At 67.4% G+C, this 114,391-nt stretch carries 113 protein-coding genes, 1 tRNA gene and 3 pseudogenes (2 of these 117 running past the window's edge); 40 read left to right on the top strand and 77 right to left on the bottom strand.

Annotated elements, in window-relative coordinates; translation table 11 throughout:
* Positions 1-604, top strand: partial view of a methyltransferase family protein gene (locus AU072_RS03545; protein WP_174523697.1) — the 3' portion only. Its footprint begins 56 nt before the window's first position; the window shows 604 of its 660 coding nt (coding positions 57-660); the start codon falls outside the window, past its left edge; it ends in the stop codon at positions 602-604.
* Positions 605-779: 175 nt separating this feature from the next.
* Here AU072_RS03545 and AU072_RS28230 read toward each other — a convergent pair whose 3' ends face one another.
* The 4 genes from AU072_RS28230 to AU072_RS03530 all read right to left on the bottom strand — a co-directional run bounded on the left by AU072_RS28230 (position 780) and on the right by AU072_RS03530 (position 3,141).
* Positions 780-953: a hypothetical protein gene (locus tag AU072_RS28230; RefSeq protein WP_014805583.1), complete on the bottom strand. Its 174-nt coding sequence runs from the start codon at positions 951-953 to the stop codon at positions 780-782.
* A gap of 617 nt (positions 954-1,570) precedes the next feature.
* A complete protein-coding gene (locus AU072_RS03540) occupies positions 1,571-1,804 on the bottom strand; it encodes a type II toxin-antitoxin system Phd/YefM family antitoxin (protein WP_064412492.1) in 234 nt (77 codons plus the stop codon).
* Between the two features lie 87 nt (positions 1,805-1,891).
* The gene (locus AU072_RS28395; protein WP_120271110.1) at positions 1,892-2,332 is read right to left on the bottom strand and encodes a hypothetical protein; all 441 of its coding nucleotides are present in this window, start codon (positions 2,330-2,332) and stop codon (positions 1,892-1,894) included.
* Complete coding sequence (locus AU072_RS03530; protein WP_064412491.1) at positions 2,329-3,141, bottom strand: hypothetical protein; 813 nt, start codon at positions 3,139-3,141, stop codon at positions 2,329-2,331. The genes AU072_RS28395 and AU072_RS03530 overlap by 4 nt, the downstream gene beginning before the upstream one ends.
* A gap of 475 nt (positions 3,142-3,616) precedes the next feature.
* Here AU072_RS03530 and AU072_RS03525 point away from each other — a divergent pair, with 475 nt between their 5' ends.
* On the top strand, positions 3,617-4,234 hold the full coding sequence (locus AU072_RS03525) for a CAAX protease (RefSeq protein ID WP_235629795.1): 618 nt from the start codon (positions 3,617-3,619) through the stop codon (positions 4,232-4,234).
* Positions 4,235-5,392: 1,158 nt separating this feature from the next.
* Here the strand turns inward: AU072_RS03525 and AU072_RS28915 are convergent.
* The 3 genes and pseudogenes from AU072_RS28915 to AU072_RS03510 form a co-directional block, all read right to left on the bottom strand.
* Positions 5,393-5,500 (bottom strand): annotated as a pseudogene (locus AU072_RS28915) (prevent-host-death family protein); the annotation flags it as partial.
* 223 nt (positions 5,501-5,723) lie between these two features.
* Entirely contained in the window at positions 5,724-5,873 is a 150-nt protein-coding gene (locus AU072_RS28510; protein WP_235629794.1) for a hypothetical protein, read from the bottom strand.
* A 533-nt stretch (positions 5,874-6,406) separates the two neighbouring features.
* Entirely contained in the window at positions 6,407-7,138 is a 732-nt protein-coding gene (locus AU072_RS03510) for a hypothetical protein (RefSeq protein WP_064412488.1), read from the bottom strand.
* A gap of 901 nt (positions 7,139-8,039) precedes the next feature.
* On the opposite strand from AU072_RS03510, the gene AU072_RS03505 reads away from it, so the two are divergent.
* The 4 genes and pseudogenes from AU072_RS03505 to AU072_RS03495 all read left to right on the top strand — a co-directional run bounded on the left by AU072_RS03505 (position 8,040) and on the right by AU072_RS03495 (position 10,364).
* Entirely contained in the window at positions 8,040-8,876 is an 837-nt protein-coding gene (locus tag AU072_RS03505; RefSeq protein WP_120271109.1) for a helix-turn-helix domain-containing protein, read from the top strand.
* Positions 8,857-9,039 (top strand): helix-turn-helix domain-containing protein, encoded by a 183-nt coding sequence (locus AU072_RS03500; protein WP_064412487.1) that lies wholly within the window; start codon positions 8,857-8,859, stop codon positions 9,037-9,039. Before AU072_RS03505 ends, AU072_RS03500 begins: the two co-directional genes overlap by 20 nt.
* Positions 9,036-9,167 (top strand): annotated as a pseudogene (locus tag AU072_RS28505) (Arm DNA-binding domain-containing protein); the annotation flags it as partial. The gene AU072_RS03500 and the pseudogene AU072_RS28505, both read left to right, overlap by 4 nt.
* Positions 9,168-9,182: 15 nt before the next feature.
* Entirely contained in the window at positions 9,183-10,364 is a 1,182-nt protein-coding gene (locus AU072_RS03495) for a site-specific integrase (protein ID WP_064412486.1), read from the top strand.
* 89 nt (positions 10,365-10,453) lie between these two features.
* Here the strand turns inward: AU072_RS03495 and AU072_RS28220 are convergent, their stop codons facing one another.
* The 4 genes from AU072_RS28220 to AU072_RS03480 all read right to left on the bottom strand — a co-directional run bounded on the left by AU072_RS28220 (position 10,454) and on the right by AU072_RS03480 (position 15,311).
* Complete coding sequence (locus AU072_RS28220; protein ID WP_165595652.1) at positions 10,454-10,621, bottom strand: hypothetical protein; 168 nt, start codon at positions 10,619-10,621, stop codon at positions 10,454-10,456.
* A gap of 258 nt (positions 10,622-10,879) precedes the next feature.
* A tRNA-Met gene (locus tag AU072_RS03490) sits at positions 10,880-10,956 on the bottom strand.
* Positions 10,957-11,199: 243 nt separating this feature from the next.
* Positions 11,200-14,211, bottom strand: coding sequence for a UPF0182 family protein (locus AU072_RS03485; protein WP_064412485.1), 3,012 nt, complete (start codon positions 14,209-14,211; stop codon positions 11,200-11,202).
* 77 nt (positions 14,212-14,288) lie between these two features.
* Positions 14,289-15,311 (bottom strand): YlbL family protein, encoded by a 1,023-nt coding sequence (locus tag AU072_RS03480; RefSeq protein WP_064412484.1) that lies wholly within the window; start codon positions 15,309-15,311, stop codon positions 14,289-14,291.
* A gap of 173 nt (positions 15,312-15,484) precedes the next feature.
* Between AU072_RS03480 and AU072_RS03475 the strand changes: the two genes are divergently transcribed.
* The 3 genes from AU072_RS03475 to AU072_RS03465 all read left to right on the top strand — a co-directional run bounded on the left by AU072_RS03475 (position 15,485) and on the right by AU072_RS03465 (position 19,140).
* Positions 15,485-16,861 carry a zinc-dependent metalloprotease gene (locus AU072_RS03475; RefSeq protein ID WP_064412483.1) on the top strand — a complete coding sequence of 459 codons (1,377 nt, stop codon included), beginning with the start codon at positions 15,485-15,487 and terminating at the stop codon, positions 16,859-16,861.
* A gap of 65 nt (positions 16,862-16,926) precedes the next feature.
* Positions 16,927-17,757: a hypothetical protein gene (locus tag AU072_RS03470; protein WP_064412482.1), complete on the top strand. Its 831-nt coding sequence runs from the start codon at positions 16,927-16,929 to the stop codon at positions 17,755-17,757.
* 42 nt (positions 17,758-17,799) lie between these two features.
* Positions 17,800-19,140, top strand: a complete 1,341-nt coding sequence (locus AU072_RS03465) for a macrolide-binding ATPase MABP-1 (protein ID WP_064412481.1) — start codon at positions 17,800-17,802, stop codon at positions 19,138-19,140.
* A gap of 133 nt (positions 19,141-19,273) precedes the next feature.
* Here AU072_RS03465 and AU072_RS03460 read toward each other — a convergent pair whose 3' ends face one another.
* From AU072_RS03460 to AU072_RS03455, 3 genes and pseudogenes are all read right to left on the bottom strand, one after another.
* Positions 19,274-19,555 carry a WhiB family transcriptional regulator gene (locus AU072_RS03460; RefSeq protein ID WP_064412480.1) on the bottom strand — a complete coding sequence of 94 codons (282 nt, stop codon included), beginning with the start codon at positions 19,553-19,555 and terminating at the stop codon, positions 19,274-19,276.
* 139 nt (positions 19,556-19,694) lie between these two features.
* A complete protein-coding gene (locus AU072_RS28125) occupies positions 19,695-19,883 on the bottom strand; it encodes a hypothetical protein (RefSeq protein WP_133147261.1) in 189 nt (62 codons plus the stop codon).
* Positions 19,884-20,025: 142 nt separating this feature from the next.
* Positions 20,026-22,172, bottom strand: a pseudogene (locus AU072_RS03455) (ATP-dependent DNA helicase UvrD2).
* A 74-nt stretch (positions 22,173-22,246) separates the two neighbouring features.
* Between AU072_RS03455 and AU072_RS03450 the strand changes: the two are divergent.
* Positions 22,247-22,498: a mycoredoxin gene (locus AU072_RS03450; protein ID WP_064345890.1), complete on the top strand. Its 252-nt coding sequence runs from the start codon at positions 22,247-22,249 to the stop codon at positions 22,496-22,498.
* A 7-nt stretch (positions 22,499-22,505) separates the two neighbouring features.
* On the opposite strand, the gene nudC is transcribed toward AU072_RS03450, so the two are convergent.
* Positions 22,506-23,432: an NAD(+) diphosphatase gene (gene nudC / locus AU072_RS03445; RefSeq protein ID WP_064412522.1), complete on the bottom strand. Its 927-nt coding sequence runs from the start codon at positions 23,430-23,432 to the stop codon at positions 22,506-22,508.
* Between the two features lie 10 nt (positions 23,433-23,442).
* Entirely contained in the window at positions 23,443-24,519 is a 1,077-nt protein-coding gene (locus AU072_RS03440; RefSeq protein WP_064345889.1) for a potassium channel family protein, read from the bottom strand.
* 48 nt (positions 24,520-24,567) lie between these two features.
* Between AU072_RS03440 and AU072_RS03435 the strand changes: the two genes are divergently transcribed.
* The gene (locus AU072_RS03435) at positions 24,568-24,963 is read left to right on the top strand and encodes a DoxX family protein (RefSeq protein WP_064412479.1); all 396 of its coding nucleotides are present in this window, start codon (positions 24,568-24,570) and stop codon (positions 24,961-24,963) included.
* On the opposite strand, the gene AU072_RS03430 is transcribed toward AU072_RS03435, so the two are convergent.
* Together AU072_RS03430 and AU072_RS03425 are read right to left on the bottom strand one after the other, a co-directional pair.
* Positions 24,960-28,283, bottom strand: a complete 3,324-nt coding sequence (locus AU072_RS03430) for an ATP-dependent helicase (protein ID WP_082680669.1) — start codon at positions 28,281-28,283, stop codon at positions 24,960-24,962. The two genes, AU072_RS03435 and AU072_RS03430, sit on opposite strands and share 4 nt — an antisense overlap.
* A complete protein-coding gene (locus AU072_RS03425; RefSeq protein WP_064412477.1) occupies positions 28,220-31,339 on the bottom strand; it encodes an ATP-dependent helicase in 3,120 nt (1,039 codons plus the stop codon). The genes AU072_RS03430 and AU072_RS03425 overlap by 64 nt, the downstream gene beginning before the upstream one ends.
* 6 nt (positions 31,340-31,345) lie before the next feature.
* Between AU072_RS03425 and AU072_RS03420 the strand changes: the two genes are divergently transcribed.
* Together AU072_RS03420 and AU072_RS03415 are read left to right on the top strand one after the other, a co-directional pair.
* A complete protein-coding gene (locus tag AU072_RS03420) occupies positions 31,346-32,176 on the top strand; it encodes an alpha/beta fold hydrolase (RefSeq protein WP_064412521.1) in 831 nt (276 codons plus the stop codon).
* Positions 32,177-32,178: 2 nt separating this feature from the next.
* Positions 32,179-32,475 (top strand): MGMT family protein, encoded by a 297-nt coding sequence (locus AU072_RS03415; protein WP_064412476.1) that lies wholly within the window; start codon positions 32,179-32,181, stop codon positions 32,473-32,475.
* A 71-nt stretch (positions 32,476-32,546) separates the two neighbouring features.
* Here AU072_RS03415 and AU072_RS03410 read toward each other — a convergent pair whose 3' ends face one another.
* From AU072_RS03410 to AU072_RS03400, 3 genes are all read right to left on the bottom strand, one after another.
* Positions 32,547-33,401, bottom strand: coding sequence for a TIGR02569 family protein (locus AU072_RS03410; protein WP_064412520.1), 855 nt, complete (start codon positions 33,399-33,401; stop codon positions 32,547-32,549).
* A 36-nt stretch (positions 33,402-33,437) separates the two neighbouring features.
* Positions 33,438-34,616 carry an adenylyltransferase/sulfurtransferase MoeZ gene (gene moeZ, locus AU072_RS03405; RefSeq protein WP_064412475.1) on the bottom strand — a complete coding sequence of 393 codons (1,179 nt, stop codon included), beginning with the start codon at positions 34,614-34,616 and terminating at the stop codon, positions 33,438-33,440.
* A 193-nt stretch (positions 34,617-34,809) separates the two neighbouring features.
* Positions 34,810-35,838 carry a DUF3152 domain-containing protein gene (locus AU072_RS03400; RefSeq protein ID WP_064412474.1) on the bottom strand — a complete coding sequence of 343 codons (1,029 nt, stop codon included), beginning with the start codon at positions 35,836-35,838 and terminating at the stop codon, positions 34,810-34,812.
* Positions 35,839-36,022: 184 nt separating this feature from the next.
* Here AU072_RS03400 and AU072_RS03395 point away from each other — a divergent pair, with 184 nt between their 5' ends.
* Complete coding sequence (locus tag AU072_RS03395) at positions 36,023-36,685, top strand: HTH-type transcriptional activator FasR (protein WP_064346034.1); 663 nt, start codon at positions 36,023-36,025, stop codon at positions 36,683-36,685.
* Here the strand turns inward: AU072_RS03395 and AU072_RS03390 are convergent.
* Entirely contained in the window at positions 36,672-36,917 is a 246-nt protein-coding gene (locus tag AU072_RS03390; protein WP_064345881.1) for a DUF3107 domain-containing protein, read from the bottom strand. The genes AU072_RS03395 and AU072_RS03390 overlap by 14 nt on opposite strands.
* A 234-nt stretch (positions 36,918-37,151) precedes the next feature.
* Here AU072_RS03390 and AU072_RS03385 point away from each other — a divergent pair, with 234 nt between their 5' ends.
* A complete protein-coding gene (locus tag AU072_RS03385) occupies positions 37,152-37,898 on the top strand; it encodes a hypothetical protein (protein WP_064412473.1) in 747 nt (248 codons plus the stop codon).
* 1 nt (position 37,899) lies between these two features.
* On the opposite strand, the gene AU072_RS03380 is transcribed toward AU072_RS03385, so the two are convergent.
* Positions 37,900-38,595 (bottom strand): ferritin-like fold-containing protein, encoded by a 696-nt coding sequence (locus AU072_RS03380; protein ID WP_064412472.1) that lies wholly within the window; start codon positions 38,593-38,595, stop codon positions 37,900-37,902.
* A gap of 254 nt (positions 38,596-38,849) precedes the next feature.
* Between AU072_RS03380 and AU072_RS03375 the strand changes: the two genes are divergently transcribed.
* Entirely contained in the window at positions 38,850-40,316 is a 1,467-nt protein-coding gene (locus AU072_RS03375) for a DEAD/DEAH box helicase (RefSeq protein ID WP_064412471.1), read from the top strand.
* Between the two features lie 18 nt (positions 40,317-40,334).
* Positions 40,335-41,549 (top strand): Rv3212 family protein, encoded by a 1,215-nt coding sequence (locus tag AU072_RS03370; protein WP_064412470.1) that lies wholly within the window; start codon positions 40,335-40,337, stop codon positions 41,547-41,549.
* Between the two features lie 77 nt (positions 41,550-41,626).
* On the opposite strand, the gene AU072_RS03365 is transcribed toward AU072_RS03370, so the two are convergent.
* Positions 41,627-42,481: a ParA family protein gene (locus AU072_RS03365; RefSeq protein ID WP_064412469.1), complete on the bottom strand. Its 855-nt coding sequence runs from the start codon at positions 42,479-42,481 to the stop codon at positions 41,627-41,629.
* A 6-nt stretch (positions 42,482-42,487) separates the two neighbouring features.
* Between AU072_RS03365 and AU072_RS03360 the strand changes: the two genes are divergently transcribed.
* Genes AU072_RS03360 through AU072_RS03350 form a run of 3 tightly spaced genes read left to right on the top strand, consistent with a single transcriptional unit; the run spans position 42,488 to position 44,717 of the window.
* Entirely contained in the window at positions 42,488-43,144 is a 657-nt protein-coding gene (locus AU072_RS03360; protein ID WP_276018982.1) for an acid phosphatase, read from the top strand.
* Positions 43,141-44,235, top strand: a complete 1,095-nt coding sequence (locus AU072_RS03355) for an isochorismate synthase (protein ID WP_064412468.1) — start codon at positions 43,141-43,143, stop codon at positions 44,233-44,235. Before AU072_RS03360 ends, AU072_RS03355 begins: the two co-directional genes overlap by 4 nt.
* Complete coding sequence (locus AU072_RS03350; RefSeq protein WP_064412467.1) at positions 44,232-44,717, top strand: GNAT family N-acetyltransferase; 486 nt, start codon at positions 44,232-44,234, stop codon at positions 44,715-44,717. The genes AU072_RS03355 and AU072_RS03350 overlap by 4 nt, the downstream gene beginning before the upstream one ends.
* Here the strand turns inward: AU072_RS03350 and AU072_RS03345 are convergent.
* Positions 44,666-45,094: a hypothetical protein gene (locus AU072_RS03345; RefSeq protein ID WP_064412466.1), complete on the bottom strand. Its 429-nt coding sequence runs from the start codon at positions 45,092-45,094 to the stop codon at positions 44,666-44,668. The two genes, AU072_RS03350 and AU072_RS03345, sit on opposite strands and share 52 nt — an antisense overlap.
* Before the next feature lie 51 nt (positions 45,095-45,145).
* Here AU072_RS03345 and AU072_RS03340 point away from each other — a divergent pair, with 51 nt between their 5' ends.
* A complete protein-coding gene (locus AU072_RS03340) occupies positions 45,146-46,111 on the top strand; it encodes a diacylglycerol/lipid kinase family protein (RefSeq protein ID WP_064412465.1) in 966 nt (321 codons plus the stop codon).
* Between the two features lie 248 nt (positions 46,112-46,359).
* Complete coding sequence (gene whiB1 / locus AU072_RS03335; protein WP_014208822.1) at positions 46,360-46,614, top strand: transcriptional regulator WhiB1; 255 nt, start codon at positions 46,360-46,362, stop codon at positions 46,612-46,614.
* A 116-nt stretch (positions 46,615-46,730) separates the two neighbouring features.
* On the opposite strand, the gene AU072_RS03330 is transcribed toward whiB1, so the two are convergent.
* Both AU072_RS03330 and AU072_RS03325 read right to left on the bottom strand, forming a co-directional pair.
* Positions 46,731-48,218 carry a two-component system sensor histidine kinase PdtaS gene (locus AU072_RS03330; RefSeq protein WP_064412464.1) on the bottom strand — a complete coding sequence of 496 codons (1,488 nt, stop codon included), beginning with the start codon at positions 48,216-48,218 and terminating at the stop codon, positions 46,731-46,733.
* A gap of 37 nt (positions 48,219-48,255) precedes the next feature.
* Positions 48,256-48,471, bottom strand: coding sequence for a biotin/lipoyl-binding carrier protein (locus AU072_RS03325; protein WP_048471395.1), 216 nt, complete (start codon positions 48,469-48,471; stop codon positions 48,256-48,258).
* A gap of 155 nt (positions 48,472-48,626) precedes the next feature.
* Between AU072_RS03325 and AU072_RS28910 the strand changes: the two genes are divergently transcribed.
* A complete protein-coding gene (locus AU072_RS28910; protein ID WP_090355725.1) occupies positions 48,627-48,719 on the top strand; it encodes a 50S ribosomal protein bL37 in 93 nt (30 codons plus the stop codon).
* Positions 48,720-48,743: 24 nt separating this feature from the next.
* Here the strand turns inward: AU072_RS28910 and rsrA are convergent, their stop codons facing one another.
* Positions 48,744-49,049, bottom strand: a complete 306-nt coding sequence (rsrA, locus tag AU072_RS03320) for a mycothiol system anti-sigma-R factor (protein ID WP_064412463.1) — start codon at positions 49,047-49,049, stop codon at positions 48,744-48,746.
* Positions 49,046-49,696 (bottom strand): sigma-70 family RNA polymerase sigma factor, encoded by a 651-nt coding sequence (locus AU072_RS03315; RefSeq protein ID WP_174523695.1) that lies wholly within the window; start codon positions 49,694-49,696, stop codon positions 49,046-49,048. The genes rsrA and AU072_RS03315 overlap by 4 nt, the downstream gene beginning before the upstream one ends.
* 319 nt (positions 49,697-50,015) lie before the next feature.
* Between AU072_RS03315 and AU072_RS03310 the strand changes: the two genes are divergently transcribed.
* A complete protein-coding gene (locus tag AU072_RS03310) occupies positions 50,016-50,864 on the top strand; it encodes an SDR family oxidoreductase (RefSeq protein ID WP_064412461.1) in 849 nt (282 codons plus the stop codon).
* Here AU072_RS03310 and AU072_RS03305 read toward each other — a convergent pair whose 3' ends face one another.
* The 8 genes from AU072_RS03305 to AU072_RS03270 form a co-directional block, all read right to left on the bottom strand.
* Positions 50,865-51,614, bottom strand: coding sequence for a YqjF family protein (locus AU072_RS03305; RefSeq protein ID WP_064412460.1), 750 nt, complete (start codon positions 51,612-51,614; stop codon positions 50,865-50,867).
* Between the two features lie 32 nt (positions 51,615-51,646).
* Positions 51,647-51,895 (bottom strand): hypothetical protein, encoded by a 249-nt coding sequence (locus AU072_RS03300; protein WP_064412459.1) that lies wholly within the window; start codon positions 51,893-51,895, stop codon positions 51,647-51,649.
* Positions 51,892-52,755, bottom strand: coding sequence for an oxygenase MpaB family protein (locus AU072_RS03295; RefSeq protein ID WP_064412458.1), 864 nt, complete (start codon positions 52,753-52,755; stop codon positions 51,892-51,894). Before AU072_RS03295 ends, AU072_RS03300 begins: the two co-directional genes overlap by 4 nt.
* Positions 52,752-52,961 carry a hypothetical protein gene (locus tag AU072_RS03290; RefSeq protein WP_082680674.1) on the bottom strand — a complete coding sequence of 70 codons (210 nt, stop codon included), beginning with the start codon at positions 52,959-52,961 and terminating at the stop codon, positions 52,752-52,754. Before AU072_RS03290 ends, AU072_RS03295 begins: the two co-directional genes overlap by 4 nt.
* 117 nt (positions 52,962-53,078) lie before the next feature.
* A complete protein-coding gene (locus AU072_RS03285; RefSeq protein ID WP_064412456.1) occupies positions 53,079-53,906 on the bottom strand; it encodes an enoyl-CoA hydratase/isomerase family protein in 828 nt (275 codons plus the stop codon).
* Entirely contained in the window at positions 53,903-54,496 is a 594-nt protein-coding gene (locus AU072_RS03280) for a TetR/AcrR family transcriptional regulator (RefSeq protein WP_064412455.1), read from the bottom strand. The genes AU072_RS03285 and AU072_RS03280 overlap by 4 nt, the downstream gene beginning before the upstream one ends.
* Before the next feature lie 41 nt (positions 54,497-54,537).
* Entirely contained in the window at positions 54,538-56,070 is a 1,533-nt protein-coding gene (locus AU072_RS03275; protein ID WP_064412454.1) for a DUF7782 domain-containing protein, read from the bottom strand.
* Entirely contained in the window at positions 56,067-56,828 is a 762-nt protein-coding gene (locus AU072_RS03270; protein WP_217266035.1) for an SOS response-associated peptidase, read from the bottom strand. Before AU072_RS03270 ends, AU072_RS03275 begins: the two co-directional genes overlap by 4 nt.
* 44 nt (positions 56,829-56,872) lie before the next feature.
* Between AU072_RS03270 and aroA the strand changes: the two genes are divergently transcribed.
* Together aroA and rsgA are read left to right on the top strand one after the other, a co-directional pair.
* Positions 56,873-58,192: a 3-phosphoshikimate 1-carboxyvinyltransferase gene (gene aroA / locus AU072_RS03265; protein ID WP_064412452.1), complete on the top strand. Its 1,320-nt coding sequence runs from the start codon at positions 56,873-56,875 to the stop codon at positions 58,190-58,192.
* A complete protein-coding gene (gene rsgA, locus AU072_RS03260) occupies positions 58,189-59,178 on the top strand; it encodes a ribosome small subunit-dependent GTPase A (RefSeq protein ID WP_064412451.1) in 990 nt (329 codons plus the stop codon). Before aroA ends, rsgA begins: the two co-directional genes overlap by 4 nt.
* 279 nt (positions 59,179-59,457) lie before the next feature.
* On the opposite strand, the gene AU072_RS03255 is transcribed toward rsgA, so the two are convergent.
* From AU072_RS03255 to AU072_RS03235, 5 genes are all read right to left on the bottom strand, one after another.
* Positions 59,458-60,711 carry a fatty acid desaturase family protein gene (locus tag AU072_RS03255; protein ID WP_064412450.1) on the bottom strand — a complete coding sequence of 418 codons (1,254 nt, stop codon included), beginning with the start codon at positions 60,709-60,711 and terminating at the stop codon, positions 59,458-59,460.
* Between the two features lie 69 nt (positions 60,712-60,780).
* Positions 60,781-61,914, bottom strand: coding sequence for a ferredoxin reductase (locus AU072_RS03250; RefSeq protein WP_064412449.1), 1,134 nt, complete (start codon positions 61,912-61,914; stop codon positions 60,781-60,783).
* Positions 61,915-61,975: 61 nt separating this feature from the next.
* Entirely contained in the window at positions 61,976-62,473 is a 498-nt protein-coding gene (locus AU072_RS03245) for a DUF6912 family protein (protein ID WP_064412448.1), read from the bottom strand.
* Positions 62,474-62,482: 9 nt separating this feature from the next.
* Positions 62,483-64,237, bottom strand: coding sequence for a BCCT family transporter (locus tag AU072_RS03240; RefSeq protein ID WP_064412447.1), 1,755 nt, complete (start codon positions 64,235-64,237; stop codon positions 62,483-62,485).
* 61 nt (positions 64,238-64,298) lie between these two features.
* On the bottom strand, positions 64,299-65,708 hold the full coding sequence (locus tag AU072_RS03235) for a WS/DGAT/MGAT family O-acyltransferase (RefSeq protein ID WP_064412446.1): 1,410 nt from the start codon (positions 65,706-65,708) through the stop codon (positions 64,299-64,301).
* Positions 65,709-65,944: 236 nt separating this feature from the next.
* Between AU072_RS03235 and AU072_RS03230 the strand changes: the two genes are divergently transcribed.
* Both AU072_RS03230 and AU072_RS03225 read left to right on the top strand, forming a co-directional pair.
* Positions 65,945-66,418, top strand: a complete 474-nt coding sequence (locus AU072_RS03230; RefSeq protein ID WP_235629793.1) for an Rv3235 family protein — start codon at positions 65,945-65,947, stop codon at positions 66,416-66,418.
* Between the two features lie 17 nt (positions 66,419-66,435).
* Positions 66,436-66,906: an SRPBCC family protein gene (locus AU072_RS03225; protein WP_064412518.1), complete on the top strand. Its 471-nt coding sequence runs from the start codon at positions 66,436-66,438 to the stop codon at positions 66,904-66,906.
* A gap of 8 nt (positions 66,907-66,914) precedes the next feature.
* Here AU072_RS03225 and secA read toward each other — a convergent pair whose 3' ends face one another.
* The 3 genes from secA to AU072_RS03210 all read right to left on the bottom strand — a co-directional run bounded on the left by secA (position 66,915) and on the right by AU072_RS03210 (position 71,465).
* A complete protein-coding gene (gene secA, locus AU072_RS03220) occupies positions 66,915-69,737 on the bottom strand; it encodes a preprotein translocase subunit SecA (protein WP_064412444.1) in 2,823 nt (940 codons plus the stop codon).
* Between the two features lie 135 nt (positions 69,738-69,872).
* Entirely contained in the window at positions 69,873-70,538 is a 666-nt protein-coding gene (gene hpf / locus AU072_RS03215) for a ribosome hibernation-promoting factor, HPF/YfiA family (RefSeq protein ID WP_064412443.1), read from the bottom strand.
* A 297-nt stretch (positions 70,539-70,835) separates the two neighbouring features.
* The gene (locus AU072_RS03210) at positions 70,836-71,465 is read right to left on the bottom strand and encodes a ComF family protein (protein ID WP_064412442.1); all 630 of its coding nucleotides are present in this window, start codon (positions 71,463-71,465) and stop codon (positions 70,836-70,838) included.
* 50 nt (positions 71,466-71,515) lie between these two features.
* Here AU072_RS03210 and AU072_RS03205 point away from each other — a divergent pair, with 50 nt between their 5' ends.
* Positions 71,516-72,823 (top strand): DUF2252 domain-containing protein, encoded by a 1,308-nt coding sequence (locus AU072_RS03205; protein ID WP_064412441.1) that lies wholly within the window; start codon positions 71,516-71,518, stop codon positions 72,821-72,823.
* 6 nt (positions 72,824-72,829) lie between these two features.
* Here the strand turns inward: AU072_RS03205 and AU072_RS03200 are convergent, their stop codons facing one another.
* The 10 genes from AU072_RS03200 to AU072_RS03155 all read right to left on the bottom strand — a co-directional run bounded on the left by AU072_RS03200 (position 72,830) and on the right by AU072_RS03155 (position 82,302).
* A complete protein-coding gene (locus AU072_RS03200) occupies positions 72,830-73,246 on the bottom strand; it encodes a Rieske (2Fe-2S) protein (protein WP_064412440.1) in 417 nt (138 codons plus the stop codon).
* 14 nt (positions 73,247-73,260) lie between these two features.
* The gene (locus tag AU072_RS03195) at positions 73,261-73,806 is read right to left on the bottom strand and encodes a DUF6529 family protein (RefSeq protein WP_407937581.1); all 546 of its coding nucleotides are present in this window, start codon (positions 73,804-73,806) and stop codon (positions 73,261-73,263) included.
* A gap of 16 nt (positions 73,807-73,822) precedes the next feature.
* Entirely contained in the window at positions 73,823-74,467 is a 645-nt protein-coding gene (locus tag AU072_RS03190; protein WP_064412517.1) for a hypothetical protein, read from the bottom strand.
* Between the two features lie 158 nt (positions 74,468-74,625).
* On the bottom strand, positions 74,626-76,383 hold the full coding sequence (lpqB, locus tag AU072_RS03185; RefSeq protein ID WP_064412438.1) for an MtrAB system accessory lipoprotein LpqB: 1,758 nt from the start codon (positions 76,381-76,383) through the stop codon (positions 74,626-74,628).
* Positions 76,380-78,026, bottom strand: a complete 1,647-nt coding sequence (gene mtrB / locus AU072_RS03180) for an MtrAB system histidine kinase MtrB (RefSeq protein ID WP_064412437.1) — start codon at positions 78,024-78,026, stop codon at positions 76,380-76,382. The genes lpqB and mtrB overlap by 4 nt, the downstream gene beginning before the upstream one ends.
* Positions 78,027-78,099: 73 nt before the next feature.
* Complete coding sequence (gene mtrA / locus AU072_RS03175) at positions 78,100-78,786, bottom strand: two-component system response regulator MtrA (RefSeq protein WP_064345844.1); 687 nt, start codon at positions 78,784-78,786, stop codon at positions 78,100-78,102.
* Between the two features lie 79 nt (positions 78,787-78,865).
* Positions 78,866-79,498: a dTMP kinase gene (locus AU072_RS03170; RefSeq protein ID WP_064412436.1), complete on the bottom strand. Its 633-nt coding sequence runs from the start codon at positions 79,496-79,498 to the stop codon at positions 78,866-78,868.
* A gap of 39 nt (positions 79,499-79,537) precedes the next feature.
* A complete protein-coding gene (locus tag AU072_RS03165; protein ID WP_235630302.1) occupies positions 79,538-80,869 on the bottom strand; it encodes a DUF2254 domain-containing protein in 1,332 nt (443 codons plus the stop codon).
* 270 nt (positions 80,870-81,139) lie between these two features.
* Positions 81,140-81,742: an NAD(P)H:quinone oxidoreductase gene (gene wrbA / locus AU072_RS03160; protein ID WP_064412435.1), complete on the bottom strand. Its 603-nt coding sequence runs from the start codon at positions 81,740-81,742 to the stop codon at positions 81,140-81,142.
* 74 nt (positions 81,743-81,816) lie between these two features.
* Entirely contained in the window at positions 81,817-82,302 is a 486-nt protein-coding gene (locus AU072_RS03155; protein ID WP_165595651.1) for a MarR family winged helix-turn-helix transcriptional regulator, read from the bottom strand.
* A 91-nt stretch (positions 82,303-82,393) separates the two neighbouring features.
* Here AU072_RS03155 and AU072_RS03150 point away from each other — a divergent pair, with 91 nt between their 5' ends.
* The 4 genes from AU072_RS03150 to ftsH all read left to right on the top strand — a co-directional run bounded on the left by AU072_RS03150 (position 82,394) and on the right by ftsH (position 86,535).
* Entirely contained in the window at positions 82,394-82,858 is a 465-nt protein-coding gene (locus tag AU072_RS03150; protein WP_064412433.1) for a YflT domain-containing protein, read from the top strand.
* A 139-nt stretch (positions 82,859-82,997) separates the two neighbouring features.
* Positions 82,998-83,750 (top strand): SPW repeat domain-containing protein, encoded by a 753-nt coding sequence (locus AU072_RS03145; protein ID WP_064412432.1) that lies wholly within the window; start codon positions 82,998-83,000, stop codon positions 83,748-83,750.
* 114 nt (positions 83,751-83,864) lie between these two features.
* Positions 83,865-84,491, top strand: coding sequence for a trimeric intracellular cation channel family protein (locus AU072_RS03140; RefSeq protein ID WP_064412431.1), 627 nt, complete (start codon positions 83,865-83,867; stop codon positions 84,489-84,491).
* A gap of 61 nt (positions 84,492-84,552) precedes the next feature.
* On the top strand, positions 84,553-86,535 hold the full coding sequence (gene ftsH, locus AU072_RS03135; RefSeq protein ID WP_064412430.1) for an ATP-dependent zinc metalloprotease FtsH: 1,983 nt from the start codon (positions 84,553-84,555) through the stop codon (positions 86,533-86,535).
* A gap of 19 nt (positions 86,536-86,554) precedes the next feature.
* On the opposite strand, the gene AU072_RS03130 is transcribed toward ftsH, so the two are convergent.
* The 9 genes from AU072_RS03130 to AU072_RS28840 all read right to left on the bottom strand — a co-directional run bounded on the left by AU072_RS03130 (position 86,555) and on the right by AU072_RS28840 (position 94,037).
* A complete protein-coding gene (locus AU072_RS03130) occupies positions 86,555-86,887 on the bottom strand; it encodes a cation:proton antiporter (RefSeq protein ID WP_064412429.1) in 333 nt (110 codons plus the stop codon).
* Positions 86,884-87,153 carry a monovalent cation/H+ antiporter complex subunit F gene (locus tag AU072_RS03125; RefSeq protein WP_064412515.1) on the bottom strand — a complete coding sequence of 90 codons (270 nt, stop codon included), beginning with the start codon at positions 87,151-87,153 and terminating at the stop codon, positions 86,884-86,886. Before AU072_RS03125 ends, AU072_RS03130 begins: the two co-directional genes overlap by 4 nt.
* A 5-nt stretch (positions 87,154-87,158) precedes the next feature.
* A complete protein-coding gene (locus tag AU072_RS03120; protein WP_217266034.1) occupies positions 87,159-87,647 on the bottom strand; it encodes a Na+/H+ antiporter subunit E in 489 nt (162 codons plus the stop codon).
* An 8-nt stretch (positions 87,648-87,655) separates the two neighbouring features.
* Positions 87,656-89,053 carry a complex I subunit 5 family protein gene (locus AU072_RS03115; protein WP_064412427.1) on the bottom strand — a complete coding sequence of 466 codons (1,398 nt, stop codon included), beginning with the start codon at positions 89,051-89,053 and terminating at the stop codon, positions 87,656-87,658.
* Positions 89,054-89,060: 7 nt separating this feature from the next.
* On the bottom strand, positions 89,061-89,447 hold the full coding sequence (locus AU072_RS03110; RefSeq protein ID WP_064412426.1) for a sodium:proton antiporter: 387 nt from the start codon (positions 89,445-89,447) through the stop codon (positions 89,061-89,063).
* Positions 89,444-89,920, bottom strand: coding sequence for an MnhB domain-containing protein (locus AU072_RS03105; RefSeq protein ID WP_201028982.1), 477 nt, complete (start codon positions 89,918-89,920; stop codon positions 89,444-89,446). The genes AU072_RS03110 and AU072_RS03105 overlap by 4 nt, the downstream gene beginning before the upstream one ends.
* The gene (mbhE, locus tag AU072_RS03100) at positions 89,917-92,223 is read right to left on the bottom strand and encodes a hydrogen gas-evolving membrane-bound hydrogenase subunit E (RefSeq protein WP_064412425.1); all 2,307 of its coding nucleotides are present in this window, start codon (positions 92,221-92,223) and stop codon (positions 89,917-89,919) included. The genes AU072_RS03105 and mbhE overlap by 4 nt, the downstream gene beginning before the upstream one ends.
* 372 nt (positions 92,224-92,595) lie before the next feature.
* On the bottom strand, positions 92,596-93,354 hold the full coding sequence (locus AU072_RS28845; RefSeq protein WP_328586827.1) for a M20/M25/M40 family metallo-hydrolase: 759 nt from the start codon (positions 93,352-93,354) through the stop codon (positions 92,596-92,598).
* Complete coding sequence (locus AU072_RS28840; protein WP_328587088.1) at positions 93,282-94,037, bottom strand: M20/M25/M40 family metallo-hydrolase; 756 nt, start codon at positions 94,035-94,037, stop codon at positions 93,282-93,284. Before AU072_RS28840 ends, AU072_RS28845 begins: the two co-directional genes overlap by 73 nt.
* Positions 94,038-94,253: 216 nt before the next feature.
* Here AU072_RS28840 and AU072_RS03090 point away from each other — a divergent pair, with 216 nt between their 5' ends.
* Positions 94,254-95,378 (top strand): glucose 1-dehydrogenase, encoded by a 1,125-nt coding sequence (locus AU072_RS03090; RefSeq protein ID WP_234787811.1) that lies wholly within the window; start codon positions 94,254-94,256, stop codon positions 95,376-95,378.
* Between the two features lie 3 nt (positions 95,379-95,381).
* Positions 95,382-97,181: a glycoside hydrolase family 15 protein gene (locus AU072_RS03085; protein WP_064412423.1), complete on the top strand. Its 1,800-nt coding sequence runs from the start codon at positions 95,382-95,384 to the stop codon at positions 97,179-97,181.
* A gap of 45 nt (positions 97,182-97,226) precedes the next feature.
* On the opposite strand, the gene AU072_RS03080 is transcribed toward AU072_RS03085, so the two are convergent.
* From AU072_RS03080 to AU072_RS03070, 3 genes are read right to left on the bottom strand one after another with little or no spacing between them, the layout of a single operon-like run.
* Positions 97,227-98,543, bottom strand: coding sequence for a lipase family protein (locus tag AU072_RS03080; RefSeq protein WP_064412422.1), 1,317 nt, complete (start codon positions 98,541-98,543; stop codon positions 97,227-97,229).
* A 22-nt stretch (positions 98,544-98,565) separates the two neighbouring features.
* Positions 98,566-99,453: an LLM class flavin-dependent oxidoreductase gene (locus AU072_RS03075; RefSeq protein WP_064412421.1), complete on the bottom strand. Its 888-nt coding sequence runs from the start codon at positions 99,451-99,453 to the stop codon at positions 98,566-98,568.
* Positions 99,450-100,418 (bottom strand): ring-cleaving dioxygenase, encoded by a 969-nt coding sequence (locus AU072_RS03070; RefSeq protein WP_064412420.1) that lies wholly within the window; start codon positions 100,416-100,418, stop codon positions 99,450-99,452. Before AU072_RS03070 ends, AU072_RS03075 begins: the two co-directional genes overlap by 4 nt.
* Positions 100,419-100,563: 145 nt before the next feature.
* On the opposite strand from AU072_RS03070, the gene AU072_RS03065 reads away from it, so the two are divergent.
* Together AU072_RS03065 and AU072_RS03060 are read left to right on the top strand one after the other, a co-directional pair.
* Positions 100,564-101,250, top strand: a complete 687-nt coding sequence (locus AU072_RS03065) for a DUF899 domain-containing protein (protein WP_064412419.1) — start codon at positions 100,564-100,566, stop codon at positions 101,248-101,250.
* Positions 101,251-101,364: 114 nt separating this feature from the next.
* Positions 101,365-101,709, top strand: a complete 345-nt coding sequence (locus AU072_RS03060; protein WP_064412418.1) for a heme-binding protein — start codon at positions 101,365-101,367, stop codon at positions 101,707-101,709.
* Between the two features lie 88 nt (positions 101,710-101,797).
* Here AU072_RS03060 and ahcY read toward each other — a convergent pair whose 3' ends face one another.
* The 6 genes from ahcY to AU072_RS03030 all read right to left on the bottom strand — a co-directional run bounded on the left by ahcY (position 101,798) and on the right by AU072_RS03030 (position 107,325).
* A complete protein-coding gene (gene ahcY, locus AU072_RS03055; RefSeq protein WP_064412417.1) occupies positions 101,798-103,255 on the bottom strand; it encodes an adenosylhomocysteinase in 1,458 nt (485 codons plus the stop codon).
* 147 nt (positions 103,256-103,402) lie between these two features.
* Entirely contained in the window at positions 103,403-103,999 is a 597-nt protein-coding gene (locus tag AU072_RS03050; RefSeq protein ID WP_235629798.1) for a TetR/AcrR family transcriptional regulator, read from the bottom strand.
* A 105-nt stretch (positions 104,000-104,104) separates the two neighbouring features.
* Positions 104,105-104,290, bottom strand: a complete 186-nt coding sequence (locus AU072_RS03045; RefSeq protein WP_064412415.1) for a rubredoxin — start codon at positions 104,288-104,290, stop codon at positions 104,105-104,107.
* Positions 104,291-104,307: 17 nt separating this feature from the next.
* The gene (locus tag AU072_RS03040) at positions 104,308-104,469 is read right to left on the bottom strand and encodes a rubredoxin (RefSeq protein WP_064412414.1); all 162 of its coding nucleotides are present in this window, start codon (positions 104,467-104,469) and stop codon (positions 104,308-104,310) included.
* The gene (locus AU072_RS03035; RefSeq protein ID WP_064412513.1) at positions 104,466-105,674 is read right to left on the bottom strand and encodes an alkane 1-monooxygenase; all 1,209 of its coding nucleotides are present in this window, start codon (positions 105,672-105,674) and stop codon (positions 104,466-104,468) included. The genes AU072_RS03040 and AU072_RS03035 overlap by 4 nt, the downstream gene beginning before the upstream one ends.
* 184 nt (positions 105,675-105,858) lie before the next feature.
* Complete coding sequence (locus AU072_RS03030; RefSeq protein WP_064412413.1) at positions 105,859-107,325, bottom strand: amino acid permease; 1,467 nt, start codon at positions 107,323-107,325, stop codon at positions 105,859-105,861.
* 55 nt (positions 107,326-107,380) lie between these two features.
* On the opposite strand from AU072_RS03030, the gene AU072_RS03025 reads away from it, so the two are divergent.
* Both AU072_RS03025 and AU072_RS03020 read left to right on the top strand, forming a co-directional pair.
* The gene (locus AU072_RS03025; RefSeq protein ID WP_064412412.1) at positions 107,381-108,751 is read left to right on the top strand and encodes an FAD-dependent oxidoreductase; all 1,371 of its coding nucleotides are present in this window, start codon (positions 107,381-107,383) and stop codon (positions 108,749-108,751) included.
* Positions 108,752-108,794: 43 nt separating this feature from the next.
* Complete coding sequence (locus AU072_RS03020) at positions 108,795-109,745, top strand: DUF808 domain-containing protein (RefSeq protein ID WP_064412411.1); 951 nt, start codon at positions 108,795-108,797, stop codon at positions 109,743-109,745.
* A 4-nt stretch (positions 109,746-109,749) separates the two neighbouring features.
* Here the strand turns inward: AU072_RS03020 and manA are convergent, their stop codons facing one another.
* The 4 genes from manA to AU072_RS03000 all read right to left on the bottom strand — a co-directional run bounded on the left by manA (position 109,750) and on the right by AU072_RS03000 (position 113,983).
* Entirely contained in the window at positions 109,750-110,976 is a 1,227-nt protein-coding gene (gene manA / locus AU072_RS03015) for a mannose-6-phosphate isomerase, class I (RefSeq protein ID WP_064412410.1), read from the bottom strand.
* A 4-nt stretch (positions 110,977-110,980) separates the two neighbouring features.
* The gene (locus AU072_RS03010; RefSeq protein WP_064412409.1) at positions 110,981-112,090 is read right to left on the bottom strand and encodes a hypothetical protein; all 1,110 of its coding nucleotides are present in this window, start codon (positions 112,088-112,090) and stop codon (positions 110,981-110,983) included.
* The gene (locus tag AU072_RS03005) at positions 112,087-113,484 is read right to left on the bottom strand and encodes a phosphomannomutase/phosphoglucomutase (protein ID WP_064412408.1); all 1,398 of its coding nucleotides are present in this window, start codon (positions 113,482-113,484) and stop codon (positions 112,087-112,089) included. The genes AU072_RS03010 and AU072_RS03005 overlap by 4 nt, the downstream gene beginning before the upstream one ends.
* A 67-nt stretch (positions 113,485-113,551) precedes the next feature.
* The gene (locus AU072_RS03000) at positions 113,552-113,983 is read right to left on the bottom strand and encodes a DUF3499 domain-containing protein (protein WP_064412407.1); all 432 of its coding nucleotides are present in this window, start codon (positions 113,981-113,983) and stop codon (positions 113,552-113,554) included.
* Positions 113,984-114,140: 157 nt separating this feature from the next.
* Between AU072_RS03000 and AU072_RS02995 the strand changes: the two genes are divergently transcribed.
* Positions 114,141-114,391 carry the 5' portion of a metallopeptidase family protein gene (locus tag AU072_RS02995; protein ID WP_064412512.1) on the top strand. Its footprint extends 172 nt past the window's final position, so 251 of the gene's 423 nt are visible here — the first part of the coding sequence; its start codon is at positions 114,141-114,143; the stop codon falls past the right edge of the window.

The following is a 114,391-nucleotide window of genomic DNA, read 5'->3' as shown; positions in this document are numbered from 1 at the left end:
GCTGCGCACCCTCATCCAGCGCCACCGCACCGGTGACAGCGGCAACCGTCGCACGCTGTCACCGCGCGGCTCGCTGGGCTGGTCGGCGCTCACCGTCACCGATGTCGGCTATCTCATGGTGGGTGTCGGTGGTCCGCTGGCGCACTGGCTGGGGCTAGCGCCGGTGAGCGTGCTGCAGCACCCTCCCATTCACGTGCTCGGCGTGGTCCTGGCGGTCCTAGGCATCCTGGCCGCCTTCGGTGCGCAAATGGCGATGGGCGCGTCCTGGCGCATCGGTGTCGACCAAAATGAACGCACCCCACTTGTCACCAGCGGCCCGTTCAGGTGGGTGCGCAACCCCATCTTCACCGCGGTGCTAGTCACGTTCCTCGGCCTGGTGCTCATGGTCCCCAACCTCATCGCACTCATCGGCTGGGGCATCGCCTTAACCGGCATCCAGACGCAAGTACGACTGATTGAAGAGCCCCACCTGCACCGTGCCCACGGCGAAACCTATACCCGCTACGCCGCCAAGGTCGGCCGCTTCCTGCCCGGACTGGGGCGACGCCTCCGCACCGACCGTCACACTGCACACCGAAAGAAGGCAAAATTTGATCACTTCTAAAGCGAGTGGGCATGAAAAAGCCTCGCGCGTCGAATCGAGGTTCGACGACTGCGAGGCGAAAGCCAGTGTGGTTGTGCGCGTACGGGGCCGCTGACGGCCGCCGTCCGGTGCGCAGGCGGTTACGGCGGCATCGGTAGGGTTCTCCCGGCGGAAAAGGCACTCATCAGAAAGACGGCTAACGCCGCCACTCGCGAAGCGCGACCGCGGCAGCGCCGACTATCTCGGCCAGCCCCTTGAGGAAGGCGATGATGCGTTCCATCGGCTCATCGCGCCGGCAGAACACCGCCCGGTTGACCATCACCAGTACAAGCAGAATCCAAACCAGATTCCACGCGTCCGAGACGACCACATTGACCTCCTTGCGAGGTGTACCAACAGACAGTGCCCGACCGATGGTCGGGCACAAAAAAAGCCGGGAAAGACCCGGCTTCGACGCGCAAAATATGCGCGCCTTCTCATGGGCGAACCATGAAAAGATCAGTCCAGCACTATATTTGGAGGCTGGACAACTTACGGAACTGGCTGTGTGCGCAGTTCTTTGGAGTGAACCGCCAGCAGGGGCGGGAGAAGATTTCGCGGTAGCGACTGGATGTGGGCACAGTCGTGCTACTGCATCTGTGCGGCAACCTTACCTGTCGAGGCAGCGCAAGGGAGAGGATGTCTCACTGGTTGGCGCGCGTCGGCGCGCTAACCGGATTTTGGGCGCACTAACGGCACCTCATTCACTGTACTCGCAGGTAGCTGCGCCAGAATGGAAGCAAGCACCTGGGCGTGTCGCCCTGCTGGGAAGAACGGCCCAGTTCGTTCAGCGTGATCAGCGCCGCCGCCGGCCGCCAGCCCGACGTACTCCGCGTTGGGGGCGACGACGAACTGCAGATCCCAGCCGATCTCGACTCCCACCTCGCGCGCGCGGCGGTCGAGCCTGCACGTCGTCATCGGTCAGCACGCGATGCCCCTCCCCCGTCATCAGGTGGTCGCGGAGTTGGTGCGGCGCAGCGTGTTCAGTTCGTCGAGCAGCTGCTGGTAGTGCTGGATGGACATGACGACGGCGGCGGGCTTGCCGGCGGTGTCGGCCAGGACGACGTTGCCGCCGCTGGTGGTCACCTGATTGATCAGGTGTTGGTGAAGTTCGCGGGCCGGGATCAGCTCGCTGGGGACGGCTTGCGCGCCGCCGAGGGCTTCAACGGTGGTACGGATCATCAGAAGAACAGCCTTTCAAACGTGGTGGGTTTCCGGTGTCCCCTCGACTCGTCGGGCCGAGGGGACACCGCCGAATGCGGTTGATGCTCAACCGCGTTCGGTGACCGTGGTGTTGGGGTGCCGTGCAGCGGTGGAGCCCTTCACGAACTTGCCGGTGATGGCACTGCGGTGATGGGTTCCGCTGCTGCGGTTGGCCCCGCGTTCGGTGACCGTGGTCTTGGGGTTGCGCGCCGCGGTGGACGCCTTGACGTAGCGACCGGTGGTCGCGCTGCGGTGATGTCCCTTGGCCATTGTCTTGTCCTTTCGGTTTGTCCGGCCCGGTGTTGAGCCGGATACCGGTCTATAAGTGCGCTCGTCGGCTCGATCCCTGAATTCCCCGGAACCGTCGTGCCCGTGGCCGCCCTCGGCAGCCCGGCGGGCCAGGGCGTCGCCTTCGGCGGCGGTCACCGACCTGCGTGCTGTCCGCGCGGTGCGGGTGCCCAACGAGCTGGCGTTGATGAGTGCGGTGAGGTGCTTGATGGTGGTCACGACGTCCTCTTTCGATTTCGGAGTTGGTGGCCGATGAGGTTCTCCACGCTCTTGGCGTCGCGCAGACCGAGCTTGTCGGCGATCTCCCGTTGGGTGAAGCCGTGCTCCTGCAGGAACAGTGCTCGGCGCGCCCGGTCGGTGCTCAGCAGCGCCATCGCTTCGGCCACCGTGTCGTTGGCGACGATGGTGGCCTCGATGCCCTTGATGATGTCGAACCGGTCTTCGGGCAGCTCGGCCATCGGTGTGGTGGCCTGCTCGATTCGTTCGAGTTCGGCCCGTAGTGCGCTGCGGTAGATGTTGGCGAACTGATAGAGGCACTGGCCGATGAAGAACGTGCCCAGCGACGCCCCACCCGAGGACTGCCAGCGGTGGGTTTTGAGCACCCTGTCGCGGAAGTAAATCAGCGCGGCGACCACGGTGTCTTTGGCGATGTCGTCGATGGCCTCATCCTCAGGCCAGCCCTCGATGCGGCCCAGACCGTAGCCGGTCAGCGCCTTGGCCTTGCCATAGATGGTGCCGTGGCGGATCCAGGCCCGCAGCACGCCGAGGCCGTAGCGCGTCAGTTCGCGGGAGAACCGCTCCCACAGCCGGCCGGTGAACCGCTCCAACTGCAGCGCCAGCAGCAGCTCCTCATCGGCTTGAAGACGCCGGAGTCGTTCCAGTTCGTCGGCGAGTTCGGCGGCCAGACCGGGGTCGTCGAGCCAGGCACCGACCACGCCTTCATCAACGCTCTGGATGTCGCCCTGGTTGTCCGGTTGTAAGCGCGCGGCATCAACGGGCGGGCCGGGGCGGCGTGCCGGTCGATCCATGGCTACATCTCCAGGAGGCGAGAAAGAGACAACCGATCCCTACGGTTGTCGCTTCCTCTTAAGTCCGCGCGTACCGCCAACCCCTGAAACCTGGGAAAGTTTTTTCGCAGGCAAGCGGTCGCGGCCGTGCTGCGACCATTGTCCCAGGTCGAGCCGACAAGCCTCCGCATAGGAGGAGGGTCTGCTGGCGGCCCCGAATCGTCGTACGCGGTACGCGGCTTCTCTGGGGCGGCGGGCGGGGGCAAGCTGCCAGCGCTATGACCTCGGGCCACGAAACGGAAGGTGGCCTTTCAGCCGCTGACAGCGCTGTTCAATGCAAAAGCCCGGGTCGGTCGCAAGGACCGAATACCGGGCTCTTCTTGGCTTTAACCGGGCACGCGCTACACGTCACACCGGCCTGTATGCACCCAATCGTACGTGGAGCCCTGATAGAACTCAACAAGTGACGGCACCTGGCCCCTGGGTTGAACAATGGTTGAGTCCCGAAAGATTCCACACGTACACACGCCTGGCCGGTGGTGACCGCACCCGCGCTCTCGACCTGCACGAATGGAACACTCAGCTCAACGCCGCACTGCTGCACGACTTCGCCCACCTCGAAGTTGGCCTGCGCAACTTCTACGACCGGGCACTCATGAGTGCCGTCCAGCCAGGTGATGCCCACTGGACCGACCCAGCTTCGTTCGCCGCGCTATTCCCGGCGGTACCAGGCAACGACGCCCGCACGCACGCGGATCTGGCCTTGTCCCGTCGCAAGGCCGGCGGCCCCTCTGCACCTCCCGGAAAGCTTCTTGCCGAGCTGACCTTCGGGTTCTGGGTCTTGATGACCAGCTCGCGACATACGACGCTCCTCTGGACCCCGCATCTGGAAGCCTTCTACCCCGCCGGTTCGCAGCGGCCCAAGACCCACTTCGGCCTCGACGACATGCGCAAGGCACGCAACCGGGTAGCTCACCATGAGCCCGTCCGCGTCTCCGACGTCAACATCCTGATCCGGCGAATGCGCCGCTACGCCGGTTACATCTCAGCCGATCTTGGTCGCTACATCCGACAGACCAGAACGGTCGACGCGCTGCTGCACTCACGTCCTTGACGACGCGTCGGGGCCGAGGGGTCTACCGTGAGTCTGCGAGTTTCTGCACTCGCGCATCGCGGGACGCCCGGTCTTCTTGCTGGCGGTGATGACCGCGCGGGCAGCGGCCTGACGTACAGCCAAACTACGACCCGTCTTCGGCTTCGGGGGTTGTAGCCGCTGGCATTCGTTGTGGCCATCAACACTCCCCTCTTCCACGTCGTCCCCAGGTCTTCCACCTCGTCCAGAGGGGGGTGCTGACCGATCACCTGGACGATTTCGGAGTCTCCGCGTGTAGCCAGCTTAGATTGCAGCAGCGTATCAAGCATCTTCCATCCCAACGCTGCCTCCATGTCATCGGAGCTGAAGGTCCGCTCGAATGCCCACGTGGCACGACGCCACCACTCGCTGCGGCGATCTCGGTGTTCTTCTGCCACCACGTGATCAGCACTCCACCGATCGCAACCAACCCGACGATCAACGTCACCCACGCTTGAGCAGGCGTCCGCCCGTTCCCTCACTGTCCGCACCGACTGAACCCGTCGCATCGGACAGTAGAGATCGACCGTGCAAAACCACGACTGATGACCACCGTTTTCGACTTCCATCTCGGAAGTACCGGCCGAATCACCGCATTCCGTCACCTTGCAGGCGACTTATTTGGCGTCGCCGCCGGTTGCGACCCTCATCTTGTCGAGGAATTCGGTCAAGGCGGCATCGATGTCGGTCACGGTGTAGCCGCCATGGGCGCGCAACCATTCGACTCTCTGCTGGGTCAGCGGCGGCAAATAGGTGTTGAACGGAACCTTCGTATTGCGCTTGCGGGCTTACAGCGTTGTGCCAGCCGCCTCCGTCCCAGCCGCCCAGGACAACAGCAGTGCACCCGAAGAACTCGCAGACTGGCCCGTCGACGTCGCAGACCTTCGCGAATCGCTACTGGAGACGGAAGCCGACTTCCCAAGCGGGCGCACAATCAGCGGGGACCAGATCCGCGCCCGCTACGGCTTGCCGCGACGAGCCACAGACCGACCCTCTCGGTTTTCTCGCTCGCGGTGGTCGACACTCGGTGCGATTCACCGACGAGCTGATGAGTGCGTCGATGATATGGGCCACCGCGCCAACGCGCTCAGTGAAAGGTCGCCCGTCGCATCTGCGCGATAGGTCCCCGATGATGTTCGGCTAGTACCTTTCCTCAGCCCGCATACGTTGCAGCAGCATGCCGGCGGAATCAGCTCCGTCAACCATCGGAATCGTTGGCCGCGGCGCGAGCCCGTGCGTCTCCGCAGGGTGCAACTTGCCAATGCGCATGAGTGCAGTGAGAGCGGCGATCTCATCGTCGTGCTTCATACTGGAAGCTCCCTCAATCGATCGTCGTTTCAGTATTCCATGTATCCCCAGCTCTGGCGTGTCCTGATGCTGGATCGATACTCAAGGTTACCGTCAACGAGCGCAACGGACTGGACGGTCAGCAGCGCGCTGTAGCCGAGAGGGATTTTCGGTGAACACCCGCTCAAGCACTATCCGGCTCAAGGTTGCCGTCTTCGTCCTGACTTGCGGTTGTCATCGCCAGGTGAATGCGCGCTCGCTTGACGAGTTCTATGACCGCGGGGTTCAAGAGGTCTGCGACAGTGACGTTCAGGCTCTTGGCATATGCGGTCACGACTTCGTGATCATCTTCCGTGACGCGCTTCGCTAGGAACTTCGGACTCGCGCGATTCTCGCGATGGCGCCAGTTCCGCCGACGACTAGAGGAATCGTCTGACATTGGACTCCGCTGTCGAACTCAGCACTTGTGTTCACCCCAGCTGCGCGGCCTACTCACGGGCGATTGGCTAGGTCGTCTTTTACGCTGACGACAGGAGGGTCTGCGGCGAAAGCCGCTCACGAACGCCGGCCCGTGAATCGCGATTATGTCGTCGAGTTCCAGGGGTTCTCTGTTGTATTCCGCCCATTGCAGAATGCTGGGAGCACAGCCACAGCCGCAAGGTATCCAACTCGGGCGGACGGAATCAAGGATGCCACCATCGAATCTCTGAACCTGCGTTGTTGCCGAGTTCTCCAGCTGAGCGCTCACAGCCGAGATGGACTCGTCATGACTGTCGAGGGGACAACTTCCAACCAGCTGAATCGGCGGATCCAGGGAAGAACTTGCTTTCCTCCGCAGGACATCGCGCGAATTCTGGCCCTTATCCATCATTCTCTGCAACGCCAAACACCCTTGTTAGCAAGGCAATACGACACGGCATCGGGCGAGACAACCTTGAAATCGCTCAATACCACCGAACATTCGTCGGCAGTGAACCCCACATCCGCTAGCGCCTTCATCCATGCGATCAGAGCCCGCCCCCTCCCATTCGCGTCCAAAGCCAGCGCCCAAACACGACCGAAGGTCGCCGCGGCCGAACGCGCATAAGCATCGCGGACCACAGCTGCAGCGTCGTCGAATAGTGCCTGAGAAGTCGAAGCGTACCGTTCCAACTCATCAGTTCTGATACCAGCGACACTGAGATAGAGCAGTGCGTTGGCAACTTCCGTACGCCAAAGATCCTGCAGTGTGGTGCGTTGCACGCATCGTGGTTGAAGGACGTGTACATAGTCGGCGCCTTCCGTGTATGTCGTCGGCAGACCCATGTTCCTGTGGATGGGTGGCATGGCTGATGCGCTTCGTGTGCCTTCGCCTTCAGCAAGTGAAGCAGCGAGGTCAATGCACGCGCCCCCGAGCCGAGTCCAAACCGCGTCCAGACGATCGGCATGCAGCGCGAGCGGATAGGTCACAAATGTTGATCCATCCGGTAAGACGTGAGGGGTTACGACGCTAAACGAACGCGCCCATCGGGCCGCCTGTTCGACGACTTCCGCGATTGCCGCGTGACAACGACCGAGCTCGAACCCCCGGCTATTGGCTTGGCTGAGTTCGTCGTTCACATCCTGTCTCCAACCCGGATCATGGAAGACTCCGATAGTTCAAACCCGCTCGCCAAACCCGTAATTCGTGGATATGTTGTGCGCGAGGCGTCAATTGCTCGATCGTCTGTGCAGTCCCTACAACCTCGCAACTTGGCACCCATCCGATCAACAACCCCTGCGGCCTGACGACGCATCCGCGCACATCTGGCGAAATGTTCATTCGATTGCCAGCGGCCGCAGCCATCAGCCAACCCGTTGACAGAGTCGCATTCTTCGCGTACGAGACCAACAAAGTGCGCAAACATCGGCACGGTCATCAATGCAGCAGCGCATGTCGTTGGAGCGAGCTGATCTGCCTGTTGTTGAAGACTCAAAGCCGATGTGTCGCGGTGCACGATCCTACGGTACCGCGAGCTGGCAATGGCTGGCTAGCAGCGGAAACACATTCTCTAAGAATAGATTCTGCCGAACACCCATGCGCTTCCCCGAAGACGATTAGGCATCAACTCATGCTCATCTTATGCACAACTGGTAACCCACTAAGGCCCAACTAGTACCCATTTTCTGCTCCAGACAGGCACATTGGGCGTCACCGGCCGCTCGCCGATGGCCGTGCCGGAACGGCCAGAATTCCGGCGCAGCGAAGATCGTCGTCCGATCACGATCCCGTCAGGCCGCCTTTGGATTTCGCCGCTTGTCGCTGCCGGGTGACGACAAGAGTTGATTCTTTCCCAAGTTGCATCTGGTGGTGGACGCCGTTTCACCCATTCATCTACGTTGCAATTCATCGAGATCCCTATCGCTCTGTCAGCCTGCAGCGCGGCTGCACAATGGCCGCCCGAGCCATCACGCATGACCTCTCAAGAGAACCTAGGAAGACAATGATCGTCGAAACTGTAAGACTCAGAAAGTATTACCGATGAGCTGGAAGGCGCTCGACTGGGCGATAGCCATCGAGGTTTCGAGTCCGATGATGCGCCTTGTCCTCATACTGCTTGCGAACCGGGCAGACGACAAGTTTTCGTGCTACCCGTCAATTCGAAAGATCGTCTCGGAATCTTGCGCCGCGCGGAGCACCGTGTTGGAAACGCTTCGCAAACTCGAGGATGAGGGGCTCGTGCAGCGGGTTGCTCGGTATCACGATTCGGGAGCCAGGCGTTCGAGCCGCTACCTCCTCAATCACCCAGATGCGACGCACAGTTCTCCCCTTCCGGAGGTCGGACTCCCCCAGTCCGCCAACACGACGGGGGCCGTCCGACCTCCGGACGGGAATTGTCCACCGGTTGTGCCTCCGCGGGTCCAGGACACTGACGCCTTGAACCTTTCCAGAGAAACCTCACTAGGACCGTCGTCGGCAGCAGTGCTGAGTTCACTTCCAAGCCCATGGCAAGTCAATCGGGAGGACGCGAGAAAACTTGCACCGGCAATCGAGGCAGCCTTCGCAGCAGGTTGGACATCACAGACTCTGTTGGCCCATCTCTCGTCCCGGCCAGAGGGAGTGCGTTATCCCGCTGCTGTCCTCGCGCGGCGTCTCACTGAGCTACCGCCCCCACCAACACTTTCCGTACAACAAATGCCATCGTGGTGTGGCGATTGCGAGGACCCAATGTCGCGCACAATCACAGTCACACAGTCCGACGGTACTGAGGCAGCAGCGTTTTGCCCGCGTTGCAGCCCACAGCAGCACTCAGCGAGAGTTGCAAACTCAATAAGTTACGAAGGGGAGGTGAAAAAAGATGGAATCGAACGTATTTGATCATCTCCCACTGCTTCTCGCGGTTCCCCGGGCTGCGAGCATTCTGGGAATCAGCCGTGCTGCGGCCTACAGACTTGCCGCGTCTGGCGAGCTCCCAGTCCGGAGACTCGGCGGACGCGTCTATGTCGTCACTGCCGAGCTGCGCCAGTTGGTGGCATCGTGAAGGGGTCGGTCTACCAGCGCGGAAAAACGTGGACATATCGATTCCGAGGGCCTGAGCGAGATCCATCCACCGGCGAGTATCCAATTATCTCAAAGGGTGGGTTCCCCACGGAGAAGGAGGCCTGGAAGGCCTGTCGCGATGCCATGCGGGGAGCCGATCAAGGTCGCGTTGTTCGTCCCTCAACTCGCACAGTGGCTCAGTTTTTCGCCGAATGGTTCTCAGCCATCGAACCTTCTGTGGACGCAACTACTTGGCAGAACTGGAATGACTACGCTAGGTGTTACGTAGTGCCGCACATTGGCGCAGAAAGGCTCCAACGGCTCGATGAGCCACAGCTCCTGAAGCTCTACGCGAAACTACTTTCTGAGGGCCGGATCAAGCAGGACCGCAACTACGCGATGTATCACTACTGGCGTAGCCAGACGGTCGACGGGTCGACACCGAGTCCGCGCGAAGTGGCTAAGGCGTGTGATACAACGATTCACGCTGCCCGGGCTGCAGTACGCCGGTACAACGCCGGCATCGCTCCGAAGCAGATGCATCCGGGGCTGGCCCCGAAGACCGTGCGGAACATACATGCAATGATCCACCGTGCACTTGTCGATGCCGTCGCGTGGAGGTACACGTCGCATAATGCGGCGGCTAATGTAAAGCCGCCTAAACGTCCCCGTGCGCGGCGAACAGTGTGGAACCCCGAGCAAATACGGACGTTTCTGCAGACGGCAAGTCACGACCGCTTCGCTGCCCTTTTCCTGCTTGAGCTCACCACTGGAATACGACGCGGCCAGATCTGCGGCCTCAGGTGGCACGACGTCGACCTGGACGCGCGCGAGATCACTGTGCATGACAATCGGGTCGTAGTTGGCGGCCACGCGAGGGACAAAGCCGGCGGCAAGACGCACAATGCCGATCAAACGATCGCGATAGATCGGACTACTGCTGCGGCACTCCAAAAATGGCGACAATTGCAGGATGAAGAGCGGGCATTTTTCGGAAGCGACTACCACCCCGGAAACTACGTCTTTACCTTCCAGGATGGTCGACCGCCGCATCCCGACTCCATCCGTCAACGGTTTGACCGCTTGGCGGCTGCCACCGGCCTAGAGCGGATTACCTTCCACGACTTGCGGCATTCGTACGCGACGGCCGCGTTGAAGGCTGGCGTCAACCCAAAAACTGTGAGCGAGCGTATCGGGCATGCCGACGTCGGGTTCTTCTTGCAGACGTATGCCCACGTATTAAAGAACGACGACAGAGACGCCGCTGAACAGGCAGCGATGTTCGTGATCGGCGATGGCTACCGCTCGTCAACGGGAGTGGACTAAATGACACCTCGATACGGCGAAGTCGCGGAACTATAGAGCTGCCACAGCCGAGTACCAGACTCCAGCCGGTTGTGGTCAACGGCAGAAAGCTAGCTTTCACAGCGGCTGGCGTAAGTGTCGCGCACCGCGCGTCTCTCTGCGTTGGTGTCCTGGGTGTTGAACGCGGGGGCCAGCTGGGCGTATGCGGTGTCGAGGAGATCTTCGTCGATCGCCTGCGAGGCTACCTGTGGGGACCGGCTGGGAGTAGGCGTCGGCATGGGTCTAACGATAGGCCGCTTCGGATTCTGCTAAACATTTGTTGGCGTGCGGTTGGTGCGCTCATAGCCGGGCGCATTTGGCGCTCTTGATGAGCACGCGGCGGATCTCTTCTCGGCTGGCAGCGATCCGGGCCCCGCGCGGCGTCGGTGTGCACCACCGGTCGCGGCGTCTGGTCGTCAGGAGGTGCTACGTTCACAAACGCGTTCACAAACCGAATGAAAACGGCCCCCGGAGTGTCCTCCGAGGGCCGTTTTTCCTGGTAGCGGGGACAGGATTCGAACCTGCGACCTCTGGGTTATGAGCCCAGCGAGCTACCGAGCTGCTCCACCCCGCGTCGGGTGAACGCCACGTTACCGAAGGCTCTCGCGCAGTTCCAAATCGGGCGGTCACCGACGGTGGTGAGACCCGTCACGCCTGCGGTTACGTGGCCGTCCGCGCTGCGCGAGCGACCGCAAATGTACGCAGTGCGGCGGTGTGTCGCCGTGCAGACACGGTCGCTCGGCGCAGTGGGGCCCAGCTCCGCGGCAGTGGGGCCCAGCTCCGCGGCAATGGTGGCTTAGCTCGCGGCAGTGGGGCCTCAGCTCGCGGACTGGTACTTCTCCATCGCGTCGTCGAGGCGTTGCAGCGCCTCGCCGTACTCGGCGAAGTTACCGCCCTGCTGGGCCTGACGCAGCCCGTCGAGCGCCGCGTTGACCTCTTGCAGCGCAGCGGCTTTCGGCCCCGACAGCTGCACCGGCCCACCCGGCGGCACCGCCGCGGGCGGCGGCGACGCCGGCGCCCGGCCCTGCTGGTTGGCCGGCGTGCGGGCCGGCGGTTCACCGTCGGCCGGCGGCTGCGCAGCGGGCTGCTGTCCGCCGGTGCCCGCGATCGGCGCGGGGCCGGTGGCGGTGGCGTCGGCGCCGGGTCCGAACAGCTCGGTGAGCGCATCGCGCACCGTCGGGCCGTAACCGACCTTGTCGTTGTACATCATCGCCACACGGATCAGGCGCGGGTACGACGACGCGGCATCGCTGGCCCCGGGCGAGGCGTACACCGGTGCGACATAGAGCAATCCGCCCTCGGCGACCGGCAACGTCAGCAGGTTGCCCCACCGGATGCGGTTCTGGTTGTCGCGCCCGATCACACCGAGGTCCTGGGACACCGCGGTATCGGTGCTGATCGCGTTGAACGCCAGCTTGGGACCGTTGACCTGACCCGGAATGGTCAACACGGTGATCTTGCCGTAGGTCTCGGGGTCGGAACTGGCACTCATGAACGCGGCGAGGAAGTCGCGCCGGAACCGGTTCATCGCACTGGTCAACTGGAACGACGCCGCACGGTCGTTTTCCGCGAGGTCTTTGGCCACGATGTAGTACGGCGGCTGGTAGCTGCTCGCGGTCGGGTTGGGATCCAGCGGGACGTCCCAGAAGTCCGACGTCGAGAAGAACGTCACCGGATCGTCGACGTGGTACTTGGCCAGCAGCGCGCGCTGCACCTTGAACAGGTCTTCGGGATAGCGCAGGTGCTGCTGCAGTTCCTCGGAGATCTCGCTCTTGGGCTTGACCGTGCCCGGGAACACCTTCATCCACGCCTGCAGCACCGGATCCTGCTCGTCCTGCGCGTACAGCGACACCGTGCCGTCGTAGGCGTCGACGGTGGCCTTGACCGAGTTGCGGATGTAGGACACCTGCTTGTCGGGCTGCAGCCGGTTCAGCGCCACCTCATTGGAGTCCACGGTGGCCGAGGACAACGTGGTCAACTCCGAGTACGGATAGTTGTCCAGCGTGGTGTAGCCGTCGACGATCCAGACGATCCGCTCGTTGACGATCGCCGGGTAGACGGTGGTGTCGGTGGTCAGCCACGGCGCCACCGCCTCGACCCGCTTGGCCGGGTCGCGGTTGAACAGCAGCTTGCTGTTCTCCCCGATGACGTTGGAGAACAAGAAGTTTCGCTCGGCGAACTTTGCGGCGAAGACGCTGCGCGTCAGCCAGTTCCCGATTGGAACACCGCCCTCACCGGTGTAGGTGTAGTTGCGGGTCTCGACGTTGTTCTCGTAGTCGTATTCGCGCGGGGCACCGTTTTCGCCGACGATGGCGTAGTCGGCCGGGGTGTTGGCGATGACGGGCCCGTAGTAGATGCGGGGCTGGGCCAGCGGGGCGGGCCCTGGCGAGATCACCTCACCGTTCGCGCCGACCACGCTGGACAGGAACTCCGGATATCCGCCGTTCTGGTTGGGGTCGTTGGCCACCCCGCGTACGGTGTTGGCCGGCGAGGCGATGAACCCGTTGCCGTGGGTGTAGACCGAGTGGCGGTTGATCCAGTCGCGCTGGTTGTCGATCAGCCGGTCGGGATTGAGTTCGCGCGCGGCGACGACATAGTCGCGCAAGTTGCCGTCGTCATCCCGGTACCGGTCCATGTTGAGCTGGTCGGGGAAGTAGTAGAAGTTCTTGCCCTGCTGGAACTGGGTGAATGCCGGGCTGACGATGTTGGGGTCGAGCACGCGGATGTTCGAGGTGGTGGCGCGGTCAGCGGCCACCTGGGCTGCGGTCGCCGCGGCGTTACCCGGATAATCGCGATAGCTCACCACGTCGTCGGTGAGCCCGTAGGCTTGTCTGGTCGCCGTGATGCTTCGGCTGATGTATTCGCTTTCCTTCTGCGCCGCATTGGGTTTGACGCTGAACTGCTCGACGACCAGCGGCCAGCCCGCGCCGACCACCAGCGACGAGAGCAGCAACAACACCACGCCGATCGCCGGGATCCGCAGGTCGCGCAGCACGATCGCCGAGAACACCGCGGCCGCGCAGATCACGGCGATCGCCATCAGGATCAGCTTGGCGGGCAGCACCGCGTTGATGTCGGTGTAGCCCGCGCCGGTGAACGGCTTGCCGCCGCGGGTGTGGCTCAGCAGTTCGTAACGGTCCAGCCAGTACGCGATCGCCTTGAGCAGCATCAGGATGCCGACCAGGGTGATCAGCTGGATGCGCGCCGCTCGGCTCAACGCACCGGCGCGCCCGGACAGCCGGATCCCGCCGAACAGGTAGTGGCCCAACAGGTTTCCGATGAAGGCCAGGAACGTCGCGACGAACAGGTAGTTCAGGACGAGCCGGTAGAACGGCAGGTCGAAAGCGTAGAAGCCCAGATCCTTGCCGAACTGCGGGTCGGTGATCCCGAAGCTGTTGCCGTGCAGGAACAACTGGACGGTCTCCCACTGCCCGAGCGCGAACAGCCCGACGAACAAGCCGATGAGCGCGGGGACCCCGAAGCCGACGAGGCGCAGCCGCGCCATCACCGCGGTGCGGTAGGCCGCGACCGGGTCGTTGGGCCCGTTGGTCGGCACGAACACCGGCCGGGTCCGGTAGGCCAGCGCCAGCCCCGCGAACAGGATCGAACCGATCAGCAGCGACACGACCAGAAACAGCAGGATCTGGGTGAACAGCACCGTGGTGAAGACCGAGCGGTAGCCGAGTTCGCCGAACCACAGCCAGTCGACGTAGGTGTCGATCAGCCGCGGGCCGATCAACAACAGGAGCACGATCACGGCTCCCAGCGCGATGAGGATTCGGCTACGTCGTGTCAGCTTCGGCATTCGTGCCGCGGGCCGCATACCCACTCGTTGACTCCAGTTTCATTCGGCTACGTCGTGCTCGACGTGGCCCCAACTCTACGCAACGGTTTTTTGCCGGTGACCTAACAATGGGGGCGTTCGCCACCGGCGGACAAGGTCTTCAACGCGTCGACGGCCTGCGGCAGGGTTTCGACCCTGACCAGTTCCATACCGTCCTGCGGCGCCGTCTTGGCTTCTTCGCAGTTGTCGGCGGGCACCAGGAAGATGGTGGCGCCCTCCTCGCGCGCGCTCAGCATCTTGTGGGTGATGCCGCCGATCGAGCCGACCTCACCGTCGCCGCTGATGGTGCCGCTGCCGGCGACGAACTTCCCGCCGTTGAGGTCGCCGGTGGTCAGCTTGTCGACCACCGCCAGCGAGAACATCAGCCCCGCGGACGGCCCGCCGATTTTCTCGAGGTTGAACTCGATCGAGAACGGCGCCCACGGCGCGTCGAGTACGCCGATGCCGAGGAAACCCTGGTCGCGGTCGGGGTGCTTGCCCAGCGTGATGGTGGCGACGCCCGACGGTGCGTCCTTGCGCCGGTAGTCCAACTTCACGGTGTCCCCCGGTTTGGTGTCCTTCAAGAGGGCCTGGAACTCCTCGAGTTTGGTGACCGGCGTGCCATTGACGGCGTCGATCGCGTCACCCTCGCGCAGCTTTCCCGCCGACGGGCCCGGGTCGTTGACGTTTTCCACCGTCACCGCCATCGGGAACTCCAGGAAATGCAGCGCGGCGTACTCGGCGCTGCGTTCGGAGTTGCGGAAATCGGTGGTGTTGGCCTCGTCGACCTCTTCGCGGGTCTTGTCCGGCGGGTAAACGAGGTCGCGCGGGACCAGCTGCTCGCGGCCCGACAGCCACAGCACCATCGCCTCGCCCAGCCTGAGCTGGTCGCGTTGCGACACCGTCGTCATGTTCAGGTGTCCCGACGTCGGGTACACGTCGGTGCCCTCGATCTCGACGACCGGCTTACCGTCGAACTCGCCGAGCGTGTTGAACGTCGGGCCCGGGCCCAGGGAGACGAATGGCACCGTCACCGCCGACACCAGCACGCCGAACACCAGAATCGGCACGAGCGCGACGAGCAACGTCAAAGTCCGCCTGTTCACGCCGCCCAATCTAAAGGTTGCCCCGCGGGCGACCGCGCCCACGACGTCGCTCGCCGGGCGGTCACACCGGCGCGAGCGCTGCCGTCGCGCAGAAAAGGCGGTCCAGGGTCGGTTCGCTGTCAGCGTGAGACGCCCACCCACGAGACCCCATCCTGGTGAGTACCGTTGAGGGCATGGCTGACGTGCCTTTCGGCTTCTCCGCCGGCGACGACCCCGAGCGCGACAAGCGCAAGAAGGATCCCGACTCCGGATCCGGGGGCCCCGGCGACCCGTTCGGCATGGGCTTTCAGGGCGGCTCCGAGTTCGACATGTCCCAGCTGGGGCAGATCTTTTCCAAGCTCGGCGAGATGTTCAGCGGCGCCGGCAGCGCGATGGCCGGCGGGAAACAGTCGGGGCCGGTGAACTACGACCTGGCCCGCCAGTTGGCGTCGAGCCAGATCGGTTTCGTCGCACCCGTGCCGGAGAAGACGGCTGAGGCGATCGACGGCGCCGTGCGCCTGGCCGAGACGTGGCTCGACGGCGTGACAGCACTGCCCGCGGGAACCAGCAAGGCGGTCGCCTGGACGCCCACGGACTGGATCGACAACACCCTCGAGACGTGGAAGCGGCTGTGCGACCCGGTCGCCGAACAGATCTCGACGGTGTGGGTGTCGGCGCTCCCGGAGGAGGCGCGCACCATGGCCGGTCCACTGCTGTCGATGATGACGCAGATGGGCGGCATGGCGTTCGGCTCGCAGCTCGGCCAGGCGCTGGGCAAACTGTCGCGAGAAGTGTTGACCTCCACCGACATCGGGCTGCCGTTGGGCCCCAAGGGCGTGGCCGCGCTGATGCCCGAGGCGGTCGAGTCGCTGTCGGAGGGCCTCGAGCAACCGCGTAGCGAGATCCTGACCTTCCTGGCCGCCCGGGAGGCCGCTCACCACCGCCTGTTCAGTCACGTGCCGTGGCTTTCGAGCCAGCTGCTCAACGCGGTCGAGGCGTTCGCCCGCGGCATGAAAATCGACATGAGCGGCATCGAGGAACTGGCTTCCGGCCTCAACCCCGCCGCGCTGACCGACCCGGCCCAGATGGAGCAGCTGCTCAACCAGGGCATCTTCGAGCCGAAGGCGACGCCGGAGCAGACCGCGGCGCTCGAGCGGCTGGAAACACTGCTCGCGCTGATCGAGGGTTGGGTGCAGACCGTCGTCTCCGACGCGCTCGGCGACCGCATCCCCGGCACCTCGGCGCTGGCGGAGATGTTGCGCAGGCGCCGCGCCACCGGCGGACCGGCCGAGCAGACGTTCGCCACGCTGGTCGGACTCGAACTGCGTCCGCGCAAGATGCGCGAGGCCGCGGCGCTGTGGGAACGGTTGACCGAGGCCGTGGGCTCCGACCGCCGCGACGCGGTATGGCAGCACCCCGACCTGCTGCCCAGCGCCAAGGACCTCGACGAACCGGCCGGCTTCATCGACCGGATGATCGGCGGCGACACCAGCGGCATGGACAGCGCCATCGAGGAGGCGATCGCCGACCTCGAGAAGGACATCCAGAAGCCGGACGACGACGACCGGTAGCGCTTCAGCCGGTGCCCTTGTGGATAACTGCGGGTGACCGGCGCGCGGCGTGGCACGCTCGATCGATGACGCGCTATGCGTTGAGCGCCGCGACGCCGGTGCTGATGCGACCGGACGGGGCGGTGCAGGTGGGCTGGGACCCGCGGCGCGCGGTCGTGATCCGTCCGCCGGCGGGGCTGTCGGCGGCGACGCTGGCCGCCATGCTGCGTCGCCTGCAGACCGGCGCCCGACTGGCCGACCTCGCGGCGCTCGCCCCCGACGGCGCGCCCGTCGAGAACCTGCTGACGTCCCTGGTCGACGCCGGGGTGGTCACGACCGCCCCGCGACGGCGTGGCCGGTCGGCTGCGGTGCGCATCCACGGGCGCGGGCCGCTGTCGGATCTGCTCGCCTCGGCGCTGCGCTGTTCGGGTGCGCGCCTGACCCACAGCACCCGTACCGACACCGGTGCGCCGTCGGAGCCGACCGACCTCGTGGTTCTCGCCGACTACCTGGTGGCCGACCCCCGTATGGTCCGCGAGCTGCATGCCGTCGGCGTCGCCCACCTGCCGGTGCGCGTGCGCGACGGTGTCGGCCTGGTCGGGCCGCTGGTCCTGCCGGGGGTGACGAGCTGTTTGGCCTGCGCGGACCTGCACCGCAGCGACCGGGACGCGGCGTGGCCGGCACTTGCGGCGCAACTGCGCCACACCGTGGGCAGCGCAGACCGGGCCACGGTGCTGGCCACCGCGGCGCTGGCCCTCAACCAGGTCGACCGGGTCCTTGGCGCGGTGCGTGGCGACGCCGACGTCGACGGCTCCCCCGAACCGCCGCCGACGCTGGACACCACGTTGGAGTTCGACGTCAACGTGGGCTCGGTGGTGGCGCGGCGATGGTCGCGGCATCCGCGCTGCGCATGTTGACATCGGCCGTTGGCAAGTCGTTGCGCTGCGTTCAGCCGCGTCGTGGATGATGGTCTGGTGAGTGAGATCAAGCGAGGCCGGGCCGCGCGCAACGCCAAGCTGGCGAGCTTGCCGGTAGGGATGGCCGGCCGGGCAGCCTTGGGCTTCGGCAAACGGTTGACCGGACGGTCGAAAGACGAGGTCAACGCCGAACTGATGGACAAGGCCGCTCAGCAGCTTTTCACCGTGCTCGGTGAGCTCAAGGGCGGGGCGATGAAGGTCGGTCAGGCGCTGTCGGTGATGGAGGCCGCGATCCCCGAGCAGTACGGCAAGCCGTACCGCGAGGCGCTGACCAAGCTTCAGCGGGAGGCCCCGCCGCTGCCCGCGGCCAAGGTGCACCGGGTGCTCAACGCCCAATTGGGTACGAAGTGGCGGGAGCGGTTCGCGTCGTTCGACGACAAGCCCGTGGCGTCGGCCAGCATCGGCCAGGTCCACAAGGCGGTGTGGTCGGACGGCCGCGAGGTCGCGGTCAAGATTCAGTACCCCGGCGCCGACGAGGCGCTGCGCGCCGACCTCAAGACGATGCAGCGCATGGTGGGCGTGCTCAAGCAACTGTCCCCCGGCGCCGACGTCGACAGTGTGGTCAAAGAACTCATCGAGCGCACCGAGATGGAACTCGACTACCGGCTGGAGGCCGACAACCAGCGCGCATTCGCCAAGGCCTACGAAGGCCATCCGCGCTTCGTGGTTCCCCGCATCGTGGCCAGCGCGCCCAAGGTCGTGATCCAGGAGTGGATCGAGGGCGTGCCGATGTCGGTGATCATCCGAGAGGGCACTCAGGAACAACGAGACCTGATGGGCACCAGGCTTTTCGAGCTGACCTACGACGCGCCTCGCCGGCTCGAGATGATGCACGGTGACACCCATCCGGGCAACTTCATGCTGCTGCCCGGCGACAAAATGGGTGTCATCGACTTCGGCGCGGTCGCCCCGATGCCCGGCGGTATCCCGATCGAGATCGGTTTGGCGACGCGGTATGCACTCAACGACGACTACGACAACCTGCTCACCACGATGCAGAACATCGGCTTCATCCAGAAGGGCGAGCAGGTGTCCAAGCGCGAAATGGACGACATGATGCGCCAGTACGTCGAACCGCTCGAGGTCGAGGTCTTCCACTACAACCGCAAGTGGCTGCAGCGGATCACCACCGCGAACATGCGGCCCGAGCGCGCCGCCGGTCAGATCAAGGCCGCCCGGCAGATGGACATTCCGGCCAAGCTCGCCATCCCGATGCGGGTGATCGCGTCCAACGTCGCGATCGCGTGCCAACTCGATGCGCATGTTCCCGCGAGAAGACTTGCCACCGAGCTGATTCCGGGCTTCGCCGACGAAGCCGCCTGACGCCCCGCCTCCCCGTGCGCGTCGGATGCGCCCACCCCGCCCCTCGGTAGGGATCGTGAATCTGACGACGCGTTTCGTGGGTTGAGCGTCGCCAGATTCACAATCGAGCGCGCGCAGGTCGCCCCGTGTGCGTCTACGCGGCTGCCGGGTTCCCGATGCCGTTCTTGCGCGGCCGGCCCCGCGGGCGCTTGCGCGCGATGACGGTGCCCCGTTCGAGGATCTCGCCGCCCCAAACACCCCACGGCTCTTGGCGTTCCAGCGCTGCGGCCAGGCACTCACGCCGGATCGGGCACTGCACGCACAGCGCCTTGGCGCGTTCGAGCTCGACGGGATTCTCGGCGAACCACATATCGGGATCGCCCCTGTGACACGGCACCGCCAGCTTCGTCTTCTCTCGGCATGTCCCGAGTGACATGTCCAGTCCTTCCCTGGTCGTGGGTTTCGAAATCTCTTCCTTGTGGATCCGGACCAGGGCTTTGGAGTGGTGTCCAAAAGACCAAGGCCACGGATCCGACTGCGGGTCCGTGGCCTTTTCGGCGAAATCGTGGGCTTACCTAGGTGGTGCCCCGATCGACGGACGACACAGTCGCGGCGGCGCGGCGCTTGCGCTGCGGGGTGATGGCAGCGGCGGCACCGGCGGCGTGCGCGGCGGCGAACGCGGGATGCGCCGCGGCGGCGGCGACATGGAGGGTCCGCGTCATACCAGCAACGGCTACGCCGGTGAATGCGTCGTTGCTACCCATGATGTCGGTCCCTCCTTTCGCGCAAAAAGACACCCAAACGGTGTGATGTTGAGGCTAAGCGTAGCAGCGGCGGCTGACAATTGATTTTTTGACCAGCGGGTTTGGCGCGATCTTTACGACGTTTGGCCGTGAGGTCGCCGGCCTAGCGGCTTCGGCTCTTGACCATGGCGAGCACATCGGCGCCGTACTGCTCGAGCTTGCGCGCCCCGATGCCCGGGATCGCGACCAGCGCGGCGTCGTCGGTGGGTAGGGTCTCGGCGATCGCGATCAGCGTGTTGTCGGTGAACACCACATACGCCGGCACGCTCATCTCCTTGGAGGTGCGCAACCGCCAGTCCTTGAGGTCGGCCAGCAGCTGCTCGTCGATGTCGGACGGGCAGGTTTCGCAGCGGCGCAACATGATTGCCGCCGGTGCGGTCAGCGCGCTGTTGCACACGCGGCAGCGAGGGTCGCGCCGCGGGGACGGCGGGGCTTGGTCGGTGTGTCGCTGGTGTTCGACGACTGCGGCGCGATGCCGTTGAGGAACCGCGACGGTTTGCGACTCTGCCGTCCGCCCGGAGCGCGGGCGAGCGCCCAACTGAGCGCCAAATGCACACGCGCCCTGGTGATTCCGACGTAGAGCAAGCGCCGTTCCTCTTCGACCGCCTCGCTGTCGGGACCGTGCGCCAGCGCGTGGGAGATCGGCAGCGTGCCGTCGGCGAGGCCGACCAGGAACACCGCGTCCCACTCCAGCCCCTTCGCCGCGTGCAGTGAGGCCAGCGTGACGCCCTGCACGACCGGAGGATGACGGGCGTCGGCGCGTTGGCGCAGTTCGACGAGCAATGCGCGCAGATCGAGGGTGGGACGGATGGCGACTTCCTCGTCGACGAGTTCGGCCAGCGACGTCAGCGCTTCCCACCGTTCTCTGGCCTTGGTGCCCGGCGGCGGCTCGGCGGTCAGCCCGAGTGGCTCCAGCACCGCGCGCACCACCTCGGGCAGTCCCCCGCGGTCGACGTCCGGTTCGGCACTGCGTTCGGCCGCGCGCCGCAACGCCACCAGCGCCTGGCGGATCTCCTGGCGGCTGAAGAAACCCTCGCCGCCGCGCACCTGGAACGGGACGCCGGCTTCGGTGAGCGCCTCCTCGTAGACCTCCGACTGGGCGTTGATGCGGTAGAGCACCGCGATCTCGGCCGGTTCGGTGCCGGATTCGAGAAGCCGTTTGATGTTCTTGGCCACCGCCTTGGCCTCGGCGACCTCGTCGGGGTACTCGGCGAACCGGGGCGCGGGGCCGGGGTCGCGCTGCCCGACCAGATGCAGCTTGCTGCCCGCCATCCGGCCGCGCGCACCGGCGATGACCCGGTTGGCCAGCGACACCACCTGCGGGGTGGAGCGGTAGTCGCGTTCCAGGCGGACCACCGCCGCGTCGGGGAAGCGCCGGGAGAAGTCGAGCAGGTAGCGAGGGGTGGCACCGGTGAAGGAGTAGATGGTCTGGTTGGCGTCGCCGACGACGGTGAGGTCGTCGCGCTCCCCGAGCCAGGCGTCGAGCACGCGCTGTTGCAGGGGCGTCACGTCCTGGTATTCGTCGACGACGAAGCAGCGGTAGCGATCCCGGAACTCCTGCCCCACCGCGGCGTCGTTCTCGATCGCCGCGGCGGTGTGCAGCAGCAGATCGTCGAAGTCGAGCAGTGTGGTGCCGTCACCGCGGGCCTTGAGCGCCTCGTAGCCGGTGTAGACGGCCGCGACCTTCGCTGCGTCGAAGGGGATGTCGCGGCCGACCTGTGCGACCGCGGCCGGGTAGTCCTCGGGACTGATCAGCGACGCCTTGGCCCACTCGATCTCGCCCGCGAGGTCGCGCACGTCGTCGGTGCTGGTCGACAGGCGGGCCCGGTTGGCGGCCTGGGCCACCACCGCGAATTTGGTGTCGAGAAGTTCCCACGTGGTGTTGCCGACGACGCGGGGCCAGAAGTACGACAGCTGGCGACGCGCGGCGGCGTGAAACGTCATCGCCTGCACCGAACCGGTGCCGACACCGCCGAACGCCGCGTCGAGCGCACGCAACCGGGCGCGCATCTCACCTGCCGCGCGCTGGGTGAAGGTGACCGCGAGGACCTGCCCGGGCGCGACGTGACCGGCCGCGACCAGGTGCGCGATCCGGCGGGTGATCGTGCGGGTCTTACCGGTGCCCGCGCCGGCGAGCACGCACACCGGCCCGCGCGGGGCGAGCACCGCCTCGCGCTGCTCGTCGTCGAGGTCGTCGACGGCGTCCGGGCGGCTGCCCACCGAAGCGACCTCTACCGACATGCGGTCCATCTTGGCAGGGGCCGGTGACAAATGACCGGTACGGCGTCGGGCATGTTCGGTCCATCCGATACGTTGAACGCCTTATGAGCGCAGCACAGACTCCCGTGATCATGTACACCACCACCTGGTGTGGCTACTGCGTGCGTCTGAAGAAGGCGCTGCAGGCCGAGGGCATCGAGTTCACCGAGGTCGACATCGAGAAGGATGCCGCGGCCGCGGAGTTCGTCGCCACGGCCAACGGGGGCAACCAGACCGTGCCGACGCTGAAGCTGCCCGACGGTTCGACGTTGACGAATCCGACCGCGCGCGAGGTGAAGGCCAAGCTGGCGGGTTAGTCCGGGGTTAGTCCAGCGCGGCCCAGGACTCGATGATCTCGCGCGCGATCGAGATCGATCCCGGAAGCAGCAGCCGTGACGGCGAGTCGCTGCTCCAGTCGCCGTGGTCGAGGGCCTCGCGGATCTCGGCCCGGGTGAACCAGGCGGCCTCGGCGATCTCGCCGTCGTTGAACGAGAACTGCTGATCGGGATCGCCGATCGCGTGGAAGCCCACCATCAGCGACCGCGGGAACGGCCAGGGCTGGCTGCCCAGGTAGGTGACGTCGGTGACGGTCAGCCCGATCTCCTCGGCGATCTCGCGCACGACGCAACTCTCGAAGGACTCACCGGCCTCGACGAAACCGGCCAGGATCGAGAACAGCCGCTCCGGCCAGACCGTTTGACGGGCCAGCACGGCGCGGTCGTGTCCGTCGTGTACGAGGCAGATGACCGCGGGGTCGATGCGGGGATACTCCTCGTGGCCGTTGAGGGGGTTGACCCTCGCCCACCCGCCCTTGACGGGCTTGGTCGGTGCACCGTCGAGCGGGCTGAACCGGGCACTGTCGTGCCAGTTGAGCAGCGCGGTCGCGGTCGCGACGAGTTGCGCGCTGACGTCGTCGAACACCTGACCGGCCCGGCGCAGGTCGAGCACCTCGGTCTCGGTGTGCGGGTCCTCCGGCCCCTCGAGGGCAGCGCGGATCGCCCACACATGCCGACCGTCGTTGAGCCTGCCCAGGAAGACGGCGTTCTCCGGCGGGCGGTCGCCCAGCTTGGCCGCGTCGCCGAGCACCACGCTGCCCTCGGCGATCAACACCTGGTGGCGGCGGTCGACGCGCAACACCAACGCGTCGGGCCATCCGGCCAGAGCGGCGTCGATGTCGGTGCGCAGGGCATCGGCGCGGTCGGCGCCGACGCGGGACAGCAGCGGCACGTTGCGGAGGCGAAACGGGGTCATCGTTCGGTTGTCACTCGGCATCCGCATTGCGGATGTAGAGCAGCCGATCGCCGGACTCGACCGTGTCCACCTCCGGTGAGTCGACGCGCAGCAGTTCCCCTCCACGGACCACACCGAGAACGATGTCGTGTAGGTGGCGCGGGGATCCGCCCACCTCCTTGGGCGTCACCTCTCGTTCCGCGATCGCGAAGCCGGCGTCGGGAGTGAGCAGGTCTTCCATGATCTGCACGACGCTGGGGGTCTGGGTGGCGATGCCGAGCAGTCGGCCCGCGGTCTCCGAGGACACCACGGTCGAGTCGGCGCCCGACTGCCGCAGCAGGTGCTGGTTGTCGGACTCGCGGGCCGCGGCGATGATCTTGGCGTTGGGGGCGAGCTCGCGCGCGGTCAATGTGACGAGCACGGCGCTGGCGTCGTCGTCGGTGGCGACGATGATCGACTTCGCGTGCTGGGCGCTGGCCAGGCGCAGGATGTCGGCCTTGGTGGCGTCGCCGTGGACGGTGACCAGCCCGGCGCTGCGGGCGCGTTCGAGCGCGCCGGCGTTCTCGTCGACGACGACGATGTCGGCGGGGGCGACCTCGTCGCCGACCATCGCGGCGACCGCCGTCCTGCCCTTGGTGCCATAGCCGATGACGACGGTGTGGTTGCGCACTCTGCTCCTCCATCGCTGGATCTTCAATGCCGCGCGCGACTGGCTGGTCAGCGTCTCGACTGTGGTGCCGATGAGGACGATCAGGAAGGCGACGCGCAGCGGGGTGACCACCAGGACGTTGATCAACCGGGCTTCGGGCGTGAACGGGGTGATGTCGCCGTAGCCGGTGGTCGACAGCGAGACCGTCGCGTAGTACAGGCAGTCCAAGAACGACAGCTGGTTGTCCTGCACGTCACGGTAGCCGTCGCGGTCCAGGTACACGATGAACACGGCCGCCATCAGCGCCAGCGTCGCGTAGATGACACGGCGGATGATCCGCTGGGTCGGGCTGACGAATGGTTCGGGGATCCGCAGGATGTCGACGAGCCGCGAGTCGGGCTGTGTGGTCAGGTCCTGTTCGATCGCGGCGAGCCGGCGCCGCAGCCTACCTTTTGCCACGAGGACCCGTTACCGGTCCCGCAGGGGTGTGCACGCCACAATGTAATCATGACCTCTCCCCCGCCCGAACTGCAGCAAGTGGCCAACCCGACGCGCGCCTACCGGATGGCGGCCGGCCTGCTGGGTATCGGGACGCTGCACTTCGTGGCGCCCAAGCCGTTCGACGGCATCATTCCCGCCGAGCTGCCCGGCAGTCCGCGGTTCTACACCTACGCCTCGGGTGTCGCCGAGCTCGGGGTGGCGGGGCTGCTGTTGGCTCCGAAAACGCGACGTTTGGGCGCGTTGGCCGCGGTAGCGCTGTTTGTCGCGGTGTTCCCCGGCAACGTCAACATGGTGCGGTTGTGGTGGGACAAGCCGTGGCCGATGCGGGCGATCGCGATCGCCCGCCTGCCGCTGCAGATTCCGATGATCGTCGAGGCCGTGAAGGTGTACCGCGAGTCTTAGGCCGCCTCCAGCAGGTCGGCGAGTTCGTCGACGTCGGGCAGCGTCTCGGGGGTGACGGTGACGCCGCTGCGCACGTAGTGAAACGCCGCCCGCACCGACTCGACGGGATATCCGTGCAGCGCTGCCCACGCCAACCGGTACACCGCGAGCTGAATCGCATTGTGCTGCAGGGCTTCGGCGGTGCTCGGCGGCTCCCCCGTCTTCCAATCGACCACGGTGGCTCCGCCGTCGTCATCGGCGAACACGGCGTCGATGCGTCCCCGGATCACCCGCCCGCCGATCACCATGTCGAACGGCACCTCGACGTCGATCGGGGTGCGCGCGGCCCACGGCGACACCGCGAACGCCGCCTGCAACTCGGCGAGTTCCTCGGCCACCGCGGTGTGATGGTCGACCGCACCGGGCAGATCGTCCAGGTCGAACAAGCGCTCGGCGTGATAGAAGCGCTGCACCCAGTCGTGAAACGCCGTGCCCAGCAACGCATGTGGATCCGGACGAGTCGGCAGCCTGCGGCGCAGCCGCTGCGAGACGGCTTCGGAGTCCTTGCCGAGCTCGACCAGGGTGCTGACCGATACCTGAAGAGGCAGCGGTGGTGCCGTCGGTTCGACCACCCGGGTGCGTTCGGCGATGAGCGCGTCGACGTCGGCCTCCCATCCTTCTCCGGACTCGACGGGTCCGTCGTCGCGGGCACCCGACATCGCCGCGGCCACAAGCGTTGCCCCGCGAGCCACATCGCCGCGACGCGCACCAGCAGGATCGGCGGGCCAGACGGCTTCGACCACCTTGTCCCGCAGCGGGTTCGGTTCACCATCAGGTGGAGCGGGTGCCCACTGTTCGATCACGCCGCAGGGCTCACCCTCTTCGGCGGACTTGTCGATGATGCCTTTGAGCTCACAGAGGAACTCCGATGGCCCGCGGGCCTTGCTTTCCGATGCTCCCCAGTGGTGGCCCGACAAGAACAGGGTGTCCTCGGCGCGGGTGAGCGCCACGTAGAGCAGGCGGCGTTCCTCGTCGATGCGGCGCTGTTCGAGGTTTCTCTTGTGCTCGCCGATCACGTCGGACAACCGCTTGCGGTCGTTGACGTCGCTGGTGTCGAGCACCGGGACACCGTGCTCGGAGAGCGTGGCCCGGTCGCCGCGCAACAGCGGAGGGAGGTCCCCCGCGTCGGTCAGCCAGGTGCGGGTGGTACCGGTCGAGGGGAAGACGCGACCGCTGAGGTGCGGAACGGCGACCACCTGCCATTCGAGTCCCTTTGCCGCGTGGATGGTCATGATCTGCACCCGGTCGGCCGCGACGGACCCCACGGCGGGAGCCAGGCCGTTCTCCACCTCTTCGGCGGCGTCGAGGTAGGCCAGCAGGCTGGTGACACCGGCGCCCGGGCGGCCGGCGAAATCGGCCACCACATCGGCGAACGCGTCGAGATGTTCGGTGCCCGACCAGCCCGCCGAGACGGGGCGGCGCGCGCGCACCTCGGTGTCGATGCCGAGCACGCGGCGCACCTCGGCGACGAGCTCGGGAAGCGGGTGTGACAGATGCGCCCTTAATGCGGTCAGCTCGCGGCCCAGTGCGACGATCCGCGCGTATCCCGTCGGCGAATACGCTTCGGGCGCACCGGGGTCGGTCACCGCCTCGGCGAGGCACGCGGTGTCTGCGTCGGGGGCCGCCTGGGCGGCGATGCGTTCGGCGGTCCCGGCGGGGGCGTCGGCTCGCCCGCTGTCGTCGAGCTGAACGGCGCGCCGCCACAGCGCGGTGATATCGCGGCCGCTCAGTCGCCAGCGTGGCCCCGTGAGGACCCGCATGGCCGCGCTGCCCGCACTCGGGACGGCCATCATCCGCAACATCGCCACCACGTCGGCGACCTCGGGCACGCCGAGAAGGCCGGCCAGCCCGACGACTTCGACCGGCACACCGCGGGCCGTGAGCGCTTCGGCCATCGGCGCGGCGTCGGCGTTACGGCGCACCAGCACCGCCGTCGTCGGCGCCGGCACCCCGTCTTCGCGCGACCGCTCATAGATGTCGGCGATATGGCCGGCGAGCCAGTCACGTTCGGCGGCAACGTCATTCAGCAGGGCACAACGGATGGTGCCCGGCGGGGCGTCCGGCCTGGGCAGCAGTGAACGCACCGCCACCGAACGACGCCGCGCCTGTGCCGACACGGCGTTGGCCAGATACAGCGTGCGAGGCGGATTGCGCCAGCTCGTGCGCAGCTCCAAGGTGGGCGCCGGGGTGCCGTCCGAACGGGGAAAGTCGGTGGCAAAGCGCGGCAGGTTGGTGGCCGACGCACCGCGCCACCCGTAGATCGACTGGATGGGATCGCCCACCGCGGTCAGCGCGAGGTCGTCGTCGGCTCCACCGCCGAACAACGACGACAAGGCGACCCGCTGCGCATGCCCGGTGTCCTGGTATTCGTCGAGCAACACCACCCGGTACCGCTGGCGCAGTTGCTCACCGACATGCGGGAAGTTCTCGGCGAGCCGGGCGGCCGAGGCCATCTGCATGCCGAAGTCCATCACTTTCTCGGCCCGCATCCGCTGATGAACGGCGTCGATCAGCGGGACCAGCTCGGTGCGCTCGGTCTGGGTGGCCAGCAGCCGCAGCAGCCACTGGCTGGGGCCGCGGTCGCGTTGGTAGGGGCCGGCGGGCAGCGTGTGCACCAACCGCTCGAGCTCGACATGCGTGTCGCGCAACTGGTCGGTGTCGACGAGGTGCTCGGCGAGTTGACCCGCCAGCCGAAGCACCATCGAGGTGACCGCCGCCGGCGTCTTCTCGGTGTGCAGTTCGGGGTGCTCGCACACGACACGGAAGGCCAACTGCCACAGCTCGGTTTCGCTCAGCAGCCGGGTCTCGGCCTCGACGGGCAGCAGCAGGCCGTACTCGCGCAGTAGGTTGCCGGCGAATGCGTGATACGTGCTGACGGTCGGTGGCTCGTCGATGGTGGCGCCGCCGTCGTGGGGGTATCTCCCGCCGGGGAGGGAGAGGCCGGCGCCCTCGAGTCGGGCGAGGCGGGTGCGGACCCGGCGCAGCAGCTGTCCGGCTGCCTTGCGGGTGAAGGTGAGGCCGAGAACCTCACCGGGGCGGGCGAACCCGTTGGCGACCAGCCACACCACCCGCGCGGCCATCGTCTCGGTCTTGCCGGCACCGGCGCCGGCGATGACCACGAGCGGTCCGGGCGGGGCCGCGATCACGGCGGCCTGCTCCTCGGTCGGCGCGAAAAGGCCGAGGGCCGCGGCGAGTTCGTGCGGGCTGTAGCGCGGGGTCATGGCTGTCCTCCAGTCGCGGCCTGGGCGGGACACATGGCCCGCACCGGGCAGTGTCCGCATCCGTCATTGATCCGCGCGACGAACTCCGGACCCTGGGTGGCTGCCGCCGCCGCGCGCACGGTGTCACGCCATTGGTCGTGCTTCTCGGGTGTCAGCGCGTCCTGCGTGCGCTCGGTCGGACCCGATGCGCAGGTTTTGCCGAGGTAGACCAATCGGCCGCCCCCCGGTGAGTCTCCTTGCGCGAGCAGACCTTCCGCGATGGCCAGCTGATACATCGCCAGCTGGGCGTGGTTTTGCGCACCGTCCTTGGTGACCGGGCTCTTGCCGGTTTTGAGGTCGACCACGACCAGCCGCCCCTCGCTGTCGCGTTCGAGGCGGTCGACACGTCCGCGTACGCGTACGTCGGGCCCGTGTTCGCCGCCGTCGACCACGACACCGTCGACACCGATCTCGCTGCCCACCTCGGTGAGCTGGCCGCGGGTCTGCGCACGCCACCGCTCAAACGTCGCCAACATCTCCCGGTGCCGGCCGAGTTCGTTGTCGGCATACCAGCGCGACTCGAACGGCAGTTTGGGCCAGATCTTCTCGAGCTCGTTGATCATCTGGCTCTCGGTGCGCCCCGGGTCGGCGACGAGCCCATGCACCAGCGTGCCGACCGCCGAGCGCACGTCGCGACCGTCGGCGCCGCCGTGCCGCTCGAGCAGCCAGCGCAACGGACAGTCGGTCAGCATCTGCAGCGTCGACGGCGACAGCGTCACGGTGTGTCCGTCGCCGTTCCACAGCGGGTCCTCACTGGACAGCGGAGTCATCGACTGCCACTGCGTCGGGTCGGCTCCGGGCACGCCTGCCGCCGCCAGTCGCGCCAACAGCGTTGCCGCACATGCCCTTACTGTGTCGTCGACCGCGCCGTCGGACGCGCATACCACCGCGCGCAGCCGTCCGACCAGCGCCGCGGGCGCCAGCACGCGCGGTGCGCTGACCGGCTCGGTCATGTCGGAGCCGTCGTCTTGGGAGCGCGTGCTCAACTCGTAGCAGAACGCCGACGGGAGCAGCGACTCGTCGCCGCTGCTGTCGACCGCCGTCACCAGCAGGCGGCTGCGGGCACGCCCCATCGCGGCGATCAGCAACCGGCGTTCCTCGGCCAACAGCGGCGCCCGGGTCGACACGCTTTCTGCGTCCTGGGTGACGCCGTCGAGCAGGTCGACGAGCTGCTGGGTTGCCAATACGCCGCCACGCGGAACGGTGTTGGGCCACAGTCCTTCCTGCACGCCGGCGATGACGACGAACTCCCACTCGCGGCCCATCGCGGCGTGGGCGCTGAGCACGGCGACCGCGTCGGCGTCGGCGCGCTCGTCGCGGGCGGGTGACCCGAGACTCGCGACGTGGTCGATCAACCCGCGCAGCGTCGCGCCCGCGGTGCGGTTCACGTACTGCTCGGCGACGTCGAAGAGCGCGGTGACCGCGTCGAGGTCCCGGTCGGCCTGCGCACCGGATACGCCGCCGCGTTCGCTCGCGGCCAGCCAACGTCGTTGCAGCCCGGAACGCTGCCAAGCCTGCCACAGCGTGTAGCGCGGATCGCCCCCCGTCTCGACAGTGCGACGGGCGGCCGCCAGCACCTTGCGCACGCGGTCCAGAGGCCGGCCAAGGCTCTCCGGCAGACCGTCGACGCCGTGCTCCAACGCCTCGACCAGCAGATCGCCGAAACCGCGCGGGGGTTGCGAGCCGTCGATGCGTCGTAGCGCGCGCCGCAGTTGGCGCAGCGACACCGGATCGACGCGACCGATCGGTCCCGTCACCAACGACGCCGCCTGCTCGGCGTCGAGACCGTGCGATGTCGCCGCCAGCACGGTGAGAAGGGCCCGCACGCCCGGCTGGTCGCCGAGCGGCGTCGCAGGCGATGGGGTATCCACCGGAACACCGGCCGCGGCCAGCGTGCGCGCCAACGCCGCGCCCAGGCGGGGCACCGAACGCACGATGACAGCCATCTGCGACCACGGGACGCCGTCGACGAGGTGCGCCCGTCGCAGCGCGTCGGTGATCATCGCCGACTCCGCATGCGGCGAGGCGGCGATACGCACGGCCACGGTGCCGTCGGGGCCGGGCGCACCGGTCAGCACGCGCCCCTGCTCGGCGCCGGGCAGTCGTCGGGCCACCTCGGTGATGGCTCCGGCGATCGCCGGTGCGCAGCGGTGTGACTCGGTCAGCGCGATCGCCGGCTCGTCGCCGCGCAGCAGCGCCGGGTCGGCACCGCGGTAGCCGAAGACCGCCTGATTGGGATCACCTGCGAACACCGTGGTTTCGGCGCCCTGAGCCAGCACCCGAACCAGGAGCGCGGCCTGCGGGTCGAGTTGCTGTGCGTCGTCGACAAGGAGGATCTTGATGCGTCCACGTTCGGCGGCCAGCAGCTCACCGTCGGTGGCCAACGCCTCCAGCGCCGCTCCCACCAGTTCGGCCGCGCCCAGTGCCGGGATGGTGGCCTGTGGTGCCGCCATTCCGACGGCTGAACGCAACAGCATGATCTGCTCGTAGGCCTGGGCGAACTGGCCGGCCGCCAGCCACTCCGTCCTGCCCGAACGCCGCCCGATGCGTTGCAGTTCAAGGGGATCGACACCGCGTTCGGCGCACCGGGCCAGCAGGTCTCGCAGCTCGTTGGCGAAGCCGACCGTGCTCAACGCCGGGCGCAGATGGTGCGGCCATGCGGTCGCCGCGCGGTCGCCGTCCTCGACGTCGCCGGCGAGCAGTTCGCGGATGATGCCGTCCTGTTCGGCGCTGGTGATCAACCGCGGCGGCGGATCGCCGTTGCGCTGAGCGGCCAACCGCAGAACCGCGAACGCATACGAGTGCACGGTGCGCACCAGCGGTTCGCGCACGACTGCGCGGGTGCCGGCCTGCAAGAGCGTCGAGGTGATGCGGGCCCGCGCCTGCGCACCGAGGCGGGCCGAACCGGTCAGCAGCAGAACCGATTCCGGATCCATGCCGGCGGCGATGTGCGCGACCGCGGTCTGGATCAGCAGCGAACTCTTGCCGGTGCCGGGCCCTCCGATCACACGGAAAGCGCCGCGCGTGCCGGGATCGGTGAGCGCGCTCGGTGTGAGGTCGGTGTGCGGTGCGGACATGTGGGCATGACACCACGGGGGTCCGACAAATGGCCGTCACCCGAGGCTGGCAGCATCACAGCCGTGACCGAACCCCTGCACGTTCACCGCTACGGGCCGGCCGGGCCCGCACAGGTGTTGGCGATCCACGGCCTGACCGGACACGGCCAGCGGTGGCAGACGCTGGCGACCCGCCACCTGCCCGAGTACGCGATCGTCGCACCGGACCTCATCGGGCACGGCCGCTCGTCGTGGGCGGCACCGTGGTCGATCGACTCGAACGTCGCGGCGCTGGCCGCGCTGCTCGAGCGTCCCGCCGTGGTGGTCGCACACTCCTTCGGCGGCGCGGTGGCGCTGAATCTGGCTGCCGCCCGGCCAGACCTGGTGTCGCGGATGGTCCTGCTGGACCCGGCCGTCGGCCTGGATGGCGAGTGGATGCGCCGGATCGCCGACGACATGTTCGCCTCCCCCGATTACACCGACCGCGCCGAGGCGCGCGCCGAAAAGGCCAACGGGTCGTGGGGTGAGGTCGAGTCGGCCGAATTGGATCGCGAGCTCGACGAGCATCTGATCGATCTGCCGTCCGGGCGGGTCGGCTGGCGGATCAGCGTCCCGGCGATGATGGCGTACTGGAGCGAGCTTGCCCGCCCGGTCACGTTGCCTCCCAAGGGGATTCCCACGACGCTGGTGCGGGCCGCCCGCACCAGGCCGCCGTATGCGACCGACGACATCGTCACCACGCTCGCGCAGCGACTCGGCGCGGACTTCGGGCTTTTGGAGTGGGACTGCGACCACATGGTCGCCCAGGCCAGGCCCGTCGAGACCGCGGCGCTGATCCGCGAGCACCTCGAGTCCTAGCGATGGCGCCGGTCACCGACGAGCAGGTGGAGGCCGTGCGCGCGCTGGTCGCCTCGATACCGCCGGGGCGGGTGTCGACGTACGGCGACATCGCCGATGCCGCGGGGCTTTCCAGTCCCCGCATCGTCGGCTGGATCATGCGCACTGACTCGTCGGACCTGCCGTGGCACCGGGTGATCACGGCGTCGGGGAAACCGGCTGCGCACCTGGCGACGCGCCAGTTGGAGCGGCTTCGCGCCGAAGGGGTTCTCGCGCACGACGGTCGAATCCGGCTAGCCGAGGTGCGACACCGGTTCTAGCGCCGCGAGTGTGGAGTTGATGCACGTCTGAGCGCCGAAAGTGTGCGGGTAACCCACGTTCGCGCCACAGGCTAGAGCACGAGGCGGACCAGCGCCGCCGTCCGCGCGAGACCGGGGAACGCGGCCGCCGTCGACCGCGGATGTAGCGCGTGCACGGCGATGCGGAACATCAACGCGCGCAACAACATCTGCGACCACTCGGGCAGCGGGCTCCAGCGTTCGATCAACCCGTCGTCGGCCTCGCCCCACGACAGCGCGTCGACCACGACGACCCCGGCGGCCCATGACGCCGGCCGCCAGTACGGGATGATGTCGGTGATCCCGGGCGCGGCGGTGCCCGCGAAAAGCACGGTGCCGTAGAGGTCGCCGTGGACCAGTTGGCTCGGGCTCTTGGTCGGCTTGCGCAGGGTAGCAAGCTGATTGAGCAACTCGATCGAGCGCTGCCCGTCGGCCGACCCCGGCGACACCTTGGCGCCCGGCGGCAACGAGTGCAGCGGCCGTTCCTCCCAGGCCGCGCGGTCGGCCGCGATGAACACGTCGACATCGGCCCACGGCGCCACCGGTGGCTGCGTCAGGAATCTCGGGCGTTCGAGTTTGGCCGTCGCCTCATGTAGTCGCACCGCGGCCGAGACCACCTCGTCGTGGCGCGGTTCGGGAGTTCCGGCGACGAAGGTGTCCGCCCGCCACCCGGCGACCACATAGCGCCCATCGGTCGACCGCACCGGACGGGCCAGGCGCACCCCGTCGACGAACAACGTCTCGCGGACCTTGGCTGACCACGCGGCGCGCGCGTGGTCGGCGACCATCGACACCACCACTTCCCCGCAGCGCCAGCCGCCCTCCCAGCCCGGCCCGAGCGCAACGGGCTGCACACCGGACAGGCCGAACGCGGCCAGCACATGATCCGGTGGCCGTTCGACAGTCACCACCTCAGCGTAAGCGGAGTTTCGGCAAACCAGCCGTTAGTACATGACCATGTCGGGTTCGAGTTGTTTACCCCACGCGACGATTCCGCCCTGCACATGCATCGCGTCGGAGAATCCGGCGTTCTTCGCGATCGCCAACACCTCGGCAGAGCGCACACCGGTCTTGCAGTAGAACACCGGCGTCCGGTCGGTCGGCAACTTGGCCAGCGCCTCGCCGGATTCGAAGGCGCCCTTGGGGATCAGCTCGGCACCCTGGATCCGGTTGATGTCCCACTCGACCTGTTCGCGTACGTCGATCAGGGCCAACGGTTTGCCCGAATCGAGCAACTCCTTGAGCTCGCGGGGGGTGAGGGTCGAATCGGCCGCGGCCTCGGCGGCGGCGTCGGACACCACGCCGCAGAACTCCTCGTAGTCGATCAGCTCGGTGATCTTCGGGGTCGACGGGTCCTTGCGGATCTTGATCGTGCGATAGGTCATGTCGAGTGCGTCGTAGACCATCAGGCGGCCCAACAGCGTTTCGCCGATGCCGGTGATCAGCTTGATGGCCTCGGTGCCCATCACCGATGCCACCGACGCGCACAGGATCCCGAGCACGCCGCCCTCCGCGCACGACGGCACCATTCCCGGCGGCGGCGGTTCGGGGTACAGGTCGCGGTAGTTAAGCCCCAACCCGTCGGGGGCGTCCTCCCAGAACACCGAGATCTGGCCCTCGAAGCGGAAGATCGACCCCCACACGTAGGGCTTGTGGGCCAGCACGGCCGCGTCGTTCACGAGGTAGCGCGTCGCGAAGTTGTCGGTGCCGTCCAGGATCAGGTCGTACTGCTCGAACAGCTCGACCGCATTCTCGGGTTCGAGCCGGAACTGGTGCAGGTTGACCGTCACCAGCGGATTGATGTCGAGAATCGAGTCACGCGCGCTCTCGGCCTTCGACCGGCCGATGTCGGACTGGCCGTGGATGATCTGGCGCTGCAGGTTGGACTCGTCGACCACGTCGAACTCGACGATCCCGATCGTGCCCACGCCTGCGGCGGCCAGGTACAGCAGCGTCGGGGAGCCCAGCCCGCCGGCGCCGATGACCAGCACACGGGCGTTCTTCAGCCGCTTCTGCCCATCCAGGCCGAGGTCGGGAATGATGAGGTGACGGCTGTAGCGCGCCACTTCCTCGCGGGTGAGTTCGGCCGCCGGTTCTACCAGCGGCGGCAACGGTGTCGACACCGTGTTTCTCCTTGATCGACCTGATTCAACGTCTATGACCATCACAGCAGTTACGACATTCAACAGCAACGAGCGACGATCGCTTCCCGCAGGCGCGGTGGTCGGTCAGCGTGTACGAGCGACCGCTCTGGTACGTGCAGGCCCGGCGTGTTGCCGCACAAACACGGCCGCTCGCGGAATTGAGGAAGGAACCTCAGGCGATCGGGTACGGCCAGGGGTTGGGCTTGCAGGTGTGGTTGTCGGGCTGCACCGATTGCGGGTCGAAGCGCGCGGCGTCGTTGTTGTTGGTCGAAAACGTCTGCTGCATCATGACCGGCGCCAGTTGGTCGTTGCCCCCGCACGGCTCGTGCCGTTGGTAGCCGATCGCGTGGCCGACCTCATGGTTGATCAGGTACTGCCGATACGACCCGACGTCGCCTTGGAACGGCACCGCACCACGCACCCAGCGCGCCTCGTTGATGAACACGCGCGGCTGCCCGTCGCGGTAGGCCGGGTTGTAGCAGGACGCCTCCAACTGGATGTCGTAGCCGCAGCCCTCGCGCACGGTCATCGGCGTGCTCAGCGACACCCGGAAGTCCGGTTCGATTCCCGACGTCCCGTCGATACGGGTGAATGCGAACTGCGGGTTGTGCGTCCAGCTCTTGGGGTTGGCCAGCGTTTCGGTGACCATGCGGGCGAACGCCTCGTCGCCGCCGAACGTCGTGGTGTCGATACCATCCTCGACCTCGACGGTGTAGGTGAACACTTTCGCGGTGCCCTGGCCGACCTGTGAGGTGGCCCCCGGCACGACATGCCACGTCTTGGCGCCGGCCTCGGTGAACGGTCCGCCCTGGGGCAGGATTCCGGTCGGCAGGTTCGCGTCGAACTGCGTCAACCCCTTGGGCGGCGCACCGATGATCGCCGTGCTGGCCACGCCGATGGTCGGCGGGCCCTGCACCGGGCCCTCGGCCTGTTTCGGTGCCGGCGCGCCGGTGCCGGTGATGGTCTGGTAGACGACGACCCCGGTCAACACCATGAGGATGGGCAACGCGTAGGCCCGCCAGCCGTAGGTGGACACGAAGCGACCGAGCCACGACTGCTTGCGGAAGCCGCGGTGCTCGTCGCGATTGGACCTCACCCGCCCCGAGCTCTCCGCGAGGGGATCGCGCTGGGCACGCAACGGCTCGCGCCATTCGTTGCGCAGCGCGGGGACGCGAACACCCCCGCCGTGTTCGGGACCCATCTGTCCTCCTCGCGTACGGGAGTCATAGGTCACCGCAACAGGATGACACAGGCCGACGGCCTCTTACTTTCGGCGCGCCATCGACCGCCCCGAGCGCTGTGATCCGCGCCTCACCTGCATGCTTTATCAACGGTAGTAAGGTCATTGCGATAACCGGTGCCCGATGACGCAGATGAAGGATGCGATGAGCGATCTCGCCAACACCGCCGCGAAGAGAGGCGCGCAGCCGGGCGGCGAAGTGTTGAATCGGCGCGGCGGCAGACTGCCGCGCGATGAGCGCCGAGGGCAGCTACTGGTCGCTGCCAGCGAGGTTTTCGTCGACCGCGGCTACCACGCGGCGGGCATGGACGAGATCGCCGAGCGCGCTGGAGTCAGCAAACCCGTTCTCTACCAACATTTCTCGTCCAAGTTGGAGCTCTACCTGGCGGTGCTGGCCAAGCATGTGGAGAACCTCGTCTCCGGTGTGCGTCAGGCGCTGCGCACGACAACCGACAACCGGCAGCGGTTGCGCGCCGCGGTCCAGGCGTTCTTCGACTTCATCGAGCACGACGGCCAGGGCTACCGGTTGATCTTCGAGAACGACTACGTCAACGAACCGCAGGTCGCCGCGCAGGTGAAGGTGGCCACCGAGGCGTGCACCGACGCGGTGTTCGACCTGATCAGCCGCGACTCCGGACTGGAAGCGCACCGCGCCAGGATGATCGCGGTCGGCTTGGTCGCCATCAGCGTCGACTCCGCGCGCTACTGGCTCAACAACGACCGTCCGATCTCCAAGGACGACGCGGTCGAGGGCACGGTCCAGTTCGCTTGGGGCGGACTGTCACACGTGCCGCTTACCCGGTCTTAGACCCGATCCCGACCCCGAAGCCGACGCGCCGGACATCGGCAGCGCCGATCTCCACGTAGGCGATCTTCGACGTCTGCACGAGGAAGCGTCGGCCCTTCTCGTCGGTCAGAGCCAGCACACCCGAATCCTTGGCCAGCGCATCGGTGAACAACTGCTCCACCTCGCTGGGTGTCTGCGCGCTGTTGAAGCTCAGCTCGCGCGGGCTGTCCGTGACACCGATCTTGACCTCCACGCCGTGGGCCCCTTTCGTCTTTGCGAAGAACTTGAGCCAAGGCTAGTGGACGACCCGCCGGTCGCATCGCGCCGGTGAGTTCGCGGTCAGCGAAGGGCCGAGACCAACGGCGACCGAACCGAGTCCGGACCGTAACCAACACACCAGTCGCCGAACCTCTTCAGTCACTTCTGCCTCGATAGCATCAGGCGCGGCAACAACTTCTACGCTCGAGACGAACCCGGGAAAACCCACATGAACAGGTCTTACACCGCGCAGTCACCGTATTCGCTGGCCCCCACGGAGCGGATTCCCAGCTACTCCGACTACCCGGAGCCGCCCGCCGAAGACTTCGACTACGAGTACCCCGGTTCTGCTGAGTTCGACGACTACGACGACTACGAGCAGCAATACGACGAGGAGAGCATCGACCGGCGCTGGATGTGGGTCGCCGGTATCGCCGGGGTGATCCTGTTCATCGCGATCGGCACCACCGGCATCATCCTCGGCGGCGGCGACAGCGGCTCGGTTTCGGCCACCGCGACGTCGGACGCGCCGGCGCCGTCGAGCGCCCCCGCCACCACCGCGCCGCGCGCCGGCACGGCCGCCCCTGTCGTTCCCTCGCTGCCGCCGGAAACCGTCACGACGGTCACACCGAGCGCCGAGACGACGCCCCCGCCCGCCCCGAGCACGACAGCGCAGGCAGCCGTTCCGCCGCCCGCGCCGCCGTCACCGCGCACCGTCACCTACCGGGTGACCGGTAACCGCCAACTGCTCGACCTGGTGACCGTCATCTACACCGACGGCCAGGGCGCGCTGCGGACCGACGTCAACGTCGCGCTGCCCTGGGTCAAGCAGGTGGTCCTCGACCCCGGGGTGGAGCTGAAATCGGTCACCGCCACCAGCGTCGGCGGTCAGCTGAACTGCAGCATCCTCGACGCCGCCGGGACGTTGATCGCCGCGCAGAACAACAACTCGATGATCGCCACCTGCACCCAATAGGTCAGGCGAGGCCCAGTTCCTCCATCCGGGAGGCGTGCGTCCGCTGCAGCCGGTCGAAGAACTCGGTCATCTGCGTGAGCCCTTCGCCGCTGGCCAGCACCAGGTCGACGAGTTCGTCGTGATCGGCCATGACGAACTGCGCCTGGGTGATGGCCTCACCGAGAAGCCGCCGCGACCACAGCGCGAGCCGGTGGCGCTGCCTGTCGCTGGCCGTCACCGCCGCGCGCACCTCGGCGACGACGAACTGGGAGTGGCCGGTCTCTGACAGCACCGCGCGCACGACGTCGGCGACCTCATCGGGCAGGGTGTGCGCGATCTCGAGGTAGAAGTCAGCAGCCAGGGCGTCGCCGACATAGGTTTTGACCAGTGCCTCGAGCCAGGTGCTCGGGGTGGTCAGCCGGTGGTAATTCTCAAGGGCCGACGCATATTTCGTCATCGCGGGCACGACGTCGACCCCGCGGCGCTCGAGCGCGTCGCGCAGCACCTCGTAGTGGTTCATCTCGGCGGCCGCCATGATCGCCATGTTGATGCGCCCGCGAAGGTTCGGGGCCATGCGCGCTTCGTCGGTGAGGCGGTAGAACGCCGCCACCTCGCCATAGGCCAGCAGCGCGAAAAGTTCGTTGACGCCGGGATGGTCGGCCGACGCACCCGATCTCGCCGAGTCGGTTTGCCCGGGTGCCGGAGGCGTCGTGTTCATGGGCCCAACAATAAACGGCCGCGGCGGGTCGCCCGTCGAGCGAGCGGCGCCAGGTATGATGGGTCCGGGCGGTGGCAGTTTCACGGCTTACGCAAGGCATTTGCAAAGCTTGCCGCGACCCAAAGAAATGTGCGTGCACGCAGTCGGTCCGCCTACCTCAGTGCAGGGCCTTGGTCTTCACAGGCCATCTCTTGTCGAACTCGTGCGCGCGTGGAAGCCATGAGGACGACAATCGAAAGGCCTCGTTTTCGCGTATGACGCATCTCAACCCCACATTTGCTGAACTGGGAGTTCGCGACGAAATCGTCCGCGCCCTCGCCGAGGACGGCAAACAGCATCCCTTCGCAATCCAAGAGCTGACCATGCCGATGGCATTGGCCGGCGACGACCTGATCGGCCAGGCCCGTACCGGTATGGGCAAGACGCTGGCGTTCGGTGTGCCCCTGCTCCAGCGGATCACCACCGACCAAGACCGCCCCCTGACGGGCGTCCCGCGGGCCTTGGTGGTCGTGCCCACCCGCGAACTGTGCCTGCAGGTGTACGGCGACCTGGCGGCCGCCGCGAAGTACCTCACCGTCGGTGATCGCAAGCTGTCGGTCACGTCGATCTACGGCGGTCGGCCCTACGAGGGGCAGATCGAGGCGCTCGAGAAGGGTGTCGACGTGGTCGTCGGCACGCCAGGGCGACTGCTCGACCTGGCCCAGCAGGGGCACCTGAAGCTGGGCGGACTGTCCGTGCTGGTGCTCGACGAGGCCGACGAGATGCTCGACCTGGGCTTTTTGCCCGACATCGAGCGGATCCTGCGCCAGATCCCCGACAGCAGGCAGTCGATGCTGTTCTCGGCGACGATGCCGGACCCGATCATCACGTTGGCCCGTACCTTCATGAACCAGCCGACGCACATCCGGGCCGAGGCCCCGCATTCGGCGGCCACCCACGACACCACCGAGCAGTTCGCGTACCGCGCGCATGCCCTGGACAAGGTGGAGATGGTCGCCCGCATCCTGCAGGCCGAGGGTCGCGGGGCGACGATGATCTTCACCCGCACCAAGCGCACCGCGCAGAAGGTCTCCGACGAACTCGCCGAGCGAGGGTTCAAGGTCGGCGCCGTGCACGGTGACCTCGGGCAGGGCGCACGCGAGAAGGCGCTCAAGGCGTTCCGCACCGGCGAGATCGACGTGCTGGTCGCCACCGACGTCGCCGCGCGCGGCATCGACATCGACGACGTCACCCACGTCATCAACTACCAGATTCCCGAGGACGAGCAGGCCTACGTGCACCGCATCGGTCGCACCGGGCGGGCCGGGAAGACCGGTGTCGCGGTGACCCTCGTCGACTGGGACGAACTGGCGCGCTGGACGATGATCGACAAGGCGCTGAACCTCGGCTGCCCCGATCCCGCCGAGACGTATTCCAGCTCGCCGCACCTCTACTCCGAGCTGGGCATCCCCGCCGATGCCACCGGCACCGTCGGCGAGCCCGTCAAGGTGCAGAGCAGCAAGCGGGCCCCCGCGGAGAAGTCGGCCGACCGCCCCGCTCGCAGCCGCAACCGCACGCGTCGGCGCACCCGCGGCGGCAAGCCGGTCACCGGGCATCCGGAGGCGTCCGCGACGTCGTCAGATCAGGACTCGGGCGACACGGGCGAGGGCTCCGGCGATACGCCGCCGGCCAAGCGCAGGCGTCGCCGTCGCCCCCGCAAGGCCGCGGCCGGCACCGGCTAGCCCGGCACCTCCCACGCGATGGTCAAACCCGAACGCCGCACCCGCACCGATGTGATGGTGGCGCTGGCGATTGGCGTCGTCGTCGTGGTGACGGCCGCGTTGGTGTGGTGGACCAGCGACGCGCGGGCGACGATCAGCAGGCCCGCCGCCGACCCGGTGCCGGCCCTGACCCCGGCCAAGGCGGTTCCGCAGTCGCTGCGGCAGGTGTGGAGCGCACCCAGCGCAGCCACCACTTTGCCGCTGGTCGTCGGAGGCGCGGCGGTGACCGGCGACGGCCGGACCGTACAGGGGCGCGATCCGGCGACGGGGACCACGCTGTGGAGTTATGAACGTGACCTCGACCTGTGCGGGGTCAGCTACGTCTACCAGTACGCGGTCGCCGTCTACCCCGACACTCGCGGATGCGGTCAGGTCAGCACCATCGACGCCAAGACCGGCATGCGCGGTCCGGCGCGCTCGTCCTACGCCGATCCCTCGGTGCATTTGTCGTCGGACGGCACCGCGGTGCTCTCGGCCGGTGAGAACCGGCTGGAGTTGTGGCGTTCCGACATGGTCCGGATGCTGAGCTACGGCGCCCTGGACGCCCGCATCAAGCCGGATGTGCCCTCGCTGCCGCTGTGCCGGTTGGTGTCGGCGCAGGCGAGTTCGAGCGCGGTGTCAGTGCTCGAGGCCTGCCCGCGGCAGCCCGAACTGCGGCTGACCCTGCTGCGACCCTCCGATGAGGAGGACACCCCGGAGTTGAGGTACGTCCCGCAACCGGGCGTCGCGACGGATTCGGGCGCGCGGGTGGTGGCCGTCGCCGACACGATGACCGCGGTCTACGTGCCCACGCCCAAGCCTGTGGTCAACATCGTCGACGAGACGGGCGCGACGATCGCCAGCACCGGGGTGGCAAGTCCGCCGTCACCGCAGGCCACGATGTCGCGGGCGGGTGACCTGATCACCTGGTGGACCGGGGACAGCGTAATGGTGTTCTCCGCCAGCGGGTTTGACTACCGCTACACCGTCACCCCCGAGGGCCGGAACAAGCCGCTGGGGCCGGGGACGATCATGGCGGGGCGGCTGCTGGTCCCGGTCACCGACGGCTACGACGTGTTCGACGCCGCGACCGGGCGGGGCGAACGCCACATCCCGCTGACCCGGCCGCCGAGCGCCGGGCCGGTGGTGCCCGCGGTGGCCGGCTCGATGGTGCTCGAGCAGCGCGGCGACGAGTTGGTGGCGCTCGGCGGCTGAGCCGCCAATCCAACGTGGGCTAGACGTGATTTGGGTGTTGCAACAGTCGCTCACCGACTGTTTCGACACCGAAATCCCTAGATCTCTGGGGCGAAAGTGGGCATCGGCTTGCCGTTCTTCCAGTGCTTGAGCAGCGCCTTGGCCAGATCGCGGTAGGCGCCTGCGCCCTTGTTCTTGCGGCTGGCCAGCACCGACGCGCCCGAGGCGCTGGCCTCGGCGAACCGGACGGTGCGCGGGATCGGCGGCGCCAGCACCGCCAGGTCGTAGCGGTCGGCGACGTCGAGCAACACATCGCGGCTGTGGGTCGTGCGCGAGTCGTACAACGTCGGCAACGCACCCAGCAGCTTGAGGTCGGGGTTCGTGATCGCCTGGACATCGGCGATGGTGCGCAGGAACTGCCCGACACCGCGGTGCGCCAACGTCTCGCACTGCAGCGGCACGATCACCTCGTCGGCAGCGGTCAGCCCGTTGAGCGTGAGCACGCCGAGCGACGGCGGACAGTCCACGATCACCACGTCGTAGTCGGCCCTGCCCGCTGACGACGTCGCCGCACCGCCGGATGTCGCCGGCGTTCCGGCGCCGAGCTTGGCCAGCGCTCTCTTGAGCGCGTACTCACGCCCGGCACGCATCAACAGCATTGCCTCGGCGCCCGCCAGGTCGATGTTGGCGGGCAGCAGTGTCATTCCCTCGGGCGTCTCCAGCAGGGCGGCGTCGGGTTCGACCTCGCCGAGCAGCACCTCGTGGATCGACACCGCCAACTTGTCCGGGTCATGGCCCAGGGAGAACGTCAATGACCCCTGCGGGTCGAGGTCCACCAGCAGGACCCGCTTACCCGACTCCTGGATCGCCGCACCCAACGACGCCACCGTCGTCGTCTTGGCTACCCCACCCTTTTGATTGGCGACCGCAAGTACTCGCGTCACGGTGCCCATCGTTGCATGGCTCGGCACGCCGCGACCGACCGTGCGGCAGAATCAGTGAGCGTGGCCCTTCTGGAGCACCGCCTGATCCTGCTTCGTCACGGCGAGACGGAGTGGTCGAAGAGCGGTCGGCACACCAGCCACACCGACCTCGAACTGACCGCGACCGGCGTGCAACGCGCCAAGATGGCCGCCGAAGCGCTGGCCGAACTCGAACTGGACAACCCGTTGGTGGTGTGCAGCCCACTGCGGCGCGCGGTGCAGACCGCCGAATTGGCCGGACTGACCATCGACGACGTGTCGCCGCTTCTGCGGGAGTGGGATTACGGCCGCTACGAGGGGCTGACGACGCCCGAGATCCGCGAGACCGTGCCCGACTGGCTGATCTGGACGCACGGCGCCGATGGCGGAGAGAGCGTTCAGACCATCGCGCAGCGCGCCGACAGCGCCTTGGAGTTGGCGTTGACCCACATGGCGTCGCGCGATGTCGTGTTCGTGGGTCACGCGCACTTCTCCCGCTCGATGATCGCGCGGTGGGTCGAACTGCCGGTGTCGAACGGGATCCGGTTCGCGATGGCGCCCGCGTCCCTGGCCGTCCTCGGCTTCGAGCATGCGATGCGTCAGATCATCGCCCAGGGGCTCACCGGCCATCAGGATCCGTGTAAACCACGGTGACTCGCGAACCCTCCTTCGTCCTGGCCTCCCGCGGCGCCGTCGTCGCGGAGGGAGTGCACACCGCGTTTCCGAAGGTTGCCGAGGCCCGGGCCGCGCTGGCATCGCACAGCGCCCCGATCATCGTGGGGGCGTTGCCTTTTGACATGACCAAGCCGGCGGCGCTGATCCGACCGCAGAGCATCCAGTTCCTCGATGCGCTGCCGGACTGGCCGCTGCGTCCGATGCCCGGGGTGCAGATCGCCGAGGCGTTGCCGGATCCCGATGAGCACCGTGCGCGGGTCGCCACCGCCGTCGACCGGCTCACCAGCCCGTCGAGCGGACTGCACAAGGTCGTGCTCGCAAGAGCCCTTCGGCTCGCCGCCGACGGACCGCTGGACGCGCGCACCGTCCTGCACCGGCTCGTCAGCGCCGATCCCGCGGCCAACGGGTACCTCGCGGACCTGACCGCCGCGGGCGGCGGCTACTCGGGCAGCGTGCTGGTGGGCGCGAGCCCGGAGCTGCTGGTGGCCCGCCGCGGCGAGCAGGTGGTGTGCGCACCGTTCGCGGGCTCGGCGCCCCGCTCCCCCGACCCCGACATCGACGAGGCGAACGGCGCCGCGCTGGCCGCGTCGACGAAGAACCTCCGCGAGCACCAGTTCGTGGTCGATACGATTCGCGACGCCCTCGACCCGCTGTGCGCTGAGCTCGAGGTGGCCGCCGAACCGGGGCTCCGCAAGACCGACTCGGTGTGGCACCTGGCCACCCGGATCACCGGTAAACTCCGCGAAAGATCAACCACCGCACTGGATTTGGCCATCGCACTGCACCCGACGCCGGCGGTCGGCGGGGTGCCCACCGCCGATGCGGCCGATTTGATCGCCGAACTCGAAGGCGACCGCGGCTTCTATGCCGGCGCCGTCGGCTGGTGCGACCAACGCGGCGACGGCCGATGGGTGGTGTCGATCCGCTGCGCTCAGCTGTCGGCCGACCGGCGTACGGCCGAGGCGTATTCGGGCGGCGGCATCGTCGCCGAATCGGATCCCGACGACGAAGTTGCCGAGACCACAACGAAATTCACGACGATCCTCACCGCCCTGGGCGTCACGACGTGAGCGAGCTGATCCGCAGGGTGCGCCCGGGCGACGAACGCGAACTGACCGCGATGGTCCACGGACTCGCGGAGTTCGAACACGCCGCGCACGAGTGCACCGTCACCGAAGACCAGATGCGCCAGGCGCTTTTCGCCGAGCCGCCAGTCGTTTTCGGCCACATCGTCGAGGTCGACGGGCAGGCCGCCGCCTGCGCGCTGTGGTTCATCAACTTCTCCACGTGGGACGGTGTCGGCGGGATCTACCTCGAAGACCTGTACGTGCGCCCGCAGTTTCGCAGACGTGGGCTGGCCCGAAAGTTGTTGGCCACCTTGGCCCGCGAGTGTTCGACGCACGGTTACACCCGACTGTCGTGGGCTGTCCTGGACTGGAATGTCAACGCGATCGCGCTCTACGACGCCGTCGGCGGCAAGCCGCAGACAGAATGGATCACCTATCGGGTCTCGGGTCCCGAATTATCGGCGCTGGCCGCGGAGTCGCCGTGAGCCCCGACCCATTCCAGGGTCGAGGGACTGAACAGCAGGATCAGCGTCACCGCCGCCACCACGCCGATCGGCGCGGCGTACCACCACTGATGCGAACCGACTCCCATGTAGTAGACGACCGGTAGCAGCAGCAGTTGGGCGAACACGGCGATGCCGCGCCCCCACCGTCTGCCCGTCCACAGCGCCCACGCCGCGGCCAGCACACCCGCACCCATGATCGCGAACCACAGCGCGGTGCCGTACTTGTTCAGCCCGGACTCCTCGGCCCGGCCGAACCCGCTCACCACGTAGACCAGTGCCGCGACCACGGCGGCCGCACCCTCCAGGGCGACGAGGACAGCGGCTTGGCGCACCGTCGTCGGAGATGAAACGATCACGCCCTCGAGCGTAGAGGGGTGCGCAGAACCCGTTCAGTAGGCTCGGACCCCGTGCGCGCCGTGCTGATCGTGAACCCGAATGCGACGTCGACGACCCCGGCCGGCCGTGATCTGTTGGCCCATGCGCTGGAGAGCCGGGTGAAACTGACCGTCGTGCACACCGATCACCGCGGACATGCCATCGAGATCGCCCGCGACGCGGCGCACGACGGCGTCGACGTGCTGATCGTGCACGGCGGCGACGGCACGGTGAACGAAGTGGTCAACGGAATTCTCGAGGTCGGCGGGCCCGGCGCTGCCGCGCCTGCGGTCGGCGTGGTGCCCGGGGGCTCGGCCAACGTGTTCGCACGGGCCCTCGGCATCAGCCCCGACCCCATCGAGGCGACCAATCAGCTGATCGACCTGCTGTCGGAGTACCGCCGCCGCAAGACGTGGCGCCGCATCGGGTTGATGGACTGCGGTGAGCGCTGGGGCGTGTTCACGGCCGGCATGGGCGTGGACGGCGACGTGGTGGCGGCGGTCGAGGCGCAGCGCGCCAAGGGACGCGCGGTGACGGCATCGCGCTACGTGCGCGTGGCCATCCGCGAGGTGCTGGCGAGCACCCGCAAGGAACCGTCGCTGACGGTGCATCTGCCCGACCGCGAACCGGTCGGCGGCGTCCACTTCGCGTTCGTGTCCAACGCCAGCCCCTGGACGTACGCCAACGCCAGGCCGGTGTGGACCAACCCGATGACGACGTTCGAGACGGGACTCGGACTTTTCGCCACGACCAGCATGAACGTGTGGGCCAACCTGATGCTGGTGCGGCGGATGCTGTCGAAGAAGGCCCGCATCCAGGCCAAGCATCTGGTCCGCGACGACGACCTGCCGTGGCTGCAGGTGACCAGCGAGGCGCCGGTCGCTTGCCAGATCGACGGCGACTACGTCGGATTACGTGATTCGATGATGTTCACCGCGGTTCCCGACGCGCTCGGCGTGTTGGCGCCCGCACCTGTAGAGGTCTCTGACCTGCGATGACAGCCTAACGCCGTAGAATTTCGGGCGCAGTTGGATCGAGTCTAGTACAGACGAGTGGGTGGCGTGCGAAGCCACCCGGCTAGTGACATTGCGCACTTGTTAACTCGCGAGTATTGACATCTGTCCAGCCTGTGAAAGCATCGAAGCAACGTTGCAGAAACATTCAATGTGCACGCGTTAAACAGCCGAAGAATATGCCGTGCGCCGTGCTGCGCACAGGTGACGTATCTGACGAGGAGTTTGATCTAATGGATTGGCGCCACAAGGCGGTCTGTCGCGATGAGGATCCGGAACTGTTCTTCCCGGTGGGGAACAGTGGCCCGGCGCTCGCTCAGATCGCTGACGCGAAGCTCGTCTGCAACCGCTGCCCGGTCACCACTGAGTGCCTGACCTGGGCTTTGGAGTCCGGACAGGATGCCGGTGTCTGGGGCGGTATGAGCGAGGACGAGCGTCGCGCACTCAAGCGTCGCAATGCTCGCACCAAGGCTCGCAGCGGAGTCTGAGCCCGACCCGAACCAAACATTTACGGCCCCGACATACGTCGGGGCCGTATCTTTGTGCAAATGCAATAGCGGCCGATTTGCGACGCGAATAGCCGATTTGCGAATTGCGAAGATTGCTACTGCGCGAGTCGGCGTTGCCGGCCCAGCGGCACCCGCAGCACCACATCAGTTCCGCCGGCCGGTCCCTCACGCATGCCCAGCGACCCGTCCAGTTCGGCCGACACCAGCGTCCGCACGATCTGCAGACCGAGCCGGTCGGACTTCTCCAGGCTGAACCCGTCGGGCAGTCCCCGGCCGTCGTCGTGAACGACCACATCCAGCCACCGGGCCGAGCGCTCGGCCCGGATGGTGACACTGCCCTCGCGCACACCGGGGTCGAAGGCGTGCTCGATGGCGTTCTGCACCAGCTCGGTGATCACCATGATCAGCGCGGTGGCGCGGTCGGCGTCGAGCACACCGAGATCGCCCACACGATAGATGCGGATCGGGCTGTCAACGGCGGCGACATCGTTCATCATCGGCAGGATCCGGTCGACGACCTCGTCGAGGTTGACCTCCTCGTCCACCGACATCGACAGCGCATCGTGGACCAACGCGATCGAGGACACCCGCCGCACCGATTCCATCAGCGCCTCGCGGCCTTCGTCGTTGTTGGTGCGCCGGGCCTGCAGGCGCAGCAGAGCCGCGACGGTCTGCAGGTTGTTCTTCACGCGATGGTGGATTTCGCGGATCGTGGCGTCCTTCGACAGCAGGGCGCGGTCGCGGCGCTTGACCTCGGTGACGTCGCGGATCAGCACCGCTGCCCCCACCGGTTTGCCGTGCACGACCAGCGGCAGCGTGCGCATCAGCACGGCCGCACCGCCCGCGTCGACCTCCATGCGCATGCTCGATCCGCCGGCCAGCGAGTCGCGCACGTGGTTGGCCAGTTCCTGCGCCTCGAACGGGTCACCGATGAGCGGGCGCGTGACGGTGACCAGGTTGTGCCCGCCGAGCTCGGCGGCCAGACCCATCCGGTGATAGGCCGAGATCGCGTTGGGGCTCGCGAAGGTGACCACCCCGGCCTCGTCGAGCCGGATGAACCCGTCGCCGACGCGGGGGCTCGAGCGCGACATCGCGATGTCCCCGACGTTCGGGAAGGTGCCCTCCGAGAGCATGTGCAACAGATCGCCGGCGCAATCGAGGTAGGCGGACTCCAGCGGGCTGGCCTTCCTGGACTCCAACGCGGTCTGATGCGTCAGCACCGCGACCACCTCGTCCTTGTACCGCACCGGAACCGCTTCCACGTTGAGTCCTGGCGAAACCTGTTGACCCGCACCGTCTCCCACGACGATTTCACCGGCCGTGAACGCCGTGGTGACGAGTGGCATCGCGTCGGCGTCGGCCAGCGTGGCGACCGCGTCGGCCAGCAGCACCGTCGGCGCGGTGTTCGGCCGCACCTGCGCCACGCAGACCAGGGCGCCGTCGTCGCGGCGTACCCACATCAGGTAGTCGGCGAAGGACAGGTCGGCGAGCAGCTGCCATTCGCCGACCACCGCATGCAGATGGTCGACCGCGTTGCCGGGCAGCACGGTGTGCTCGGCGAGCAGGTCACCGAGAGTGGACATCGGGGGCTACTTCCGGCGGCGGTTCACAACGCGCGGATCAGCTGATCACCGCGATGAGGTCGCCGGCCTGGATCACGTCGCCAACAGCGACGCTGACCTTGCTCACGGTGCCCGCCACCTCGGCCAGCACCGGAATCTCCATCTTCATCGACTCCAGCAGCACCAGGGTGTCCCCCTCGCCGATCTGATCGCCCTCGCTCACCACGACCTCGAGCACACTGGCCACGATCTCAGCGCGAACGTCCTCGGCCATCATCACCCCATTACTCTGCAGCTGCTGTATGCGTTTCGGCCTACATCGAACCACACCACCGGCTTGTCAGCGCTGTCGCCGGGCCATGAGACAATGGTTCGAACGCGCCCGCCGAGTACGGGCCGAACAATCCCCAGAGCATTCGGAGGTACATCATGGCCAAGCGTGGCCGTAAGAAGCGTGACCGCAAGCACACCAAGGCCAACCACGGTAAGCGGCCCAACGCCGGTTCGAAGTCGGTGCGCTAACGCGCCCGGGCGTGATCCCCGGCGCTAACCGCGCCGGATGATGGTGGTGCGGCTGATCTCGATGCGCAGCCGCTCACGCAGGCTCTCCGGCGCTCTCTCGCCGCCGCACTTCTTCGCGATCAGCTGCTTGACCCGCTCCTCGACGCCGTAGTGGCGCAGGCATGCGGGGCACTCCTCCAGGTGATGGCGCAACTTGTCGCGCGTTTCGGGGGTGCATTCACCGTCGAGCAGCGTCCACACCTCGGCGATCACCGCAGCGCATTCGGGATGCTCGGGGTCGATGGGACCGACGGGGGCCTGCCATCGCTCTTCGTCAGAGAACGAGCTCACGACGAGACCTCCTCGGGCGTGTCCATCTGCTGGCCCCGGATGAACCCGCGGTCGCGGGCCACACCGGCCAGCAGCTCGCGCAGCTGGCGCCTGCCCCGGTGCAGCCGGGACATCACCGTGCCTATCGGTGTGTCCATGATCTCGGCGATCTCCTTGTATGGGAAGCCCTCGACGTCGGCGTAGTAGACCGCCATCCGAAAGTCCTCGGGTAGCGCCTGCAGCGCTTCCTTGATCTCGTTGTCCGGCAGCGACTCGAGAGCCTCGACCTCGGCCGAGCGCAGTCCGGTCGAGGAATGCTCGGCGTTGGCCGCGAGCTGCCAGTCGGTGATCTCCTCGGTGGGGTACTCCGCCGGCTGACGCTGCTTCTTGCGGTAGCTGTTGATGTAGGTGTTGGTGAGGATGCGGTACAGCCAGGCCTTGAGGTTGGTGCCCTCCCGGAATGACCGGAAGCCGGCGTACGCCTTGACCATGGTTTCCTGCAACAGGTCCTCGGCGTCGGCGGGGTTGCGCGTCATCCGCAGCGCGCCGCCGTACAGCTGGTCGAGCAGCGGAATCGCGTCACGCTCGAAGCGCGCGGTGAGTTCGGCGTCGGTCTCCTGCGGTTCAGGAGCCGCCGCCGAATCTGTTGACCCGTCGGAGTCGGTCATGGTGGGGAACACCGTCCCTTCTGTCGCGGTGCCAGCGTACAAACCCGGTAGATCGACCGGCAGCACTGGAAAGTCCGTAGCCAGCGTTGGCACCTGACCCCCTTTGCTCATCCTAGAGGTTGAGACCGACAAGTTTTTTGGCCGCGAACTTCCGTCACACAGCGGCCACCGTCAATAACAGCAGCACCGGGCCCGATTGTTCCCGAATCCCGACGTGAGAGCGCCGCTTGCGCCCGTCTTCCGCGAAATGGCATTCCAGCAGAGAAAGTTCGAGTGCGGACCTGTCGGAATGCCATTTCGCGGCGGTTAGGGTGAGGCCATGTCGCTCAACGGGAAGACCATGTTCATCTCCGGCGCGAGCCGCGGCATCGGCCTGGCGATCGCCAAGCGCGCCGCGGCCGACGGCGCCAACATCGCGTTGATCGCGAAGACTGCCGAACCCCATCCCAAGCTGCCCGGCACGGTGTACACCGCGGCCAAGGAGCTGGAGGACGCCGGCGGTCAGGCGCTGCCGATCGTCGGCGATGTCCGCGACGGCGACTCGGTGGAGTCGGCGGTCGCCAAGACCGTCGACCAGTTCGGCGGCATCGACATCTGCGTCAACAACGCCTCGGCGATCAACCTCGGCTCGATCGAGGAGGTCCCGCTGAAGCGGTTCGACCTGATGAACGGCATCCAGGTCCGCGGTACGTATGCGGTGTCGCAGGCCTGCATCCCGCACATGAAAGGCCGCGACAATCCGCACATCCTGACGCTGTCGCCGCCGATCCGGCTGGAGTCGCAATGGCTCAAGCCAACTGCGTACATGATGGCGAAGTTCGGTATGACGTTGTGCGCGTTGGGAATCGCCGAGGAGATGCGGGCCGCCGGCATCGCGTCGAACACGCTGTGGCCCCGCACGATGGTGGCGACCGCGGCCGTGCAGAACCTGTTGGGCGGTGACGAGGCCATGGGGCGCGCGCGGAAACCCGACGTCTACGCCGACGCGGCGTACGTGATCCTCAACAAGCCCGCCCGCGAGTACACCGGGCAGACCCTGCTGTGCGAGGACGTCCTTCTGGAGTCCGGGGTGACCGACCTGTCGGTGTACGACTGCGTTCCCGGTGCGGAATTGGGCGTCGACCTGTGGGTGGACACCCCCAACCCGCCGGGATACGCGGGCCCCTGATCAGACAACGACGCACGGGCGTCCGAACCGGGCCTGGACGCCCGTCGTGAACAGCGCCCGCAGCATCGGGCCCGCGGGGGTGACGCCGGCGGCGGCGACGAGATCGTCGCGCAGGTAAGTGATCTCGGCGGCGCACAGCGGCCACGGGTCGTGTTCGTTGGGCACCCACCAGGTGCGGCCGGCCTTGCGGGTGTGCGCACCCCAGCGCGCGGTCAGCCACACCTCCAGCGGTGTCGGCGTCACTTCGTCGCCGACCCGCACGCTGACCACGCTGCGCAATCCGCGGTGCGGCCACCGCCGCTCGCTGGTGTAGGTGATGATGTCCGCCGACCTGTCGACGCGCATCTTCGCCCAGGTGTAGGGAATGCCGAGGGTCAGGCGCAGGGTGGGCACGACCGCCAACCGCGCGGTCTCCAACGAACGGAACACCACGCCGTGACGGCCGGACTCGTCGATCGAGTACAGCCGGACGTTCGTCTCGGCGAAGGTGCCGAGGTACGGCAGCGGAATCACCCGCCCGATCGTCGTGTCACGCATCTGAAAAGGCACCAGGCCGACATAGGTGAAGCCGTCGCTGAAGACATCGGGGCGGGTGCCCGCCGGGTACAGCGACGTGACCGCATCGGGTCGCACTGGCCAGTGCACGAAAGTGAGGTCGCACCAACGTTGTTCGGAGAAGACCGGCCGCGGCACCGCTTCGGGCACGACGGGATATCCCGCGAGTGCGTCATCGTCCGGCCAGCCCCTCATCGGCTCATCGTGACATCGCCGTCAACGATGCGTCAGGGAACGCAGAGTTCGATGCCCAACAGGTTCGCCGGCCAGAACACCGCCGTCACCATGAACGCGCCGATGTCGGACCCGGCCGGAATCCGCGTGCGCAGCGCGGCGTCGATCAGCTGCACCTGCTCGGCGTCGAAGAAGGCCCATATCAGCCCGATCACCAGGTACGGGATCGACAGCCACATGCCGGCCTCGATCATCGCCTCGACGCTGACCCGGCGACTGAGCAGGCGGCGCAACCCCGTCATACCAGCGCCTTGCGCGTACGGACCCGGCGGCGCACGTCGGCGAGCAGCACGTAGCTGCCGCCCTGGCGCAGGAACACCGGCATGAACCTGTTGACGAAAGCGACTGTGAGGAAGAGCCATTCGAACAGGAACTGGTGAAACCCGCTCCACCGCAGGCCCATCTGCTCACGGAACACCGGAGCGAGGAATCCGGCTGTCAGGAACTTCAGCAACGGCCGGAACGGCAGGCCCAGTAGCGGGTTGATCATGCGCAGATTGAGCATGTGCATCAGGTGGTCACGGACCCGGTCGTCGATCTTGACCCGTTCGCACGCGGTTCGCCAGTAGTCGTCGAACTCGGCGCGCGTCGGCGGCCACTGATCTTCGGTGACCTGCAGGGTGGTGCCCAGTGGCCATGCGGAGCGGTAGAACTGCTCGGCCTGCTGCGGTGTCATCTCACCGCGCAGCAGCTGATAGGTGTCCTCCAGCCCGACGAAAAGGCAAGCCGCCACCCACATCTGCAGGTCGCGATCGAAGGCGTTGTACCGCACGGGGCTCTCGGCGGTCGACTTGACGTGGCGGTGCGCGGTGTTGACCGCCTCCCGGAAGGCCGCGCGGTCATCGGGAGTCCCCAGCACGGAGACCGCGAGGTACTGGAACGTCGTGCGCGCCCGCTTCCACGGGTGTTTGAGCAGGTTCCCCGAATCGACCTTGCTTTCGGCGACGCCGTAACCGACCTCCGGCCAGGACAGCTGCATGACGACGTTGGCGGCGCCGCCGGCGAACGCCCAGAAGTCCATCGCGTCCCCGGCGGTCACGTCGGCCTCGGGGTCCCATCGGGCGGTGCGTCGCCGAACGGAGATGCGGTAGCGGTCGGTCATCCGACACACACCGCCGAGAAGACCAGCGCCGGCCAGAACGCGACCGAACCGACCACCTGGATCAGCCAGGTCAGCCCACTGCCGTCCAGCCTGTCCAGGCGCAAGGCGGTCCAGCCGATGCCGACGACGACGTAGGGCGCGGCGAGGATGAGCCCGGTGCCGATCCATTCGGCGAGGGTCATCTCGAAGCTCAGAAGCTTCCTCACCGCACCGACCACACTCGACCCCCTCACTCGACCTACCCGCACTATGTTAATGCCCATTCCGAGCTGATCAGGCAAATGCGGTGAAACCGAGCATAGGCCGTGGCTACCGAGGCAGCCTCAGGAGAGCATCGAACGCACGCTGTCGGCGAACGCCGCGGTGGTGAAGCACGCGGGCTCGGCGAACTCCTCCAAGGTGAGGGCATCGGACCAGTCGGCGTCGGCGGCCGCCCGCAGCAGCGGCTTGCTCATCGCGACGGCGTGCGGCGGGAGCGCGGCAATGCGCGAACACCACTCGTCGGCGACCTCGAGCAGACGGTCGTGTTCGACGACCTCCTGCACCAGGCCGAGCCGTAGCGCTTCGCGGGCGTCGATGTGTTCGCCGCGCAGGTAGTAGGCGAGCGCACCCTGGTAACCCAGGCGCCGGGTCAGGGCCCAACTGGTGCCGACCTCGGGAATCAGTCCCAGGTTGGCGAAGGCGGGCACCACGACGGCACGTTCGCTGGCGATCACGAGGTCGCAGGTCAGCGCCCAGGCCAGCCCGACGCCGGCCGCTGCTCCGTTGAGCGCGGCGACGAAGATCGTGTCGGATCCGGCGATCAGCCGCGCGATGCCGCCGAACTCGCGGCGAATCCAGCGCCAGATATCGGCCGCGCCCTCCGGTGCGCCGAGCTGGTCGATCGCGGCGTCCATCATGCGTAGGTCGCCGCCGGCGCTGAAGCCGGGGTCCGCGCCGGTGAGCACGACCGAACGGATATCCGGGTCGGCATCGAGGTCGGTCAGCGCCCTTCGCAGTTGGCGCACCAACGGCGCGGACAGCACGTTGAGCCGTCGCGGCTCGTCGAGCGTGACGACGGCCCTGTCCCCTCGGTGCTCGACGCGCACCCGAGGCGGCGCGTCGGCCTCGTCGCCGCTGGCCACCATGGTCCGGTACAGCGAATCGGTCATGACGAATCCTCCTCGGTGTCGTTGGTGCGCAACGCCTTCCACGCAGCGTGGGCAAAGGTCTCGATTGTTTCCGGTGGTATCCGCCTGGCCGCCCCGGCGATCCAGTATCGGCTGTACTCCTGGGCGGGGCCGAGCCACAACGCTGCGGTCACCCCGACCCGCATCGGCTGCAGCGCGCCGTAGCCGTGATGCGGACGCCACCAGTCGCGGATGGTCGCGAAGAAGGTCTCGTTGTGTGATCGCAGTTCTGCACTGTCGAGCCTGGGGCCGAGCAGTAGGCCGGCCTCGTTGCGATGCGTCGAAACCCACCGCAGGTGATAGGCGACACCGCCGCGGATGCCGCCCTCGGCGGTGTCGTGTGCGCGCAGCATCGTGAGGAACCCGGCCTGGTACTCGGCGAGCACCTCGGCGAAGACGGCGGTGGCGAGCGAAAGCTTGTCGGGGAAATGGTGATACAGCGCGCCGACACTCACCTCGGCTTCGCGGCGAACCTCGTCGAGGGTGGCCGAGAGAGCGCCGTCGGCCGCGAACCGGCGGCGCGCGACGGCGAGCAACCGGCTCCGCGCATCGGGGCGCGTACGCGAGGGCACGAGGATTACTCTAATCAAACCGAGGAATCCTCTGTCAAGGGTCAGTCGGCCTGGAAGAGGATGCCCCGCCCCACCGCCTCCCGCACGACCGGCAGCGCGGCCCCCGCCAGGGCGTCGGCGTCGACACCGTGAACGGTTGCGAGCAGGTCGATCAGCGTTCCCAGCGGCACCTCGCCGCGGCATCCGGCCAACAGCGCTCGGCCGATCTCGTCGACACCGATGACCGCACCGGGCCCACCGGGGCGACGCACGGCCGCACCGACGACCTGCCAGCCGTCGGGCCCCGGCAGCGACTGCTCCTCGAGGAAGACCGGCGCCGTCGACAGCCTCGCGGCAAGCAACTGCTCGTCGGTGGTGTCGTGCAGGTACTCCCGGCGCGCGAAGAACGCGTCGACCTCATCGCCGGTGAGGGCCTCGTCCGCGCCGGTGATCTCCTCGAGGACATGCTCAGGCGCGCGGCGCTCACCGGATCGTGGTGCGCGCAAGGCGATCACACCCATGCCGATGCCGGTGATGCCCTCATCGGCGAACCAGTCGAGCCACTGCCCTCCGCGGCGCGCCGCCCGCTCCGGGTCCTCCCCGGCGTCGGCGGTCCACAACGACACATAGCTGACCGGGTCGGCGAGTTCACGCTGCACCACCCACGCGTGCAACCCGGTGCCCGCCAACCAACTTCGCACCCGGTCGCGCCAGTCGTCCCGACGAACGATCCAGTTGGCCATGACCAGCGCCGTACCCCCGGGCTCCAGATGAGCACCAATGTGCTCGATCAGGTTGTGACACAAGGCGTCCCCGGCGACTCCCGAGTCACGGTAGAGGTAGTCGCGGTCACCCTCCCCCACCACGAACGGCGGATTGGAGACGACGAGGTCAAAGCGCTCCCCGGCCACCGGCTCAAACAGGCTGCCGCACCGCAGATCCCAGGACATGTCGTTGAGGCGCGCAGTCGCCGCCGCCAGTGCGAGTGCCCGCTCGTTGGTGTCGGTGGCCACGATGTGCGCGCAGTGCCCGTTGAGGTGGACCGCCTGCACTCCGCAGCCTGTGCCGAGGTCCAGCGCGCGGGCGACCGGCTTGCGCACGACCGCGCGGGCCAGCGAGACCGACGCACCGCCGATGCCCAGGACATGGTCCCGGCGCACCGGCCCCGAACGCATCGATGCGTCCAGGTCGGAGACGACGAAGAAGTCGTTGGCGCCGTCGCTGTGGGGTCGCAGGTCCAGGGCGGCGCGCACAGTGCCGTTGGCCGCCCATTCCAGAACGCCGTTGGCCACCAACTCGTCGATGTCAACGGTTTCGAGCGCGAGGGTGACGTGCTCGGCGGGTTCGGCCGAGCCCAGCAGGAACAGACGCACCAGCACCGCCAGGCGTCGCTGCTGTGCTGTCCCGCTGTGCAGCCCGCGGTCGGTGGCCCGCAGTGCCGGCCACCACACTCCCCTGGCGAACGCGGCATCAGCGTCGTCACCGAGCAGAGCGGCCACCCCGTCGATGCTGTAACCCGCGCTGCGCAGGTCGGCGGCCAGCGCGTCGATGACGGCGACGGAGTGCAGCGGCCCGGACGAATCCGGCTGTGTCAAAGCAGGGTGCCTTGTCCGGCCGAGGGTTCGACGGGCTCGATCAACTCCGGGCCGTTGTTGCGGACGTTGTTCACCAGCCGGGACACCTCGCGGATCTCGATGCGGTCGAGGTCTCCGTGGCCGCGCAACAGCCCCTCGTCGATCGGCGCGTCGGGGTCCAACCAGCGGTCCCAGTCGCGCTCGCTGACGGTCAGCGGCATCCGGTCGTGGATCTCGGCCAGCGGACCAGCGGCGTCGGTGGTGATGATCGTGCAGCTGAGCAGCGGGTTGGCGTCCTTGGGCGCGTCTTTCGGCCGCCACGTCGACCACAACCCCGCCATGAACAGCGGCTCACCGTCGCCCGCGTACATGAAGAAGGGCGTCTTGGCGCCTCGCTCGCCCTGCCACTCATACCAGCCGTCCATGGGCACCAGGCAGCGCTTGTTCTTGGCGGAGTTACGGAAGGCCGGCGATGTGGTCAGCTTGTCCGAGCGCGCGTTGATCAGCAACGGCCCCTTGGTCTCGGGGCTGCCGTCCTCTTTGGCCTTCACCCACGGCGGCACCAGGCCCCAGCGCATCGACCGCAGCCGCCGGGTGGCTTCGTCGTCGGGTTCGCTGTGGCGCTTGACCACGGTGCTGACGGTCGTGGTCGGGGCGACGTTGTAATTCGGCGCCGACGCATCCTTACCGCCGGCAGAGGCCGCCGTCGTCTCGTCGATCGCCTCGATCTTCTCGGCCAGTAGCGCCGGGTCCGTGGTCACCGCGAAACGTCCACACATGAATCTCATGGTGGCACGGCGAGCCGACAGGGGAAGATGGAGCAGTGAGCGCGCCCGGACACCAGCAAGGCAAGGCCTGGCCTGCACCGTCGACGACAACTCCGGTGCATGCCACCGTCACCGTGCCCGGCTCGAAATCGCAGACGAACCGGGCGCTGCTGTTGGCGGCGCTGGCCACGGCCAACGGCGATTCGACGATCAGCGGGGCGTTGCGCAGCCGCGACACCGACCTGATGATCGGGGCGCTGACCGCGCTCGGCGTGGCGGTCGAGGGTCACGCCGACGAACTGTCCGTCAGCGGCCGGATCGCACCGAGCGACGGGGTGCGTATCGACTGCGGACTGGCTGGCACGGTGTTGCGGTTCGTGCCGCCGGTGGCCGCCCTGGGCACGGCCACGGTCGTGTTCGACGGTGACGAACAGGCCCGCGCCCGCCCCATCGCGCCCCTACTGGACGCGTTGCGCGGCCTCGGGGTCGACATCGACGGCGAGGGCCTCCCCTTCGCGGTGCGGGGCACCGGATCGGTCACCGGCGGAACGGTGGAGATCGATGCCTCGGCGTCGTCCCAGTTCGTTTCGGGGCTGCTGCTGTCGGGGGCGGGCTTCCGCGACGGGCTGACCGTCGTGCACACCGGCGGCTCGGTGCCCTCCGCACCGCATGTGGCGATGACGGTCGCGATGCTGCGCGACGCCGGAGTCGACGTCGACGACAGCCGCGACAACCGATGGCGGGTGTCTCCGGGGCCGGTGGCTGCCCGGCATTGGGGCATCGAGCCCGACCTGTCCAACGCGGTGCCGTTCCTGGCGGCGGCGGTGGTCAGCGGGGGCAGCGTGCGGTTGATGGGCTGGCCGCGGGTGAGCACGCAACCGGCCGACACGATCGTCTCGATCTTGACGAAGCTGGGATCCGTTGTGCAACACGGTGATACATACCTCGAAGTGGGTGGCGCCCAAGTGTACGGCGGTATCGACGTCGATCTGCACGAGGTCGGTGAGCTCACGCCCGCCGTCGCTGCGCTGGCCGCCCTGGCCTCCCCCGGCTCGGTGTCGAAGCTGTCGGGCATCGCACATCTGCGTGGACACGAGACGGACCGGCTCGCGGCACTGTCGGCGGAGATCAACGGTCTCGGCGGTCAGTGCGAGGAGACCGAGGACGGACTGGTGATCACGGCCCGACCGCTGCACGGCGGGCTGTGGCGGTCGTATGCCGACCACCGGATGGCCACCGCGGGCGCGATCGTGGGGCTTCGGGTGCCGGACGTCGCGGTCGAGGACATCGACACCACCGCCAAGACGTTGCCCGGTTTCCCGCAGTTGTGGGCCGACATGCTCGCGGGGCAGACGGCGGAGGTCGACCCCGCTTGAGCCGACGCGAGTACGACGAGTCCGATGTCCGGGTGCGGCCCGGCCGAGGCTCGCGGCCGCGGACCAAGATTCGTCCTGAGCACGCCGACGCGCAGGAAGCGATGGTGGTGACGGTCGACCGGGGGCGGTGGGGGTGCGCGCTGGGCGGGGACCCCGGCCGCCGCGTGGTCGCGATGCGCGCCCGTGAGCTGGGCCGCACCCCGATCGTCGTCGGCGACGAGGTCGGCATCGTCGGTGACCTCTCGGGCCGGCCCGACACTCTGGCCCGCATCGTGCGCCGCGGCGATCGACGAACCGTGTTGCGCCGCACCGCCGATGACACCGACCCGACGGAGCGTGTAGTGGTCGCCAATGCCGATCAGCTGTTGATCGTCGTCGCGCTGGCCGACCCGCCGCCGCGCACAGGGTTGGTCGAGCGCGCGCTGATCGCCGCCTACGCCGGCGGGCTGCAGCCGATCCTGTGCCTGACCAAGACGGATCTCGCGCCGCCGCAACCGTTTGCGGCGCAGTTCGCCGACCTCGATCTGACGATCACGACCGCCGGCCGCGACGATCCGCTCGACGCCGTGGCCCCGATGCTGGCGGGACGGGTCACCGTTCTGCTCGGCCATTCGGGGGTCGGGAAGTCGACGTTGGTGAATCGTCTTGTCCCCCAGGCTGAACGGGCCACCGGCGAGGTGACCGATGTCGGGAAGGGCAGACATACGTCGACCCAGTCGGTGGCGCTGCCGCTGGAACCGGGCGGGTGGGTGATCGATACGCCCGGTATCCGGTCGTTCGGATTGGCGCACATCGAACCCGACGATGTGCTGCTGGCCTTTTCGGATCTGGCCGAGGCGATCAAGGACTGCCCCCGCGGATGCGGGCACATGGGTCCGCCCGCCGATCCGGAGTGCGCGCTGGACACATTGAGCGGCGCCGCAGTGGACCGCGTCGCAGCGGCGCGCAGGCTGCTGGCCGCGCTCCACGAGTCGGCGGCCTACTGATCACTCTCCGCGCGAGCGTGCGCGTCTACACACGACACGCCGACGAAAATCGACACTTTACGCACGCTCGCACTCGACGACAGTGCGCAAAGCAAGCCGCTCCGGCTCACGCCACAACGGAACATGCCACTCTCAGAGGCTTCCCCATCGGGCTCCCGAGTCGAGCCCCCGAGTCGGCCTCAGCCGCGGGCGCACGTTCACCGCGCCGCGAGCGTGCACAAACTCACGAAAATCAGCGGTGTGTCGTGTGCAGACTCGCACGCTCGCGCCAAATGGAAGTTAGGCCGCGCGCTGAATCCGGGCCTGCTCGCGGTTGGCGCGCTTCTCGCGACGACGTGCCCGCACGGCCGCGATCGACGACTTGAGACCACGCCGCTGGGCCGGCTCCAGTTCGGCGAACATCCGCTCGCTGCGCGTCTCCGGCGCATCGTCGGCGGTGTCGCGCAGATACTTGTCCGGCAGCGACAGCTTGGCGATGGTCCGCCACGTCTTGCCGTACTGCACCAGGAACGAACCGGTCGTGTAGGGCAGGTCGTATTTGTCGCACACCTGTCGCACGCGCACCGAGATCTCGTGCAGCCGGTTACTCGGAAGGTCCGGGTACAGATGGTGCTCGATCTGGTGGCACAGGTTGCCGCTCATGAACCGCAGCACCGGACCATTCTCGAAGTTGGCGCTGCCGAGCATCTGGCGCAGATACCACTGGCCCTTGCTCTCACCGGCCATGTCGGTCTTGGTGAATTTCTCTGCGCCGTCAGGGAAGTGGCCGCAGAAGATGACCGCATTCGACCAGACATTGCGGATCACGTTCGCTACCGCATTGGCCGTCAGCGTCGACCGGAATGTCGCCGCGGGCGACAACGAGGTCAGCGCGGGGTAGGCGACGTAGTCCTTGACCACCTGCGCACCCGCCTTCGCGGCGAACTCCCGCGCCCGGGTCTTGCTTTCGTCGCGATTGTCCCTGCCCTTGAAGATCTTGCCCAGCTCCACGTGCTGCAGGCCGACACCCCACTCGAAGCCGAGCGCGAGAATCGTGTTGTAGAGCAGGTTTCCGAGATTGAACGGCTTCCACTTCGTGTCCCGGGTGACCCGCAACAGCCCGTAGCCCACGTCGTCGTCCATGCCCAGGATGTTGGTGTACTTGTGATGCATGAAGTTGTGGGTGAAGCGCCAGTGCTTGGACGAGCCACTCATGTCCCACTCCCACGTCGAGGAGTGAATCTCGGGATCGTTCATCCAATCCCACTGGCCGTGCATGACGTTGTGGCCGATCTCCATGTTCTCGATGATCTTGGCCACGCCCAGGGTGACGGTTCCGGCCCACCAAGCCGAGCGGCGTGAACTCGCGGCCAGCATCAGGCGGCCAGCGACCTCCAGCGCACGCTGGGCCGCGATGGTGCGACGGATATAGCGCGCATCGCGCTCACCGCGGGAGTCTTCGATGTCCTGCCGGATCGCGTCCAGTTCCACAGCCAGACTCTCGATATCCGCATCAGTCAGATGCGCGAATTCGGGAACGTCGGTTATTGCCATCGTCAAGCCTCCTCTCGGGCGCCTACGCTACCGTAACCTACGTACCCGTAGGTTACCAGCCAGTAAACCTCAGACATCGAGCACACAATCGCCGGATGCCGCAGACACACACGTCTGCACCCGGCTGCCCGGCTCGTGCTCGACACCGGTGCGCAGGTCGCGGACGTGTCCCTCGACGAGGCCCACCACACATGACTGGCAGATACCCATCCGGCAGCCGAACGGCATCTGCACACCGACCTGCTCCCCGGCCTCCATCAGCGGCGTCGCGGCGTCCACCGTGGCCGTCTTGCCGCTGCGCGCGAACTCGACGGTGCCGCCCTGCCCGTGCACGGCCGCCTTGGACACCGCGAAACGCTCGAGGTGCAGGCGTTCAGCGAGGCCGGCGGCCGACCAGCACCGCTGGGCGGCATCGAGCATGCCCTCGGGCCCACACGCCCAGGTCTGTCGTTCACGCCAGTCGGGGACCTCGTCGTCGAGACGCGACAGGTCCAGTCGGCCCTGGCTGCGCGTCGCGCGGGTCCGCAGTTGGTAACCGTCGTGCGCACGGGTCAGGTCGGCGAGTTCCGAAGCGAACATGACATCGGATTGCGTTGGCGCAGAATGCAAGTGGACGATATCGGTGATCTGGTCACGCCGAGCCAGCGTCCGCAGCATCGACATCACCGGCGTGACACCGGAGCCGCCGGTGAGGAACAGCACCTTGGGCGGGGCCGGGTCGGGCATCACGAAGTTGCCCTGCGGCGCGGCCAGCCGCACGATCGTGCCCGGCGCCAGTCCGTCCACCAGATGCGTCGACAAGAACCCTTCGGGCATGGCCTTGACCGTGATGGTGATAGTTCGGGCGGTGCGCGACGGTGCCGAGGTCAGGGAATAGGACCGCCAGCGCCAACGACCGTCGATCTGCACGCCGATCCCGATGTACTGGCCGGGCTGGTAATCGAAGGAGAAACCCCATCCCGGCTTGATCACCAGCGTCGCGGAGTCCTCGGTCTCGCGCCGGACGCCGAGCACCCGGCCGCGCAGCTCGCGCGCCGACCACAACGGGTTGGCAAGTTTGAGGTAGTCGTCGGGCAGCAGCGGCGTGGTGATTCGCCCCACGATCGTGCGCAACGCGTGTAAGCCCGGATTCCTGGTCCCGGCGACCGTCGGCCGCACCGTGTCGACGACGTTGGCCGACACCTTGATGGAGTTCTTGGCCATGAACCTACGGTACCGTAACCTACGCTTCCGTATCCAGCCGAGATGACGGCCGATGCGCGGATCAGAGCAGTTCGAGCAGGAACGGCAGTTCCTGCGGCGCGTACCAGGCCAGGTCGTGGTCCTGGGCATCCCCGACGACGAAGTCGGCATCCTCGTCGCCGAGATCCGCCTCGTCGACGGCCTCGATCGCCGCCAACACCGCGGACTCGGCGTCGGCATTGTCGACATACGCGGCGATGACGTCCTCGAAGGCGACCGGACCGGCCAGCCGCACCACCGCGTCGTCGAGATCGGGCCGCGGCGTCACGCCGTTGACCTCGGCCTCCACCACCACGCGCCGCGGCGGCAGCTCCCCCACTCCCTCACCGGCGAGCAGTCGCAGCGATGCCAGCGCGGCCTCCCGGCGCGCGACCTCGGCGAGTTCTTCGTCGTCGCCCTCGGCGTAGGACTCACGCAGTGCCGGCGTCAGCGCGAACGCCGTACCGCTGCGGGCATGCAGCAACCGCTCGGCCACGAGCTGCTGCAGCATGGTCAGGGTCGCGGGGATGTAGACGCGCACCAGGCGAGATTAGTCGTCAGGCGATTTCTCGCTCGCCGGATCCTTTTCCACCGAGATGACGAAGTCGTCACCGTGCTCGGTGACGCCCTGGATGACCGCGGTGTCGACGGCCTCCCTCGCGTATTGCCTGCGGACCATCAGCGGGTCCCGGCGCAGGTCCTTGACCAGCCCCACCGCCATGCCGACCATCACGACCACGAACGGCAGCGCCGCGATGATGGTGATGGTCTGCAACCCGGTCAGGGCGTCCTCCCCGCCGACCAGCAGCATCACCGCGGCCACGGCGCCGGTGGCCACACCCCAGAAGATCACGGTGGCTCTACCGGGTCTGATCGTGCCGCGCTCGGACAGCGATCCCATCACCACCGACGCGGCGTCCGCGCCGGAGACGAAGAAGATCGCCACCAGCAGCATCACCAGCACACTGGCGATCGCCGCGATCGGATACTGGTCGAGCAGGCCGAACAGCTGGGCCTCGATGCTGCCTTCACCGGCGAGGTCGGTGCCCTCCTCCTGCACACGGATCGCCGAACCGCCGAACACCGCGAACCACACCAGCGACACCAGGCTGGGCACCAGCAACACGCCGGTGACGAACTGACGGATGGTGCGGCCCCGGGAGATCCGCGCGATGAACATGCCGACGAACGGCGTCCACGACACCCACCACGCCCAGTAGAAGATCGTCCACGACTGCAACCACTCGTTGACGTCGGCGCCTTCGGCGCCGGTGCGCGCGGACATCATCGCAAAGTCGGCCATGTAGCTGCCCAGCGATGTCGGCAACAGGTTGAGGATGAAAACCGTTGGCCCGACGACGAATACGAAGCAGGCGAGCACCATCGCCAGCACCATGTTGATGTTGGACAACCACTGGATGCCGCGCGCGACCCCGGAGACCGCTGACAGCACGAACGCCATCGTCAGCACCGTGATGATGACGATGAGGACGGTGTTGCCGGTTTCTCCGATACCGCCGACGATCTGCAGACCGCTGCGGATCTGCAGCGCACCCAACCCGAGTGAGGCGGCCGAGCCGAACAGCGTGGCAAAGATCGCCAGCATGTCGATGACCTTGCCCCACGGCCCGTTGGCGTGCGAGCCCAGCAGCGGTTCGAATGCCGCGCTGATCAGCTGCAGCCGACCCTTGCGGTAGACGCCGTAGGCGATCGCCAGCCCGACCACCGCGTAGATCGCCCACGGGTGCAGCGACCAGTGGAACAGCGTGGTGGCCATCGCGGTCTGCACGGCCTCCGGATTGCCCGGCTCGCCGGTGCCCGGTGGCGGTGTCGCGAAGTGCGAAAGCGGTTCGGCGACCCCGAAGAACATCAGGCCGATCCCCATGCCGGCGCTGAACATCATCGCGACCCACGACACCCCGTGGAACTCGGGTTCCTCGTCGTCGCGACCCAGCGGGATCGCGCCGAAGCGGCCGATCGCGAGCCACAGAATGAAGACGACGAAACCGGAGGCCGTCAACACGAACAGCCACCCGGTGTTGTCCATCACCCACGTCAGCGCACTGCCCGACGCCGATGCCAGCGATTCGGTGCTGACGAAGCCCCACACCAAAAACGCGATGGCGATGACGGCGGTGACCCCGAAGACGATCCAATCCACCCCGCGCGACCGGGTGATGGCGTCATCTCCTGGCGGCAGATCCAGCGCCGGGTGGGGCACGACGGAATCGGTCGGCGATTCGAGCGCGCGCCGCGTCGCGGTCCTGGAGTTTCCTGGCGTCTCGTTCTCTGCGCTCGTCGTCATGGTGACCCAATTCGACCCCGCCGGCGGCGAGAGAGTCAATCCCGCAAACGCACGGTCGGTGTTAGTGGGCCGCCTCTAGCAGTTCTTCCAGCGATTCGCGCAGCAGACTCGGCAAAACATCGACGTCGCTCATGGCGTCGCGGTCGGCATTGATGCCGAAGTAGACCATGCCGTTGTAGGACGTCACCCCCAGCGCCAGCACCTGGTTGCTCAACAGCGGCGGCACCGCGTAGGTCTCCAGCAGTTTGGTGCCCGCGATGTACATCTGATGCTGCGCGCCCGGCACGTTGGTGATCAGCAGGTTGAACTGGCGCGCCGAGAACGTGGTGGCCACCCGGATGCCCATGGCGTGCAGGGTCGGCGGAGCGAATCCCGACAGGGTCACGATGGTTCTCGCGTCGACCAGGCTCGAGGCGGTGGATGCCGACTCGGTGGCGTGCGCGATCTGCGAGAGCCGCACCACCGGGTTGCCCTCCCCGACGGGAAGGTCGACGAGGAACGGCGTCACCTCGCTGATGGCCTGGCCCGGGCCGGTCGCGTCGAGTTCGGCATCCGGATACACCGACATGGGCGCCATCGCCCGCACCCGCGCCGTGGATGTCACCGGTTCACCGCGCGACATCAGCCAATTACGCAACGCACCGGCCACCACGGCCAGCACCACGTCGTTGACGTCGCAGTCGTAGCGGGCGCGCACGGTGCGGAAGTCCTCGAGTTGCCCGCAGGCGACCGTGAATCGCCGGTTGCGCGACACGGTGGTGTTCAGCGGACTGTTCGGCGCGGTGCCGCGCGCCACGGTGCGGGCCACTTCGAGGGCCCGCCGGCCCATGTCGACCAACTGGCCCGCGTTGGTCGCGAGGTCGACGACGGCGGAGCGGACCGCACCGATCTGCTCGGCCGGCCGCATGATCCACTCGCCGAGCGCACCGAGCAGCAACTGTCGATCGCTGGGCTCGCGCAACGGAATCCAGATGTCCTCGCCGAACTCGGGCGGCTTCTGGGTGCGGTCGGCGATGACGTGGCCGATCTCGAGGGCCGTCATTCCGTTCACCAGCGCCTGGTGGGATTTCGTATAGATCGCCAGGCGATTCTTGGCCAGGCCTTCGATCAGGTACATCTCCCACAGCGGCCGCGACCGGTCCAGTGGCCGCGAACCCAGCCGTGCGATGAGTTCGTGCAACTGGGCGTCGCTGCCCGGAGACGGCAGTGCGGAGCGACGGATGTGATAGGTGATGTCGAAGTCGCGGTCGTCCACCCACACCGGGCGCGCCAGGCCCAGCGTCACCTCACGAACCTTCTGCCGGTAGCGGGGTATCTGCGGCAGCCGCTGTTCGACGGTGGCCAGCAGGGCTTCGTAGCTCAGGCCGCCGCGGGGTTTGCGAAGGATCGACAGCGAACCCACGTACATCGGCGTCGACGTGTTCTCCAGGTGGTAGAACGACGCGTCCGCCGTCGACAACCGGGTGACCATCGCGACGTCGTCCCTCCCCTGTACTGCCGCGGCGCGACCGCGAGCGTCGAAGTCCCCGCCACGCTATAGGCAAACCCTGCGGATGCGCATCACGGGTGCCCATCGCTGTCTGTGGGCCCCCGCGGGCCGTGCGATCATGGTGGTGTCTGCCACTCTCCAGCAGACGGGTCCTGTCTCGTCGAGTAGCTGGAGAACGCGTTGTGACATCATTTTGCACCCCTGCCGAGGCTGCGCTGGTGGCGCCCGTCATCGACTGTGAACCACCACCCCTCGGTGCCGTCGCCTGTCCACCACCGTCGCCGAAAGCGTTGCGGCGCCGGACATCCGGCAGGCCAGGCACCGGACCGGGCAAGCGGCACCCGCAACGGCCGGTGCCGATCCCCGCGGAGCCGGCCCCGCCGCGCGCCGCGGTCGTATTCGCCGATGCGGCGCTGCGCCGCGTGCTCGAGGTGATCGACCGGCGTCGTCCGGTGGCGCAGTTGCGCCCGCTGTTGGCGCCGGGGCCGATCGAAACCGTGCTCGCGATGACCCGGCATCCGCAGTCGACCGTCGCCACCCTGCGCCGGGTGAGGGTGCGCGTCACCGATGACGAGGGTCCGGCCGCGGAGGTATTCGGAACTTACAGTCGCGGACAGCGCATCCGCGCGATCGCGGCGCGCATCGCGTTCGACGGACGACGCTGGCGGGTGGTCGCGCTGCAGATCGGGTGAGCGCTAGCCTGCTCGGCGTGCAGGGAAACTCGATCAGCGTGCAGCGTGTCATCAAGGCGTCCCCGGCCGCGATCTTCGCGTTGCTCGCCGACGCCGGCAGGCATCCGGCTTTCGACGGCTCGGGCACTGTCGCTCACACCCCCGGCGAGAAGTCCCAACCTCTTTCCGCCGGTGCGACATTCGGCATGGCGATGCGCGGAAAGCCAGAGTCGCTGTTCGTTCCGTACCGGACCACCAACACCGTCGTCGAATTCGAACCCGACCGCCGCATCGCGTGGAAGACGACGATGGGCCCCCTCGGGCTGATCGGCGGGCGCATCTGGCGCTACAAACTCGAACCGAACCCCGAGGGCACGCTGGTGCGCGAAACCTGGGACATATCCGAGGACCGGCAACGCCTGCTGCTCAAAAGGGGCGGGACACCCAAACAGGCCGAGGACGGGATGCGGGCCACGCTGGGCCGGATCGCCGCCCTCGTCGAGACCTGACGCCAGAGCTAACGCCTGCGCATCGCCTTCTGCTCGCGGGCCTGCTGGCGCGCGGCTTCTCGCCGCTGCTTGCGGGTGCCGCCGCTGGGCGCCGCAGGACGTGGCGCACCGCTGCCGTTGCCGGACCGCTGCACCTCGGCCGAGCCGTCCTCCGACGGCCCGGTGTAGGTCAGCGGACGCGACTCGTCGTCGATTCCCTTGGCGCGCAGGCCGGTTCCGGTGGGCCGTTCCTTGGTCGCCACACCACCCTGCGCCTGCGCGGCGGCGGCCTCGGCGAACTCGCTCAGACCCGCCGGTGCTGCAATCGGGGCGACGGCGGGCTGCGGCGCGGGTTCGACCGCGACGTTGAACAGAAACCCGACCGACTCCTCCTTGAGTCCCTCGAGCATGCCGATGAACATGTCGTAGCCCTCGCGCTGGTACTCGACGAGCGGATCGCGCTGTGCCATCGCGCGCAGGCCGATGCCCTCCTTGAGGTAGTCCATCTCGTAGAGATGTTCGCGCCACTTGCGGTCGAGCACGTTGAGCAGCACGTTGCGTTCGAGCTGGCGCATCGCACCCTCGCCCGCGATCTCCTCGATCTGCTTCTCCCGCTCGGCGTAGGCGCGGTCGGCGTCGGCGATCAACGCCTCGAGCAGCTCCTCGCGGGTCAACTCGCCGGGCTCACCGATGGCGTCGGAGTCGATCAGGTCGTGGTGGTCGATGCCGACGGGGTAGAGCTGCCGCAGCGCGGTCCAGAGCTGTTCGAGATCCCAGTCCTCGGAGTAGCCTTCGGCGGTGGCGCCGTCGACGTAGGCGGTGATCACGTCGACGAGCATGTTGCGGGCCTGTTCGGCGAGGTTCTCGCCCTCCAGGATGCGCCTGCGCTCCTCGTAGATGACCACGCGCTGCTTGTTCATCACCTCGTCGTACTTGAGGACGTTCTTGCGGACCTCGAAGTTCTGCTGCTCCACCTGCGTCTGCGCGCTCTTGATGGCGCGGGTGACCATCTTGGCCTCGATCGGCACGTCGTCGGGCAGGTTGAGCCGGGTCAGCAACGCCTCCAGGGTGGCGCCGTTGAACCGTCGCATCAGCTCGTCGCCCAGCGACAGGTAGAACCGGGATTCGCCGGGGTCACCCTGACGCCCGGAGCGGCCGCGCAGCTGGTTGTCGATACGGCGGGATTCGTGCCGTTCGGTGCCCAGCACGTACAGGCCGCCCGCGGCGATCACGTCTTCGGCCTCGCGCGCGCACTCGGCCTTGACCGCGGACAGCGTCTCGTGCCAGGCCTTCTCGTACTCCTCGGGCGTCTCCACCGGGTCCAGGCCACGTTCGCGCAACCGCTTGTCGGTGAGGAAGTCGGGGTTCCCGCCGAGCACGATGTCGGTACCGCGGCCCGCCATGTTCGTCGCGACGGTGATCGCGCCCAGCCGGCCGGCCTCGGCGATGATCGAGGCCTCCTGCTCGTGGTACTTCGCGTTGAGCACGTTGTGCGGGATCCGGCGCTTGGTGAACTGGCGCGACAGGTATTCCGAACGCTCCACGCTGGTGGTGCCGATCAGGACGGGCTGACCCTTTTCGTAGCGCTCGGCGACGTCGTCGACGACCGCGATGTACTTGGCCTCTTCGGTCTTGTAGATCAGGTCGGACTGATCGGCGCGGATCATCGGCTTGTTGGTCGGGATGGGCACCACGCCGAGCTTGTAGATCTCGTGCAGCTCGGCCGCCTCGGTCTGTGCGGTGCCGGTCATGCCGGCCAGCTTGTCGTAGAGGCGGAAGTAGTTCTGCAGCGTGATCGTGGCCAGCGTCTGGTTCTCGGCCTTGATCTCGACGCGCTCCTTGGCCTCGATGGCCTGGTGCATGCCCTCGTTGTAGCGACGGCCCACCAGCACGCGGCCGGTGAACTCGTCGACGATGAGCACGTCACCGTCGCGCACGATGTAGTCCTTGTCGCGCTGGAACAGCTCCTTGGCCTTCAGCGCGTTGTTCAGGTAGCTGACCAGCGGCGAGTTGGCCGCCTCGTAGAGGTTGTCGATGCCCAGCTGATCCTCGACGAACTCGACGCCGAGTTCGTGCACGCCGACGGTGCGCTTGCGGATGTCGACCTCGTAGTGGACGTCTTTCTCCATCAGCGGCACGATCCGCGCGAACTCGGTGTACCACTGCGACGCGCCGTCGGCGGGGCCGGAGATGATCAGCGGGGTGCGGGCCTCGTCGATGAGGATGGAGTCGACCTCGTCGACGATCGCGAAGTTGTGCCCGCGCTGGACCAGGTCGGCCAGGGAGTGCGCCATGTTGTCGCGCAGGTAGTCGAAGCCGAACTCGTTGTTGGTGCCGTACGTGATGTCGGCGGCGTAGGCGGTGCGGCGCTGGTCCGGGGTCATCTGCGCGAGGATCACGTCGACCTCCAGGCCGAGGAACCGGTGCACACGGCCCATCCACTCGGCGTCGCGCCTGGCCAGGTAGTCGTTCACGGTGACGATGTGCACGCCCTTGCCGGACAGCGCGTTGAGGTAGGCCGGGAGCACACCGGTCAGCGTCTTGCCTTCACCGGTCTTCATCTCCGCGACGTTGCCGAAGTGCAGCGCCGCGCCGCCCATCAACTGCACCTTGAACGGCTTCTGGTCCAGCACCCGCCAGGCCGCCTCGCGCGCGACGGCGAACGCCTCGGGCAGCAGGTCATCGAGGCTTTCGCCGCCCTCCACGCGCTTCTTGAACTCGTCGGTCTTGGCCCGCAGTTCAGCGTCGGTCAGCTTCTCGACATCGCCTGCCAGGGAGTCGACGTAGTCGGCCACCCCCTTGAGGCGTTTGACCATCCGGCCCTCGCCGAGACGCAGCAACTTTTGCAGCACGCTAGTTCCCCTATGGGTTTGGAAGTCTTGAGCTCAACCCATGGTAGGCGACATGCGCCCCGACCCGGCCCAGCTACGTCAGGCCAGGCGAAATAGTGGTCGGGCCGGCTCAGGCGAGCCGAATGAGGCCCCGGCTCAGGCGAGCCGAATCAGACCGTAGTCGTAGGCGTGCCTGCGGTAGACCACGGACGGCAGGTCGCTCTCCTTGTCGTGGAAGAGGAAGAAGTCGTGGCCGACCAGTTCCATCTGCGAGAGCGCGTCGTCGACGGTCATCGGTGTGGCCGGATGCTCCTTGATCCGCACGATGCGTCCGGGCTCGTGCTCGTCGAGCGTGGCGCCGTCGTGTTCGGGCGGGCTCGTGGTCAGCGGCTCGGGCGGTGCGGTGACCGCGGTGGCCTTGGCGACCGAGACCGGGGTCTTGTCGCCGTAGTGGATCTTGCGCCGGTCGCGCGCGCGGCGCAGGCGTTCGGCGAGCTTGTCCACCGCGGATTCCATCGCGCCGTAGAAGCTGTCGGCACAGGCTTCGGCGCGGACCACCGGGCCGCGTCCGCGTGCGGTGATCTCCACGTGTTGACAGTTCTTGCGTTGACGGCGGTTGCGCTCGTGGTCGAGCTCGACGTCGAACAGATAGATCGTGCGGTCGAATCGTTCCAGGCGTGACAGTTTCTCTGCGACGTACTTGCGGAAGTGGTCGGGGATCTCGACGTTGCGGCCGGTGACCGCGACTTCGGCGCGCGGTCGGGGTTCGGACGTTTCGTCCTCGATCACCATCGTTCGGGAGTCCAGGGATTGGCTTGACATGCTTGGCAACTCGTTTCTTCGGCGTCCGCACGCGTCAGCGTGCCCGGTTGTCGTGGATCCGCACCGACGGGGCTTGCATGTCTCGCCGCTCGCCGGTGCAAGGTGTCGTCTACTCACCTCCTACCGCGTCGGCGATGCTGGCGCTTCGAATCTTCAGCGCCGGCCGTGAGTCATTCACGGGTGTTGAAGCCGACGGTAGCCGCGTTCACCCGGTAGTGCCAGTGAATCCGGGTACCTGTTTCCAGTTCTTCACCTCGCTCTGATATGTGGGCCTGACACCTGGGCTCACGGCGACGGTCACGCGTTTGCCACAACCAGCACGGCCGCCACGCGCGCCCCAATGGAGCGCAGCACGCGAACCGACTCGGCGGCTGTGGCGCCGGTGGTGACGATGTCGTCGACGACGAGCACTTCGCCCGCGACGGGCCGCACGAGCCGGAGCCGGCCGCCGATGTTGCGCTGCCGGTCGGCGCTGGACAGCCCGACCGAATCCGCCACGAACGCGCGTGTGCGCAGTGCCGGCACGACGGCCACCGCCGGGAGGCCGGCCGTGGCGGTGCGGGCCATCCGGGTCACCGGGTCACCGCCGCGCCGCCGGGCCGACCACCGCCGGGTCGGTGCGGGGACGACCGTCAGCGGGGTGTCCACCAGGCCCCAGGTGAGCAGGTGCAACAGGCCGGTCCGCAGCGCGCCGGCGAGCGGCCCCAGCAGATCGGCCCGGCCGTGTTCTTTGACCGCGATGACGGCGGCCCGCCGCGGCCCCGCGTAACGGCCCAGGGAGTACACCGGAACGCCGGGGTCCACGCGCGGCGAGACGATGTGCGGGTCGTCGGCCCTGACCGTCAGCGTCGTCGCGCACGCCGCGCACCACCGCGTCGACGGCGCGCCGCAACCGCCGCACTGCAGCGGGAGAACGAGATCGAGCACGCCGACAGTGTGGCGGTGATCGGTGACACCGGGACGGGTACTCGGTGTCCATGCAGGACCAACGGGAGTCGTTGATCGTCGATTGCCTGGTGAGCGCGTTCGCCGATCTGATGAAGGCCGATCCGGATGCGTTCCGGACAAAGTTCCGCAAGATGGCGGCCGAACCCTTCGCGTTCTTCCGCGGCAGCGCCTGCGTCTTCTACGGCGACGTCGCCGCGCGTGAGGACCGTTGGGTCGACGAGCGCACCAGCCGGGTGTGGATCCAAGGCGATCTGCACACCGAGAACTTCGGCACCTACATGGACGGCGCCGGCCAGCTGATCTTCGACGTCAACGACTTCGACGAGGCCTACATCGGGCACTTCACCTGGGACCTGCAGCGGTTCGCCGCTAGCGTCGCGCTGATGTGCTGGCAGAAGGCTCTGTCGGATCACGAAATCAGCAGGCTCATCGACACTTTCACGCGCGCCTACGTCGATCAGGTACGCTGGTTCCTCCACGCCGACGATGACGCGAGCTTTTCGTTGAATCTCGACACGGCACGCGGCGCCGTGCTGTCCGCCTTGCAGAGCGCACGGTTGTCGACGCGGGCCGAGATGTTGGACCGTCTCACCACGGTCGACGATTGGGACAGACGCTTCCGGGACGCCGCGGGCGTGAGACGACTCGAGGACTTCGAACGCGACAAAGTCGAGGCCGCCTTCGCCAAATATCTTGAGACCATTCCGAAAACCAAACGGTTCCAGGGGATCACCTACGACATCAAGGATGTGATCGGCAAGACGGGTCACGGCATCGGCAGCGCGGGTCTGCCGACCTACACCGTGCTGATCGAGGGTTTCAACCAGGCGCTGGACAACGACGCCGTGCTCTCGATGAAGCAGGGCAATATCGCCGCACCCAGCCGCGTCGTCGACGATGGGACTCTGAGTCGGCATTTCAAGCACCACGGCCACCGAACAGCGGTGTCTCAACGCGCACTGCAGGCGCACGCCGATCCGCTGCTCGGCTACACCGACATCGACGATGTCGGATTCGTCGTCAGCGAGATATCCCCGTATGCGGCCGATCTCGACTGGAGCGAGTTGACCGAACCGGACGAGTTGGCCGAGGTGATCGAGCAGTTGGGCCGGGCCGTGGCAAAGGTGCACTGCGTCGGGGATGCCGACAGTGACCAGAAGGTGGTCGAGTTCCAGACGGAGGAGGCGATCGACGCGGTCATCGGTGACCATGTCGACGAGTTCTCGGCCGATCTCGTGAGGTTCGGGCTCGAGTACGCCGGCATCGTGCGCGACGATCACCGCCATTTCGTCGAAGCGTTTCGCGAAGGCCGCATTCCCGGCGTCACGTCGACCTGACGTGTGTCAGCTCAGGATGATCGAATCGTCCTGCAATTGAATGGGTTTCGACTCCAAAGAACGAGTTGCCGGTCCGTTGGCCACGGTGCCGTCGAGGTTGAACCTGCTGCCGTGGAAGGGACAGTTGATGGTGCCGCCCGCCACGTCGCGCACCGTGCACCCGGCGTGAGTGCAGGTGGCAGAAAATTCCTTGAAATCCCCTGCCGTCGGTTGTGTCAACACCGTCTGCTCGACGACGACACCTCCGCCGACCGGAACGTCGGCGACCTTTGCGAGGACCGCAGCCGGTGCCGCCACGCCACCGGTCGTCGTCACGGCCGGCTCCTCGGCGACCTGGGGGTCCTTGCCATACGTGCTGCAGGCGGCCAACGCGCCGGTCGCGATACCGAGCCCGGCGCCCACCAGAAACTGTTTGCGTTGCATGGCGATTCCTTTCCTCAGAATGTCAGTCCGCTGGTCTGGAAGAACCACAGCGCCGAGGTGAGCCAGACATACACCAGCCCGAAGAACACCAGTCCCCCCGCGATGGGAAGCACCCAGCTGCGGAGCCCACCGCGCGTCAGCAGGATCATCTTGGTGACGAAGACCCCGTAGAAGAAGCAGCCGAACAGCGAATGGAACAGCACCCGGCTGTCCGTGTCGGCGAAGCCCAGAGCGTAGAGGCAGTGCACGGCCACCGGCACGGTCGCCAGCACCGCCAACCGCCCCGACCATACGTGGGCCGCGGCGATCCACGCCGGTGCACGTCCCCCGGGTGTCAGCCGGTACATCACGAATGCCGAGAACAACTGGAACAGCGCCAACAGAACTGCAAGGGTGCCCAGCCACGACTTCACCGCCGTGCCACTGGAGAAGCCGGCCACGTTGATCGAAAAGAACTGCGGCTCATGGACTCTGCCGAACACTCCGAGCGCCACGGCGACCATTGCGCCCAGACCGACAGCGATCAGCATCCCCGCCGTCCCGGTGTTGCGGGTGGCCATCACCTCAGAAGCGGAATCAGACATCGCCGCCGCCCACGCGAACGGCCCTGACCCGCTGCCCGTCGATGACCGCAGTCCCGTCGGTGGCCAGAACCGGTGCGGGACCGAGGGATCCGTCGCTGCGGCGCAGCACTCCGGTGACATCACCGTCCGCGTCGACGATCCAGCTGCTCCGCGCGCCCTCCCGCTCGTAGCGGTAGAGGCCGGCGGGCGCCTCGGCGGCCGGCGCGGTGAACACCCAGTTCTTTTCGCCGATGGTCAGCGACCCCACCATGGCATTGCCTTCGAGGTGGCCGTCGAGAACGCCGGCCTTGTCCTTGCTCGTCAGGTTCACGACACCGTCTGCGGCGGCGCCCCTCAGCCACATCTCCACCGAGTTGCCGTCACAGGCATACGCGATCGCCTGGTCGCCGTCGACCGAGATCTCCAACGTGATCTCACCGGTCGCCGTCGGCACGGTCCCGAGGTAGTCGGCCCTGGCCGGGAAGCCCGGCGCGGGCGGTTGCGGCGCGATCACCGGCGGCGGAGCGCTCGACGTGGCGACCGCTTCGGCCGCCGGGGCGGCCGCGGGCGCCGGTTCGTGAGACACGTTGCCGAGCCACAGCGCGGCCGCCAGCGCGGCGACCGCGCCCAATGTGATCAACGGACCGCGAGTCCTCATGTTCACTCCTTGGCTGATAGCAAACGCCTGCGGGCGTCGTTCTGTCAGCACAACGGGCGACAGCGGAGGTCGGTTCACATCGATTTCTCGCGAACGCAACACCAGGGTCGTGACGGGGGTGGTGTCTACAACCCTGGTGTTGCGTTCGCGAGCCGGCTCTAGCCCGGCAACACGGGTTCGGCGCCCGGCACCAGCAGCGGGCGCACCTCGGCCCACGCCGGATCGTCCTCGGCCACCGAGCCGGACAGTTGCACGACCCCGCGGGCATCGGCCACGTACACCGTCGACGGGTTGGCCGCCACGGTGGTGACCGGCATCAGCAGGTTGCGGCTCGGTCCGTCGGAGTTGACGCCGTCGAGGTTGACGTAGGAGACCGGATGCTGCGGATCGGTGCGGCTGACCACGATGTCGTCGCCGGTGCGCCATGACAGCGACACCACGGTGTTGCCAAGGCCGTATCCCAGCCGCCGCGGGTAGGTCAGCGCATAGCCGCCGCCGGGGGTCTGCTCGACGCCGGCCAGGACCACCCGGCCATCGATGACCATCGCCGCGCGCGTGCCGTCACGCGACAACTGCAATTCGGTGATCACGCCGGGAAACCTGCTCGACACCAGCGTGGAGTCGATCGGTATACGGGCCGGCTGGCCCGACGCGTCCTGGATGACACGCACGACGTTGTTGCCGTCGATCACCACCCAAACGGCGTTGTCGAGCGACCAACTCGGCCGCGACAGGCTTCGCGCATCCAACACCTGAGAAGCCGCCCCGCCGAGCGCGCCCACCCACATCGACGACGCCATGTCCGGTGCGCCCGGGCGCACCGTGACGATCGACGCCACCTCCTGCCCCGTGCGGGACACCGCCGCCGACGTCTGGTTCGGCATCTGCCCGAACTGTCCGGGAACCCGCGGCGCCCGCAGGCCGTCGAGCGCGACGAGCGAACCGTCCACCAACGCGTGCAGGCCCGCCGCCACTCCCGAGGCCGCGCCCGGGTCGGTGGCCGCCACGTCGGAGGTCTCCCAACCGTCGGCGAACCGGTCGTCGAGGGCGGCGCCGTCGGCGTTGATCACGTACGGCCCATTGACCCCCGCGCGTGACAGCGTCCAGATCAGTTGTGCCGCAAGCAGTTGCCTGCTGTGCGGATCGGTGGTCGACAGGTTGTCCACATCGATTCTGGCTCCGCCATAACCCCGGCCGACGCCCATCTTGCCGCCGTCGGCGCGCGTCACCGGGCCCCGCAGTTTCAGCGGCGGTTCGAGGAGATTGCGGACGGTCTTGGCCATCTCCGGTCGCGGTCCGGCGATCAGCTTGCTCACCAGTTCGGTGGCCAACTGGTCGGGATCGGACACCGCGACATAGCGCGGATCGGGCACCACTGTGCTGCCGGTGGGGTCGACGAAATACAGGGTGTTGCGCCGATAGGTGGCCTGAAACTGTTGCCAGTCGAGGAAGACCCCGTTGGGCAGCTTGTCGATGCGCCAACCGTCGGCGGTCTTGATCAGTTCGATCGGCCCCGGGTCCGGTAGCGCGCCGTCCCCCGTCTCGAACACACCCATGTCCGACAGCGACCCGAGGATGTCGGCGCGCATGGTCACCGACACCCGGTCGGGGCCGCGCGTCTCGACGAACACCACGTTGTCGATCAGCAACGCGCTGCCCGCATCATCCCAAGCCTGGGAAGCGGACTCGGTGAGGAACTGGCGTGCGGCCAGATGCCGGTTGGCGGGATCGGCGGTGGCCTTGAGGAATTCGCGCAGCAACACGTCCGGGTCCATGCCCGGCGTCGGCTTGGGCAGGCTGGGCGGGGCGGGCCGGTCGACGGTTCCGATGGCTTGCGGCGAGGACGAACTCGGCACACCCGCGCAGCCGGTGAGAACCAACGCCAGCGCACTCAGGACGGCCAGCAGGATTCTCACACGGACTCCTGCGCGGGTTCGCGGTCGCGGCTGCGCGGCGGCACATCGTCGGGCCCAACAGGTTTCAGCGGCAACGGGCTGGTGGTCACCTTGTGCCCGCGCACGAGCGGCAGCGTGAGCCGGAAGCAGGCGCCCTTACCCGGCTCCCCCCACGCCTCCAGCCTGCCCTGGTGCAGGCGGGCGTCCTCGATGCTGATCGCCAAACCGAGACCGGTGCCGCCGGAACGACGCACCCGCGAGGGATCCGACCGCCAGAACCGGCTGAACACCAGTTTCTCCTCACCGGGCCGCAGCCCGACCCCGTGGTCCCGGACGGTGACCGCGACGGTGTCGTCGTCGGCGGCCATCCGGATGCGGACGGGTTTGTGCTCGGCGTGGTCGATGGCGTTGGCGATCAGGTTGCGCAGGATGCGCTCCACGCGCCGCGGATCGACCTCGGCGATGACCTCCTCGGTGGGCATGTCGACAACCAGTTCGACCTCGGCGTCGGCCGCGAGGTGCCCGACGTTGTCCAACGCGCTTTGCACCGTCGACCGCAGATCCAGCGACTCGACCGACAGTTCGGCGACACCGGCGTCGTGCCGGGAGATCTCCAACAGATCGTTGAGCAACGTCTCGAACCGGTCGAGCTCGCTGACCATCAACTCGGTGGACCGGCGCAGCGCGGGATCGAGATCCTCGCTGTGGTCGTAGATCAGGTCGGCGGCCATGCGCACCGTCGTCAGCGGGGTGCGCAGTTCGTGGCTGACGTCGGAGGTGAACCGGCGCTGCAGGTTGCCGAACTCCTCGAGCTGGGTGATCTGGCGGTGCAGGCTCTCGGCCATGTCGTTGAACGAGACGGCCAGGCGGGCCATGTCGTCCTCGCCGCGCACCGGCATGCGTTCGGTGAGGTGGCCTTCGGCGAACCGCTCGGCGATGCGCGACGCGGACCGCACCGGCAGCACGATCTGGCGCGCCACCAGCAAGGCGATCGCGGCGAGCAGACCGAGCAGCACCACGCCGCCGGTGGCCATCGTCCCGCGCACCAGCGCGATCGTGGACTCCTCGTTGGTGAGCGGGAAGATCAGATAGAGCTCGAGGTTCGTCACCGACGACGACGTCGGACTGCCCACGATCAGTGCGGGCCCGGAGAAGCCGTCGGTGTGCACGGTCGCGTACTGATAGCTGACCTGGCCGGCCTTGACGAACTCCCGCAGCGTGTTTGGCACCTGCTGGACCGGGCCGGCCGCGGTCGCCGCGCGGGGTCCGTCGCCCGGCACCACCAGCACCGCGTCGTAGGTTCCCGCGAGGCCCGGTTCGGCATCGGCGCTGCGATCGATCAGCGTGTTGCGCGCCAGCTGCAGGCTGCTGTCCAGCGAGCGGGTCTCCTCGCCGCCGACGATTCCGCTGACGGTGGTGCGTGCGCGATCGATCTGCTCGGTCGCCGCGCGCACCTTGACCTCGAGGATGCGGTCGGTGATCTGGCTGGTCAGAACGAACCCGAGCACCAGGATCACGGCCAGCGACAGGCCCAACGTCAACGAGACGACGCGCAGCTGCAACGAGCGCCGCCACGCGAGGCTCAACGCCCGCCCCAACGCTCCCAGCCCGCGCACCAGCGGCGCCGAGCGCCGATGGATGCGTCGTCTGGAGCTGAAGATCACGGCGCCCGCCGAGCGGTCAACACGGCGACCGTCAAACGGTCGGGATCACGACCACGGCCGAGAGCCGTGCATGTCACGGCGGTCCGGCCTTGTACCCCACTCCTCGAACCGTGAGCACCACCTGCGGGTTCTCGGGATCCTTCTCGACCTTGGCCCGCAACCGTTGGACATGCACGTTCACCAAACGGGTGTCCGCGGGGTGGCGATAACCCCACACCTGTTCGAGCAGCACATCACGAGTAAACACCTGCCGCGGTTTGCGCGCCAACGCCACCAACAGGTCGAACTCCAGAGGGGTCAGGGAGATCTGTTCGCCCTGACGGGTGACCTTGTGCGCGGGCACGTCGATGTCGACGTCGCCGATCGAGAGCATCTCGGCAGGCTCGTCCTCGTTGCGCCGCAGGCGGGCCCGCACCCGCGCGACGAGCTCCTTGGGTTTGAACGGTTTCATCACGTAGTCGTCGGCGCCGGACTCCAGGCCCAGTACGACGTCGACCGTGTCGGTCTTGGCGGTCAGCATGACGATCGGCACGCCGGAGTCCGCGCGGAGCACCCGGCACACGTCGATGCCGTTCATCCCGGGCAGCATCAGGTCGAGCAGGACCAGATCGGGCCGCAGCTCGCGGACCGCGGTCAGCGCTTGGGTGCCGTCACCGATGACCGCGGTGTCGAAGCCTTCGCCCCGCAGCACGATGGTGAGCATCTCGGCGAGCGACGGGTCATCGTCGACAACCAGAATCCTTTGCCTCATGGAGACCATGGTGTCACCGAATTGCGATAAACCCCGGCTACCACACGGCGCGTTTCGCGCTTTGACCGGCGAATCGTGCCGAACGGGGCTACTGAGCGCCCAGTTCGGCGGCGAGTGCGGCCGGATCGACTTCAGGTCCGGCGACCTTCCAGCGTCCGCACCACTGCGATGCGGCCAGTGCGGCGTAGACGTCGGAGGTGCGTTGCTGCAGGCCGCCGTCGCGTTCGTAGGCGTCTTTGGCTCGGTCGACCTCGGTGTTGGCGCGCCGCTCGGCGCGCTGGGCCGCCAGTTCGATCGGGACGGCCAGCAGCACCTGGGCGTCCGGCCGCGGTAGCGCCAGGCGCTCATACTCCAGCGCCCGCACCCACTCGACGACCTCGCCGTCGGCGCCCTGATGAAGGCGCGCGGCGCTGTAGGCGGCGTTCGACGCGACGTAGCGGTCCAGGATGACGACGTCGTAGGCGTCCTGCAGACGTTCGATCTCGGCTCGGGCGCGGGCACGGTCGAGCGCGAACAGCACCGCCATCGCGTACACGGAATCGGCGAGGTCGCCGTGGGATCCGTGCAGCGCCTCGGCGGCCACGTCGGCCTCCACCGACTGGCCATAGCGCGGAAAGGCCAGGCTCGTCACCGTCCTGCCGTCGGCTTCGAACGCGGTTCGCAGACCGTTGGTCAGCGTGCGCTTACCGGCTCCGTCGACCCCCTCGATGACCATCAGCACGGCTGTGAGACTAGCGATGTCCGATCGCCGGCCGCGGCATCAGACGTCGTGTTCGGCCGGATCGGTGTTCCGCGAGATCGCCTCCAGACGTTCCAGATCGGCCGGGTGAAGGCCGGGTTGCTCCGCCATGGCGTCCATCAACAGTCGGATCTGGCGATCCAGCGCGGGTATCAACTCCCCGCGGCCCTCGCTGCGGGCGTACTCGATGAGCATGCGGAGCACGCGCAGCACGGTGGCCACCACGTTGGGCTGGCCGACCGAGCTCTGGCGGATCTGGTCGAAGGCGTGCGCGACGTACTCCTCGTGCGACAGATCCCAGGGGCGAACGAGGATCCTGTCGTCGGGTCCGCACACCGACTGCGGCGGCATGTCCGCCGTCAGCAGTTTGCGCATGAGGCTGCCGAGTCGCAGCACCACGTCGGCCGCCGTGGTCGGGTCGTTGATGGCGGGGCTGAGCGCACGCAGCGCGATGTCGACCAGTTGGCGGATCCCGAAGTCGACGTCCTGCTGCATGGTGCGGATGTCGGCCACTTCGACCGTCGACATCAGCCTGCGCTCGACGCGTTCGGCGTCGGGGGGAACCGGCCACAACGTCATGAGCACTTCCCCCCGGTGGATGTAGGCGCCGGTCCGGGTTTCCAGCCGCACCACGGTCGCCGGCGGCACCGCCGCCAGAATGTATCTGCTGGCCGACTGCGTGACCCAGCCGTCGCTGCCGGCGTGAACCGTCAGATGGTGTTCGGAGTCCGGTGTCGGCGGGTGCGGGGCCGCGGTCTCCACGCGCGTCTGCCGCTCCTGCTCCTCGATGACCTCGTCGGCCTCGGCGGCGATGGTCCGCACCACCTCACCCACCTGCAAGCCATAGGCCAATCGGTTGAGGTAGGCGATGATCAGCAACACCGTCGCCACCGCCAGCACGATCGCCGCCGTCATCGAGACCCGTGGCGCATTGGACATCGGGTCCCCGCTGATGTGGCGCAACGTCAACACGCAGAACACGAAGGTGGCCACCAGCAGACCGATCACCAGCTGGCTGAGCCGGTCGCGGATGAACGACCGCATCACCCGCGGCGAGAACTGGCTGCTGGCCAGCTGCAGGCTGACCACCGTCAAAGAGAACACCACCCCCGCGGTGGTGATGGTGGCGCCGGCGACGGTGCTCAGCAGCCAGATCGCCGCGTTGCTGTTCATCTCGACCGTCAGCGGCAGTGAGGTGTCGACGCCGATGACGTCATCGATGTAGGCCGTCACCTCCGCGACCGCGATGCCGCCCAACAGGACCAGCGCGGGCAGCGCGAAGAGGCTTTCGCGAAAGTGGTAGAGCGCGGTGGAGATCCGCAGTGCCGAACGCGGAGCGGGACGACGCATCATCCCGATGCTTCCGAGTAACGTTGCGCCGCAACCGGTTCCCGGTTGTCGACGACGGTGGTTTCGTCCGGCACGGCTAGCTCCGGTACCCGATGAAGCGGTCGACCAGACGCAATGTGTTCACGTCCGGCTGTTGAGGTGAGGAACTGCTCGGGGTCACCATGATCCTCCCGGGGTCAAACGCAGTGTTTCACCGGATACCCGGCAGCGGCGGTGGGTACCACGTTTTCTCCGTCGCCTCATGGCCACCCGAGCACCGGGCGGGCGACGGCGTCAGCGGTCTGCCAGGCGGTCGGCGACGGCGATCACCCGTTGGGTCATGTGCTCGAGTGCGGCGTTGACGGCATCGTGGACGGGGGACTTGTTGTCCGGTCCGGTGATGTGGCTGACGCCGTACGGGTTTCCATCGGCGAACTTGAGCTCGTTGGTGTACCCGGGAGGAACGATGATCCCGCCGAAGTGCATCAGTGTCACGTAGAGGTTGATCAACGTGGTCTCCTGGCCACCGTGCGCGGTCTGCGACGACGTGAACCCGGCGTAGACCTTGTCGGCGAGCTTGCCCTGTGCCCACAGCCCACCCAGCGTGTCGATGAAGGTGCGGAAAGGCGCTGCGGGAGAACCGAATCGGGTCGGTGAGCCGAAAATCACCGCGTCGGCCCACACGATATCGTCCCCCGTCGCCGACGGAAGGTCCTTGGTGTCTTCGTAGTTGGCCGACCAGGCGGGGTTGTCCGCGAACGACTGGGGATCGCGGGTTTCGGCGACGGGACGGAACCGGACCTCGGCGCCGGCCTTCTCCCCGGCCTCGGCAACGGTGCGCGCCATCGCGGTGCCGTGCTCGGTCGCGGAGTAGTAGATCACTGACAGTTTCACCATGATTGGCTCCTTCCGATCGATGTGTGATTGATGAGGGTTCCTCTTTCACCGCCGTCTAATCCACGGTGCTGCGCTCATGGCGCCGACGCAGTCGCTCGCGGGATCTCGCCCGACGATGTGAGGTCTCGGGCGAACCGGACCAAAAGCGTGGCGAGGTCCCGCCGGTCGCCTTCGGGCCAGTGCGCGAATGCGCGCGCGACGACATCGGTGCCCGCGACGTCCATGCGTTGACAGGTCCGGCGCCCCTTGGCGGTCGCGGTGAGCAGTGCGGCCCGTTGGTCGGCGGGATCCGGGCGCCGGCGGATCAGATCACGCTGTTCGAGCCTGCGAACCTGCAACGACATCGTGGACTTGTCGACGCCCTGCCAGTGAGCGAGGTCGGAGATCCGCACCGGACCGCTGGAGACGATCGCGCGCAACAGATCCACGTCGATCGGCGAGAAATCCTGTCCGGCCCGTCCGAGCAGCGCGGCGCGCGCATCGGGACGGTTGGACCACCGCGCGATCTGCCTGATCGCCTCGTACACGGCCCGGTCTTCGCCCTCTTCGTATTTGGCCACCGCATTCACACCTGTCTGATAGTTGGTATCTACCAACCAAAGATACTATAGTTGGGTAGTACCAACCAACTAGATCAGATAGGAGAGTTTCATGACAGCGACGTTGAACAGAAACCCGCTGGAGTCGATGGTGCTGCGCGTGTACCCGACCTACGAAGAGGCGCAGCGCGTGGTGGATCGACTGTCGGACGAGGGCTTCCCCGTCGAACGTGTGCGCATCATCGGCCACGGCGTCGACAGCATCGAGCAGGTGACCGGCCGGATGACCAATGGCAAGGCCACGCTGACAGGCGCCGCGGCGGGGGCCGGATTCGGTCTACTGTTCGGCCTGCTTTTCAGCCTCTTCGTGCTCGTACCGGCCGGTGTGTTGCTGACGCTCCTGGGCAGCCTGTTGATCGGCGCCTTCTGGGGCGGTGTCTTCGGCTTCATCGCGCACTGGACCACCGGTGGCCGGCGTGACTACTCGAGCATCTCGGGCCTCGTGGCCAAGAGTTACACGGTGCAGGTCGACGCCCCCTACTTCGATGAGGCCGTTCGCATCGCCGACGGGGTCTGATCCGCTCGACGACCGTTTGTGCCGAACCGCCGGGGGTAGCCCTTCGGCGGCGGCACCCCCTGACCTCGAAGCGATCTACAGGAGAAAGGACACCGAATATGACCCGATATGTCCTCGAGGCCACCGGTTGGGTGGTCACGTGAGCAAACCACAGACCTTGATCAGCGCCGTGGCCCTGGCGACGGGCGTGGGTGCGGTGATCGCCTCCCTGGTGGTCACCGACACCGACGTCGGCGCCGGCCTGACATTCGGCTTCGGGGCGTTCATCGCGTTCTTCGCCCTGTTGTCGCTACTGGTGCACAACCGGGCGCCCGACTACTTCGGACTTCTGGTGGTGGGCGTGATGACGTTCCTGCTGCCGTTCCTCGGCGAGGCGTTCGTCAGCGACCGCGGCGCCGCGTGGACCGCCTGGATCGCGGGCTTCGTCGCGATGGTGCTCGGCGGCGTGGGTTGGCTGCGCTCGACACCACCGGCCGGTCTCGTCGCCCCTGGAGCGCACCCGGCAGGTCCCGGTGGGCGCCGCCGCTTCTCGGGCTGGATCGGCAGGATCGCCCTGGTCGTCGGCCTTGGGACCGCGGTACTGGCCGCGACGGTCGTGCGCTCCTCCACCGTCGGCATCATCGTCGTCATCGGCCTGAGCGGCATGGCAGCGGTGATCGGGTTGTGGTCGCTGCTGGCCGTCGACCCGACGCGCGATTATCTGACGCTTGCCGTCGTGGGATTCGCGCTCTTCCTCTCGCCGTGGGCGGTCAAGTTCTCCGGAGAGTCCGCGGGCTGGACGGCTTGGCTGTCCGGTGCATTGCTGACCGCGCTGGGTGTCGCCGGCTACCTCACCGGTGAGTCGTCCGATGCCGCCGCCCCTGCAAGCCGCAACATCACGGAGGCCCGTTGACCGACGCCTCTGCCGCCGACCCGGCCGGGGACCGCGTCATCAGCGGCCTGCCCGGCCGGCACCGCGTGATCAGCGTCCTGCGATACCGGCGCGGGCTCGGGTATACACCAAGCAATGTCGACCGAAACGCCTCTGCTGCTGGTGCTCGACCTCATCGGCACGTTCGCGTTCGCCCTCAACGGTGCGCTGGTCGCGCTGCGCGCAACGCGTCTGGACATCTTCGGCGTCGTGACGGTCGGCATGCTCACCGGTCTGGGCGGTGGCGTCATCCGCGACATCCTTCTGAATTCGCTTCCGCCGGCGACCTTCGTCGACTGGCGCTACCTGGCCGTGGCAGCGGGCGGCGGCGCGATCGCGTTCGCGCTCAGCCCCGCCCTCGAGCGGTTCACCATGCCCATCACCGTCGCCGATGCCGTGGGGTTGAGCGTGTTCGCGGTGCTCGCCGCGTACAAGGCGCTGAACCTGGAGTTCGGAGTGCTGCAGGCGGTCATCGTCGGCACCATCACCGCCGTGGGCGGCGGGACCATCCGCGATATGGCCATCGGGCAGGTACCCACGGTGTTCCGCAGCGAGCTCTACGCGATTCCGGCGATGATCGGCGCAGCCGCTGCTGCGCTCCTCTACGGCCTGGGCGTCCAGAACATCGCGGCGACCCTGGGCGCCGCGGCCGTGTGCTTCGTGATCCGCATGCTCGGGGTGCGGTTCGATCTCAACGCCCCCCGGCCCCCTTGGCAACGTTGAGGCCGCCGCGAAGGAGCCCGGCCCCTTATCGACGGCGGGCGATCCGGCTAGCTTGGATACGGTGACAGAGTCAGGGCGCGCGAACGGAACGCGCAGACGCGAATCGTCCGCGGCATCGAAGCCGTTGAAGAACGAGGACCCCAAACCGTGGCGCACGGAGGGGCTGCCCAACCAGAACGAGCACGACGGCGCGAACCGTCCGCGGCCGCGCTGGTGGATCGTGCTGATGTACCTGGGTCTCGGTTATCTGGCGGTATTCGGGATGCTGTCATTCCAGGACTCGCTGGGCGGTCCGGTCACGGTGCCGTACACGGAGTTCACCACACAAGTGGAGCAGCGCAACGTCGCCGAGGTCTTCTCCCAGGGCGAGTCCATCCAGGGCACCCTGCGTGAGGCGAAACCCATTCCGGGCCAGGATGACTCGACGAAGACCTACGAGCAGTTCACCACCGAACGTCCGACGTACGCCCAGGACGACTTGCTCACCCAGCTGGAGCAGGGCGGCGCCACGGTTTCGGCGGAACCACTGAGCACCGACCGCGGGATCTTCTGGAATCTGCTGCTGTCCTTCGCCCCGATCCTGCTGCTGTTCGGGTTCTGGTTCTGGCTGTTCAGACGCGCCCAGAAGATGGGGGCCGGCGGCGGCGGATTGTTCGGCGTGAACTCGCGCAAGCGTGAGCCCGTCGACCCGGAAACGGTCCGGGCCACCTTCGATGACGTCGCAGGCATCGACGAGGTCAAGGCCGAGATCAACGAGATCGTCGACTATCTGCGCCATCCGGAGAAGTACCGCAAGCTCGGCGCCAAGGTGCCCAAAGGGGTGCTGTTGACCGGCCCACCGGGCACCGGTAAGACGCTGCTTGCGCGGGCGACTGCCGGCGAGGCGAACGTCCCGTTCTTCTCCGCCAGTGGCGCCGAGTTCATCGAGATGATCGTCGGTGTCGGCGCCTCCCGGGTGCGGGAACTGTTCGAGGAGGCCCGCAAGGTCGCCCCGTCGATCATCTTCATCGACGAGATCGACACCATCGGCCGGTCGCGCGGCGGCGGCGCCACCGTGGGTGGGCACGACGAACGCGAGCAGACGCTCAACCAGATCCTCACTGAGATGGACGGTTTCAGCGGATCCGAGGGAGTGGTGGTGCTCGCCGCGACGAACCGCCCCGATGTCCTGGATCCGGCGCTGCTGCGGCCGGGGCGGTTCGACCGCACGGTCACCGTCAACCCGCCCGACCGCAAGGGCCGCGTCGCCATTCTGCGGGTGCACACCCGCTCGGTGCCGCTCGCCGACGACGTCGACCTGGACAAGGTGGCCGCCGCGACACCCGGCATGACCGGCGCGGACCTGGCCAACCTCGTCAACGAGGCGGCGTTGGCGGCCGCCCGCGACGGGCTGACCCACGTGACGGACCGCTACCTGTCCGACGCCCTGGAGAAGGTGCAACTCGGGACCGCCCGCAACGTGGTGGTCTCCGAGGAGGAACGTCGTCGAACGGCCTATCACGAGGCCGGACACGCGTTGCTCGGCATGCTCCAACCGGGTGCCGACCCGGTGCGCAAGGTGTCGATCATTCCGCGTGGTCACGCGCTGGGCGTCACCTGGTCCACCCCCGAGGAGGACCGCTACGGATACACCGCCGACTATCTGCGCGGGCGCATCATCGGCGCCCTGGGCGGGATGGCCGCAGAAGAGGAGATCTTCGGGGTGGTGACCACGGGTTCTGAAAGCGACCTCGAGACGGCCACCACGGTCGCCCGCAGCATGGTCGGAAGATGGGGCATGTCCGAGCGGATCGGCCCGGTGTCGGTGCTGCCCAGGGAAGGCGACCCGCGGATGGGTGGCGTCTCGGACTCGATGCTCGGCGCCGTCGACCAGGAAATCCGTCGACTCATCGACGAGTGCTACGTCGAGGCCCGGCGGTTATTGCGCGACAATCGGCGACGGCTCGAGGGCATCGTCGCGGAGTTGCTTGCCCACGAGACCCTCGACGAGAGCCAGGTGTACGAAGCCGCCGGCATCTCCAGGGCGGCCACCGCAACCGTATGACCACTCACCCCGCGGGCGATCAGACGTCGCGCTCGCCGTCCGGTTCGTCGCGTGGCTTGCGCGCGGGTTGGCTGCGACGGTCGGCGGAGCGGGCGATGGCGTGACCGGAGGTCGGCGAGGACGCCACCATGAACGCGATGGCCAGGGCCGCGAAAGCGATGATCGCGGGGTTCTCGGTGGCGATCGAGGACGCCAGCACCGCGATCACTCCGGGACCGGTGGCCAGGCCCTGAGCGTGCAACTGGCTCAAGGTGTCCGGTATCCGCAGCAGTCCGTAGACACTGATCGTCATCAGCACCAGTCCCGCCAGCAGCAGCGCTGCGCCGACGATGTCGAGCACCAGTGAGATCACTCGAACGGCCCTCCCGATCCGAGGTAGCGCGCGGTCGCGACGGTCGCGACGAATGCGAGCAACGCGAGCGCCACCGCCGCGTTCAGGTAGTAGGGCACGTCGCGCAGATAGCTGACCAACGCCAGCAGCGCCACCAGGAGCACCGCCAGCAGGTCCAGTGCGATGACGCGCTGGAGCACATCGCGTGCTCGCAGCAGTAACAGTCCTCCCGCCACGGTCAGCAGGGTGGTCCAGATCAGGGCGACGACGAGCAGCGCGGTGGGCATGGCGATCACGGAAAGACGCGGCGCTGCGCGCGCTCGTAGGAAACGGTCTGCTCGCGACGGATGGCGTCGGGGTCGCGGGCGTCCAGGACGTGCAACACCAGCGTGCCCTTCTCGTCGTCGACGTCGACGACGACGGTGTCCGGCGACAGCCCGACGCGTATCGCCCAGGCCGTCGCCGACGCCGGTGAGCCGGGACGGATCGCCATCGTCACCTGACCGGGCGCCATCGGCCGCAGGCCCAGACAGTGCCGCGACACCGTCCAGCTCGCGCGGCACATGTCGAGCACCGTGACGCCGATCAGCGCGGGTATTCCGGCCATCCGGCGCCACGGCGTCGTGCCGGCCGGCCGGTCCGGCTGCCAGCCCTGCTTGCGCATGGCGCTGCCCGCCAGCACCACCAGGGTCGCGAGCAGCGCCCCGATGAGAATGTCGGCGGGCTCGTCGCTGCTGAGCACGATCAGGTAGACGGCGGTCAGCAAGACGATCCGGACCATCGCGGCAATCATGTGGACCTCCCGGTGAGGACTTCGGCGGCGGTGTTGCTGAGGATCAGTAACGGCTCGGGCCACAAGCCTGCGACCACAATGAGAAGAGCGAAGGCGGCCACCAGCGTGCGGGCCGAAACAGGGCTCACCGCAACGGGTTCGGCGGGCGTGAGATCGGTGCGCCAGAACCGCCGCTGGTAGCTGGGGAACATGTAGACCAACGACAGCACGCTGCCGATGAGGAGCAGTACGACCAGGGCCGCGCTGTCGGCGGCGATCGCGGTGCGGAACAACTCGAGCTTGCCGACGAAACCGAGCGCCGGTGGCACGCCGGCGACACTGAACGCTCCGATCGCGAACGCGGCGGCCACCATCGGCCCCCGCAGTCCGTCGGCCAGAAACAGCAGTCCCTTGTTCAGCGCGTTGACCACGCTGTAGAGGACGGCCGCGGCGAGCCCGATCGGACCGCCCACGCCGAGCGCGACGAGGACGTAGCCGACCTGTCCGATCGCCGAGTAGGCCAGCGTCTCGCCGATGTCACCGCGCGACACCGACACCACGCCGCCGTAGAGGATCGACGCGACACCGAGCACCACGAGCGCGGTCGCCGCGAATCGCACTTCCTCGCTGAAGATTCCGGCGCCGAAGCGCAGCAGACCGTAGCCGCCGATGTTGGCGACCGCGCCGCTGAGGATGGCGGCCACGGCGGGCCGGGTTCCCGCGTACACCGTCGGCAGCCAGAAATGGAACGGGAAGAGCCCGAGTTTGACGCTGAACGCGACGAAGTAGCCGACCGCGACCAGCAGTGTCGCGTTGGCGCCGGCGCCGTGGATGCGCTCGGCGACGTCGGCCATCGCCAACGCGCCGGTGATGCGGTAGGTGCCCGCGACCGCGATCAGGAACAGGAACGACCCCAGCAGGTTCACCGAGGCGAAGATCAGCGCCGCGCGCAGCTGGCGGGCGCCGCCGCCGTAGGTGGCCAGCGCGTAGGACGCCATCATCGAGATCTCGAAGAAGACATAGAAGTTGAACACGTCGCCGGTGAAGAACAGTCCCGTCAGGCCCGCCGCCAGCAGCACCACCAAGCCGGGAAACGTGCGGTTCTGCACGCCGACGATGGCTTCGTTGCAGGCCGCGACGAGCAGCACGACGACCGAGATCAGCGCGAACGTGGCCCCGAGCGCGTCGGCGTTCAGCACGATGCCCACTCCGGCCGGCCAGCCACCGGTCGTCAGCTGCCGTGCGCCGTCGGTCACCACCTGCACGGTGAGGACCGCAAGGACGGCCAATGTCGCCGCCAGTGCGGCCACCGCCGACCAGGCGACCCAGCGGCGCCGACCGTCCAACGCGACGAGGACCGCGCCCGTCGCCCACGGGATGAGCAAGGCCAGCGACAGCGACAGCGAGACCGGCATCAGCGCATCACGTCATCTCACTGCTGTCGCGTCGGCGGTCGCGCTCGAGCACCTCGTCGTGCGCGATCTCCTGGGCGGCCAGTTCGTCGTGATGCGCTGTGCGTGAGGCGATGACCGCGCGGTGCACCAGGGCGAGCAGCAACGCCAGGGTCGCCAACCCGATGACCAGCGCGGTCAGCACCAGCGCCTGGGGCACCGGATCGCTGACCGGTGCGCCGGGCGGGGGGTCGATCGGAGCCCGCCCGCGTGACAGCCCGGCGCCGATCAGCGTCACCACGGCGGACTGCGAGACGAGCGCGACGCCGACGACGATGCGGATCAGGTCGCGTTGTAGGAGAAGGTAAGCGCCGCAACCGAAAAGCATGGCCGCGGCGACGGCGAATGCCAGGGTCACGACTCCTTCTCCCTTCCGTCGTCGGCGGTATCGGCGGCGTGGGCATCGGGTTCGGCCATCTGATGCAGCAATACCGTCATCACGCCGACGACGAGAAGGAATATGCCGAGGTCGAAGATCAGCGGAGTGAACAATTCCAACGATCCGAAGGTGGTGACGCGTTCACCGGGACCGGGTTCATGGCTGAACAACGGCGCGTTGAACAGCATCGGGAAGAACCCGACGGCCAGCGACAACAGCAGCCCGCCGACCGCACAGTGCGGTGAGTACCGGAGCGGGGGCAACAGGCGCTCGGCGTCGGTGGCCCCGAAAGCCACGTAGCACAAGGCGATTGCGAGCGCGACCACCATGCCGGCGGCGAAGCCGTCGCCGACGTCGGTGTAACCCTTGACGATCAGCGCGGCCGCCACCATGATGCTGGGCCCGAGCAGAAGCCGCGCCACCACCCGCAAGACCACGCTCGTCCGCTTCACCAGAGTCTGCCTCTCCGCAGCAGAGTCGCCACCCCGACGACGGCGACCAGCAGCACGGTGATCTCCCCGAGTGTGTCCAGGCCGCGGAAATCGGTGATGATCACGGTGACGACGTCCTCGCCGTGTGCGCTCGGCGTGCGCCGGATGTACTCCTCGGCCACCCCGGACATTTGCGTCGGCGCGGACAGGAATCCCCAGATGCTGACGAACGCAGCGATTCCCGCGACCCCACCGGCAATCACGTTGCGCCACTGGCGAATCCGATCCGCACGCTTCGGCGGCGCCGGATCGATTGGGCCGCTGGACGGGACCCGTTTGGGCAGCCGGTTGAACGCGGCGATGAAGACCAGCGTGATCATCGTCTCGACCAGGACCGCCACCAGCGCGATGTCGGGCGCCGCGACCAGGGCGTAGACGGCGGCCAGCGCGAAGCCGACCACCGACAGCGCCAGCACCATCCCGACCCGCGTGCCGATCCGGGCGGTCGCCAGGGTGGCGATGGCGACCAGCCCCAGCAGCGGCAGGATCAACCAGTCGCTTCCGCGCACCGCGCCCACCGCGTACTCGCCGGCCGTCGGCGTCACCGCGAACGCCAGCGCGGTCAGCACGCCCGCGGGCACGAGCACGGCTGCGACGCTGCTGCGCAGATCGCGAACCTCCATGTCGTGGATGGCAGCAGAGATACGCCCCAGCGCGCGAAGGCTTCTGGTGTAGATGCGCAGTGACCCCGCGCGCTCACCCGCCCGGGCCAGAGCCCGCGCCAGGCGGTCGCGCACCCGGGGCGTGGCGATCAGCACCGCCGCCAGCGCCCATACGCTCAGCGCCATCAGGTTCGCCGGACGCGCGTCGAGATGGTAGGCCGGCGACAGGTGCACCGGGGCGGCGTTGGTGACCGAGCCGGCGTCCGCGGCCAGTCCGCTGGCCAGCTGCGGCGCCAGCCCTCCGGCCACGCTGACCGCCGCAAGGACGACGACGGGTGCGGTGAGGGCGACAGACACCGCCCGCGGCCGCGCCCGCGTCGGGCCCAGGAACAGCATCATCCAGAAGCGGCCGATGTAGGTCAGCGTCAGTACCGCGGCAAGGACGGCGAGCGCGGTCGGCACCGCTCCGGCCGCACCGGCGGCGTCGAAGAACAGTTCGTCCTTGAAGAACCCGGCCGTCAGGGGCAGCCCCGCCAGGCTGGCGGCCGCGATACCGGCCGCGGCGGCGAGCACGGGTTGGCGCCGGCCCAGCCCGCCGAGCCGGGACAGTCGGTCCTCCCCCGTCGCCATCGTCACCGCGCCCGCGGTCATGAACAGGGCGCTCTTGGCCACACCGTGCGCCAGTACGTAGAACGCGGCCGCGCCCGCCGCGGCCCCGCCGCCGATGCCGTAGAGCATCACGACGTAGCCGTACTGCGAGATCGTCGAGTAGGCCAGCACCTGCTTGAGAACATCCTGGCCCAGCGCGAGCACCCCTCCGACGACGATGGATGCCACGCCGACGACGAGCAGGCCGGTGAGCACGGCGTCGCTGCGCGCCAGCAGCGGATGCACCCGGCCGAGCACGAGCACGCCCGCCGCCACCATCGCCGCCGAATGCAGATACGCCGAGACCGGCGTCGGCGCCGCCATCGCCTTGGGCAACCAGAAGTGCAGCGGCACCTGCGCGCTCTTGGCCAGCGCCGCCACCGCGAGCAGCGCCGCGGCGACGGTGGTCGTCGTCCCGGGCTCGACCCGCTCGAGCAACACCGGAATCGAGAAGGTCCCGTGAGTCGCGTACAACAGCACCGCGGCGATCAGCATCGCCACGGCGCTGGCGACCGTGATCACCAGCGCCATCAGCGCCGCGCGACGCGCCTTCTGTTCGCTCCGGTCGAACCCGATCAGAAAGTACGAGCAGATCGCGGTGATGTCGAAGAAGACGAACAGCAGCACGAGATCCTGCGCGGTGGCCAACCCGACCATCGACACCGCGAACAGCACCATCCACGGCCAGAACCGCCACCGCTCCCGCGCGGGGCGGCCTTCGTGCGCCAGGTGCAGTGACAGGTACCCGGTGCCGTACCAGAACACGAGCGCTCCGATGCCGCACGCCAGCATCGAATACAGGGCGGCCAGACCGTCGAACGAGAAGCTCAGGTGCAGGTCCAGCGACGGCACCCATGGCACCGTGAACTCGCCGCCACCGTTGAGCCACATCCACAGACACAGCACGAACCCGATCAGTGCGAGCGCGGCCGAAGCCCAACCCTGCCAGTCGGCGGGCAACTTCGACGGGCTCGTCGCGGCGCCGGTTACCCCGCTGCTCGAGGCTTTGGCCACGAGGTGCTCCTCGCAGACAGACGGATGAATCTGGCGACACACCGCTTGCACCGCCTGATCCCCAATACCCGCCCCAGACGGGATTATGCCGTCGGCTCGAGCCTGGCCCCCACTTACCGAATCGGACCGCGGATACACCCGGACAAACCAGTAACGGCAATCACCGCTCTAGCGACCTCACGATCGCGTTACGGGCAGTTGGCCTTGGCGACAGCCTCCGAGCCGATCGGCGCGCGCGCCGCGATCGGCGACTCGTACGCCTTGGATCCCGCGAAAGTCAGAGAGCCGCCCAAGGGTTGGCGACCACGCGTTCGCTTCCTCAGGCCCGGGATGATCACCAGCGCCGCCGTGGTGGGCGAGCTATCCAGTGCCTCACCCGAGGTATGCCAGAGTCGCAGCGATCGCGGCTTCGGTTCCGGTGCGCAGGGTCGGCTGAATCGCAGGCGCGAATTCTGGGTTGTGGTTCGCCACGACGTGCTGGCCCGGGAGGAACCCGCCATTGCTCCAGTACGTGTAGGGCACGCCGAAGGCATCGGGGATACGGCTGAAGTCCTCAGATGCGGTGGCCGGCTCCAGTTCATGCACCCTGTCGGGCCCGAAGGCCTGTGTGAAGGCCTGTGTCACAGCGTCTGTCACCTGTGGGTCGTTCACGGTGCGCGGGAACGTGGCAATCGTCTCGAAGGTGGGTTCCTTCGGCGAGCCGGAGGCTTCGCACTCCGCTCGCACGATCCTGTCGATGGAACCCAGGATCGTGTCCCGCACCGCGGGGTCGTAGGTGCGCACATTGAGCAGGAGCTCGGCCCGGTCGGCGATGACGTTCGGGGAGTCACCGATCCGAACCGACCCGACGGTGACCACACCGAAGTCACCGGGCGCGATCTCTCGGGAGACGATGCCCTGCAGCCGCATCACGATGGCCGAGGCCAGCACCGCGGGGTCGACACCCAGATGCGGCATCGAGCCGTGAGAACCCTGCCCGAAGACGGTCACCTTGAGGCTGTCGCCGGCAGACAGCACCGGGCCGGTCCGGGTGGCGACATGGCCGGCTTGGGGCGCCGTCAGGACGTGCTGGCCCAAGCACACGTCGGGTTTGACGTCGGCGAGCTTGTCGACAAGCCCGTCGTCGACCATCGCCTGCGCGCCTTTGCGCCGGTCTCCTCGCCGGGTTGGAACAACGCCAGATAGGTGCCCGACCACGCGTTCCTGTTCTTGGCCAGCAGTGCAGCGGCACCCAGTGCGGATGCCACATGGGCGTCGTGGCCGCAGGCATGCATCTTTCCCGGTTCCGTGGAGGCGTACTCCAAGCCGGTCGCCTCCGTCACCGGGAGGGCATCCATGTCTGCGCGGAAGAGAACACTGCGGCCTTCGCCGTTGCGGATGACGCCGACGACCCCGCCGCCGATCTGCAGGATCTCCTCGACACCGACCTCCTGGAGCTTGTCGGTCACCTTGCCCGCGGTGCGCGCTTCTTCGCCCCACACGTCGGGGTGGCGGTGGAGGTCCTTGTAGAACTCCTCCTGCCACACCTGCACTTCATCGATTCCATTCATGACGTTTCCCAGTTCGGCCGGAGAGACTGAGGGATTCACCGAGGGCGCGGGCGCCTCGGAGGTGCCGGCACCCTGATCCGACCCGTCGCGCGACCCGCAGGCGGCCAGCAGCGCCGCCGCTGTGAGGACGCCGGCCGCGCCGATCACCTGACGCCGCGACACAGACCGCGCTGCCGCCGGATCTGTCTTCTTCGGCGAGTCGGATATCAGCGCATGACCGCACCCGCACATATGCGCAGCGAAAAACTCGTCGGTCATAGACATCGTCGTCACTTCCCTCGACTACACGTCGTGAGCATCGCTGCGGGCATCGCGTTGGGCGGCTGAAGGAGCGGACGGCTTGGCGTTGTCACAGTTCTCCTCGGTGTGCAGATGGGTGCGCTGAGATGTCTGCGACGCGGATACCCGCCCGAGTGCAGCTCAACCTGGTGCGTGGAATCGCCTCGTCCTTCGCCTCAGTAGCCGGCGCAACCGTGCCGCATGACTAAACCGATTCAAATCGGTTATCCGGAAGTTGATGACCACCAGAGCCTGCTCATGCGCGCGTTGACCGTCATTCCGGGTAAGCCCGGATCCGTCGCGGTGTCCGACGTACCCGACCCCTCGCCGCAGGCGGACGAGCTACTGGTCGAAGGCATCGCCCTCGGAATCTGCGGCACCGACAAGGAGATCGTCGCCGGCGAATACGGCTCGGCCCCTTCGGGGTTCGACCAGCTGATTCTGGGCCATGAATCGCTCGGTCGCGTCAAGCAGACTCCCGACGACAGCCGGTTCACCGTCGGCGACCTCGTCGTCGGTGTGGTACGCCGACCCGATCCCGTGCCCTGCGGTGCCTGTGCGCGCGGCGAGTTCGACATGTGCCGCAACGGCCGCTACACCGAGCGGGGCATCAAAGGATTACCGGGGTACGGCAGTCAACTGTGGTGTGTGTCAATCGATTACGCCGTCCGTCTCACACCGTCGCTGGAGCGAGTCGGAATGCTGCTGGAACCGACGTCAGTGTTGGCCAAGGCGTGGGAACAAATCGACCGCATCGGAAACCGGTCATGGTTCGATCCGCAGAAAGTGTTGGTCACCGGCGCGGGACCGATCGGGTTGCTCGCCGCGCTGATCGGTGTGCAGCGCGGCCTACAGACACACGTACTTGACCAGGTAACCGAGGGTGTCAAGCCGGACCTGGTCAAGGATCTGGGTGCCACCTATCACACCGACGACATCGACACCGTCGCCGGCAAGCTGCAGCCCGACGTCGTCATCGAGGCCACGGGCGCCAAATCTCTGGTGTTCGGGGCGCTGGCCAACACCGCGGGTTACGGCATCACCTGCCTGACCGGGGTGTCACCCGAGGGACGCCATCTCACGGTGGATGCCGGCGCGATCAACCGCGAGATCGTGTTGGAGAACGACGCGGTGGTCGGGTCGGTCAACGCCAATCTGCGGCACTACCAATCGGCAGCTGAGGCGTTGGAGCGCGCCGACAGCGCGTGGTTGGAGCGGCTGATCACGCGCCGGGTTCCCTTGGAGCAGGCGACCGAGGCGTTCGACGACTCAGGCGATGTCGAAGGCGACGTCAAGGTGGTCATCGACCTCGATGGGCCGGCCTAGCCGATGGCCCTGATCGAGGACTACGCGCTGTTGGGCGACCTGCAGACCGCGGCCCTGGTCGGTCGCGACGGGGCGATCGACTGGCTGTGCCTGCCCCGGTTCGACTCGCCGGCATGTTTCGCCGCGCTACTCGGCGGCGAAGAGGCCGGGCTGTGGCGTCTTGGCCCGGCGGCCGGCGGTCCGGCCACCCGTCGCCGTTACCGTGGCGATTCCCTCGTACTGGAAAGTGAGTGGGACACGCCCGACGGAACGGTTCGGGTGCTGGACTGCATGCCGCCGCGCGGTGGGGCCGCCGACGTGGTGCGCGTCGTGGAAGGCGTGAGCGGCCGGGTCCCGATGCGGATGACGTTGAGACTGCGGTTCGACTACGGCCATATCGTGCCGTGGGTTCGGCGCGAGGATGGGGTCCTTGCCGCTGTCGCCGGCCCCGACGCGGTCTGGCTGCATACTCCGGTCGCATACCGCGGTGAAGATCTCACCACCGTCGCCGAGTTCGAAGTGGCTGCCGGACAACGGCTCCCGTTCGTATTGGTGTACACCGAATCACACCTGCCGCGGCCCGAGCCGGTCGATCCCGAACGTGCCCTGGTCGACACCGAGCGGTTCTGGAGCGACTGGATCTCGCGGTGTCGCTACCGGGGCCGCTGGGAAGAGGAGGTGCGACGGTCTCTGGTGCTGTTGAAGGCGTTGACGTACGCGCCGACGGGCGGCATCGCCGCGGCCGCGACCACATCGCTGCCCGAGCAGCTGGGTGGCGAAAGAAACTGGGACTACCGCTATTGCTGGCTGCGCGACGCGACGTTCACCCTGCAGGCGTTGCTCGGTACCGGTTTCGTCGCAGAAGCCCGGGCGTGGCGGGAATGGCTGATTCGCGCGGTCGCCGGCGACCCGGCCGAGCTGCGGATCATGTACGGGCTCGACGGCAGCCGTCGGCTGCCCGAGTACGAATTACCGTGGCTTCCCGGTTACGAGGGTTCGGCGCCGGTACGCATCGGCAACGACGCGGCCGGTCAGTTCCAGCTCGACGTGTGGGGTGAGGTGCTCGACAGCATGCATCTGGCCCGCGTCGCGGGTCTGGAACGGACCGACACGACGTGGGGTGTGCAGCGTGCGTTGCTCGACTACCTCGAAGGCAACTGGGACGAACCTGACAACAGCTTGTGGGAGATGCGCGGGCCGCGGCGCCACTTCGTCCACTCGAAGGTGATGGCGTGGGCCGGAGTCGACCGCGCCGTGCATTCGATCGAGAAGCAAAACCTGGAGGGTCCCGTCGACAAGTGGCGCGAACTGCGTGAGCGTATCCATTCCGACGTCTGCACCAATGGCTATGACGCGCAACGTAATACCTTCACCCAGTACTACGGTTCCAAAGGCTTGGATGCGGCGCTTCTGCTCATTCCCCGGGTCGGGTTTCTGCCGTGGTCCGACCCCCGCGTGCGCGGTACCGTCGACGCGGTGCGAGAGGAATTGAGCGTCGACGGATTCCTGCTTCGCTACAACACCGAGATGGGCGTCGACGGGCTTCCGGGCGAGGAAGGTGCGTTCCTGATGTGCAGCTTCTGGCTCGTGGACGCCCTGCACGGCACCGGTCGCAGCGAGGAGGCGACGTCGTTGTTCACCCGTCTGTTGGGTCTTCGCAACGATGTCGGAATGCTCAGTGAGGAATACGATCCCTACGCCGGCCGGCATCTCGGCAACACCCCTCAGGCGTTCAGTCTGGTCGGACTCATCAATTCGGCGCGAGACCTTTCAGGCATTCGCACCGAAACCGACGCGCTGCGATCCGAACAAGATCTCCGGTGAGCGGGCCCCTTGGCGGTCGACGCATCGGGCGCCGGGGTGGCGCCTCTAGAACCGTCCGCAGTTCGACGCTGTGGGCACACCCTTGAATCGGTCGGCGATCCACTGCATGGCGGGTTCGCCGTCGACCAGCATGGGCAGGCCGTGGTTGACCATCGCCTTGTTGAGGAACGGCGGTTGCTCGTTGGTGCGCGCCTCGACGTCTGCGCCCTGGGCGCACCAGTCGCGACCCATCTGCATCGCCGGCGCCCACGGGACCAGTGGGTCGTATCGGTTGGCGTTGATGAGTACGGGCGCATTGGGTTTCATGCGGCCCAGCTTCTGTTCCTCGAACAGCGACTTGAACGGCTCCTGCTCGACGAGTTGGAAGATGTCCTGATTGAAGTAGGGCTGCAGGTGCCGGAACATGAACTTCGTCAGCGTCTCTGCGACGCACTGGTCCTGCACCTTGAACAGCATGTCGGCGCCGCGCGGTGTCAGCGTCGCTCGGATCGCCGCCTCGTGTTCGGGGTAAGCCGTCATCACCCCGTTCAGCGCATAACCCACCGCCCCGATCAGCATGCTGCCGTCGATGAACGGGAACAGCGCCTTCAGGTCGGCGGGCGGCGCCCCGGCGTAGGAGCCGACGATGTTGAGTTCGGGGGCGTACGACTCGGCCATCTCCGCGGCGGACGCAGCCGCACCCCCGCCTTGTGAGTAACCCCAGAACGCCAGCGGGCCGTCGGGGGCCAGCGAGGTGCCGGGCAGGTTCTTGGCGGCGCGGGCGGCGTCGAGCATCGCGTGGCCCTGCGACACCCGGTTCGCGTAGGTGTGCAGCCCCGGGGTGCCCAGACCTTCGTAGTCGGTCATGACGATCGCGAACCCGCGCGCGACCATCGTCGCGACGAACAACTCCTCGTAGTTGAACGCGAGGTCGAGGTACGGCGACCAGTGGATGCCCTGATTGAACTGCCGCGAAGGCGCGCACTGGTCGCCCTGGCCCTGGGTGCCGGGGCCGTAGACGATCAGCGGCCGCGGCCCGCCGAACGGCCACGGCGCATGCGGCTCGAAGTACGTTCCGGTGACGACGTTCGGATTTCCCCGAGCGTCGTTGCTGCGGTACATGATTCGCGTGCCGTCGGCCATGATCATGCCGAGTTCACCGGACGGTTCGAGCACCAGGCGCGACGGCTCTGTGCGGACCAGATCCCCGGGCTTGCCCGGCGGCAGTGGATCCGGCGGCGTGTAGAACGCCTGGTACTCGTCCTCGTTGAAGTACGGGTGGTGATCGTCGATCGTCGGGTCGTCGGCCGCCGCGGGCACCGGGGTGCCCCACACCAATGCGAGCACGACCGCGATGACCAACCCGCGCACGCCGCGACCCACGCGGTGACCCTAACAAGAACCGCTACCGCTCGGCGGCAACTAGTTGCCGTACCGCCGGGGCGACCTCGGCGGCGTAGCGCTCGGTGGCGGCGGTGTCGTCGGAGGCCAGTACGAAGCCGCTGATGCCGAAGGCCAGCGCGACGTCGGCGAGCTCCTCGGCCCACTGCCGCGGTGGCCCCTGCAGAAAGCCCGATCCGGAGAAACTGCCGCCGATGTTGAGCAGCCGGCGGATCGCGCCCGGTTCGCGCCCCGCATCAGCCGCCGCGTCGTCGATGTGGCGGTTCAGCGCCGCGAGATCGGTGACGCCGCCGGGAAGGTACTGCAGTGAAGGCAGCCACCCGTCGGCTTCGCGGCCGACCAGCCGCAGCATCCGCGGACGGTAGGCACCCAACCAGATGCCGACATCGTGCGCCGGTGCGGGTCCGCGTTTGGCGCCGCGCACGCGGTAGTGCGCGCCGTCAACGGTCAGCACACCGGTGGCGTCGACGTCCCACATACCGCGGATGATCGCGATGGCCTCCTCCAGCGCCGCCACCGACTCCCCCGCGCCGCGGCGCGGCCCACCCATCGCGGCCACCCCGTCCCAGAACGCGCCCGCACCCAGGCCCAGCTCGACTCGACCGCCGGTGAGCAGATCGAGGCTGGCCACCGAACGGGCCAGCACCGCCGGCGGGCGCAACGGCAGATTGATCACGTTGGCGCTGAGCCGGATTCGTTCGGTTTGCGCGGCGACGTAGGACAGCAACGTCCAGGTGTCGTGAAACCTCGCCACGTAGGGGTGGTCCTGATAGGTGACCAGGTCCAGGCCCGCCCGCTCGGCAACGACGGCCTGGTCGACGGCCTGTCGGGCGGGGCTGTTGTTCGGAGTGACGAAAGTGCCGAAGATCAGGTCGTGCCCGTAGTCGGTCATGGCATGACCCGCATGTCCGGGTCGCGCAGTTGCGGCAGTGCGGCCTCGATCGCGGCGCGGTCCGGCTCCAGCCACGGCGGCAGCTTCAGCGCCCGCCCCAGTTCCATCAGCGGTTCGTCGACGGTGAAACCCGGAGTGTCGGTGGCCAATTCGAACAGCACTCCGCCGGGTTCGCGAAAGTAGATGGACTGGAAGTAGTTGCGGTCCAGGATCGGCGTGACGTTGAGACCGTTGCCCAGCAGGAGTTCGCGCCAGCGCTGCTGATCGGCGTCGTCGGGGACCCGCCAGGCGATGTGGTGCACGGTGCCGGCGGCGACGAGGCCTCGTGGCGCCTCCGGTGAGCACACCACATCGAGCCGCGAACTCGCGCCGCCGTCGCCGGTGCGGAACCGGAACCGGTTGCCCGACTCGTCGACATAGCGGAATCCCATTGTGTCGGTGAGCAGTTCGGCGGTACTTTCAAAACCGGCCTCGGTCAGCGTGACCGAATGCAGCCCGCGGATCGCGTGCTCAGCAGCGACAGACCCCAGTTCTGACACCGGTTCGTCGGCGGCCTCGGGGTGGGCGGCCAGTTCCAGGCACAAACCGTCGGGGTCGCGCACCGTCATGGTGTCCTCCCCGTCGCGGGTGCCCGGCTCACCGACCGCGACATCCAAGGCCGTCAGCCGGTCCCGCCACCAGCCCAGTGACGCCTGCGGCACCGACAGCGACACTGTGGTGGCCTGCCCGGTGCCGTGCCGCCCGGGCGGGAGGCCGGGCCATGGAAAGAAGGTGATCAGCGTTCCGGGTCGGCCGGACTCGTCGCCGAAGTACAGGTGGTAGCCGTCGGGGGCGTCGAAGTTGACCGTCTTCTTCACCAGCCGCAGGCCCAGCACCTCGCGGTAGAAGTCGACGTTGCGCTGCGGGTCCGCGGCGATCGCCGTGACGTGGTGCAGACCCGCCGATGATTCGGGTCTGGTCGTCATGGTCTCTCCCGGGGCAGCATTGGGCTTTGACGGCAATGGATACCCACCGCGCCAACGAGTACGCCCCGGCGGGTCGAGCGATGAGTTCACGCGCCGGCTCAAGTCTGCCTAGCCGAAGGCTTACGTGACGAGGAGGTGGTTGGGAATGACGACTCATGCGGTCGGGACGCGTGACCAGTGGCGAGCGGCCTACGAGCGACAGTTGGCCAACGAGAAGGAGCTCACCCGAAGGGCCACCGAGCTGGCGAAGGAGCGGCAGGCACTGCCGTGGGTGCGGGTCGACAAACGCTACGAGTTCGACACCACGGCGGGACGTCGCACACTCGCCGAACTGTTCGACGGCCGATCGCAGTTGATCGTGCGGCACTTCATGCACGGGCCCAAGACACCGGAAGGCTGTCCGGGCTGCACCTTCGAAACCGACAATCTGGTCGGCGCGGTTCCGCACCTGGCGCGGCGCGACGTCACGTTCATTCTCTCGTCGCGTTCGCCGCTACCGGTTCTGAGCGCCTACAAGCAGCGAATGGGCTGGGATGTGGAGTGGGTGTCCTCCGGGGGCAGCGATTTCGACGCCGACTTCTTCGGCTACATGCATGTCCCGACGCCGCGCCGCGACTTCGGGTCGGGCAGCGGCAGCATGCTCGACGTCATGGAGTTGATGGCGCTGAGCTGTTTCGCCTTGGAAGACGGCGTCGTCTACCACACCTACTCGACCTACGATCGCGGCACCGAAGCGCTCAACGCCACCTGGCAGCTGTTGGACCGGGCGCCCAAGGGCCGCGGCGAGGACTTCTACGACTGGCCGCGCAAGCGCGACGAGTATCCGGCGTAGCCGCGGCGCTGGAGGGTTCCTGACCGGCTCCTGTGAACCTGCTTGGGACGCAGAGCATCAACGGTCGGCCGGTTTCACACTGGCACTCGCACCCTGACCGAAGGAGTCCGTCCGATGTCCGGAACCCGTAGGGCATACCCGCTCTCGTTGGCCGTCGTCGCCGGCGCCGCGCTGCTCGGCTTGTCCCCATTGGCCAGCGCCGAACCGGCGAACTGCACCAGCGCCGACCTCGAAGGCGTCCGCGCCGGGGTCGACGCGTCAACGTCGGCCTACTTGTTCACCCACCCTGATCTCAACGGCTTCATGAGCACGCTGCGAGGCATGTCGCGTGAGGGGGTCGCCGAGCAGGTGAAGGAATACATGGCCAGCCACCCGCAGGAGAGCGCCGAGATGGCGGGTATCCGGCAGCCGCTCATGGATCTGAAGAACCACTGCGGAGGCGTGGACCCGACACCCTGAACCCTGCAGCACAACGCCGCCGCGGCCGATACACGCGGCAACGAAAAGTCCCCGGCACGCGGACGTGCCGGGGACCTCCGGGTGACGATCAGTAGCGGTAGTGCTCGGGCTTGTACGGGCCCTCCACATCGACACCGATGTACTCGGCCTGCTCCTTGGTGAGCTTGGTCAGCTGACCGCCCAGTGCCTCGACGTGGATGCGCGCGACCTTCTCGTCGAGATGCTTGGCCAACCGGTACACCGCGTTGTCGTACTCGTCGTTCTTGGTCCACAGCTCGATCTGGGCGATGACCTGGTTGGAGAAGCTGTTGCTCATCACGAACGACGGGTGTCCCGTCGCGTTGCCCAGGTTGAGCAGCCGGCCCTCGGACAGCAACACGATCGACTTGCCGTCGTCGAAGACCCACTGGTCGACCTGCGGCTTGATGTTGAGCTTCTTGGCCCCCGAGCGCTCCAGGGCGGCGATGTCGATCTCGTTGTCGAAGTGGCCGATGTTGCCCAGGATGGCCTGGTCCTTCATCGCGCGCATGTGCTCGAGGGTGATGATGTCCTTGTTGCCCGTGGCCGTGATGACGATGTCGGCCTGGCCGATCCCGTCCTCGACGGTCACCACGTCGAACCCGTCCATCAGCGCCTGCAGCGCGTTGATCGGGTCGATCTCGGTGACGGCCACGCGCGCGCCCTGGCCGGCCAGCGACTCCGCGCAGCCCTTGCCGACGTCGCCGTAGCCGCAGATCAGTACCTTCTTGCCGCCGATCAGCACATCCGTGCCGCGGTTGATGCCGTCGATCAGCGAGTGGCGGGTGCCGTACTTGTTGTCGAACTTGCTCTTGGTGACCGAGTCGTTGACGTTGATCGCCGGGAACGGCAGCTCACCCGAGGCCTCGAACTGGTACAGGCGCAGCACGCCGGTCGTGGTCTCCTCGGTGACACCCTTGACCGACTCGGCGATCTTGGTCCACTTGTTCTTGTCGGTCTCGAAGCGCTCCCGCAGGACACTGAGGAAGACCTTCCACTCCGCCGGGTCGTCGTCCTCGGCGGGCGGGACCACGCCCAGCTTCTCGTACTGCGCGCCGCGCAGCACCATCATCGTGGCGTCACCGCCGTCGTCGAGGATCATGTTCGCCGGCTCGCCCTCCCAGGTGAGCATCTGCTCGGCGGCCCACCAGTACTCCTCGAGCGTCTCGCCCTTCCACGCGAACACCGGGGTGCCCTTCGGCTCCTCCGGGGTGCCGTGCGGGCCGACGACCACGGCCGCCGCGGCGTGATCCTGGGTGGAGAAGATGTTGCAGGAAGCCCATCGAACGTCAGCGCCCAGCGCCGTCAGCGTCTCGATCAGCACCGCCGTCTGCACGGTCATGTGCAGAGAGCCCGAGATCCGCGCGCCCTTGAGCGGCTGCACGTCGTGGTACTCCTCGCGCAACGCCATCAAACCGGGCATCTCGTGCTCGGCCAGGCGGATCTCCTTGCGGCCGAAGTCGGCCAGAGACAGGTCGGCGACCTTGTAGTCGATCCCGTTGCGGGAGTCGGCCTTCAGCTCAGTCATATAGAGCCCCTTTTCCTTCGTCATTGCCTATGAGCATTGCCTATGAGCGCACAGATGTGCGCACGGCGACATCTGAGTAGACATCCATAGCCTGCGGGCTCGCGGGACAGGCGCTGTGCGGTGGAACCAGCCGTGGCGCTCTGACAGCTAAGGAATATCGATAACACCGTAGCGTTCGGCGAAGGGCGTCATCAATCGGGCCAGGTCACGCGCCACGTCGTGCCCGCGAGCGGGCGATGCGCTGGGGTCGGCTTCCGGCGGCATCGAGACGTAGCTCATCGCGAGCCGGACGATGGCCCTGGCCAGCACTCCGGCGTCCTCTTCACTGGTCTTGACCCAGCTGTGGACGAACGTTTGCGTCAACCGCCGGCTGCAGTGGGTGATGATCGGGCCGCTGTCGGTGGTGATGAGCTGCAGGAGATCGGGCTTGGCCTCGCCGGTCAGCAACGAGATCACCAGCGGGTCGGCTGCGGATTCGGCGAAGAAGTCGCGGAAACCCTGGCTGAACGCGGCGAAGACGTCGCCGACGTTGCCCTCGATGGCGTAGTCGATCTGGTCGACGAGGCGGTCGGCCAGGCGCATGGCATATGCCTGTGCCAGCCCCTGGCGCGACCCGAACTCGTTGTAGATGGTCTGCCGGCTGATGCCGGCCGCCTTGGCGACGTCGGCGAGGGTGATCGCCGACCAGTCACGGGTGAGCAGGAGCTCGCGCATCCCGTCCAGGATGGAATCGCGAAGCAGCATCCTCGACGCTTCGGCGTACGGGATGCGCTGCGCGGTCCGGCGCGGGCTGTTCACACGCGCGACCTTAGTCTTTCTTTCCCGTCGCTTCGCTCGCCCAGAGCGTCGTCACGGACGGGCGACCTCGACCATCTCGAAGTCGGACTTGGCCGCCCCGCAGTCCGGGCAACTCCAGTCGTCGGGAATGTCGTCCCAGCGCGTGCCCGGGGCGATCCCGTCCTCGGGCCAGCCCTTCTCCTCGTCGTACTCGAATCCGCACTGCACGCAGACGAACAGTTTGTACGGCTCGTTCATGTCATCACCTTTCTCACTCAGACGGTCTCGAAGTCGACCTTCTCGCGCACCGCGCAGTCGGGACAGCTCCAGTCGTCGGGAATCTCACTCCACCGCGTGCCGGCCGGAAAGCCTTCCCGCGGAGCGCCTTTCGCTTCGTCGTAGACGTAGTCACAGCCCGGGCAGCGGTGGGCGGTCATGCGGGCACACCGTGGCGGGCCAACACCTTGTCGCGCACGCGCGGGTGCAGGTTCACCCGGGTGATGTCGCCGTCGTAGTGCGCGAGCACCCGGTGATCCATCACCTTGCGCCACAGCGGCGGGAAGTACGTCAACGCGATCATCGACGCATAGCCGCTCGGCAGGTTCGGCGCGCCCTCCATGCTGCGCAGCGTCTGGTAGCGCCGGGTCGGGTTGGCGTGGTGATCGCTGTGGCGCTGCAGGTGATACAGGAACAGGTTGGTCACGATGTGGTCCGAGTTCCAGCTGTGCACCGGCGCGCAGCGCTCGTAGCGGCCGCTGTCGACTTTCTGGCGCAGCAGCCCATAGTGCTCGAGGTAGTTCACGGTCTCGAGCAGCGTGAAACCGAACACCGCCGAGATGACGATGTAGGGAATCAACGCCCAGCCGAACACCGCGATCAGCGCGCCGTAGAACACCACCGACATCGCCCACGCGTTGAGCACGTCGTTGGACCAGTGGAACTTACTCTTTCCCGCCCGCTCGAGCCGTTTGGCCTCCAGCTCCCACGCCGACTTCAGCGAGCCGATCACGCTGCGCGGCAGGAACTCCCAGAACGTCTCACCGAAGCGGGCCGATGCCGGGTCCTCGGGGGTGGCGACGCGCACGTGGTGGCCTCGGTTGTGCTCGATGTAGAAGTGGCCGTAGCAGGTCTGCGCCAGCGTGATCTTGGCCAGCCACCTCTCGAGCGAGTCCTTCTTGTGTCCCATCTCGTGGGCGGTGTTGATGCCGACTCCGCCCAGCAGGCCCACCGACAGCGCCAGGCCGATCTTGGCGGGCCAGCCCAGTCCGCCGTCGAACCCGAGCCAACTGAGGTCCGACGCGGTGAACAGATAGGCGCCGACGATCACGCTGGCGTACTGGAACGGGATGTATGCGTAGGTGCAGTAGCGGTAGTACTTGTCGTTCTCCAACCGCTCCATCACCTCGTCGGGCGGATTCTGCCCGTCCGGCCCGAACTTGAGGTCCAGCGCCGGCAACAGGACGTAAAGCAGGATCGGCCCGATCCAGAACGGCACCTGCGCGGCGGCATGCCAACCCCACTCGTTGAACGCCCACACCAGCGGCAGCATCACGAACAGCGCGGTCGGGGCGATCAAGCCCATCAACCACAGGTAGCGCTTCTTGTCACGCCACTGAGCGGTGTCCGGTTCTTGCGTCTGCATGGCCATTGCCAAGCCTCCTGAAGTGAGTGCCATCACGTCCAAAGTTGACTATAAAGGCATATTTGTCGTCTGTCTAGACACAAGGTAGTAGTTTGTAAATCACCCGGGGCGTGAGTGCGCAGCCGTGTACGCGAAATGTGTACAAGGCTGCATGCTCGGCAGCGGTGGAAAATCTGCAGAAGGGCTAAGCCGAGATCTCCTGGCGTTCGCGGCGGCCGAGCACCGAGTGACGGCGGCCGTACAGGAAGTAGACGGCGACGCCGATCGCCATCCAGACCAGGAAGCGGATCCACGTCAGCGCGGTGAGGTTCAGCATCAACCACACGCAGGCGACGATCGAGGCGATCGGCAACCACGGCACGCCCGGCACCCGGAAGCCGCGTTTCAAGTCGGGGCGGGACCGGCGAAGCACGATCACGCCCGCGGAAACCAGCACGAACGCGAACAACGTCCCGATGTTGACCATCTCCTCGAGCCTGCCGATCGGGAAGACCGACGCCGTGATGGCCACCAGCACGCCGACGATCAGCGTGATGCGCACCGGCGTGCCGTGGCGTCCGGTCCTGGCCAGCCCACGAGGAATCAACCCGTCGCGCGACATCGCGAAGAACACCCGCGTCTGGCCGAGCACCAGCACGATCACCACTGTCGTCAGGCCTGCGAGTGCACCGATCGAGATCACCTTCGCTGCCCAGTCGATCCCGTTGGCGCTGAACGCCGTTGCGAGGTTGGCCTTCTCCCCCGCCGCACGCAGTTCGGTGTAGTGCACCATGCCGGTCAGCACCAGAGCCACCGCGACGTAGAGCACCGTCACGATCCCGAGCGAGGCCAGGATGCCGCGGGAGACGTCACGCTGCGGGTTCTTGGTCTCCTCCGCGGTGGTGGCCACGACGTCGAACCCGATGAACGCGAAGAACACGATGGAGGCCCCGGCCAGCAGGCCGTACCACCCGTAGTTGCTGCCCTCGGCGCCGGTGATCAGCGAGAGCAGCGACTGGTCGGTCCCCCGGCCGCCTTCGCCGGGTTCGGCCGGCGGCACGAAGGGCGAGTAGTTGGCCGCCTTGATGTAGAACGCGCCGACGGCGACCACGAGCAGCACCACCGCCACCTTGATCACGGTGATCGCCAGGCTGACCCCGGCGGAAAGCTTCGTCCCCAGCGCCAGGATGGTGGTGACGAACGCGATGATCAGCAGTGCGCCCCAATCCAGTTGCACCCAACCGAAATCCGCGGTCCCGCCGCCGAACTCGAACACCTCGCCGAGGTAGCTCGACCAACCCTTTGCGACCACCGCCGACGCGACCGCGAACTCGAGGATCAGGTCCCATCCGATGATCCAGGCGACGAACTCTCCGAACGTCGCATAGGAGAACGTGTAGGCGCTGCCGGCAACCGGCACCGTCGAGGCGAACTCCGCGTAGCACAGCGCGGCCAGCCCGCAGGCGATCGCGGCGAGGACGAAGGAGATCGAGATCGCCGGGCCGGTGATGTTACCGGCGGTCGAGGCGGTGATGGTGAAGATGCCCGCGCCGATCACGACGGACACCCCGAACACGGTGAGGTCCCACCAGTTCAGGTCCTTGCGTAACCGGGTGTCGGGTTCATCGGTGTCGGCGATGGACTGCTCCACCGACTTCGTCCGCCGAGCCATCGCAGGTCCTCCTGGTTGGGTCCGTTCGGGCAATCTACCGAGTACCGTGCACCCAATGGGGCGGAGTTATAAACACGTGGCCGTCGTCGGGGGGAGTCTCGCGGGCATGTGCGCGGCCCGGGTGCTCTCTGACGTCAGCGATCGGATCACCATCTACGAACGCGACGATCTGCCCGACGATCCCGCCAACCGCGCGGCCGTGCCGCAGGGCCGCCACGTCCACCTGCTGATGGCCCGTGGCGCCGAAGAGTTCGAAAGCCACTTCCCCGGCCTGCTCGCGGACATGGTCGCCGACGGTGTCCCGATTCTCGAAAACCGGCCCGACTGCATCCACTTCGGTGCGGCCGGACATGTGCTCGGCACGGCACACCGGCTGCGCGACGAGTTCACCGCCTACGTGCCCAGCAGGCCGCAACTCGAATGGCAGATCCGCAAGCGGGTGAAGGGCATCGACAACGTCGACTTCGTGCACGTCGGCGTCACCGAACCTCTCTACGACGCCGCGCAAGAGCGCGTGACCGGCGTGCTGCTCGATTCGGGTCAGATCGTCGACGCCGATCTGGTGGTGGACGCCGCCGGCCGGGGCACCCGCCTGCCCGCGTGGCTCGAGAAGTGGGGTTACACGCGTCCGGACGAAGAAACCGTCGACGTCGGCATCTCGTATGCCAGCCACCAGTTTCACGTCCCCGACGGCCTGCTGGCCGAGAAGGTCGTCGTCGCCGGCGCTTCGCGAGAACAACCCCTCGGCATCGGCATGTTGTTCTACGAGGACGGCAACTGGAACGTCACGGCCTTCGGGGTGGGCAAGGTGCCGCCGCCGCAGACCGTCGAGCAGATCCTCGACCTGGCCGATGACATCCTGCCCCCGCACGTCTCGGCCGCGTTGCGGCAGGCCACACCGCTGGGCGAAATGGCATTCCACCGCTATCCGACGAGTCGGTGGCGCCGCTACGACACCCTCGAGCGCTTCCCCGCAGGCATCATCCCGTTCGGGGACGCCGTCGTCAGCTTCAACCCGACGTTCGGCCAGGGTATGACCATGACGGCGATCCAGGCCGGCAACCTGCGCTCCGTGCTGGCATCCGGCGACCCGGACATCGCCGGTGCTCTGGCGAAGGCGACGGCCAAGACGACGTGGCCGGTGTGGGTGATGACGGCCATCGGCGACCTGACGCTGCACAACGCGACCGGCGATGCCAAGTGGTGGTACAAGCCCGTCGGCGGCCTGTTCGACCAGTTCCTCGGCGCCGCGGAGACCGATCCCGTTCTCGCCGAGTGGTTTCTGCGCCGGTTCAGCCTGCTCGACAGCCTCTACATGGTGCCCTCGCCTCGGCTGGTGGGCCGCACCATCCGGCACAACCTGCGGTTGTGGCTGGCCGAGAAGCGGGCGGCCAAACATCCGGCCGCGGTGCCTCAATCGGCGTGAACCCGGCGCGAGCGGGTAATTTCTTGGCCATGACGAGGACGCGATGAGCGCAGGACTGTTCGGGCTTCTCGACGACGTCGCGGTGCTGGCGCGCATGGCCGCCGCATCGGTCGACGACATCGGGGCGGCGGCGGGCCGGGCGACCGCCAAGGCCGCGGGCGTCGTCGTCGACGACACCGCCGTGACGCCGCAGTACGTTCACGGGCTGGCCGCAGAGCGCGAACTGCCGATCATCAAGCGCATCGCGATCGGCTCACTGCGCAACAAGCTGCTGTTCATCCTGCCCGCTGCACTACTGCTCAGCCAGTTCCTTCCGTGGCTGCTGACACCGCTGCTGATGCTCGGCGCGACGTATCTGTGCTACGAGGGCGCCGAGAAAGTGTGGGGCCGCATTCGGGGCCACGACCACCACTCCGCGCCCGTCGCGACCGTGGGCGAGGACGCCGAGAAGTTCATGGTGACCGGCGCCATCCGCACCGATTTCATCCTGTCGGCGGAGATCATGGTGATCGCACTGAACGAGGTGGCCGATCAGTCGTTCTGGCCGCGGTTGATCATCCTGGTCATCGTCGCGATCGTGATCACGATCGCGGTGTACGGCGTCGTGGCAGGCATCGTCAAGATGGACGACATCGGACTGCGCCTCGCGCAGCGCAGTTCGAAGCTCGCGCAGAAGATCGGCCGCGGCCTGGTGGCCGGGATGCCGAAACTTCTTGCCGCACTTTCGGTCATCGGCACGGTGGCGATGCTGTGGGTCGGCGGTCACATCCTGCTGGTCGGAACCGACGAACTGGGCTGGCATCTGCCCTACAGCCTCGTGCACCACCTCGAGGAGATCGTCCACCACGCCGTCGGCGGCGTCGGCGGCGTGCTGGCGTGGCTGGTCAACACGGCCGCCTCGGCGGTCATTGGCCTAGTGGTCGGCGCGGTCGTCGTCGCGGTGATGCATGTGTTGCCGTTCGGCCGGGGCGCCAAGGAGAAGACGGCCCACTGAGTCGCTAGATGCCGACCGTGGCGCGGAACAACTTCGTCGGCTCAGTGGCCGCCAGCCGAATCGGCCCCTCGTCGGCGGGCACCCACGCCGCAGATCCCCGGTTCAGCGTGACGGTGCCGCCCTTGGCGTGCACCACCGTCGAACCCTGGGCGCACAGCAGCAGCTGCGGACCGTCGTGCCGCGTGGGCGCGTCGATCTCATAACCGACCCGGTCGGCGTCGATGTCCAGCACCGACAGCGAAAACTCCTGTGCCGGTGTGCGGTAGACCCATTCGATACTGTCTTCGACTTTCTCGGGACGCACCACCACGTCCTCGGCGGGCGTGAAGTCGAGCACCCGCAACAACTCCGGGACATCGACGTGTTTGGGTGTCAGCCCCCCACGTAACACGTTGTCGGAGTTGGCCATCACCTCGACACCGACACCGCTGAGATAGGTGTGCAGGTTTCCCGCAGGCAGATAGATGCCCTCGCCGGGGCTCAGGGTGATGCGGTTCAGAAGCAGGGACGCCAGCACGCCCGCGTCGCCGGGATAGCGCTCGCCGAGTTCGAGCACGGTCTTGGCCTCGGCCGCGAACTCGCCTCTGCCCGAACACACGTAGTGGATGGCCCCGTCGATCACCGCGGGCACCAAGATATCGAGATCGGGTTGCGGCGCGGTGATCCAGGTCGTGAACAGCGCGCGCAGTCCGTCGCCGTCCGGTTGGCCGGAGAGCAGGTTGACGAACGGGTCGAGATCGCCGACCTCCAGCGCACGCATCAACTCGATGGTCCGCGGGACCGGCCGGAAACCGGCGAGCGCCTCGAAAGGCCGCACGGCTACGATCAATTCCGGCTTGTGGCTGGGGTCGCGGTAGTTGCGGTCGGGGGCCGAGACGGGGATGCCGAGCCTGTTCTCCCGTTCGTAGCCCTCGACGGCCTGCTCGGCGCTGGGGTGCGCCTGCAGCGACAACGGCTCGTCGGCGGCCAGCACCTTGACCAGAAACGGCAGCGCCTCGCCGAAGCGTGCGCAGACCGCCGCGCCCAACTGCCCCTCGGGATCGTCGCGCAGCGCATCCAGCAGCGAAAGCTCTCCGGCTCCCGTCTCCAGCATGGCCGGATCACCGGGATGGGCTCCAAACCACAACTCGGCCTCGGGATGCGCTGTGGGACTGGGCCTTCCAGTGAACTCGGCAATGTCTGTGCGGGAACCCCAGGCATAGGTCCGCACCGCTCCCCGTAGCAAGTGCACTTGGCTAACCTCGAACTAACTTCAGGTAGACGGCGGTCATCTCCAAGCGGACGGCGAGCATGGCCAACTGTTGTTCCATGCTGCCCGCCGCCGTCGACGCGTCCGGCACCGCTGCCGCCTCCGGCAGTTCGGGCACGTCCTGGGCGCTGAGCACATCGACGTCGTCCAGATCCCCTGCCCGCGCAGCGACGAACGGCTGCTCCGCGTCGGTGGTGAGCACGAATGTCCGCATACGCCGGGGAAGCGGGCCGTCGATCTGCTCGTCGTGGAACATCGACCGCTCCCGGTCGGCCGCCGACGTGCCACCCATGCCACCGCGCAGCACCACCAGCGCATCGGCGAAGCCGGCCGCGGCGACGACTCGGTGGGCGATGCGCAGCAGGATGGCCGCACAGTGGCGAGCCACCGCCAGCGTCGCCGCGCTGTCGCCGGCCAGCACCACTTCGCGGTCCGACATCCGTTCGGCCAGTGTCTTGGCCGGGTTGGTGAACAGCTCTCGGTTCGCGCTGTTGCGCAGCGCCTCGGCGTCGAGTTCGTCGGCCAGTGCGTCCAGATCGACGTGCATCGTCGGATCGACGGCGTCGAGTGTGGCCAGCCCGGCGGCGAGGTAGCGCACGAACCCGAACTCGTCGGGCACCCACACCCTGGGCGGCAACACCGCCGCGCGCCCGGCCGCGACGTCGCGTAGCGGCCCTTCAAATGGCGCAACCACCACCACTCGCGCGCCGCGACGCACTCCGGTGGCGGCCGCGTTCACCAGAGCGGGATCGCCAGGGTCGTCGCCCGCGACGACCAAGACGTCCAGCGGACCGATCCACGGCGGGACCTCGGAGGCCACGACGATGGGCGCGGCCACCGATCCGCCCCATGCCGAAGCGAGCAGCGCTCCGGCAGTCTCCGCATTGCCGCGACCGGCGACCCAGATCAACGTGCGCGGTGTCCCGTCGCTGCGCAGCGATTCGAGTTCGCCCTCCGCGAGCGCGGCGGCGGTGGAACGCACCTGGGCGCCGGCCATCGACGCCGCGCGCAGCAGTCCGTCGCGGTCGGCTCCGAGCAGGGCGTCGACGTCGTCGAGATCGATGGTCGCGGCCGAGGAAGACGGTCCGGTGGTCACGTGACCACCTCGGAGTCGGAAGGGACCCGCCCACGAACGGTTTCGGAGACCTGTCCGACGATCTGGTCGACCTCGTCGGTGGTGCGGGCTTCGACGTTGAGCCGCAGCAGCGGTTCGGTATTGGACATCCGCAGGTTGAACCAGGCGCCCTCACCGAGATCGACGGTCACACCGTCGAGGTGGTCGATCGAGTGGATTCGGTCGCCGAATGCCTTGAGCACCTCGTCCACACACCGCTCGGCATCGGTGACGGTGAAGTTGATCTCGCCGGACGCCTCGTAGCGCTGATAGTCGGCCATCATCTCCGACAGCGGCCGGTGTTGTTCGCCGAGCGCGGCCAACACGTGCAGGGCGGCCAGCATGCCGGAGTCGGCACCCCAGAAGTCGCGGAAGTAGTAGTGCGCCGAGTGCTCGCCACCGAAGATCGCACCGGTCTCGGCCATCAGCGCCTTGATATAGGAGTGCCCGACGCGGCTGCGGACCGGCGTACCGCCCCGCTCGGTCACCAGTTCGGGCACCGCCCGCGAGGTGATCAAGTTGTGAATAACCGTGGCGCCGATCTCCCTGCCGAGTTCCCGCGCGGCGACCAACGCGGTCACCGCTGACGGCGAGACCGGATGCCCCTTCTCGTCGACCACGAAACACCGGTCGGCGTCGCCGTCGAACGCCAGGCCGATGTCGGCGCCGGTTTGTAGGACGAAAGCCTGCAGATCGGTCAGGTTGGCCGGATCCAGCGGATTGGCTTCGTGATTGGGGAAGGTGCCGTCGAGTTCGAAGTACAGCGGCGCCAGTGTGATCCCCGAGATCGGACCCAACACCGCGGGCGTGGTGTGGCCGGCCATGCCGTTGCCCGCGTCGACGGCGACCTTGAGCGGTCGCATATCGGCCAGGCTCACCAGCGAGCGCAGAAACTCGCCGTAGTCGGCCAACACGTCGCGGTCGCCGACCGTGCCGCGCGCACCGTCGTAGCCGGGAACACCGTCGATCACCTCGTCGGCGATGGTCCCCAGCCCGGTGTCCTTGCCCACCGGTTTGGCGCCGGCACGACAGAGCTTGATGCCGTTGTAGGCGGCCGGGTTGTGGCTGGCGGTGAACATCGCGCCGGGGCAGTCCAGAAGTCCCGACGCGAAGTACAGCTGGTCGGTCGAGGCGAGTCCGATCCGCACCACATCGAGGCCCTGGGCGGTCACGCCGTCGGCGAATGCGTCCGCCAGTGCGGGTGAGCTGGCGCGCATGTCGTAGCCGATGACCATTTGCGACGCGTTGTCCCGCACGAGACGGGCGAAGGCGCCGCCGACGTCGGCGACGAACGGCTCGTCGAGCTCGGTACCGACCAGGCCGCGCACGTCATAGGCCTTGATGACGCGATGAACCGCCGCGGCGGGCCGGGACATTAGGACTCCTTGTGACACGGACTACTACTGGCGCCAGCCTAACGGTCCGGCCAGACGGGCACGTCGTCTAGTCGGTGGGGTCCGGCAGCACCCGCAGATGGCCACGGCGACGGCCGTTGGACTCGGGCCGCCGCGCGGGCGGTGCCATCAGCGAGCCTCCGGGCGCGCCGGTGACGGGGTCGGAGAATCCCGTGTTGAAGCCCGGCGCCATCCGGTTGAGCGGCGGAGCGACGTCACGCCCCTCCCGGACCGCATCCGCGAGCGCGACGAGATCGTCGTCGTCGGGATGTGAGGGCAGTGGGCCGGCGTGGCGCACCAGTTCCCAGCCGCGGGGCGCGGTGACGCGGCCGGCGTGCACGACGCACAGGTCCCATGAGTGCGGTTCGGCCACCGTCGCGAGGGGGCCGACGACCGCCGTGGAGTCGGCGTAGACGAATGTCAGCGTCGCGACCGCATAGTGCGGACACCCGGGCCGGCAGCAGCGACGGGGAACGTTCACAGCGGAAGGCTATCGTGGCCGCACCCCGCACGCCGCCGGACACGCGCAGCCTGCCGACGGCCGATCTCGAACCGTTACGATCCAGTTCATCGCGCACGAAAGGAGCACCCAAGCGGTGGCCAAGCGTGGACACATGCGCGCGCGCCGGGGCCGCGAGATGCGCGGGCCGTTACTCCCCCCGACGGTGCCGGGCTGGCGCAGTCGCGCCGAGAAGTTCGACATGGCGGTGCTGGAGGCATACGAGCCGATCGAGCGGCGTTGGCAGGACAGGCTGGCGCAACTCGACGTGGCGGTCGACGAGATACCACGGATCGCGCCCAAGGATCCCGAGAGTGTGCAGTGGCCGCCGGAGGTGATCGCCGACGGGCCGATCGCACTGGCCCGGCTGATCCCGGCGGGCGTGGACGT

This window comes from Mycolicibacterium novocastrense, assembly GCF_001499835.1.
Taxonomy (GTDB): Bacteria; Actinomycetota; Actinomycetes; order Mycobacteriales; family Mycobacteriaceae; genus Mycobacterium; species Mycobacterium novocastrense.
The sequence above is the reverse complement of the archived record's forward strand: the minus strand, read 5'-3'. Positions and strand labels throughout refer to the sequence as shown.

Coding starts and splice junctions, on each gene's coding strand:
- AU072_RS03540 (WP_064412492.1), bottom strand. CDS start 1,804: ATGATCCGTACCACCGTTGAAGCCCTCGGCGGCGCGCAAGCCGTCCCC.
- AU072_RS03530 (WP_064412491.1), bottom strand. CDS start 3,141: ATGGATCGACCGGCACGCCGCCCCGGCCCGCCCGTTGATGCCGCGCGC.
- AU072_RS03505 (WP_120271109.1), top strand. CDS start 8,040: ATGAGCTGGAAGGCGCTCGACTGGGCGATAGCCATCGAGGTTTCGAGT.
- AU072_RS03500 (WP_064412487.1), top strand. CDS start 8,857: ATGGAATCGAACGTATTTGATCATCTCCCACTGCTTCTCGCGGTTCCC.
- AU072_RS03495 (WP_064412486.1), top strand. CDS start 9,183: ATGCGGGGAGCCGATCAAGGTCGCGTTGTTCGTCCCTCAACTCGCACA.
- AU072_RS28220 (WP_165595652.1), bottom strand. CDS start 10,621: ATGCCGACGCCTACTCCCAGCCGGTCCCCACAGGTAGCCTCGCAGGCG.
- AU072_RS03475 (WP_064412483.1), top strand. CDS start 15,485: ATGGCTGACGTGCCTTTCGGCTTCTCCGCCGGCGACGACCCCGAGCGC.
- AU072_RS03470 (WP_064412482.1), top strand. CDS start 16,927: ATGACGCGCTATGCGTTGAGCGCCGCGACGCCGGTGCTGATGCGACCG.
- AU072_RS03460 (WP_064412480.1), bottom strand. CDS start 19,555: ATGTCACTCGGGACATGCCGAGAGAAGACGAAGCTGGCGGTGCCGTGT.
- AU072_RS28125 (WP_133147261.1), bottom strand. CDS start 19,883: ATGGGTAGCAACGACGCATTCACCGGCGTAGCCGTTGCTGGTATGACG.
- AU072_RS03450 (WP_064345890.1), top strand. CDS start 22,247: ATGAGCGCAGCACAGACTCCCGTGATCATGTACACCACCACCTGGTGT.
- nudC (WP_064412522.1), bottom strand. CDS start 23,432: ATGACCCCGTTTCGCCTCCGCAACGTGCCGCTGCTGTCCCGCGTCGGC.
- AU072_RS03435 (WP_064412479.1), top strand. CDS start 24,568: ATGACCTCTCCCCCGCCCGAACTGCAGCAAGTGGCCAACCCGACGCGC.
- AU072_RS03430 (WP_082680669.1), bottom strand. CDS start 28,283: ATGCGGACACTGCCCGGTGCGGGCCATGTGTCCCGCCCAGGCCGCGAC.
- AU072_RS03425 (WP_064412477.1), bottom strand. CDS start 31,339: ATGTCCGCACCGCACACCGACCTCACACCGAGCGCGCTCACCGATCCC.
- AU072_RS03420 (WP_064412521.1), top strand. CDS start 31,346: ATGACACCACGGGGGTCCGACAAATGGCCGTCACCCGAGGCTGGCAGC.
- AU072_RS03415 (WP_064412476.1), top strand. CDS start 32,179: ATGGCGCCGGTCACCGACGAGCAGGTGGAGGCCGTGCGCGCGCTGGTC.
- AU072_RS03400 (WP_064412474.1), bottom strand. CDS start 35,838: ATGGGTCCCGAACACGGCGGGGGTGTTCGCGTCCCCGCGCTGCGCAAC.
- AU072_RS03395 (WP_064346034.1), top strand. CDS start 36,023: ATGAGCGATCTCGCCAACACCGCCGCGAAGAGAGGCGCGCAGCCGGGC.
- AU072_RS03385 (WP_064412473.1), top strand. CDS start 37,152: ATGAACAGGTCTTACACCGCGCAGTCACCGTATTCGCTGGCCCCCACG.
- AU072_RS03380 (WP_064412472.1), bottom strand. CDS start 38,595: ATGAACACGACGCCTCCGGCACCCGGGCAAACCGACTCGGCGAGATCG.
- AU072_RS03375 (WP_064412471.1), top strand. CDS start 38,850: ATGACGCATCTCAACCCCACATTTGCTGAACTGGGAGTTCGCGACGAA.
- AU072_RS03370 (WP_064412470.1), top strand. CDS start 40,335: ATGGTCAAACCCGAACGCCGCACCCGCACCGATGTGATGGTGGCGCTG.
- AU072_RS03365 (WP_064412469.1), bottom strand. CDS start 42,481: ATGGGCACCGTGACGCGAGTACTTGCGGTCGCCAATCAAAAGGGTGGG.
- AU072_RS03360 (WP_276018982.1), top strand. CDS start 42,488: ATGGCTCGGCACGCCGCGACCGACCGTGCGGCAGAATCAGTGAGCGTG.
- whiB1 (WP_014208822.1), top strand. CDS start 46,360: ATGGATTGGCGCCACAAGGCGGTCTGTCGCGATGAGGATCCGGAACTG.
- AU072_RS03330 (WP_064412464.1), bottom strand. CDS start 48,218: ATGTCCACTCTCGGTGACCTGCTCGCCGAGCACACCGTGCTGCCCGGC.
- AU072_RS03325 (WP_048471395.1), bottom strand. CDS start 48,471: ATGGCCGAGGACGTTCGCGCTGAGATCGTGGCCAGTGTGCTCGAGGTC.
- AU072_RS28910 (WP_090355725.1), top strand. CDS start 48,627: ATGGCCAAGCGTGGCCGTAAGAAGCGTGACCGCAAGCACACCAAGGCC.
- AU072_RS03315 (WP_174523695.1), bottom strand. CDS start 49,696: ATGACCGACTCCGACGGGTCAACAGATTCGGCGGCGGCTCCTGAACCG.
- AU072_RS03310 (WP_064412461.1), top strand. CDS start 50,016: ATGTCGCTCAACGGGAAGACCATGTTCATCTCCGGCGCGAGCCGCGGC.
- AU072_RS03305 (WP_064412460.1), bottom strand. CDS start 51,614: ATGAGGGGCTGGCCGGACGATGACGCACTCGCGGGATATCCCGTCGTG.
- AU072_RS03300 (WP_064412459.1), bottom strand. CDS start 51,895: ATGACGGGGTTGCGCCGCCTGCTCAGTCGCCGGGTCAGCGTCGAGGCG.
- AU072_RS03295 (WP_064412458.1), bottom strand. CDS start 52,755: ATGACCGACCGCTACCGCATCTCCGTTCGGCGACGCACCGCCCGATGG.
- AU072_RS03285 (WP_064412456.1), bottom strand. CDS start 53,906: ATGACCGATTCGCTGTACCGGACCATGGTGGCCAGCGGCGACGAGGCC.
- AU072_RS03270 (WP_217266035.1), bottom strand. CDS start 56,828: ATGTGTGGACGTTTCGCGGTGACCACGGACCCGGCGCTACTGGCCGAG.
- AU072_RS03255 (WP_064412450.1), bottom strand. CDS start 60,711: ATGGCAATAACCGACGTTCCCGAATTCGCGCATCTGACTGATGCGGAT.
- AU072_RS03250 (WP_064412449.1), bottom strand. CDS start 61,914: ATGGCCAAGAACTCCATCAAGGTGTCGGCCAACGTCGTCGACACGGTG.
- AU072_RS03240 (WP_064412447.1), bottom strand. CDS start 64,237: ATGACGACGAGCGCAGAGAACGAGACGCCAGGAAACTCCAGGACCGCG.
- AU072_RS03235 (WP_064412446.1), bottom strand. CDS start 65,708: ATGGTCACCCGGTTGTCGACGGCGGACGCGTCGTTCTACCACCTGGAG.
- hpf (WP_064412443.1), bottom strand. CDS start 70,538: ATGTCAAGCCAATCCCTGGACTCCCGAACGATGGTGATCGAGGACGAA.
- AU072_RS03205 (WP_064412441.1), top strand. CDS start 71,516: ATGCAGGACCAACGGGAGTCGTTGATCGTCGATTGCCTGGTGAGCGCG.
- AU072_RS03200 (WP_064412440.1), bottom strand. CDS start 73,246: ATGCAACGCAAACAGTTTCTGGTGGGCGCCGGGCTCGGTATCGCGACC.
- AU072_RS03195 (WP_407937581.1), bottom strand. CDS start 73,806: ATGGCCACCCGCAACACCGGGACGGCGGGGATGCTGATCGCTGTCGGT.
- AU072_RS03190 (WP_064412517.1), bottom strand. CDS start 74,467: ATGAGGACTCGCGGTCCGTTGATCACATTGGGCGCGGTCGCCGCGCTG.
- mtrA (WP_064345844.1), bottom strand. CDS start 78,786: ATGGTCTCCATGAGGCAAAGGATTCTGGTTGTCGACGATGACCCGTCG.
- AU072_RS03165 (WP_235630302.1), bottom strand. CDS start 80,869: ATGATGCGTCGTCCCGCTCCGCGTTCGGCACTGCGGATCTCCACCGCG.
- wrbA (WP_064412435.1), bottom strand. CDS start 81,742: ATGGTGAAACTGTCAGTGATCTACTACTCCGCGACCGAGCACGGCACC.
- AU072_RS03150 (WP_064412433.1), top strand. CDS start 82,394: ATGACAGCGACGTTGAACAGAAACCCGCTGGAGTCGATGGTGCTGCGC.
- AU072_RS03140 (WP_064412431.1), top strand. CDS start 83,865: ATGTCGACCGAAACGCCTCTGCTGCTGGTGCTCGACCTCATCGGCACG.
- AU072_RS03125 (WP_064412515.1), bottom strand. CDS start 87,153: ATGCCCACCGCGCTGCTCGTCGTCGCCCTGATCTGGACCACCCTGCTG.
- AU072_RS03120 (WP_217266034.1), bottom strand. CDS start 87,647: ATGGTCCGGATCGTCTTGCTGACCGCCGTCTACCTGATCGTGCTCAGC.
- AU072_RS03115 (WP_064412427.1), bottom strand. CDS start 89,053: ATGCCGGTCTCGCTGTCGCTGTCGCTGGCCTTGCTCATCCCGTGGGCG.
- AU072_RS28845 (WP_328586827.1), bottom strand. CDS start 93,354: ATGGTCGACGACGGGCTTGTCGACAAGCTCGCCGACGTCAAACCCGAC.
- AU072_RS28840 (WP_328587088.1), bottom strand. CDS start 94,037: ATGTCTATGACCGACGAGTTTTTCGCTGCGCATATGTGCGGGTGCGGT.
- AU072_RS03090 (WP_234787811.1), top strand. CDS start 94,254: ATGACTAAACCGATTCAAATCGGTTATCCGGAAGTTGATGACCACCAG.
- AU072_RS03085 (WP_064412423.1), top strand. CDS start 95,382: ATGGCCCTGATCGAGGACTACGCGCTGTTGGGCGACCTGCAGACCGCG.
- AU072_RS03075 (WP_064412421.1), bottom strand. CDS start 99,453: ATGACCGACTACGGGCACGACCTGATCTTCGGCACTTTCGTCACTCCG.
- AU072_RS03070 (WP_064412420.1), bottom strand. CDS start 100,418: ATGACGACCAGACCCGAATCATCGGCGGGTCTGCACCACGTCACGGCG.
- AU072_RS03065 (WP_064412419.1), top strand. CDS start 100,564: ATGACGACTCATGCGGTCGGGACGCGTGACCAGTGGCGAGCGGCCTAC.
- AU072_RS03060 (WP_064412418.1), top strand. CDS start 101,365: ATGTCCGGAACCCGTAGGGCATACCCGCTCTCGTTGGCCGTCGTCGCC.
- ahcY (WP_064412417.1), bottom strand. CDS start 103,255: ATGACTGAGCTGAAGGCCGACTCCCGCAACGGGATCGACTACAAGGTC.
- AU072_RS03050 (WP_235629798.1), bottom strand. CDS start 103,999: ATGCTGCTTCGCGATTCCATCCTGGACGGGATGCGCGAGCTCCTGCTC.
- AU072_RS03045 (WP_064412415.1), bottom strand. CDS start 104,290: ATGAACGAGCCGTACAAACTGTTCGTCTGCGTGCAGTGCGGATTCGAG.
- AU072_RS03040 (WP_064412414.1), bottom strand. CDS start 104,469: ATGACCGCCCACCGCTGCCCGGGCTGTGACTACGTCTACGACGAAGCG.
- AU072_RS03035 (WP_064412513.1), bottom strand. CDS start 105,674: ATGCAGACGCAAGAACCGGACACCGCTCAGTGGCGTGACAAGAAGCGC.
- AU072_RS03030 (WP_064412413.1), bottom strand. CDS start 107,325: ATGGCTCGGCGGACGAAGTCGGTGGAGCAGTCCATCGCCGACACCGAT.
- AU072_RS03025 (WP_064412412.1), top strand. CDS start 107,381: ATGGGGCGGAGTTATAAACACGTGGCCGTCGTCGGGGGGAGTCTCGCG.
- AU072_RS03020 (WP_064412411.1), top strand. CDS start 108,795: ATGAGCGCAGGACTGTTCGGGCTTCTCGACGACGTCGCGGTGCTGGCG.
- AU072_RS03005 (WP_064412408.1), bottom strand. CDS start 113,484: ATGTCCCGGCCCGCCGCGGCGGTTCATCGCGTCATCAAGGCCTATGAC.